Annotated in this window: 101 protein-coding genes and 1 riboswitch (2 of these 102 cut by a window edge); of the genes, 44 read left to right on the top strand and 57 right to left on the bottom strand. The window is 43.3% G+C overall.

Features of this window, described 5'->3' with window-relative positions:
• From BM736_RS06330 to BM736_RS06485, 31 genes are all read right to left on the bottom strand, one after another.
• Positions 1–10, bottom strand: the 5' end (the start) of a protein-coding gene (locus BM736_RS06330) for an OmpA family protein (RefSeq protein ID WP_076410059.1). 1,433 nt of this gene lie to the left of the window's left edge; only the first 10 of its 1,443 coding nucleotides appear in the window; its start codon is at positions 8–10; the stop codon falls past the left edge of the window.
• Positions 11–81: 71 nt separating this feature from the next.
• Positions 82–336, bottom strand: a complete 255-nt coding sequence (locus BM736_RS25370) for a hypothetical protein (protein ID WP_256717743.1) — start codon at positions 334–336, stop codon at positions 82–84.
• A gap of 38 nt (positions 337–374) precedes the next feature.
• Positions 375–1,931, bottom strand: coding sequence for a hypothetical protein (locus BM736_RS06340; RefSeq protein ID WP_076410063.1), 1,557 nt, complete (start codon positions 1,929–1,931; stop codon positions 375–377).
• A 223-nt stretch (positions 1,932–2,154) separates the two neighbouring features.
• A complete protein-coding gene (locus BM736_RS06345; RefSeq protein ID WP_076410065.1) occupies positions 2,155–3,684 on the bottom strand; it encodes a hypothetical protein in 1,530 nt (509 codons plus the stop codon).
• Between the two features lie 61 nt (positions 3,685–3,745).
• Positions 3,746–4,210, bottom strand: coding sequence for a hypothetical protein (locus tag BM736_RS06350; protein WP_076410067.1), 465 nt, complete (start codon positions 4,208–4,210; stop codon positions 3,746–3,748).
• On the bottom strand, positions 4,200–4,907 hold the full coding sequence (locus BM736_RS06355) for a hypothetical protein (RefSeq protein WP_076410069.1): 708 nt from the start codon (positions 4,905–4,907) through the stop codon (positions 4,200–4,202). The genes BM736_RS06350 and BM736_RS06355 overlap by 11 nt, the downstream gene beginning before the upstream one ends.
• Before the next feature lie 66 nt (positions 4,908–4,973).
• Positions 4,974–5,393 carry a hypothetical protein gene (locus BM736_RS06360; RefSeq protein ID WP_076410071.1) on the bottom strand — a complete coding sequence of 140 codons (420 nt, stop codon included), beginning with the start codon at positions 5,391–5,393 and terminating at the stop codon, positions 4,974–4,976.
• 240 nt (positions 5,394–5,633) lie between these two features.
• The gene (locus BM736_RS06365) at positions 5,634–6,314 is read right to left on the bottom strand and encodes a hypothetical protein (RefSeq protein WP_076410073.1); all 681 of its coding nucleotides are present in this window, start codon (positions 6,312–6,314) and stop codon (positions 5,634–5,636) included.
• A gap of 41 nt (positions 6,315–6,355) precedes the next feature.
• The gene (locus BM736_RS06370; RefSeq protein ID WP_076410075.1) at positions 6,356–6,862 is read right to left on the bottom strand and encodes a hypothetical protein; all 507 of its coding nucleotides are present in this window, start codon (positions 6,860–6,862) and stop codon (positions 6,356–6,358) included.
• A gap of 191 nt (positions 6,863–7,053) precedes the next feature.
• Positions 7,054–11,229: an IPT/TIG domain-containing protein gene (locus BM736_RS06375; RefSeq protein ID WP_076410077.1), complete on the bottom strand. Its 4,176-nt coding sequence runs from the start codon at positions 11,227–11,229 to the stop codon at positions 7,054–7,056.
• A gap of 79 nt (positions 11,230–11,308) precedes the next feature.
• A complete protein-coding gene (locus BM736_RS06380) occupies positions 11,309–11,956 on the bottom strand; it encodes a TadE family protein (protein ID WP_143562349.1) in 648 nt (215 codons plus the stop codon).
• A gap of 38 nt (positions 11,957–11,994) precedes the next feature.
• The gene (locus BM736_RS06385) at positions 11,995–12,498 is read right to left on the bottom strand and encodes a tetratricopeptide repeat protein (protein ID WP_076410081.1); all 504 of its coding nucleotides are present in this window, start codon (positions 12,496–12,498) and stop codon (positions 11,995–11,997) included.
• Positions 12,486–12,830, bottom strand: a complete 345-nt coding sequence (locus BM736_RS06390; RefSeq protein ID WP_076410083.1) for a DUF192 domain-containing protein — start codon at positions 12,828–12,830, stop codon at positions 12,486–12,488. Before BM736_RS06390 ends, BM736_RS06385 begins: the two co-directional genes overlap by 13 nt.
• A 1-nt stretch (position 12,831) precedes the next feature.
• On the bottom strand, positions 12,832–13,695 hold the full coding sequence (locus tag BM736_RS06395; RefSeq protein WP_076410085.1) for a type II secretion system F family protein: 864 nt from the start codon (positions 13,693–13,695) through the stop codon (positions 12,832–12,834).
• 9 nt (positions 13,696–13,704) lie between these two features.
• Positions 13,705–14,556 carry a type II secretion system F family protein gene (locus BM736_RS06400; protein WP_076410087.1) on the bottom strand — a complete coding sequence of 284 codons (852 nt, stop codon included), beginning with the start codon at positions 14,554–14,556 and terminating at the stop codon, positions 13,705–13,707.
• Positions 14,549–16,282, bottom strand: coding sequence for an ATPase, T2SS/T4P/T4SS family (locus BM736_RS06405; protein WP_076410089.1), 1,734 nt, complete (start codon positions 16,280–16,282; stop codon positions 14,549–14,551). Before BM736_RS06405 ends, BM736_RS06400 begins: the two co-directional genes overlap by 8 nt.
• A gap of 9 nt (positions 16,283–16,291) precedes the next feature.
• Entirely contained in the window at positions 16,292–17,602 is a 1,311-nt protein-coding gene (locus BM736_RS06410) for a type II and III secretion system protein family protein (protein WP_076410091.1), read from the bottom strand.
• A complete protein-coding gene (gene cpaB / locus BM736_RS06415) occupies positions 17,599–18,495 on the bottom strand; it encodes a Flp pilus assembly protein CpaB (protein ID WP_076410093.1) in 897 nt (298 codons plus the stop codon). Before cpaB ends, BM736_RS06410 begins: the two co-directional genes overlap by 4 nt.
• A 13-nt stretch (positions 18,496–18,508) precedes the next feature.
• Positions 18,509–18,706 carry a hypothetical protein gene (locus tag BM736_RS06420; protein ID WP_143562350.1) on the bottom strand — a complete coding sequence of 66 codons (198 nt, stop codon included), beginning with the start codon at positions 18,704–18,706 and terminating at the stop codon, positions 18,509–18,511.
• 2 nt (positions 18,707–18,708) lie between these two features.
• Complete coding sequence (locus tag BM736_RS06425; RefSeq protein ID WP_076410095.1) at positions 18,709–19,383, bottom strand: hypothetical protein; 675 nt, start codon at positions 19,381–19,383, stop codon at positions 18,709–18,711.
• 3 nt (positions 19,384–19,386) lie between these two features.
• The gene (locus BM736_RS06430; protein ID WP_076410097.1) at positions 19,387–20,256 is read right to left on the bottom strand and encodes a hypothetical protein; all 870 of its coding nucleotides are present in this window, start codon (positions 20,254–20,256) and stop codon (positions 19,387–19,389) included.
• Positions 20,256–21,704, bottom strand: a complete 1,449-nt coding sequence (locus BM736_RS06435) for a Tad domain-containing protein (RefSeq protein WP_256717744.1) — start codon at positions 21,702–21,704, stop codon at positions 20,256–20,258. Before BM736_RS06435 ends, BM736_RS06430 begins: the two co-directional genes overlap by 1 nt.
• Before the next feature lie 105 nt (positions 21,705–21,809).
• Entirely contained in the window at positions 21,810–22,106 is a 297-nt protein-coding gene (locus tag BM736_RS06440; RefSeq protein ID WP_076410576.1) for a Flp family type IVb pilin, read from the bottom strand.
• A 63-nt stretch (positions 22,107–22,169) separates the two neighbouring features.
• Positions 22,170–22,442 (bottom strand): Flp family type IVb pilin, encoded by a 273-nt coding sequence (locus tag BM736_RS06445; protein ID WP_076410099.1) that lies wholly within the window; start codon positions 22,440–22,442, stop codon positions 22,170–22,172.
• Between the two features lie 418 nt (positions 22,443–22,860).
• Positions 22,861–23,121 carry a hypothetical protein gene (locus BM736_RS06450; protein WP_076410101.1) on the bottom strand — a complete coding sequence of 87 codons (261 nt, stop codon included), beginning with the start codon at positions 23,119–23,121 and terminating at the stop codon, positions 22,861–22,863.
• Positions 23,122–23,701: 580 nt separating this feature from the next.
• Positions 23,702–24,334 carry a helix-turn-helix transcriptional regulator gene (locus tag BM736_RS06460; protein ID WP_076410105.1) on the bottom strand — a complete coding sequence of 211 codons (633 nt, stop codon included), beginning with the start codon at positions 24,332–24,334 and terminating at the stop codon, positions 23,702–23,704.
• A gap of 443 nt (positions 24,335–24,777) precedes the next feature.
• Positions 24,778–26,400 (bottom strand): insulinase family protein, encoded by a 1,623-nt coding sequence (locus tag BM736_RS06465; RefSeq protein ID WP_076410107.1) that lies wholly within the window; start codon positions 26,398–26,400, stop codon positions 24,778–24,780.
• Entirely contained in the window at positions 26,397–27,845 is a 1,449-nt protein-coding gene (locus BM736_RS06470) for a pitrilysin family protein (RefSeq protein ID WP_083699912.1), read from the bottom strand. The genes BM736_RS06465 and BM736_RS06470 overlap by 4 nt, the downstream gene beginning before the upstream one ends.
• 99 nt (positions 27,846–27,944) lie before the next feature.
• Entirely contained in the window at positions 27,945–29,507 is a 1,563-nt protein-coding gene (gene norR, locus BM736_RS06475; protein WP_076410112.1) for a nitric oxide reductase transcriptional regulator NorR, read from the bottom strand.
• A gap of 170 nt (positions 29,508–29,677) precedes the next feature.
• Positions 29,678–31,966, bottom strand: coding sequence for a nitric-oxide reductase large subunit (locus BM736_RS06480; RefSeq protein ID WP_076410114.1), 2,289 nt, complete (start codon positions 31,964–31,966; stop codon positions 29,678–29,680).
• A gap of 331 nt (positions 31,967–32,297) precedes the next feature.
• The gene (locus tag BM736_RS06485) at positions 32,298–33,221 is read right to left on the bottom strand and encodes an LpxL/LpxP family Kdo(2)-lipid IV(A) lauroyl/palmitoleoyl acyltransferase (RefSeq protein ID WP_076410116.1); all 924 of its coding nucleotides are present in this window, start codon (positions 33,219–33,221) and stop codon (positions 32,298–32,300) included.
• Between the two features lie 178 nt (positions 33,222–33,399).
• Here BM736_RS06485 and BM736_RS06490 point away from each other — a divergent pair, with 178 nt between their 5' ends.
• Positions 33,400–34,254, top strand: a complete 855-nt coding sequence (locus BM736_RS06490; protein ID WP_076410118.1) for a hypothetical protein — start codon at positions 33,400–33,402, stop codon at positions 34,252–34,254.
• A 131-nt stretch (positions 34,255–34,385) separates the two neighbouring features.
• Entirely contained in the window at positions 34,386–34,871 is a 486-nt protein-coding gene (locus BM736_RS06495) for a TetR family transcriptional regulator (protein ID WP_076410120.1), read from the top strand.
• A 68-nt stretch (positions 34,872–34,939) separates the two neighbouring features.
• Here BM736_RS06495 and BM736_RS06500 read toward each other — a convergent pair whose 3' ends face one another.
• Positions 34,940–35,206 (bottom strand): hypothetical protein, encoded by a 267-nt coding sequence (locus BM736_RS06500; protein WP_076410121.1) that lies wholly within the window; start codon positions 35,204–35,206, stop codon positions 34,940–34,942.
• Between the two features lie 308 nt (positions 35,207–35,514).
• Between BM736_RS06500 and BM736_RS06505 the strand changes: the two genes are divergently transcribed.
• Both BM736_RS06505 and BM736_RS06510 read left to right on the top strand, forming a co-directional pair.
• Complete coding sequence (locus tag BM736_RS06505) at positions 35,515–36,102, top strand: hypothetical protein (protein WP_076410123.1); 588 nt, start codon at positions 35,515–35,517, stop codon at positions 36,100–36,102.
• Between the two features lie 12 nt (positions 36,103–36,114).
• Positions 36,115–37,197 carry a rhomboid family intramembrane serine protease gene (locus BM736_RS06510; RefSeq protein ID WP_076410124.1) on the top strand — a complete coding sequence of 361 codons (1,083 nt, stop codon included), beginning with the start codon at positions 36,115–36,117 and terminating at the stop codon, positions 37,195–37,197.
• 58 nt (positions 37,198–37,255) lie between these two features.
• Here the strand turns inward: BM736_RS06510 and BM736_RS06515 are convergent, their stop codons facing one another.
• On the bottom strand, positions 37,256–38,638 hold the full coding sequence (locus tag BM736_RS06515; protein ID WP_076410126.1) for a MipA/OmpV family protein: 1,383 nt from the start codon (positions 38,636–38,638) through the stop codon (positions 37,256–37,258).
• 360 nt (positions 38,639–38,998) lie between these two features.
• Here BM736_RS06515 and BM736_RS06520 point away from each other — a divergent pair, with 360 nt between their 5' ends.
• The 6 genes from BM736_RS06520 (at position 38,999) to BM736_RS06545 (ending at position 47,288) form a co-directional block, all read left to right on the top strand.
• On the top strand, positions 38,999–40,801 hold the full coding sequence (locus tag BM736_RS06520; RefSeq protein ID WP_076410128.1) for an assimilatory sulfite reductase (NADPH) flavoprotein subunit: 1,803 nt from the start codon (positions 38,999–39,001) through the stop codon (positions 40,799–40,801).
• Positions 40,802–40,916: 115 nt separating this feature from the next.
• The gene (gene cysI / locus BM736_RS06525) at positions 40,917–42,629 is read left to right on the top strand and encodes an assimilatory sulfite reductase (NADPH) hemoprotein subunit (protein ID WP_256717746.1); all 1,713 of its coding nucleotides are present in this window, start codon (positions 40,917–40,919) and stop codon (positions 42,627–42,629) included.
• Positions 42,607–43,374, top strand: coding sequence for a phosphoadenylyl-sulfate reductase (locus tag BM736_RS06530; protein WP_076410132.1), 768 nt, complete (start codon positions 42,607–42,609; stop codon positions 43,372–43,374). Before cysI ends, BM736_RS06530 begins: the two co-directional genes overlap by 23 nt.
• Positions 43,375–44,064: 690 nt before the next feature.
• Positions 44,065–45,807 (top strand): hypothetical protein, encoded by a 1,743-nt coding sequence (locus tag BM736_RS06535; protein WP_076410134.1) that lies wholly within the window; start codon positions 44,065–44,067, stop codon positions 45,805–45,807.
• An 86-nt stretch (positions 45,808–45,893) separates the two neighbouring features.
• Entirely contained in the window at positions 45,894–46,307 is a 414-nt protein-coding gene (locus BM736_RS06540; protein WP_076410135.1) for a DUF3010 family protein, read from the top strand.
• Positions 46,308–46,433: 126 nt separating this feature from the next.
• Positions 46,434–47,288: a PA4780 family RIO1-like protein kinase gene (locus BM736_RS06545; RefSeq protein WP_076410137.1), complete on the top strand. Its 855-nt coding sequence runs from the start codon at positions 46,434–46,436 to the stop codon at positions 47,286–47,288.
• 66 nt (positions 47,289–47,354) lie between these two features.
• Here the strand turns inward: BM736_RS06545 and BM736_RS06550 are convergent, their stop codons facing one another.
• The 4 genes from BM736_RS06550 to BM736_RS06570 form a co-directional block, all read right to left on the bottom strand.
• Positions 47,355–47,885 (bottom strand): redoxin domain-containing protein, encoded by a 531-nt coding sequence (locus tag BM736_RS06550; protein ID WP_076410139.1) that lies wholly within the window; start codon positions 47,883–47,885, stop codon positions 47,355–47,357.
• A 35-nt stretch (positions 47,886–47,920) separates the two neighbouring features.
• Positions 47,921–48,313, bottom strand: coding sequence for a hypothetical protein (locus BM736_RS06555; RefSeq protein WP_076410141.1), 393 nt, complete (start codon positions 48,311–48,313; stop codon positions 47,921–47,923).
• 97 nt (positions 48,314–48,410) lie between these two features.
• Positions 48,411–48,761: a hypothetical protein gene (locus BM736_RS06560; RefSeq protein WP_076410143.1), complete on the bottom strand. Its 351-nt coding sequence runs from the start codon at positions 48,759–48,761 to the stop codon at positions 48,411–48,413.
• Positions 48,762–49,199: 438 nt separating this feature from the next.
• A complete protein-coding gene (locus BM736_RS06570; protein ID WP_076410145.1) occupies positions 49,200–50,726 on the bottom strand; it encodes a S41 family peptidase in 1,527 nt (508 codons plus the stop codon).
• 330 nt (positions 50,727–51,056) lie between these two features.
• Here BM736_RS06570 and cobA point away from each other — a divergent pair, with 330 nt between their 5' ends.
• Positions 51,057–51,872 (top strand): uroporphyrinogen-III C-methyltransferase, encoded by an 816-nt coding sequence (cobA, locus tag BM736_RS06575; protein ID WP_076410147.1) that lies wholly within the window; start codon positions 51,057–51,059, stop codon positions 51,870–51,872.
• A gap of 9 nt (positions 51,873–51,881) precedes the next feature.
• On the opposite strand, the gene BM736_RS06580 is transcribed toward cobA, so the two are convergent.
• Positions 51,882–52,715, bottom strand: a complete 834-nt coding sequence (locus BM736_RS06580; protein WP_076410149.1) for a TIGR03899 family protein — start codon at positions 52,713–52,715, stop codon at positions 51,882–51,884.
• A gap of 66 nt (positions 52,716–52,781) precedes the next feature.
• Positions 52,782–53,966, bottom strand: a complete 1,185-nt coding sequence (locus BM736_RS06585) for an MFS transporter (protein WP_076410151.1) — start codon at positions 53,964–53,966, stop codon at positions 52,782–52,784.
• Between the two features lie 331 nt (positions 53,967–54,297).
• Here BM736_RS06585 and BM736_RS06590 point away from each other — a divergent pair, with 331 nt between their 5' ends.
• The 6 genes from BM736_RS06590 (at position 54,298) to BM736_RS06615 (ending at position 61,269) form a co-directional block, all read left to right on the top strand.
• Entirely contained in the window at positions 54,298–55,683 is a 1,386-nt protein-coding gene (locus tag BM736_RS06590; protein ID WP_076410153.1) for a hypothetical protein, read from the top strand.
• Between the two features lie 77 nt (positions 55,684–55,760).
• Positions 55,761–56,915, top strand: a complete 1,155-nt coding sequence (locus BM736_RS06595) for an imelysin family protein (protein ID WP_076410578.1) — start codon at positions 55,761–55,763, stop codon at positions 56,913–56,915.
• Positions 56,916–57,055: 140 nt separating this feature from the next.
• Positions 57,056–58,672 carry a di-heme oxidoredictase family protein gene (locus BM736_RS06600; protein WP_076410155.1) on the top strand — a complete coding sequence of 539 codons (1,617 nt, stop codon included), beginning with the start codon at positions 57,056–57,058 and terminating at the stop codon, positions 58,670–58,672.
• A gap of 416 nt (positions 58,673–59,088) precedes the next feature.
• Entirely contained in the window at positions 59,089–59,610 is a 522-nt protein-coding gene (hemG, locus tag BM736_RS06605; RefSeq protein WP_076410157.1) for a menaquinone-dependent protoporphyrinogen IX dehydrogenase, read from the top strand.
• Positions 59,611–59,642: 32 nt separating this feature from the next.
• A complete protein-coding gene (locus BM736_RS06610) occupies positions 59,643–60,179 on the top strand; it encodes a cytochrome b/b6 domain-containing protein (RefSeq protein ID WP_076410159.1) in 537 nt (178 codons plus the stop codon).
• A gap of 49 nt (positions 60,180–60,228) precedes the next feature.
• Positions 60,229–61,269, top strand: a complete 1,041-nt coding sequence (locus BM736_RS06615; protein WP_076410161.1) for a glycosyltransferase family 4 protein — start codon at positions 60,229–60,231, stop codon at positions 61,267–61,269.
• Positions 61,270–61,625: 356 nt separating this feature from the next.
• On the opposite strand, the gene BM736_RS06620 is transcribed toward BM736_RS06615, so the two are convergent.
• Both BM736_RS06620 and BM736_RS06625 read right to left on the bottom strand, forming a co-directional pair.
• On the bottom strand, positions 61,626–62,285 hold the full coding sequence (locus BM736_RS06620) for a thiol:disulfide interchange protein DsbA/DsbL (RefSeq protein WP_076410163.1): 660 nt from the start codon (positions 62,283–62,285) through the stop codon (positions 61,626–61,628).
• Between the two features lie 197 nt (positions 62,286–62,482).
• Positions 62,483–63,142: a DNA-J related domain-containing protein gene (locus BM736_RS06625; RefSeq protein WP_083699938.1), complete on the bottom strand. Its 660-nt coding sequence runs from the start codon at positions 63,140–63,142 to the stop codon at positions 62,483–62,485.
• 384 nt (positions 63,143–63,526) lie between these two features.
• Here BM736_RS06625 and BM736_RS06630 point away from each other — a divergent pair, with 384 nt between their 5' ends.
• From BM736_RS06630 to BM736_RS06665, 8 genes are all read left to right on the top strand, one after another.
• Positions 63,527–65,161, top strand: a complete 1,635-nt coding sequence (locus BM736_RS06630; RefSeq protein WP_076410165.1) for a diguanylate cyclase domain-containing protein — start codon at positions 63,527–63,529, stop codon at positions 65,159–65,161.
• A 419-nt stretch (positions 65,162–65,580) separates the two neighbouring features.
• Positions 65,581–67,257, top strand: coding sequence for a diguanylate cyclase domain-containing protein (locus tag BM736_RS06635; RefSeq protein WP_076410167.1), 1,677 nt, complete (start codon positions 65,581–65,583; stop codon positions 67,255–67,257).
• Positions 67,258–67,358: 101 nt separating this feature from the next.
• On the top strand, positions 67,359–68,465 hold the full coding sequence (locus BM736_RS06640) for an endonuclease/exonuclease/phosphatase family protein (protein ID WP_076410169.1): 1,107 nt from the start codon (positions 67,359–67,361) through the stop codon (positions 68,463–68,465).
• A 641-nt stretch (positions 68,466–69,106) separates the two neighbouring features.
• Positions 69,107–70,426 carry a BamA/TamA family outer membrane protein gene (locus BM736_RS06645; protein WP_076410171.1) on the top strand — a complete coding sequence of 440 codons (1,320 nt, stop codon included), beginning with the start codon at positions 69,107–69,109 and terminating at the stop codon, positions 70,424–70,426.
• A 77-nt stretch (positions 70,427–70,503) separates the two neighbouring features.
• A complete protein-coding gene (locus BM736_RS06650) occupies positions 70,504–71,433 on the top strand; it encodes a hypothetical protein (protein WP_076410173.1) in 930 nt (309 codons plus the stop codon).
• 394 nt (positions 71,434–71,827) lie between these two features.
• Positions 71,828–72,040 (top strand): hypothetical protein, encoded by a 213-nt coding sequence (locus BM736_RS06655; RefSeq protein ID WP_076410175.1) that lies wholly within the window; start codon positions 71,828–71,830, stop codon positions 72,038–72,040.
• 666 nt (positions 72,041–72,706) lie between these two features.
• Positions 72,707–73,195, top strand: a complete 489-nt coding sequence (locus BM736_RS06660; RefSeq protein ID WP_076410176.1) for a hypothetical protein — start codon at positions 72,707–72,709, stop codon at positions 73,193–73,195.
• Positions 73,196–73,257: 62 nt separating this feature from the next.
• Entirely contained in the window at positions 73,258–73,665 is a 408-nt protein-coding gene (locus tag BM736_RS06665) for a cold-shock protein (protein ID WP_076410178.1), read from the top strand.
• A 52-nt stretch (positions 73,666–73,717) separates the two neighbouring features.
• Here BM736_RS06665 and BM736_RS06670 read toward each other — a convergent pair whose 3' ends face one another.
• From BM736_RS06670 to BM736_RS06695, 6 genes are all read right to left on the bottom strand, one after another.
• The gene (locus BM736_RS06670) at positions 73,718–74,650 is read right to left on the bottom strand and encodes a DMT family transporter (RefSeq protein ID WP_076410180.1); all 933 of its coding nucleotides are present in this window, start codon (positions 74,648–74,650) and stop codon (positions 73,718–73,720) included.
• A gap of 431 nt (positions 74,651–75,081) precedes the next feature.
• Positions 75,082–75,324 carry a ribosome alternative rescue factor ArfA gene (locus BM736_RS06675; RefSeq protein WP_076410182.1) on the bottom strand — a complete coding sequence of 81 codons (243 nt, stop codon included), beginning with the start codon at positions 75,322–75,324 and terminating at the stop codon, positions 75,082–75,084.
• A 288-nt stretch (positions 75,325–75,612) separates the two neighbouring features.
• Positions 75,613–76,446 carry an SDR family oxidoreductase gene (locus BM736_RS06680; protein ID WP_076410184.1) on the bottom strand — a complete coding sequence of 278 codons (834 nt, stop codon included), beginning with the start codon at positions 76,444–76,446 and terminating at the stop codon, positions 75,613–75,615.
• Positions 76,447–76,515: 69 nt separating this feature from the next.
• Positions 76,516–77,022, bottom strand: coding sequence for a YgjV family protein (locus BM736_RS06685; protein WP_076410186.1), 507 nt, complete (start codon positions 77,020–77,022; stop codon positions 76,516–76,518).
• A 115-nt stretch (positions 77,023–77,137) separates the two neighbouring features.
• Positions 77,138–77,719: a Crp/Fnr family transcriptional regulator gene (locus BM736_RS06690; RefSeq protein WP_076410189.1), complete on the bottom strand. Its 582-nt coding sequence runs from the start codon at positions 77,717–77,719 to the stop codon at positions 77,138–77,140.
• A 152-nt stretch (positions 77,720–77,871) separates the two neighbouring features.
• The gene (locus BM736_RS06695; RefSeq protein ID WP_076410191.1) at positions 77,872–79,131 is read right to left on the bottom strand and encodes an MFS transporter; all 1,260 of its coding nucleotides are present in this window, start codon (positions 79,129–79,131) and stop codon (positions 77,872–77,874) included.
• Positions 79,132–79,237: 106 nt separating this feature from the next.
• Between BM736_RS06695 and BM736_RS06700 the strand changes: the two genes are divergently transcribed.
• From BM736_RS06700 to BM736_RS06710, 3 genes are all read left to right on the top strand, one after another.
• Entirely contained in the window at positions 79,238–80,023 is a 786-nt protein-coding gene (locus BM736_RS06700; protein WP_076410193.1) for a helix-turn-helix domain-containing protein, read from the top strand.
• An 82-nt stretch (positions 80,024–80,105) separates the two neighbouring features.
• Positions 80,106–81,584, top strand: coding sequence for a YdiU family protein (locus tag BM736_RS06705; protein ID WP_076410195.1), 1,479 nt, complete (start codon positions 80,106–80,108; stop codon positions 81,582–81,584).
• 188 nt (positions 81,585–81,772) lie between these two features.
• Positions 81,773–82,135: a PleD family two-component system response regulator gene (locus BM736_RS06710; RefSeq protein ID WP_076410197.1), complete on the top strand. Its 363-nt coding sequence runs from the start codon at positions 81,773–81,775 to the stop codon at positions 82,133–82,135.
• Between the two features lie 142 nt (positions 82,136–82,277).
• Here the strand turns inward: BM736_RS06710 and BM736_RS06715 are convergent, their stop codons facing one another.
• From BM736_RS06715 to BM736_RS06725, 3 genes are all read right to left on the bottom strand, one after another.
• Positions 82,278–83,138: a delta-class carbonic anhydrase gene (locus BM736_RS06715; RefSeq protein ID WP_076410199.1), complete on the bottom strand. Its 861-nt coding sequence runs from the start codon at positions 83,136–83,138 to the stop codon at positions 82,278–82,280.
• A gap of 535 nt (positions 83,139–83,673) precedes the next feature.
• Positions 83,674–85,716: a S9 family peptidase gene (locus BM736_RS06720; RefSeq protein WP_076410201.1), complete on the bottom strand. Its 2,043-nt coding sequence runs from the start codon at positions 85,714–85,716 to the stop codon at positions 83,674–83,676.
• A gap of 153 nt (positions 85,717–85,869) precedes the next feature.
• On the bottom strand, positions 85,870–86,328 hold the full coding sequence (locus BM736_RS06725; RefSeq protein ID WP_256717747.1) for a hypothetical protein: 459 nt from the start codon (positions 86,326–86,328) through the stop codon (positions 85,870–85,872).
• A gap of 342 nt (positions 86,329–86,670) precedes the next feature.
• On the opposite strand from BM736_RS06725, the gene BM736_RS06730 reads away from it, so the two are divergent.
• A complete protein-coding gene (locus BM736_RS06730; protein WP_076410205.1) occupies positions 86,671–86,877 on the top strand; it encodes a hypothetical protein in 207 nt (68 codons plus the stop codon).
• Between the two features lie 301 nt (positions 86,878–87,178).
• On the opposite strand, the gene BM736_RS06735 is transcribed toward BM736_RS06730, so the two are convergent.
• The 3 genes from BM736_RS06735 to BM736_RS06745 form a co-directional block, all read right to left on the bottom strand.
• On the bottom strand, positions 87,179–87,820 hold the full coding sequence (locus BM736_RS06735) for a LiaF domain-containing protein (RefSeq protein ID WP_076410207.1): 642 nt from the start codon (positions 87,818–87,820) through the stop codon (positions 87,179–87,181).
• A 288-nt stretch (positions 87,821–88,108) separates the two neighbouring features.
• A complete protein-coding gene (locus BM736_RS06740) occupies positions 88,109–88,609 on the bottom strand; it encodes a hypothetical protein (protein WP_143562352.1) in 501 nt (166 codons plus the stop codon).
• Between the two features lie 16 nt (positions 88,610–88,625).
• Positions 88,626–89,435: a cytochrome c3 family protein gene (locus BM736_RS06745; protein WP_076410210.1), complete on the bottom strand. Its 810-nt coding sequence runs from the start codon at positions 89,433–89,435 to the stop codon at positions 88,626–88,628.
• A 480-nt stretch (positions 89,436–89,915) separates the two neighbouring features.
• On the opposite strand from BM736_RS06745, the gene BM736_RS06750 reads away from it, so the two are divergent.
• The 4 genes from BM736_RS06750 (at position 89,916) to BM736_RS06765 (ending at position 93,136) form a co-directional block, all read left to right on the top strand.
• Positions 89,916–90,716: a helix-turn-helix domain-containing protein gene (locus BM736_RS06750; RefSeq protein ID WP_076410212.1), complete on the top strand. Its 801-nt coding sequence runs from the start codon at positions 89,916–89,918 to the stop codon at positions 90,714–90,716.
• On the top strand, positions 90,709–91,233 hold the full coding sequence (locus tag BM736_RS06755; RefSeq protein WP_076410214.1) for a hypothetical protein: 525 nt from the start codon (positions 90,709–90,711) through the stop codon (positions 91,231–91,233). Before BM736_RS06750 ends, BM736_RS06755 begins: the two co-directional genes overlap by 8 nt.
• Positions 91,234–91,442: 209 nt before the next feature.
• Positions 91,443–92,177 carry a DUF599 domain-containing protein gene (locus BM736_RS06760; protein WP_076410582.1) on the top strand — a complete coding sequence of 245 codons (735 nt, stop codon included), beginning with the start codon at positions 91,443–91,445 and terminating at the stop codon, positions 92,175–92,177.
• Positions 92,178–92,284: 107 nt separating this feature from the next.
• On the top strand, positions 92,285–93,136 hold the full coding sequence (locus BM736_RS06765; protein ID WP_076410216.1) for a mechanosensitive ion channel family protein: 852 nt from the start codon (positions 92,285–92,287) through the stop codon (positions 93,134–93,136).
• Positions 93,137–93,322: 186 nt separating this feature from the next.
• On the opposite strand, the gene BM736_RS06770 is transcribed toward BM736_RS06765, so the two are convergent.
• Positions 93,323–93,682, bottom strand: coding sequence for a TM2 domain-containing protein (locus BM736_RS06770; RefSeq protein ID WP_076410218.1), 360 nt, complete (start codon positions 93,680–93,682; stop codon positions 93,323–93,325).
• A gap of 315 nt (positions 93,683–93,997) precedes the next feature.
• Between BM736_RS06770 and BM736_RS06775 the strand changes: the two genes are divergently transcribed.
• Positions 93,998–95,344 carry an aspartate aminotransferase family protein gene (locus tag BM736_RS06775; RefSeq protein WP_256717748.1) on the top strand — a complete coding sequence of 449 codons (1,347 nt, stop codon included), beginning with the start codon at positions 93,998–94,000 and terminating at the stop codon, positions 95,342–95,344.
• 62 nt (positions 95,345–95,406) lie between these two features.
• On the opposite strand, the gene BM736_RS06780 is transcribed toward BM736_RS06775, so the two are convergent.
• Positions 95,407–96,024, bottom strand: a complete 618-nt coding sequence (locus BM736_RS06780) for an HD-GYP domain-containing protein (RefSeq protein ID WP_076410222.1) — start codon at positions 96,022–96,024, stop codon at positions 95,407–95,409.
• 315 nt (positions 96,025–96,339) lie between these two features.
• Here BM736_RS06780 and glnD point away from each other — a divergent pair, with 315 nt between their 5' ends.
• The gene (gene glnD / locus BM736_RS06785; protein WP_076410224.1) at positions 96,340–98,943 is read left to right on the top strand and encodes a [protein-PII] uridylyltransferase; all 2,604 of its coding nucleotides are present in this window, start codon (positions 96,340–96,342) and stop codon (positions 98,941–98,943) included.
• An 84-nt stretch (positions 98,944–99,027) separates the two neighbouring features.
• Here glnD and BM736_RS06790 read toward each other — a convergent pair whose 3' ends face one another.
• Together BM736_RS06790 and metH are read right to left on the bottom strand one after the other, a co-directional pair.
• The gene (locus BM736_RS06790) at positions 99,028–99,273 is read right to left on the bottom strand and encodes a YdcH family protein (RefSeq protein ID WP_076410226.1); all 246 of its coding nucleotides are present in this window, start codon (positions 99,271–99,273) and stop codon (positions 99,028–99,030) included.
• 529 nt (positions 99,274–99,802) lie between these two features.
• Complete coding sequence (metH, locus tag BM736_RS06795; RefSeq protein WP_076410228.1) at positions 99,803–103,528, bottom strand: methionine synthase; 3,726 nt, start codon at positions 103,526–103,528, stop codon at positions 99,803–99,805.
• A gap of 627 nt (positions 103,529–104,155) precedes the next feature.
• Between metH and BM736_RS06805 the strand changes: the two genes are divergently transcribed.
• From BM736_RS06805 to cobO, 9 genes are all read left to right on the top strand, one after another.
• Positions 104,156–107,038 carry an ATP-binding protein gene (locus BM736_RS06805; RefSeq protein ID WP_076410232.1) on the top strand — a complete coding sequence of 961 codons (2,883 nt, stop codon included), beginning with the start codon at positions 104,156–104,158 and terminating at the stop codon, positions 107,036–107,038.
• 192 nt (positions 107,039–107,230) lie between these two features.
• Positions 107,231–107,950, top strand: a complete 720-nt coding sequence (locus BM736_RS06810) for a histidine phosphatase family protein (RefSeq protein ID WP_083699918.1) — start codon at positions 107,231–107,233, stop codon at positions 107,948–107,950.
• A gap of 168 nt (positions 107,951–108,118) precedes the next feature.
• Positions 108,119–108,285, top strand: a riboswitch (cobalamin riboswitch).
• 210 nt (positions 108,286–108,495) lie between these two features.
• The gene (locus BM736_RS06815; protein WP_076410234.1) at positions 108,496–109,371 is read left to right on the top strand and encodes an ABC transporter ATP-binding protein; all 876 of its coding nucleotides are present in this window, start codon (positions 108,496–108,498) and stop codon (positions 109,369–109,371) included.
• Positions 109,319–110,476 carry an iron ABC transporter permease gene (locus BM736_RS06820; protein ID WP_256717749.1) on the top strand — a complete coding sequence of 386 codons (1,158 nt, stop codon included), beginning with the start codon at positions 109,319–109,321 and terminating at the stop codon, positions 110,474–110,476. The genes BM736_RS06815 and BM736_RS06820 overlap by 53 nt, the downstream gene beginning before the upstream one ends.
• 143 nt (positions 110,477–110,619) lie before the next feature.
• A complete protein-coding gene (gene cobT / locus BM736_RS06825) occupies positions 110,620–111,648 on the top strand; it encodes a nicotinate-nucleotide--dimethylbenzimidazole phosphoribosyltransferase (protein WP_076410236.1) in 1,029 nt (342 codons plus the stop codon).
• Between the two features lie 83 nt (positions 111,649–111,731).
• The gene (locus BM736_RS06830) at positions 111,732–112,520 is read left to right on the top strand and encodes an adenosylcobinamide-GDP ribazoletransferase (RefSeq protein ID WP_076410238.1); all 789 of its coding nucleotides are present in this window, start codon (positions 111,732–111,734) and stop codon (positions 112,518–112,520) included.
• Positions 112,517–113,071 (top strand): bifunctional adenosylcobinamide kinase/adenosylcobinamide-phosphate guanylyltransferase, encoded by a 555-nt coding sequence (cobU, locus tag BM736_RS06835; protein ID WP_076410240.1) that lies wholly within the window; start codon positions 112,517–112,519, stop codon positions 113,069–113,071. The genes BM736_RS06830 and cobU overlap by 4 nt, the downstream gene beginning before the upstream one ends.
• Before the next feature lie 69 nt (positions 113,072–113,140).
• Positions 113,141–114,760, top strand: a complete 1,620-nt coding sequence (locus tag BM736_RS06840) for a cobyric acid synthase (RefSeq protein ID WP_076410242.1) — start codon at positions 113,141–113,143, stop codon at positions 114,758–114,760.
• 125 nt (positions 114,761–114,885) lie between these two features.
• Positions 114,886–115,343, top strand: the 5' portion of a protein-coding gene (gene cobO, locus BM736_RS06845) for a cob(I)yrinic acid a,c-diamide adenosyltransferase (protein ID WP_076410588.1). Its footprint extends 148 nt past the window's final position; the window shows 458 of its 606 coding nt (coding positions 1–458); it begins with the start codon at positions 114,886–114,888; its stop codon lies beyond the right edge, outside the window.

The following is a 115,343-nucleotide window of genomic DNA, read 5'->3' on the forward strand; positions in this document are numbered from 1 at the left end:
GTAAGGTCATTATTCTACTCCATGAACAAAGGGAGCTAAGCTCCCCGATAAATAAATTGATTGGCCTACATCAGTTAAGCTTTATGGTTGTGATGTGGGCAGTAACGCCGATAGGTGCGCTAAAAAGCGTTGACTAAAATTGTCTGTTTCACCGTCGTAAGTAATAAGCAGGTAATCGTTCATATCGTCGAAACTGCTGCTTTTATGCAGTTCGACTTCAATGAGCTGTGTATCTTCGATAAGGTACTCACCAAAAATAGCGCTGCCTTGTAGGTCAAGGGGTAAGTTTATTTCCACTATGCTTAATACAGGCTGGTCTGTCGGGCTAGTGCTCAATGCCCATTCGAAACTGCTTATCTCACCAGGCGTATACTCTACTGATAGTTGCTGGTTATCTCATCAATAACCACATCTTGTGGATAAAAGTCATCCCAAAATAATCTAGCAATATCAGCAGTGGTTAGCATCTCAGCAGAGTTATGTGTAGGCATATCCCAGGCATTAGCATTACTCTCTGCTCGGCAAATAACATCGTCAGCTTGCTCAATATGGTAACGGTAGATATATTCTGGCCATTGCAGCTCAGACAGTTTCAACTGCTCTGGCTGAGCGTTCAAAATAGCGCCCCAAGTTTCAGTATTCGTGAGGTGCTTCTCTATCTGTATATTGATAGCTACTGAAGTACCCAGGTAGTGAGTATTAACAGTATTGTTTGTATATTGAGCGACCACAGGGGTGTAACCTTGATCGTCACGCTCTGGGTTTATCCACTTTTCAAGTTGCTCATTCCAGCAGGCGGTAGCCACTTCTTGTGCGTTACCCGTATCAATTACACTGCCTGTAAGCTGGTTATTGGAGATAAAGCCCGATAGTGTTCGCTCTGAATCTCCGAACTCTAAGCTATAGAAGTTTAAGTAATGTGCTGGAGCCAAAGAGAACTTATGTGGATGAGTATCATCGCTTAGCAAACTGGTTTGTAGCACCTGCCAGTCACCATCAGCCATGATTTTGTCATCGAAAGGCGTGACAATATATCCTTGAGCAATCAGTGTATCGTTAACCAGAAAGCGAACGTCGATAGGATCATTAGCTAAGTAGTCGCTGATAGTTACATCACGGTGAAGTGCTAAATATGCTATTGAGGCTTTACTTGCAGCCATCACTTCATCAATGGCAAGCGTCGCCATTAATCTATCACCAATAAGCGCTGCGATATGCTGATGGCTAAAGTAAGTGTCTAGGAACTCAGCAGAAGCGGAACGGTCTGCAGTGACTTGATAAGCTTCGCCTGTGAGCGGCGCGTACAGAGCGTCGAGGATAATGGATAGCTGTAGCCTTAACGCTTGTATCTCATCTGCAGATAACTCTTGAGTTAGCATCTGCTCATAGCGTTGAAACTCAAGGTGCGTCAGCGCATTAATGGCACCCCCATGTTCGCTCATAGCGATAAGTTGTGCATCACCATTACTGATTACTGCTGTAACCTTTGATGAGCTTGCTGCGGTGCTTGAAGTGCTTGAAGTGCTAACAGTATGCTTCAGCTTTTCTGCTTTAAAGGCGCTAGAGAGTAATTGGGGCTGGGCTGGATTGCTATTACTAGTATCAGTCCAGTTTGCCAGTAAATAAAAATGAGGAGTTTCAGTCGTGCTTACCCAATCTATTTGATAAAAACCATCATTGTCAGTGCTAGAAGTAGGCTCCTCAGCACCACATAGTTGGTTCATATCTAAATCTACACACACATCGGCGCCCGCTACGGCACCTTGGTAGGCAACGATCCCCTGAACTTGATGGTTGTACTCAGTCGTATCAGGTGTTTCTGTGACTGGTGGTGGCACATCTGGGAGTGTTGTGTCATCAGAGTCAGAGCCGCCACAAGCGACCAAAAAGCTTGATGATAATAGTAAAAGTCCAAGTTTTTTTACCAACATATTTGCATCCTTACAAATACTGAAACTAAGTTAATTTAACCGCGACATTATCCTGATTTTTCTTTGGCTTACTATTACCCTTTAGGATGTATTTTTACTTTGGCTTAATACCCTTTGTATTACCCAAGTTGTATTTGTGACAGGGGCTAGCATTGCTATTAGCTAATAATGTATTCGAGCACGACTCTCAAACAGGTGCCAAAGAGCGCGCTTTACAAGGTTATTAATAAACTTGCTCCTTGGTGCAATCTGTCATCACCATCACAGATTTTGTGCCGTTATCGACTTGGCGCATTGTTGCCATTAACGTATTTGGATCTAGATTTTTATACATCACCGCTATATTGCTTGCATTAGTTAACGGTTGAATAGATTGACAATTTTTTAGCTGATTGATACTGATTGAATCAGCGTTAGATTGAGCCAACTTTGCCCAATCCTTGCTGCTGACGTGGGTGAAATTAAGCGAACCTCGATACTGGTTCAACCCATCAAGTTGTTCTACCACTAACTGGCTGAGGTAAAGGGTACCTAAAGAGGGCAGAGATGCTAAAGGTACAAGTGACTCAATAGATCCCCCTTTTACACTTAATAAATTAAGTTGCTGTAACTGGCTAAGATCATCGAGTTTAATATTAGTAGTTTGATCAAATGTACAATTAAGCTGAGTGAGCTGGTGGCTGTAAGTAATTTGATTCAACTGTACGGCTTGGTTTACACAGTTTTTTACTTGCTGATCGATAAATTGAATATCATCAATAAGAGATGTTGCAGCACGTTCTATGGTGATATCTAGGGTAACAATCTCAGTATCTGTCTCAATGGTTCCATTAATCTTAGCCTGGTAGCGTTGGTCGATATTAATCAGTGCACTGGCTGGAAGTTCGAGTGATAAGTCATTGTTAACCGATAAGCCATTAGACAAATTCAGATTTTTAAGTTGCGCAATATTTTCAATGTACAGATAAGTGAGCTCATTAAAGTGGGGCACAGCACCAGCCTTAAACTGGTAGGTTTGCACAATATTATCGCGAAACTTTTCTGTCATTTTTGCAAGATTGTCATCATCAATGAGTGAATTGGTTTCAGCGTGGTTTTGTGAGTCAATAGCTTGCACATAGCCTTGTTTCGCAGCTTCTTGTTCGAGGGCTCTGGTTAGTGCTTCGAACTCTTGGCTGAGAGGGCCAATAGCTTCAGTAAGATAGCAAAGCTTGAACATCTCAAATTGATTAACCACCATAGAGACACGGGCTTGATTAATATTAATCTCCATTAAGGCCGTGAATGCTTCGCTGTCGCTTTGAGTTGCTGCAAGCTGTTGAATATTGCCGACATATACCTCAAGTTCTGCAATTGTGTGTTCAAACTGGCCCACTTGCTCAGGCTGGTAACAAGTCGACTGTTGGCTTATTGAGTGAACAAAGGTTCGATAGTGGCTAAGGTACTGATTAGCAACTGCCAGCATACTTGAGGCGTTATACTCAATATCCCCAATTAAGTTACTTTGTAATACGCTTTTTGCACTTTCAGTCTGCTGTAGAGTCGCACTTAAGGTTTGCATTTGAATCGCATATTGAGCATTTAACTGGTGTGATTTATCTAACAGGCTTTTTGTATTGCTTTGAAATACTTCAATTGCCTGGTGAGTATCTTGTAATGAATTATTGGTTTTTTGCTGGGCTTGATTAGCAGCCGTAAAGCCAGTAAAAAAAAGTGTAATAATGAATACAAATATTGGTTTTGAATGAGTCACTGTGTATTCCTTGTGCTCGTAAAAGTTGTTATCAGTTTTAGCATTAATGACGGCGTTATAGTCAATCACACTGCAATGGAATCGTGCAAAACTGTGATAATTGCTGACCCAGTTTTTTCATTTTAGATAAATTTCCATATTCAAATTTCAGTGGTTCAACTTGTGAGTCCATCACAATGAGTAGGTCATAACCATTAATTTGTCCTAGTCGTCGCTGTATTTGAAACGCTGAGATATGCTTGATAGGGATGACTTGCTGACTAAGAGGGTAGAGCGAGCTAATTTTATGGGTGATTATCTGACGCTCCAGATCAAACTCGACTCGGCGACGCGCAAATAAAAAGTGCCAACTTAGTAGGGCGGGAAATGACCAGATAAACACTTCGCTGTAGGGCCAGCGCTCAAAACCCGTGGTAACGAACAGTGTCAGTAATGCGACCAAGCTTGCACAAAAGTACCGGCCGATTGTCTGCGTTTGAGTTTTAGCCATTATAGCTTGGGTGGGGGAAAGCTGTTTAAAGTACATGGAGTAGGCCTCCAATAAACTTTATGGCAACGCCAAATGCCATAAAAAATGGCAAGGGATAAAAAAATCGTAACGCCACTTTGGGGGACCAAAGCGGTGGGATAATTATCGGAGGAAATACCTCATCTGTAGCGTGACTATTTTTATCTTGATTGGCGTTTGCAGGTGACTGCGAGGTTAAGTCATGAATACTAGGAAAGTCACTTATCTGCTCTTTGGCTGGGATCTTAAATGTGTGAGCAATAAACATCACTACTTGCTTTGTGTCGGTTAAGTTGCCGATTGAGTAAACCAAAGTATCGATTTTGAGCTCATATTGGCTCCTGTCATGGCTATCATGACGTAAGAGTAACTCGGTGGATTGCAGTGGAGCTTGGCTGGCTTTTTTAAAGTGAAAGCCCATAAACTGCAATTGCTTAAAGCGTTGATCACTTGGGTTATCGAGTACTAAATAGTGCTTCAGCGAGCATAGTATCAATACCACGAGTATGAGAAACCCAACGACAAATAGGTAAAAGACTTGCTCAGTGCCATCGAGGGAGACTGCCATCAAAAATGATGCACAAAGTGGCAAAATCCCTAGGAGTGCAAGTCCTCGAAACAGGTAGTGGCTTTTGCTTGCAAGAAGCAATTGTTGTGGCAATCCTGTCGGTTTAATAAACCTGTAAGCTTTTTCCGGTAATTGCGAATACTGCATGTATGACTTCCCTGTTGGCGTTATCCAAATAAAGCTGGTTAAAAAAAGGTCATTAAGCATGAAGTGCTAAGGCAGTGAAGAGAGGAACCAACCTTTTGGGGTCTTGATAAATTTGCAGCTCATCGTTGAGCGGTAGTTTTCACCGAGAATGAATAAGCTGACTTTAGCCTGCTCTTGGGCTTGGTATTTTTCCTGTTTTGTTTTTGAAGGTGCTTGATAAGTCACTTTCTTTGGTTCAATACTGATGATTTTTTCTTTTACGAACCAGCGTTCATGTACCCTTTCTAACACTTTCATGGAACGTTTTATTTCATGCTCTGAAGGGGAGACCGGCATTTGAGCAATAAAGGTTTGCAGATCTTTGCTCTCAATAAACTCGAATGTGTCTAAACAGCGTTGAGTTAACACCTCTTCTTGCGTTTTTGAGGCATCAGCCATGCTAACGTTTAGCCAAAGTAGGGGAGTAAGAGCGAGGTAACGTAACATTATGATTCCTTTCAAAATGAAGAGTAGTAATACGATCTAGGGCATATCATTGATATGTTAAGCTGTACCATACTCGTTATTGTGATGATTTTTGGTGCTAGTCTCATTCTAATCTCCGTTTAAAGCGCTTACGCGAGACAAAGTCTATTTGAATTGTTGTCATATAATCATCGCTATCGTTTTAGCTTAATTACTCATAAGGCTGTGAAATTTTCTTGGGGACTTCCTCTTCAGTTATCACTATAAAAAATACTGCTTAAACAATAAGCCATTGACAGTGATATTAACTAATACTGGGAATGTAACCGCTATAATGCTGGGAAGATTACGCCATGGCCACTGACTGTGTTGCGTGGTCAATGGATAGTCAAAAAATCGCAACATATAAACAATACGCTTAAGCGGGAAGTACATCGCATTAAGAGAGATAACTTCGCCAGTTTTTAACTCTAGGTTGCAAGCAATAATATTATTACGTACATGTAAACGATGCATTTTGGATTTATATTGAACGGTAATGCATTCGATTTTATCGCGGTATAGCTCAAGCTGCCCTGCAGGCTTGTTGATGATCGCATTCGCTGGAATTGATAAGCGTTGCTGACTGACGTAACAACGTAATGTGCCTTTAATTGAGTAACGTAATCTAACTAAAATATACCTAATAATTAAATAAACTGGTAATAGCCCAATATTAATAAGTACCATCGTTCTAGCAAGCTCGGTATTGGCAAAGCTCAAAGGAGCCACTGCCAGTCCTACCATTACAGCAAAAAGTAGCAATGATACGCCTATTGATAAAGGGTAAAACAGATTGGCTACATATAAGCTAACGTCACTTTGGGCATTTAAATTACGCATCCCTTTTATGTGCAGGTCATAAAACCAAGACTTACTGTCTAATTCTATTGTTTCAGCCATATCGTTATGAGTATTTCCCTATATTCATACTTTTACCGTATTTAGAGCAAAGAAATAACTTGCCACTTGTCTTGAAAGTAGGCAAGTTTGCAGAGGCCTCCGGCGACATGGGCTCTGTTATCTTTTGTCTGAAAGGTATCAAATTTATAATTAATCCATAGCTCTAAATCATATCCATATTTTTCAGCCGAACTACTTACGATATAATTGCTACTATTTTTAGCATTTTCAAAGGCCCACTCTCTACCTTTGTCTATTCTGAAGTTGTTAATTCCTAAGTATTTTTTCTTAAAGAACTTATGGTGCTCTTCTGCTAAATACGCTTTGACTTGTTCATCATTTACAGGGGTTTCTACAAAAATTTCTCTAAAGAGTGCCACATCTTGATTGATTACTACATTTGCAGACTTTTCACATAGCGAATACGGCTGTGAAAGATCGAGCTTTACAGCTGCCTTACTCCATCTAGCTCTTTCTTCTTCACTAATCCCCCCCCAAGCTGAGCAGGCTATAAACAAGAGCGGAGTTAACACTAAATACTTAAACATGAATAAGTCCTTTTAAATTTTGCATAGTTTATCTTAACCATATTGTGGTGCGGCTTTGTAAGTCAATCATCTTTTACCATGTGACTCGTTTTATTTCAGAGTATAAACGGTAAACAATTAAGAAATAAAAACAGGATTGATATGTCATTCCTGTTTTTATAAATTTTTATTTCTAAGTTATAAAAACAACCTTAATTGCTACTTGTTGGACACTCTGTCTGCTGTGCAGTTGATTCCGGTTGCAATACTAAAGTCGCAGATCGTTTCGGGCTGTTATTAATGCTCCCTGCGCCACTTTTAACCGTTAATTGGTATACCTTGTGTGTATTAGGGCATAGATCTCTGCCTGACAATTCATCACCATTAACATTTACTACATCACCAGAGAACTCAATATAGTAAGTAGCAATGCCGTCATCAGCACGGATACCTGTTAAATGCACAGAGTGTTCGCCATCATCTAGTGAAACAGCTAAAGGACCAACCTTACGCTCTGGCTGATTGTTGTCATAAAGCACACGGTTATTGACACTGAGTTTAAATACATCGTCGTTGAAATTTCCGTTGTCACCGAAGGTAATTAGTACTTGCCCTGGCCCTGTAAATGGATATTCATTGCTTAAGTCATTAGCGACTTCTACAGTTACGTAACCCGAAGCAACACCGCTAGGTAATATGACCGTTAAAGAATCAGTTGTAGCTGACTTCACTGGAGCCATTAACCGCTGACCATTTGCGCCACTAAAAGTAACACTATTGCCTGAAATATTACGGCTAAATCCAATCCCTGTTATCACAACTTCTTCACCCGCAGTAGCTTTACTTGGTGTGATATTGGAAATAGCTAAATCGCCACCAATAAGAATATCGTAAGGTAATGTTGATATTTTTTCTAGATGCTGAACATCCACTTTCAATGGACCAATGGCAGATTCAATTTGATTGATATCATTCAAATCGAATACCAACTCAGTCCCTTGTTTATTGACGGTTTTAATTACAGCATCTAGCTCCTTCTGCGCATCCCCAAGGTCATATACCTTTACCTCTGGAAGGGTAGGCGAACCTATCAATTGAGGCACTGCGGCCATGCCGCTACCAACAATTGTAAAGGTTTTAATTTCACCCGTTTTCTCGATGTTTCTGGGAGTAATATCAGAAGCTTTAAGGCCCCAAGTGACAATGAAGTCGAGCTTAGTAGGGACAACGATTAAATCTTTTATCGTACTTGCCATGTCTATCATTGATGAAGCAAGCACACTAGCATCATAAGCTGCTGCAACTTGCCCCCAACCAGGAATGAACTTTTCAGCGACTTTTTGGGCGATTTTTAAAGCAAACTGCTCAGGTGCTATACCTAATGTGCTCAAGATGGCTTTAGTCACTGGACCATAAGATTTAAGCTCTAATGGCTCATCAAGCACTTTTTTAATTTCACTTTCATACAAACCCTCACCAATTGCGCTAGCAAGGTTAGTCCAGTCGGCGTCGGTGATAGTGTCTTTGGATAAGATTTTTTCAACTTCTTGCCCAATACTCGGGACCCCGGTATAAACCGCTTTAACAATTTTGAGTACTTTGGCTTTTGAGCGGTGCTCAGGGGCATCCATATCAATACCAGCGGCATCTAATAGAATGGAATAAAAGCGAATGACAATGTTATCGATAATAGTTCTGACAGCGAGGTGTTGGCGAGCTTTATTAGCGTTTTTATTATAATTTTCGGTGCCATGTAAAGTGTACGGGCTAGGCCCAAAAATACCATCTACACCTGGTGTTACGATCTGATATAGACAATCTTTATACACACATTTGTCAATTAGTGAGTCACTAGACCACACATCTAATCCTAGAAATGTTCCTGTAATGGGCGCTAACATGCCGTTATCCCACGGTTGTGTAACGTGGTCTTGAATCGATGAGTTTAATGACCCCAAATCAGTCTTCATTAATCCCGTTTTTGGGTCTAAGCCATAAACACGCGCACTTAAATATAATTGACTACGGTTTTTTAACTCAACACAACCATCTAAATTAAGTACTTGGTACCATTTAGGATCAACACCTTCACCACAGTTATTTGCCAACTCTCCAGAATTTTCAATAAAGGTGGTTGCATCCATAGTCATATCAAACGTATTCCAAGAACCAACCGTTTCAGGGTATGACACAATCGTCGGCTCTAATTTTGATAGTTCGGGGTTACTGGTAAAAGTTGCTATGTAATTGGATGCAGTTAGTTCACTATTTGTAGCGTTTTTTTTTGAGTTTTGATTTGGTGCACTACTTAGCTCTTGAAGCATTCTCGTTTCATAGTCTTTAAGAAAACTTACCGTCTCGTCACTACGGTGTTTAAAACTAAAAAAATCACTATCATTGGTTAGGTGTTGCTGCGCTTTGGTAACGTACTCTTCATAGATAGATGTAGTTTTAATAAATTGTGCAATCTGTTTGGTATTTAGTCCTCTAGGTTCAAGGTAATAGTTTAACTGCAACACCATATTAGCTAGTGCCGTTGAACGATAAGAGAACTCAAGCTGAGTGTCGCCCACATAATGAATTGCGCTTAAATAGCTCACCAATTCATTATCGACATTCTCTGTATAACTAAAAATAACTTCAGCATTTTGCCCCATTTTCTGCATTGCGTAATTACTAGATGAAATAGGTGTGCTTAGTTCAGGATAAATCCCTCCTACTGCAGCAATCGTTTTAGCATTGGGCACAGCAACATTAACTTGCACATTTTGTTCAATAATAAAGGTTATGTAGTTACTTTTTCCGATACTATTGTTAACGGAGTAGCTCCCGCCAGTAATACCATCTGGTACTGTCAAGCTGATTTCAGTGTTACTTAAATATTGAGTTTCTGCAGGGGTTGAATTGAAAAAAATTGACGTGTCATCGTCAAAATTGTCACCTTGTAATGTAATAACATCGCCACCGGAAAGCTCTCTGACGTTGCTTTCTTTAAGCAAAGGTAAACCTGCTTTGCCCACCTCAATAGGAAAGGGCTCTGATTTGATATCACCGAACGCTAATGCTACTTCACCTTGGCCTTTTACATCCGGCATGTTAAACGTGAGGTAACTAAGCTCACCTTCGCGTCGGGTTGTGATAGGAAACAAGTTAAACACTTCACCTAACACTGTAACCACAAGCACTGGGGACTGTGCCGTCGTTGGGTATCCATCAACTTCTATCTCGAATCGGTCACTCGAGCGAATGAAATATTTAACCTTACTGTCTTCATATAAGGTGGCTAATGACTCAATAAATAGGTCGCCAGGTTGCTTCCAGAGTTGTACTTTAGCCGGCGAAAGACGCTGCAAGTCGTTCACGTCAAAAATATTATCGTTGTCGTCATCAATGTCTAAATGGTCAATGATATTATCATCGTCAAAGTCTAATGGTGCAGTATTTGGTCCACTTTCTAATTGGTCATCGATACTATTACCATCTGCATCTCGATCTAAAAAGTTTGGCACTCCATCTTGGTCAATATCAGTATCGCCTTCAATTAAGTCTGAGAAGGTGTCTCCATCTGCATCATCATCTGTCCAGTTAGGTACGCTATCACCATCAATATCTAACCCAAACAAATACTCTAAACCATCAAGCACCTTGTCTTGGTCCATGTCATTTGCAATTAAGTCTGACGCAAAGGCTCGTTCTTTCATGTCATCGAAAGAATCAACGTCTTCGTCATTAAAGAAGGTCATTTCGTAAGTTAGATCTGGCCCCCCTGCATAGTTTTCATCTATCACACTTAGCTGGTAAGTCCCCGCATCATAAATAGGGAAGTTCACCACATAGACATTTGGCTTATTGAACTTGTATAAGAAAATGGAATTTATAACGAGGCCTTCGGCATTCGAAACATAAACTTGCGGCTGAAAGCGTGGAGATGATGTTTTGAAAATAGCGGTCAATGAGCGACGTTCTTCAACAACAAATTTAAAAAGATCACCTTTATCTAATTCAGAGTCGATAACTCCTTGTACTATAACTCCGTGATCAATTTCTATTGGCGTAGCAACTGAAGGGTTATCGTTTGGCTCCATTTCAATGTAGGTTTTGTACTTATTTTTACTCGCATCAAACGGATAATCATCCTGTTCATCTAGTACGCCATCTCCGTCTTCATCTTTATTCTCCCAAGTGCCAACGAGATCTGCAGGATCTGTAGGTTCTGGATCAGGAGTCGGCTCCGGATCTGGTGTTGTAGGATCGGTAGGAACGGGCTCTTGAGAGTCTGGGCCTTCTCCCTCTTGGAGATCCTCATTACAACCTGCCAGCCCTAGACTTGCGGCCAGTAAGGCAACCAACCACAGTTTGGCTGTTGGTTTAAATGTGCTGTGTTTCATCTTTATATCCCTATAAATTTCAAATTTTTCCAATTTCATAAAAGTGCTTAGCTTCTAATCTTATAATTGCGTCTTGTAACTACATCCGAAAAGGGGTCTGCATACGCATGAGTCCTTGGGAGGTGAGTGCTAAATATACATCGCCGGTAGCAGCGCTAAGGGCATTACAGGCAATCTGGTCCATACTTGGAGCGAATAATACAGAGGTGACTATCTCTTCGATGACAAAGTTGGCGAAGGGGACGATGAGCCTTTGGCACCACCGCACTTCAATTTGTAATAAGTTGGCATCTTGAACGTTTAACTGACGATTATTACCAACGCTTTTCAGAGCTGGGTTGCGGTACATTAAGTTGTTATTGGGGATCTCATAGATATAGCCATTGGGGTATTTACTGCGCACTTTAAATTGACTAAATGCCTGATTGTCAGGATTTAGTATACGAATTTCGCTTTGTATGCCGGTAGCGATTCTAGATCTGACAACGGCTTCTACCGTGTCACTGATATCTGTTCCATGAGCAAACAATGGCATCATGCCTTGCGCTAATCCCTTACGGATCTCTGTGATACTGCCATGGTGTAAGGTGCCTGCTCTAACGGCTTGTACTGTGGCTGCATCTAATGTGCTCTTACTTGAGTAAATAAACCCCCACTGGGCAATCATCATCATGACAACGAGAATGATCGGCATTACAAAAGGCAGCGCGAGATTAAACTCCATCATGCTCTGACCTTTTTGCCGGTGATTGTGTTGCCTCGTTTTCATCTGGCTGCTTGCTCACTTGGCAAGTTTTTCATGGTTGGCTTATGTGTTTCACTCTGTATGGTGTTGAGTGCATGCAAAAGTGCCTGAATTTGTCGTCCGACAGGGGTGTTTTGATCGCCTTGTCTGGCTGCTGAGCTTAGTACTTGTGTTGATTGCTTTATTCTAACCAGGCTCATGTTATACCAAGCTTTTTGATTGGCTGGCTCTAGCTCTAGACAGCGCATATAGGCAGCGATAGCAGCATCATGACGACCTGTACGGGTATAGATGTTACCCAACCTAAACCAAGCTGGCGCATAGTTAGGGACGCTGGTTAGTACCTGCAGATATAAGCTTTCTGCTTGGTCTAGTCTTGCCATTTTGTAGGCTTGCTCAGCTTCTGACTGAAGGGTCATGATCTCTTGATTGCCCTCAGGTTTATCCTCTTTATGAGAAGAGGCACATCCGCTTAGAATCAGTAGGCCTGCCATGAGTAAGCTTGCTCGTATTAATCGTGCCATGACAATATATCTCCTTGATTTATATTTTTATTATCTATGTTCCCTGCAGCCAGCTCTAATACTTGGGTCGCTCCTCTACAGGCACTGCTGCGCCAGGGCTGTAGGTTCCTTTTTATTTTTAATACCTTATTTTTATTATTGAGGTAGACAATATCGAGTGGGTATCTCATGCCTATGGTATGTACTGAGCTACAAGGTGATATCAACATGCCTTGGTTATCGGTTAGCGGTTTGCGTCCCAGTAAGCCTCTCAGGCGTAACCAGGGGGTGTTTGCAAGGAAAACTTGCTCTATTTGACAGCCATTTGGGTTGTTTAATCGGGTATTTTTCATGTTATAACTCATACATAAATTTCATGGCGATAGGGAAGGCTAAAATCATAAAGGTCACAGGGAAAATGAATATAATCAGTGGAAATACGAGCTTTACTGGCGCTTCTAGGGCCTTTTTCTCAGCACGCTGAAAGCGCTCTACTCGGCGCTGATCTGATTGCACTCTGAGTGTTTGGCCTAAACTGGCACCGGTTTTTTCAGCTTGTGCCAGTGCACTCACTAAACTGTTAACTTCAGTCACTTGCACACGCTCAGCCATATTCCTGAATGATTGGGCACGTGACATTCCGGCTCGCATGTCACGTATTACCTTTTCAAATTCAATCTTTAGCGGCCCTGCAGGGCCGCGCTCGACAGCTTGCCCAATAGCCCCTGTCATATTGAGTCCAGCTTCTATCGACATGGTGAGATAATCTAAATAGACAGGTAGGGATTTTATGATTTGGCCTTGACGTTTTTTTCGTAGGTCATTCAATGTCATTACTGGCAGGAAATAACCTAGTAGCGCTGCTAAAAACAGGTATTTTAGGTTGATATCGTCGAGTAATAGGCAGCATATAAAGGCCAGTGCTATTGCAAATAGTGTGCTGATTATCCTGATGGCAAAGTACTGCTCTGCAGTCATCATGTATGACACACCTGAGATCTGTAATTTCTTAGAGACCCTTTCTAGGTAATCAACGCTGAGATTTTCACTGATATAGAAGGCGAAAAGACGCACTAGGGGCCACAATATTTTCAGGCCTGGTGATAGCGGATCCATAAATTCACGATTAGTCTGAGGGACTTTGCGGTAGATGCGGATACAGCTCACGGCCAAAAATATGATGGCGATGGTAAAAAAGCTCACTATGATATTAACCATGTTTATCACCTATACATCAATTGCGACAATTTTTCGGATGGAAACATAGCCACTGGTGAGCATAATGATGATTAATGCGATCAGTGCCCAGCCTAAGGGCTCGGTGAATATTCTCCCCATAGATCTTGGCTCCATATGATAGAGAACCACGCCAATAAAGATGGGTAAAAGCGTCATTACTACGCCTTGCATTTTTCCTTGAGAAGTCAGAGCATCAATTTTGCCTTCCATCTCAATCTTTCGTCTTAGGGTTGTCGATAGCCTCAGTAAAACTTCAGCTAAATTACCGCCTACTTCTCTAGATATCTGCATGCCAGCAGTCACGAGTTGAAACTCATCTTCCGGGATGCGTTTGAGCATATTGTCCAGCGCAGTATTGAATTCGACCCCTAAACGCTGTTCACGTTGAAACAGTTGAAACTCTTGTTTCATTGGGGCTTCCATCTCCTCTGCCATAAACTCAATAGCGCTGCTGACATTAGCACCAGACTGCATTGATGAGGCGATCATGTTGAGGGCATCGGGCAGTTGATGAACAAATTTACGGCGTCGACGGGTGTGCAAAAATTTATAAGCAAATCTTGGTACTATCGCCAAGATAATGCTGATAATGAACCCTACAACCCATGAGCCAAGAAATATTCGCACAATGAAAGGTACTGACAGTAAGGTGATCATGTTGAGCCAAAAAAGCTGTCGCGGCTCAATAAACAGAAACATGTCAAACAAGTTCGTTCTTGCTGATGAGGTGAAAGTTTCCTGGTACTTGACGGCTAAGGTCGCAGATAGGTGTTTGAGCGCCCAGACCAGAATCGCGACCGCAAAAAAAGCAAAAATTGCGGCAAAAATTGCACTAGACATCGTTTACCTCCTTATCGAAGATATCGAGTTTCACCTTGACGCCTTGCTTACGAAGTTGCTCGTAAAATTCAGGCATAGTGCCTGTTGCTGTGTAGTAACCCTGAACCTTGCCCTCTTTGTTAAAGCCAGTTTGTTCGAATTTGAATATTTCAGACAGTTGGACAATGCTGCCTTCTAGTCCCGTGACTTCGCAGATGCTGGTGACACGCCTTGAACCATCTGAAAAGCGTGATTGTTGCACTATGATATTAACGGCTGAAGTGATCTGTTCGCGAATGGCAAGTACTGGCAAGTCCATTCCTGCCATCATGACCATGACCTCCAAACGTGAGATACAGTCTCGTGGCGAATTAGAGTGTGCAGTGGTTAATGAGCCATCGTGGCCTGTGTTCATTGCCTGAAGCATATCGAGTGCTTCACCACCTCGGCATTCACCTATCACCACACGGTCTGGGCGCATTCGTAAACAGTTTTTTACCAAGTCTCTGATCTCGATAGCGCCTTTGCCTTCTTGATTTGGCGGGCGCGCCTCTAGTGAGACAAGATTTGGCTGATATAGCTGCAGCTCGGCCGCATCCTCAACAGTGACGATTCGTTCATTATCAGGAATAAAGTTTGATAGCACATTGAGCAGAGTGGTTTTACCTGAGCCTGTACCACCAGAAATCACTATGTTCCGTTTTTGATTTACAGCGGTCTCAAGAAACTCGGCCATGGCTTGGTTCATTGAGCCAAAATTGACTAAATCATTACAACTTAGTCTCTGCTGCATAAATTTACGAATAGTGATGCAGGGGCCTTTTAAGGCTAGAGGCGGGATCACTGCATTAACTCGTGAGCCATCTTTCAAGCGTGCGTCGACCATAGGGGAGCTTTCATCGATGCGTCTGCCAATAGGGGTCACTATGCGTTCAATCGCGCCTAAAACGGCCTGATCATCTGAAAAGGCGATATCAGATAGGTAGAGGTTACCGGCTTTTTCATAGAAGATTTGATCATGGCTGTTGACCATGATCTCTGTGACTTCTGAATCGGCGATGAGTCCTTCAAGCGGGCCAAGGCCAATCGTTTCGTCGAGGACCTCTTTGATTAACGAGTCTATTTCAATCTCTTGAGGGAGTTTGAAATTTGAGATGATCTGATTGATAAGGGATTCACTTTGGCTCCTTAACTCAATGTCACTCATCTCATTGACATTCACCCGCCGCAAGTCCATCTGCTTTAGCAGCTCAGAATGTACTTTTCGGCGCCAGTCATTGCGTATTTTAATGCTCTCTAGTTGAGAAGCGCTCTGAAGCGGTAATGTGCTTTCTGTTTTTTTACTTTTCTCTTTATGCGGCTCAGCACTCTCTTGAGGAGAGTCGGTTATCGATTCAGTCTTAAGTGAGTCTGTATTTGGTTCTTGGGCCACTGGCTGAGCAGAAAACTCAGGATCGGTACTGTGTACCCGTATCTGATAATCACCGACTTGAATCTTATCCGTGAGGGTGAGAGGCCCAAACTGGGCTGTTTTCTCATTATTCACTTTTAGACCTGTTCGGCTCTTATTATCTTGGATGAAGATACCTTGATCATTTTGCGTCAAAACTGCGTGGTGCTTAGATACCTTAAAGCCCCTTAAAACAATCAGTTCATCAGGATCTTTGCCTATTTTACAATGAGGGTGAATACACTGGAATTCGCCGACCTTAGTACCTTTTGTGGTGCTTACAACTACGTTAAACATCTCACTCTCCTAATCTAAGATATAAAATGCTTCGAGTTCATTGGCTTCAATTGCCATCTCTTGACCGCGAGCGAGTTGCTTGTCGTGGCTCTCTTCTCCAGGGTAAACAACCGTAGGTGTGACAAAGATGACCAGTTCAGTTTTGTTATCTTTAAAATCTCTAGATTTGAATAATTCACCTAGAATAGGAATATCACCTAAGAGTGGGAATTTATTGACAATTTTTGACATTTCGCTGTTCACTAAGCCTGAGATCACTATGGTTTCGTTGTTCTTCACATTAATCACTGATTCAGTTCGACGAGTGAGCATTCCTGGAATACCGTCAATGGCGACAGAAGGGTCTATAGAGCTGACTTCGGCCATAACGCGACTGACAATATTTAGCTGATCATCAACGACAGGTTCGATATCGAGCTTTATGCCATATTCTTTAAACTCGACATCCACCGCACCGAGCCCACTAATACTACGGATCGGAAACTCACCACCTGCCAGAAAGCTGGCTGATTCGCCACTACGAGTGGTCAGGTTTGGCTCTGCCAGCATTCGTGCATCACCCTTTTCGGACAGGAGCTGAATTTGAGAGCCAATTCCGGTCACGATTCCAAAATAACTCCAGCCACGGGTATCGAGTACGCCAATACTGTCGGTTATCGCTCCACCAATGGCGTCAGCATATTGCCCTGGTGAAGCTACGCTGAAAATGGGGTTTGAACTAAAGGCTTTTGCTGCACCATAGGCGGGGCCTGACATAGCTGTGTCCCACTTGATGCCTACGTTGTTGAGTGTTGATTTATTAAATTCAACAATTTTGACCTGCATCTTGACCATGGGAGATAAAGCTTTTGCGAATCGTAAATATTTTACGAGGGAGACAACATTAGGTGCTTCATCAATAATTTTTTCTAGCTGTTGTTTTAAGACTAGATCGGCTTCACCTTGTACGACGATGAGACCATCACTTTCCGTTACTTTTAATGAAGGGAAAGCTGCCAACATCTGTTTTACTTTGTCAGTGGTCCGCAAGCTGTTGTCGTTAGTGACTGTGATGCTGAGCTTGATTAATTTACCGTCTTTTTGCCATAGTTGCAGATCTGTGTTTCCTGAAGATTCTCCGATAAGTAGCACGCCTTTATTGTCGACCACTTTTGCACTGAGAACTTTGCCATTACCAACAACAATACGTTCAACATTAGCGGTTTTGTAGAGCTCTACAGCTCCGACGTACAGCTTCAATGGTTTATTGTTATGGGCGAAACTGAGGAAGGGAATGAATAGGCATACCCAAATAATGTTTATTATGATTTTAATTTTCATAGCGCAGTTTTATTCTTTAGTTGACTCAGCTGTTCTAGCATTTGAGTAGGTAATGGGTAGGCTTGAATGGAGGTTTTTATGCCACTACCACCTGTAATTATTTCTACTTCTCTGGTTAAGGCATCTTCAGATAGGTTAAAGATTTGTCCTTCGTGTAGAGAGGTAAACGCTAGGGGGAGGCTTTCGTTTTGATTACGTAGCAAGGTGACAAACTTACCTTTCTTTTTAGCTAGAGTGACTCTGGCTGCATCATCAACATTGAGAGCAAGCGTCACCGTATTGTAGGCATTTGGATTGTCATAAAGTGTGTCTACTAACTCTGGATTGACATCTATACTGTGTTTTCCTGTTGCCAGTACCGTAATATCTTCAAGTAGTAATTGCAGTTTATTGCGATCATTGTTGTCTACACCCTCTTTGAAGGATAGGAGCAGATCGATATGATCTGACGGAACCAACATACCCGCGGTTGAGTTAATTTCGTCGATGTTTATTGTGACTGCTCGTTGACCCTCTTTAAGCATATCTGAAAATTGCTCAATTCTATGGCCAGGTAGATAGCTAGCCATTAACGGACGGCCAGGAGAGATAGGTGCAAGCAACATCTGCCCCATGATTTGGTCAAAATCTCTTGGGTGTATAGCATCAAGTGGCAAGGTGTCAGCTTGAATCTGCCTAACAGACATATTTTGCTGTGAGACGATGTCACCTTTTCTTAGCTCTTGCGTTGCCACCACGACATCTGCCATCACGATATTGTCTTTCGACAACTCAGACCTCAGCTCTTGCTCTTTAGTGATGAAGTAATTTTTAGTTGCCCAAGCTGCGATACTCCCTAGGACAATGGCTATGAGGAGTAGTACCCAGTTGAAGTCTATAGATTTGATTTGCATTGTTAGACCTAATTTAGTTGGGCAGAGTTGGTAATGACTTGCTGTATGCAAATGCGGTATACCAGTCACTTAATGAGTCAAGGCAGAGCTCCATGACGTTATTATCGTTCTCTATGGGGGTTAACAGTGCGGCAATCAGCGCGGAGCATACGACGAGATACTCGACACTTGCTTGGCCTTCTATGCTGGTTTTTTTGATGGAGATATACATCTTTAAAGTCCTTCCATGACTTGATTGGCTACGATATAAGTTTTTGATTGTTTTTTATTAAAACTAAGATCAATGATGTTTGTTCCTTGGCTCATCTGCAGTGCTGCTTTACCTGCCTGGGTGTCTAAAATGGCAGAATTTTCTAGCCAACCCCTTCGTTGGTAGTAGCGGCGGTAGTAGTGGTAACTGGCTGATAGGCTTTGAGGGCTACTCAATACTAAGGTGCGACCTTGCTTGAAAAGGTCTTGAGATTGAATATCAGAAATTACCCTTGCGCCATTAGGCTTTGGAAACTGAACTTGATTCGCTTCAATGAGCTCTGATTCATCAATATTTTTTGTTATACCGACATAAGTCACGACACCATCATAGCTTTTACTGATGCGAGCAGTGAGAAGGTAGGGGCCCTGTAAGCTGTTGATCACGTAATCGCCATTAAACATTTTTGCATCGAAGCGTTCACTATCTGCTTGCCACTGCTTTTTAAAGAAGTTGGCCGTCATCATCTGGCTTTGTTTGTCGTTCATCACCCAGGTTTTCATAGGGTAGCCGTGGTATCTCATACTATCCGCTACGACTTCTACCTTCGCAGTGTCAGGAAATTCAATTTCAGGCCAATCTGAAGCGTATATAGTGGCTGAAAATAGTAGGCTTGATAGCAGTAAGTGAAGTTTCATTCATTAACCTCCGCAATTGGTTGTGCCGTACGTACAGAGTCGGTTGGTAGGGAGGATGTCCGGGTCTACATGTCCCAGTTTTAGCCTACTTGGGCGCAGCTCTTTACCAAAAGGGATGATGCCTAATAAGCTCTGTGCGGTACGAATAACGCTGACATCCATGTAGTTGGTAAGTACTAACCTTTTCACTCTGTTTTTAACATGGTAAGGACCTGCAGCATTCCAACCTGAAGCGAGTAAAGCGCTATTGCTGTTTACATTGAGGTCTAGATTATCGAAAGGTGCTAGGTATAAATTTTGGATATCAGTACTGACACTCGTACGGTAAAACTGATCGCGCTCTAATGAAAACCCAGTAAAAGAAAGCAGCCCTACAGCACTGCCTACAGCACTCCCTACTGCACCAGGTAGACGTCTCCCCGTATGGGAGCGAGTGAATCTGTCAAGCTCATTAGTATTTGCAGGTGTTTGTTGATTCGACTTAAGCAGCGTATCGGCGAGTTGATTTTGTTGAGTTTGATGCCTTAGCATTGGGTGAACACTTCTGTTCCAATCCCATTGGTCACTGGGGCGGCTGCTCAGTGGGTTGCCATCATTTTGATAAAACCGCCACGGGATCTGTTTAGCTGTATCTTGTTCACTTTTTTGAGCCAGATATAACCCGCTTCTTCTGGGCAGCCTGCTTGGTCGTCGCTCTTTCCAGACTGTTCTTTCCCAAGCCGAATAATGGGAGGCTTGTTGAGCTTTATGTTGTACACCGCCAATTTTAGCCATGAATGGCAAGATGATAAGCAGTGGAACCACGACAAACGTGAGGCCTACTACGCTTTCTATTAATGCTTGACCGCGTTGTTTATTAACTTGATGTTGCATTACAGCATCCTAGTTAATGCCAAAACGACATTGCGTTCAGTATTTGTGGTGTCTGATAAGCGTGTTTGCCAGAAGGGGTTGTAGAGGTTGCCATACTCATGACGACCATCACTTCTTCGCCATGCGGATGACGATACCATGAGATCATAAGGTCTTGAGTAATAGACTTTAGCTGCAGAAATCGCTGTCATTCTATCGCCCAGCATCTGCTCACTTTGTGCTGGGTTAGTGTTATTGTCACCGACCTCTACGATGCTGCTGGTGCGAATATTGTTTTGAGACTTGGAAACGACAACGGCAATATTATCTGTTTGGTTTTTCGATTCGGCGCCATTGGCTAAGCCGTAAAAGGGTTGTACCCCGTTATAGCCACCTCGTGTTTCTTGATCATCGCCTGCATACCGAGAGGCCCACCCATTTCTATTTCTGCTGCTTCCCCAAGAGCTATTGTTACCGACTCTTTCTATATCGGCTCTGTTATCTGACCGTGTGGCTCCCCAGCCAAGTGGAATTTCACTGTAGCCTCTCCAACGACACCCAGACCAACTGCAGCGAAATTTTGATAAATGAAAGCTGATGGTATCCATAGATGTCCAAGTTTCAGCTTCATTATTGCCATTAGATATAAGCTCACTTCCACCTGCCTTATATGTTTTCCATCGAAGCGGAAAGGCAGTAAAGGACCAAGGAAAACTCAGTTTATAGCTACGGGATTTGCTGAAAGAGTCTCTAGAGTCTAACGAGACGGTAATGAAGTCTTGAAACTGGCTGGTGTTACTCTGTGAGCGGCTTCGTTGATTTTGGTTTTGATTCTGATTACTTCTGCTATGTCTTTTTTGAAAATTGACCCATACATTTCTGACATCGTTAAGCATTTGTGGGTTTTGCATGAGATCCAATTTAGCTTTGGGGTCATTGGCTTTAACTATGTCATCAGCGGTGATAACAGTAGAGGTAAGGCCTGCATAATGTACAATTTGTTGAGAAATAGCCAAGGTTTGTAGGATGACATCTTCAGCATAAACTAAGGCTTCGAGTACTGGCTGTGCGACACTATTTATCGCACCTACCGCTGATTCGATTCCTGAAAGGACTTGGCCTAAGTATGGAACCCAACATAGCGTATCGCAGGCATTTTTTGCGAATTTATCAGTCATGTTAAACCACGATGATAAGCCCACCATTTGAGCTACCGCGACCTGGTTGGCGACTGAAGCACGATTAGTATATGCCTTAAAATTGAAATCACGGGCTGCAATGGTGGCAATACTGTAAGCCGTGTTATCGGCAGTATTTTGTAATCTGCTGCTATTTAAGTTTAGCTGTGAGGCATTAAAGCTAAAAATTACAACCATCAATGCAAACGACATTAATATTAGGGACAAAACCATAGCTTGGCCTTGATGTCGTTTCAGCATACGTCCATGCTTCATTACTGTATCGTCCATGTGCTAAAACTGCACTTCAATGTGGGCAACAAGTGAGTGACACTTGCTTAAACCTGTAAACTAAATTAACTAAAGGGTGTAAAAAACTATAAGGGTTAAGCTAGGCTAATCTACTCCGCCACCGCCACCGCCGTTACTGTCACTGGCACTGTTTGCCCCTTCATTGTAATTTCCGAGGTTGTAATCGTTATTGGCAACTGTGGCTGCTTGAGTCGCAGAGCCTTGTGCTGCAGCTATCTGAGCGTTTGAATCAACACCTGATATTTCAGAAGCTAAACCAGCGACTTGATTACGGATAGTTTGTCCGAAGAAGCTATAGACACCGATTGCTGAGACGGCAATCAGTGCCACAATAATAATGTATTCGGTCATACCTTGACCTTTTGTGCTGCGTATATTCATCATTCAAATCCACTTTTGATAAAAAGCAAGAACCGAAGTTCTTGCTTAAATACGGGCTCTAAACTAGTTACCAGTTGCAGCTGTGTTTGCGCCTTCGTCGTAATTACCTAAGTTATAATCTTCGTTAGCCACCGCTGTTGCAGTTGTAGCTGATGCTTGTGCCGCTCCAATCTGGGCATCAGCACTAGTACCTGACATCTCTGCAGATAAACCTGCTACTTGGTTACGAATTGTTTGGCCAAAAAAGCTATATACACCGATAGCCGATACAGCAATTAATGCGACGATAATAATATATTCGGTCATACCTTGACCGCGTTGTTTTTTGTTTAACATCATTCTCTCCTTGAAATATAAAATGTGACCGTCGACATTTTATACAAGTATGAAAATCGCTCAATTATCCTTGCGGATAATATTTAGTTACATATATATCCGTAAGGATAGTATGCGCATTTTAGGTGAGGTTTAACTTAGGTGTAAAATAATTACTTATTATTTAATCTGTGCTTGTAAATTTATATTCCATTGTACTCAGAAGCGACTATGCCCAGTCTCATAAAGTGAAAATGTAGCTAGTGTTACTGGAGAATAATTGCTAAGAAATGGTCGCTGGTATAGCCATTGTTCAATGTCACTAATCCAGTGCGTTTCGACAAAATATATGTTGGATGACATTCCATGTCATTAACTCACTTAAGGTATTTGTAAGGGGGCTACATCAAATTATCTATTCTGGCCATTCTAATAGCTGTTAAAAATCAGCAAAGTTTTCAGGGTCTTGGGCAATACACCAATCCCAAGCTGCTTGTGTTATAGGGGAGTCATCACTGGATCTATCACCATCAGCTAAATTCGCCATCTCAAAGGCCATATCCATGATTTTCTGATTAATCACATCCGAAAAATCATCATTATCTACTGGATAGAGATCAAGGATCATTTCACGAACAAAATCAGGTGCTTCTTCGTTTAATTGAACACCTAATGCCGAACGGTCAGTTGCTGGTGCCATACTCGAGCATTCATCCCACTGTTTTTTTGTTGTACAGCAATTCATCGACGTGGCCTTGATCTATACTTTCACTCAGGGCCTCTCTATATATATTGCTGTCAAAGTCCCATGGCATTAGTTTTTCTGTAGCGATACTTGTACCACAATAAAGTAGAGCTATTATGGCTAAAGCTGATTGTAGATTTGAAAAATGTTTGGTTGTCATATTAAACTCTTAATGTAAAGGAGAGTGCGGGCATAGGCATAACCCGAACTTTAATAAAGTAAGATTGGTATTGTGATAACGGTTACTTATTAATTGATGCTGCAGTGGCGTTTTATCTATTTTACTCACTTTGCTCTACTTCCTTATACACCGCTTGGTGACGTGAAAGAACATTAAGCAGAATAAATACATCAATGGCTGAAATTACAATAAATACGACGATAAAAATACATTCTGTCATGCCTTAATCGTGCTTATAACGTCCTTTTCCTTTTTGGGAAAACACGTTCGGCTACAGTTATATAATTGTCACAATGCCTCAACTACCCTTAGGGATAGTATTGATGTTGGGAACCTACCCGCAAGAATAGGTTGTTAATGTGTCGTGAACCCTTGTCCGTAAATCAGTAAAAGCTGACCCCGGTTTTTTATCTGAGATTTTTTATATATGTTCTGCAAATGCATTTTAATGGTATTTATTGATACATTTAATTGATTTGCTACTTGCTCATTACTCATGCCTCGACATACAAGGGATATAACCTCCTTTTCTTTTTTCGTAGTCGATGAAATAAGGCTAAGTTTCTCTTTTTTATGTGGGGTACGATTAGTTTTTAATATAAATTTTGAAAATGCGGCATTACTAAAGCACAAGTTCCCATCAATCACATTGGTCATCTTTTTGATTAAAATATATGAGCTTTCACTAGCAGGTAGTGCGGCGTTAAAGCCATGCTCTATAAGTAATAGTTCATCATCGACGGTGAGTGTTGGGCAAATTGCAATGTGTGTTCCTGAGCTGAATAGTTCATAGTCAACTTGTTGTAAGTGTTTTGGAATACAGTCGATGAAATGGATTAAAATCTTAGTACTTGAGCTTGTGTTAAGCCAAGCCTGGGTTAGATTATTTTCCACATTTACACTGAGGTTTAGTAAGCCGGCAGCACTTTTTGCAAAGATATGGTTACTAGGGGTTTCATTGATAGTGAATATTTCGCCATCATACATTTCATTTCCTTATGACATCTGTTTGATGTAATACTTTATTACTAGGATAAATTTACTACTTATTTTGTTATTATTATAATTGTGTAAGTCATTTTGCGGCATTATATATTCAATTCATTTGGTATTGTAGTATTTAAGTTTATTGTCTTTATCATTTACAAATGCAAGGCAATATCGCGTAAATAAAATGTTACATTTGTTTGTTGCTGATTAACCCAGAAAGTGAGCTTTTATTTATAGCTACGTGTTTCAGAACCGTAGGAGGGGGGCTTTCATATTTACAATGATATTTGGGTTAATGCTTGTCTTGTTGGCTGTTTTTCTCTGTGGGATACTTCAGGCATAAACAACTATCCCTAGCACTTTTTAGTCTGACATTGGCCTTAGTTATTAAGCATATTTCAGATGATCCTTACTGGCTTATTAATGCTTATTAATGCCTGTTATGGCTTAATGCTTTCTATACGCCAGTCAGGAAGCTTGTCGTTAAGGTCTTGGCGTATTTTATCGGCATCTCCTCTTAGTAGAATATAGGGTGGCTTGTTAAAACTATTCAGTGCCATCAATTTCACATCGCTGACAGTGAGTGCTTGTGCTCGAGCTTGGCTGTCTATCCTGTCTTGAGCCTTGCGACTTAATGTAAGTTGCTTAACATAATCTTGTTTCATTGAATGCTGACTCTGCATCGTTAGCGTGTACTTACTTTTCTCATAGGTTTTGAGTGCATCGAGCTCTGGAGCGTTGATACTTTGTTCGCTGGCAAGTTGCAGGTGGGCTAAGATCCCTGTGACAAAAGCGCCCGTGTGCTGTAGCTGGGTGCTGCCATAAAACTTTAAGGTGCGAGATAGCGGGTTATCGTAGCAGCGTCCGTAGATACCGTAAGTAAGGCCACGCTGTTCTCTTAAATCATAGTAGAGTCGACCTGAAAAGCTGCGTCCTAGCCAACTGGCGAGTAGCTGACAACTGAGAGGATCACTACTTGATAATGGGCTTTCGCCGCTTAGGGTATTAGAGGCTGACAGTGGCAGCCTATAACCGACTCTCACCTGAGTTTGAACGGCGCCAGGTGCATCAATCAGATAGATGGTCTTGCTGGTATTTGAAAATGCCGCTACATCACGACTAGGCTGTATGAATAAGGTGTTTTCGTCTTTTACAGTTTCTTGAACTGTTTCTTTAGCATTAACTTTTCCTGGGTTTCTAGCTGAGTATTTAGCTGAGTTTTTGGCTAGCAGTTCGGCTAAACCTGTGGCTTGAGTTATCAATGCTTCTTTTGATTTAGCATTATCGAAAGAGAGCGTTTCTGGCTGTTTATTGTCAGTGGTGGACATAAATAGATGCCATTTAGCCTTGAGTTTGATCTCATTTTGTAATTGCACTAAATCACTTTTAGTTAGCTCATCTTGCAGGGTTTTATCATCTAAAGCTTGGTTATAGGGATGCTGTTCCCCTAAGATTAATTTCGCCCATACCTTATTAATTTCACCGCCACTATAAGCGTTAATATGTTTATCAAGCTTGAGCTTTCTGCGCACATTATCTAGGTCAATATTGGCGAACGCATCACTATTCCAGCTGCTAGCAAGTATGCTCAATGCATCGGTAAGCTCTTCTGTCGGGCAGGCCATTTTTAAGTTTATGCTGTGCATACTCGGCTGGATCCGCAAGCTTTCGATACAGGAGATTGTGTGCTGGGATGCTAGCCAAATGGCATATTCATTGAGTGCAGTAGAGAGAATATCTATGTTGTAAAAAGGCTTGTTAGGGTTAATGAGTACTAGCTCAATATAGTTAAGTTTAGAGGCACTTTCTGGAAAGAGGTGCAGGGTAAACTTGGGAGAGACTTGGTGTAATTGGGGTGCCCAAATGCTAGTGCTCTTATCGAGCAATGCCGAAGGGGATTTGACTTGTGGCGCGCCAGATAACTGATTAAATTCAGGCGTTATGGGCGATACGGAGTCGGTGAACACTAACTTTGTTTGTTGGCAGCCCAGTATCGTTAGCATGAAAGCGATTAAAGGGATCAACCGAACCTGAATGGGCATAGCAAGTCTGATATTGCTCATAACACCTTGTCCTCTAAGCTATCGATTAGCCCCTTTGGTAGCCATTCCAGTATGGTTTTCCCCCATCTGATATACCAAGGCGGTAGAAGGTCTACTCTGACATACCCCTGGTTAAAATATTGGGTTGCAACCCGGCGAATATCTTGGGTTGTGACCTGTTCAATACGTATCCATTGTCCGGTTAAAGGTGCATCTCTATCTTGAGGTAAGGTGGCTGATAAGCTTCTTGCTAATAGTGAAGGGCTATCTATTTGGCGCAGCTTAACGTTGAGCCACTGGGCTTTGAGCCGTGTTAGGGTTTTATGGCTTATTCCATGCTGGGCTACCTCGTCAAGCATGCTTTCAACCCCCTGAGATAACTTGTCTAATGAGATATTCGCTCTGGGGACCATCACCAAGTTTGCTACGCCCATATGCTCCATTGAGAGTGGAATAGAGTAGGTCAGTAGTTGCTCAGGATCGCTTAAGCCGCTCTGTTTGATAAGACTGTTTCTGTTTTGAAATAGGTATGCCTCGAGTAAGGTGATGGCCGCTGCATCTTTATGGGATTGACCTACAGTGTGCCAAGCCAGTAGCAGCGCAGGCCAGGGGCCGCGGCTATCGACAATCTCTCCTCTAACAGGCTTATTGTCAAAGCTGATGGCGTGGTGCGTCACTTTTGCCTGACTTGGTCGCTGCCACTCTTTAAACTGAGTCTCTACCCAACGCTCAGTATCGGCTGGGAGTGCACCGACAATACTCAATTGCATGGCATCGGGACGATAATGCTGGTGATGAAAAGCCGTTAGGCTCTCAGGTGTGGCGTTGTTAATATCTTTTTTAGAGCCGATAACTGCGTGCTGATATGGAGTCCCTTGGGCTTGTTGTAGTAGAAACTCCATCGCTTGGCGGACATAGGGCTGATTATCTATGCTAGTGGCCATCTCCTCTAACACTGTTGCCTGCTGGTTTTGCACGGTTGCAGTGGTCAAAGCTGGGCGGATAAAGCGGTCGGCTTCGAGCCAGAGTGCCAGCTCTAGAGCATCGGATGGGATCGTTAAATAGTAGTTGGTGTAATCAAAGAAGGTTGACGCATTAAATTGGCCGCTCAATGAGCTCATCGTTTGTGCGTAACTGTCACCGGGGGCATTTTGGCTGCCTTTAAAAAGCATATGCTCAAAGAGGTGGGCATAGCCCGTTTCACCTAGCTTTTCGTCGCGAGAGCCGACACTGAACTGGCTTGCTACTGAAACTGCTTCTCCGCCATCTAATGCAAGAAGCCTGAGTTGTAAGCCGTTATCAAGTGTATGATAACTAATCTTTTGTTCGAGTTCATAAAGGGGCGATGATAGCAGCTCTAGGTCAACCTCTGTTGCTTGAGATAGCTTTGCCGTTGAGGCAAGCAAGCTTATAACAAGCAGTAAACCGACGCTTACGTCACCTCTTAAAGCGAAATCCATTTTCATTAGCTGGCTTTTATAAACTGTTAGTGATTATTTTATAACAGCTTTTTACTGCATAAATCTAGAGCATGAGGTCTGTTTTACAGCGATTTGTGTGACAATTTATTTTAACCTCAGTCGCTTAGCGAGCCGATGAAGATTGCCTGAGTCGAGTTGTAGCTGACGAGCCGTAGCCGCCCATTGGCCATTGTTTTGTGTCAGTGCCTGGCGAATATATTGAGATTGAAACTCATCGGTTGCATCTTTAAGGCTGTTGTTACCTATCTCAAATTGACTTTGACTGAGGTTGCTTTGGTGGCTTGCTTGCACTGTTGTGGCTAAGCCTTCGCTTGAGGTTATTGGCTCAAGGTGCTGAGGGGCGATCTGGCAGATATCATCTCTAGTTTGTGCTTTGGCAAGAACAGCTGCGCGGTGCAGGGCATGCTCTAACTCTCGGACATTACCTGGCCATGAATATTGTTTGAGCTGACTTAGGCTTGCAGGGCTTAAGCTTAGGTTTTTTATGCCAAGTTTCTGTCTGCACTTCTCGACAAAATAGCCGCTAAGTAAGGTGATATCATCACCCCGCTCGCTTAACGGCGGCACCATAAGTGGAAACACGCTGAGTCTATGATACAGATCGGCGCGAAAACGGCCTGCGAGTACTTCCTGTTTTAGATCTTTGTTGGTTGCTGCAATGATGCGAACATCGACCTTACGGCTGCGATCGTCGCCGATCTTTTGTAGATCGCCATATTGCAGCACTCGCAGTAACTTGGACTGTAGTGTAAGGGGAAGCTCACCTATCTCATCAAGAAATAATGTGCCTTTATCGGCAAGTTCGAACTTGCCACTGCGGTTACTGATGGCACCGGTAAAGGCGCCCTTCACATGACCAAATAGTTCACTTTCGGCGATAGACTCAGGCAGTGCTGCGCAGTTTAAGTAAACCAAGGCCGTTTCGCTGCGGTTTGAGCCTGCATGAACGGCTTGAGCAACTAGCTCTTTACCTGTGCCAGTCTCACCTAAAATCAATACGTTTAGATCGGTTGCCGCGACAACCTTTATCTCATTGTTTAGTGACTGCATGATCTCAGATTGACCAATGATCTCAATATCTTTATCAGTTGCTATGCCAAATTGCATCGCTGGATCTGAGTCTTGAGATTGCATAGCCGCTTTTTCTAATCTATCGACCATCAAGGCGTTGTTGAGGGATACAGCCGCAATTGCACTTAAGCTTCTGAGTTCACTGTTAGTGAATTTATCGAACTGTTGAGGGTCGAAGGCGTCAATGGTGATCGCGCCAATCAGATGTTCGTTGGCAAATAACGGCAGGCCAATACAGGCATGGACTTTGAGCTCATCACCTTGATGGGGAATAAGACCATCGTAGGGATCGGCAAGGCTACTGTCGGCGGGAAATCTGACGATATCACCTGCACGGGCGATGGCTTCAAGCCTTGGATGCTCATCGACCAGAAAGCGTCGACCTAACACGTCGGCATTGAGCCCATCTATGGCCAATGGCGTAAATTGCTGACCTTGAAATGCGAGCAAAGCTGCGGCATCACAGTGTAGGTTTTGCCTAATGGTGTCGAGTAATCGAGAGAATCTATCGCGGTTCGACAGCCCAGAGGTGATATCGAGTGCGATAAGGGTGAGTTCTGTCTGACTCAAGGCCATGTTTGCTCCTAATGCAAATGGGTTGCATTCCTTGGGGATGTCTATCTGATATGAGCTGTAGCGTTATCTGGATACTATGTCATTTTGACATCGATGTTGATAAGTTTATTACTACAGCGGCATAATTGTAAAAAAAGGGGCCAAAAGGCCCCTAGGTTTACCACTATTAATTAAGCGTTAGCGGAGAGCTCATCTGTAGCCACTTCAGTTGCCCCTTTGCTGATAGCCTTCTTGATAATATCGAAGAAGAATAATCCCATGAATAGGCCGCCAATACCGAAGATGATATCGCCCGGGACACGCATCCAAACGAGTGTCTCAATGAGTGGGCTATGGATAACTTCCGGTGAACGGGCAAACCAGTAGCCATTTTCGATAACAGCGAAGAACTGAGTGATACCCACTGGCAGTAGCGACATCACAATCATCGCCATCAAGCCGATGTTGAGGGTCCAAAATGCGCCTTTTAGGTATTTCTCATTCCACTGCATTTGACCTGTCAGGCCGCGGGTACAGAACAGCATTAAACCGATACCTAGCATGCCATATACTCCCATAAATGCACCGTGAGCATGGGTTGCTGTGGTATTTAGGCCCTGTACAAAGTAGAGCGAGATAGGTGGGTTAATCAAGAAGCCGAGTATGCCTGCACCGAATAGGTTCCAAAATGCGGTAGCAACGAAGAACATGATGGCCCACTTGTAACGGATCATCCAAGGTGCAGCTTGACGTAGCCTGTAACTCTCAACGGCTTCATAGCCTATGATAGCTAGCGGTACCACCTCTAGTGCCGAGAATATCGCGCCCCAAGCAATGACCGACGTTGGCGCACCTGTGAAGTACAGGTGATGCAAGGTACCAATGAGGCCACCCGTTAAGAAGATAAGCGTCGTGAAGAGTACAGCAGCATTGGCGCTTCGAGTACGGATTAGACCTAACCTTACTAGCATAAGGGCAATAACGGAGGTGGCGAACGTCTCAAAGAAACCTTCAACCCAAAGGTGCACTACCCACCAACGCCAGTATTCAGCAATGGCAAGGTTAGTGTGCTTACCCATAAAGAGGCCTGCACCGTAGAATAAACCAATAGCGACACAAGATGCGTACAGTACCCAAACAACAGGTGCCATATCACCTTGCTTATTCAGTGCTGGTTTTATGGCTGCGGTGACAAGGGCTAACCAGATTAACAGTCCGCCCAGTAGCAATATCTGCCAGACACGGCCAAGGTCGATATATTCGTAGCCTTGGTGACCGAAGAGGAAGTTCATATCCAGATCGAAGTACTGTTGTACGCCAATCCATTCACCGGCCATGGAACCCAGTACGACAACCACGAGTGCAGCCCAAAGTACGTTGACACCGAGACGCTGATATTTAGGTTCATGCCCTGAAAGTGCAGTGGCAATATATAAACCTGTGCCTAACCAAGTGGTGGCGATCCAAAATACTGCGAGTTGGGTGTGCCAGGTTCGGGTGACGGAGTAGGGAAGGATCTCTGCCAGTGGGAAGCCGTAAAATTCCTGTCCCTCTACCGCATAATGCGCGGTTAATCCGCCCAATAGGATCTGCAGCAGGAAGAGTCCGATAGCGGTAACGAAATACTTGCCAACGGCTTTTTGTGCTGGCGTTGGTTTCTTTAAAAATAGTGGATCTTGCTTAGCAGGTTCTGGCAGTGGCTCATGTTTGCCCGCTGCGTGGTACCAGACTAATCCTCCGATACCTGCGATTAAGCTTACAACACTTAAGATTGACCATACGATATTGCTCGAAGTAGGTGTGTTACCCAGTTGAGGGTCGAAAGGCCAGTTGTTGGTATAGGTATAGTTTTTATCAGGGCGCTCAGTGATGGCTGCCCATGCTCCCCAGAATAGGAAGGCATTCAATTTTTCACGGCGCTCAAGGCTTGGGATTGTCCCTTCCTTCATTGCATACTGCTCTCTGAGTACAGAGAGTTTAGGATCATCACCAAACAGTGATAAATAGTGTTGGCTAATGACATTGATCGCTGCAATGCGAGTGTTAGATAGCGTGACTTGTGTGGTTTCATCAGCATTTGTCACGACCGTGTTGTGACGCATATCTTCACGAAGAAGCTGCTCTAAACCAGCCTGCTGATCGCTTGCAAGTGCGCTAAACGGTTTTTGATAGCGTTGCTCGGCTGTGATATTTAACCACGCCTGCGCTTCACGATGTAGCCAGTCGGCAGTCCAGTCTGGCGCGACATATGAGCCGTGTCCCCAGATAGAGCCAAGTTGATGCCCCCCCATTGAGCGCCAGACAAGTTGCCCTTGCTCGACATCATCTTTACTAAATAGTGTCTGTCCACTTTTGTCAGTAAATGCCATTGGAATAGGCGGTTTTTCACGATAAATATCACTCCCTAAACTCAGTAGTACAGTGAAGGAAGCAATAAGCACTGCGATGAGTGCAATTGCGGTTAATTTTAGTTTGCTCATAGATCCTCTTAGCGCGGTAATTCAGGCGCTACAAGCTTTGCACTAACCGTTCCAACTATTTAATTGGTTGTTTTAATTGATTAATGATGATTGATTGTCTTTTTCGGTTGTCATTATGACAATTTTGGCAGATGTCATAATGACACTTGGTGTCAATATGACATCTGTGGTGTAGTGTAAAAAAGACTTTAGTGGAAAATGCTTGTTAACGCTTGGCGATGACTGCTAGGAGGGGGTTGAAAGTAGGAGGGGGTTGAAAGCGGGGGGGGGTGGAGTAAAACGCCCCCGAGTGTAATTATTACCTTATTGAAAAACAGGCTGAAAATGAGCGTTAATAAACGGATGGATCATCTTTGTTAGGTCTGGTCTTAAAGCGGCGATGCAGCCACATATATTGAGAGCGCTCTTGGTTGATAATCTCTTCAATGATCTTATTACCACGTTTCGCATCGCTAACCTCATCTTCACCCGGGAAGTTCTCTAGGGGAGGCTTTATCTCTATGGTGTAGCCTTTATCATCTTTATTACGGATGACACTGAAGGGAAGTACTTTGGCTTTGCCTAAGCGAGCGAGTGTTGTAGCACCTGTGATTGTTGCCGCGTCAGGCATGGCAAAAAATGGGATGAAGGTTGCACTTGAGCGACCAAAGTCCTGATCTGCGGTATACCAGATCACATCAGGGCTACGAAGACAGCGCACCATTTGGCGAAGATCGCGTTTGGGCACTAAGGCTTTATTTGAACGTAGCCGCCCATTTACCTGTAGATATTCCATTACGGCGTTGTCGTGAGGACGGTATACGCCGACACCGGGTTGAAATTGGCCAAAAATTCTCGCACCCATTTCGAGTGGCAGGCAGTGAACGGCAAACAGGATGACACCATGTCCATCAGCGAGTGTCTTTTCGACATGCTCTTGACCTTTGATGGTCATATGCTGTTGCACTTTTTCATCGGACCACCACCAGGCATTGATAGTGTCGAAGATAGCCTTGCCAGTCTCTTCAAAGTTACTTAATAGCAGTGCTTGTTGTTCTGCTTCGCTCATATTTGGGAAACATAGCTCTAAATTTCGCTTAGCAGTATCTACACGCTTACCTATAACAAGCTTTGCTAGCCGCCCGATGAGTGCTCCCAACTTCATCTGAGCAGATAAGGGAAGAAGTTGGGTCAGGCGCATCAGGCCGACACCTAGCCAAATAAGCCAGTATTTAGGGTGATAAAGGTGTGTTGAAAATTGGGCTTTTTCTACCACAAGGAGACTCTGATATGCTGAAGTTAACTGATTATTCTAACGCAAGTTTGCTTGCTTATGGTGGAAAATATCGAATATATTCTCAGTAAAGTTATGTACAATCACACTACTGTTGCTGAGCATGTTAATGATCATTTATGGGGACACTGTCAGGTATGAATATTATTAGGGACACTAAGTGTCCTGGTTAGCACTCAGCTTGAGTCTTTCTATGGCTTGGAGCGATATAGGCAGCAAGCAAGCGCTTGTTTGCGAAGCCGCTCAACTTGAGTATTGTTTAGCATCATTGCCTATTACAGTCAGAAAGCAACTTCCCTCGCATCTTTCTAGTTATCATCAAGCTATAGGTCATAGGGGGGCGATGGTGATCCCTGTATCTGATCCTAATATATCGGGATTGATACTGCTTTCCCCTGAGAGAATACCTAAAATTAGCTTAGTGACCCTTGCTGGTAAGGTTGAGAGCTTAACGCTGACCCAAACTGATAAGATGACGCTTTGGCATGAATTGGGTCATCTACATGTAAAAGCGTTAGAGGAGCTAGGCCTTTTAAAGGAGACCTCTGCATATCAACATGAGTGGATTGCCGATTGTTATTTAACTTGGCGTGCAGCGAAAGAGGAGTTGTCAGTAGACCTAGCGTGGCAGCAGTATCATAGACGTAATATGTCTGTGATGAAGGATGTTTCATTTATGTCTCACTGGACTGTGCCTGTCCTGTCTCAATTATTAAGCCGCTACAAGGTAAAAGACTTAGCTCAGTTCGACACATTCGAAGCGTTAATGAGTGATTTTCTGCCCGATCTAGTGGAAAAAGACCAAGATACTCTCGATGAGTTCTCAAGCTTAATTCATCGTACATTTAGCACTCGAACGTCACAATCTTTGCCAAATTACATGTATTGGCGAAAACCTGCACTGGGTCATTATGTAGAACCTACCTTAGTTAAACTGCTCGGTAAGAAAGAGGCCAGCCTCTGGCTTCAGCAGCAAAGTATGTTGGCGAATTCAGTAACCGAAACCTCTTTTTAAGCTGAACCTTAGCTGAACAGGAGCTAGATACCTGAGTAACGGGCCCTGTTACTAAAGTAATCACTGACTTGGTTTGGTAGCATCTAATATCGACTGGTGTAAGTACAAAACTAAAAGGTGGGGTAGCTGCAATGGCCAAGCGTTCAAAAGCTCAGACAGAGCAAACAATAAAGCAGATATTGGATGAAGCGTTAAAGCAGATCCTCTCAATAGGTTACGAGTCTATGTCCTATACTACCCTGTCGGAAGCAACCGGAGTTAGCCGTACAGGGATCAGCCATCACTTTCCTCGAAAGGCTGAGTTTCTGGTGCGATTAGATGATGACATCGCCAGCATATTTATGAATGAACTTGATTTCTCCTCAGTCACAAACCTTGAGGCTTCATGGTCTCGCGCGATTAAGCAAGAGCGATTCTGTGCCGCACTTAGGCTGTTCTTTAGCCTTTGTGGCTACTCTAGCAAAGAGATCACTATGTTTAAGGCGATTGATAAAGCGAGGGAAACAGCGGCATCTGAATTAGGCTTTGAGGGAGAGCGGTTGTTTAATGCGCTAGTAGGTCGAAGCGCTGTGTCACTGCTTTCACAAGGTGATGCCATAGAGGCGCAAGCGGCATAAACAGTATAGATAGCTGGATCGCAGACTAAAAAGGAGCCAACAGGCTCCTTTTTATTATGAGGTTAAAACTATCTGTTTTCCCGGAGAACGAGGGAGGGATTAAAATCGATATCTCCTTCGCCATCTATGGTAACAAGTTGATCGTCCTGCCTAACCACTGCTGTTTTTTCATTTTTAGATTGTCTAACAAACAACAGCTGGTAACCAAGCTTAGCAAGCGTGTAAAAAGCAAATCTTTGCGCCGTAGAAAGCTTATGCCAATGTTGGTCGATGTTTGGTTGAGTGATTCTTCTGTCATCGAACCCTGAAAATGTATTAATGGCAGCTGCTTGCATGTTAACCACTCCTTGTTATCCACTCTTGAAAATTCTTAAATCAGCCAATATATAACCAGATGCTGATATTTTATGCAAGTTGATCGTTACTTTACCTCTCCATTTTAGGCGAACAGATTGTTCACGTAATTGGAGGCTAAAAATAGGCTGCCTGTGATAGCTTGTTTTTAAAAATGCTTGGTTAACTCTAGCAGATAAAACTGTACTCGGTTATTCTGCCGCATGAATTATTTATGCTACTGCTCATAGTTGTAATGAGTTCAATGGCATAGATGGAGTTAGCAAGACTAAAAGGATTATTGAAGGATATGGAGATCACCGGGAAACCCCAGCAAGCAACAGACACGATTAAACGCTTTCCACAGATAGATAATCGAGAGTTGGTGAAAACCAGTTTTTGGATCAGCCAAGTCTTTATGATTATCGCAACGGTTGTGGGGGTTTATTTAGCTGCGCAGGAAGGACTGTCACAAGCACTCGCCTTTGATAATTTAACCAACAAACAAAATAACTATTATTTGCGTCATGCACTTTACGATGAAGTCAGTGATAACGTCAAAACGATTAATGAATATGCCGATCTTATTGCTGCAAAATCCCCATATGATCTGAAGGCAATACATCCCCAGATGGCCACTTTTATTTGGGACAATATGCGATTTTCTCCCTATACCTTGGAAACACCGACTCAGATTTTATCTGAGACTAGACGTTTCTATATGGAGTCAGATGCGATTGTCACTAAGATAGAAAGTCGTTTTTACGGCGCTAAATATGGTGCTGAGCAGCTTAAAAAACTGACTCAGAAAGTGACTGAGCAAACATTACCTGTATTGAAAACCAATTATACAGCCTTGGCAATTGAGCTGAAAAATGCCGATATCATAGTCGAATAAAAGGATTTAGCGATGACATTACAATGCCCTGGTTGTAGCAGCACTCAGATGAAAGTGTATGACTTTCATGGAGAGGAGGTCGATAGCTGCCAAAAGTGTGGTGGAATTTGGTTTGAAAATGGCGAGTTGAATCGTGCGTTGTCAGCGGCTGATAATGGCGACGATAATGTGCGTGTCGAAGAAACCCTAGGCCAGCACATCGGAAGTGCTAAACGAGAGTGTGTTCATTGTGATTGTACTTTGGAGCACTACCATCTAATGGATGGGTATCAGATTGAAGTCGATGTTTGTCATACCTGTAGCGGCGTTTGGATTGATGAACATGAGCGAACTAAGGTGGTTCAGTCTCCGCAAGTTAAAGCCTTACTGGCTAAATTAGATGCTAAAATTTCTGCAAAAACCTGGTTATTTCAGTTTCTTTCTCAAATGCCTGTTGAGTTTAATATTAAGCCAAAGCGCCAGCCTGTGATCACATATCTACTATTAGCGTTGAATATCTGTATCTTTGCGGCATATGGCTTCGACCTAAATATGGCTGACAGAGCGTTTGACAGCTTCGCTATGAGAGCGAGTGATATTGTCAGCGGCACTCATACATGGACTTTGTTGAGTCATATGTTCATGCATGGGGATCTTATGCATCTTGCTGGTAATATGTATTTTCTCTATGTGGTGGGTGACAACCTTGAAGACTCCTTAGGTCGATTACGATTCTTAGGTCTATATCTAGTATGTGGCTTTGCTGCAGCGGCAGCTCAGATTGCTGCAGATCCTACGTCTGGTATCTATATGGTAGGGGCTAGCGGTGCGATTGCTGGGCTGTTTGGTATGTATCTGCTTTGGTTTCGACATGCGAGTTTGACCTTTATGTTTGTCGTCTATCAGAAGAAACTGAGTCCTATGGCGTTTTTCGCTATCTGGTTAGCCTTCAATATTCTTGGTTTAATGATGGCGGGAGAAGGCGTTGCCTACTGGGCGCATATTGGCGGGTTTGTCGCTGGGCTTATTATAGGGGTCATGTTGAAAAGTAAAGTGATGGCGAGTAACCCTATTCTGGCGATGATGAATGAACCAGAAGTGAAGGTGGCTCGTTAAACCTGGCTAAATAAGGCTATAAAAAAAGGCTGCTGATGCAGCCTTTTAGTTGGTCGGGTTAGAAATGCCACTGTAGGTAGAGAGTCTGATAATTACTTCCGCCACCAATTCGGCCAAAGGCTGAACTCTTCTCATAGATCCCCGATCTATGGTGAATGCTATAACCCATCCACATCTTGTCCATACTGCTGCTATTAAATAGATCACCCATATTTACATCTAGAGAAAAATCTAAATAATTTAAAAGTTTAGAAGGCTTGTAGCCCTTTTCATCCAGTTCGCTTCCCTCGATATGAGTAACATTCGATACATAAGATAAACCTTCGGCTATCCCTAATCGCCACCTTGGGCCAAATTCAAAGGTATAGAAGGCTTTTATCGCTATGACGCCTTCAGCTAAGTTACTCTGCACGTCTGACTCATGGTGCCACACTGCCCCTGGGGTAAAATAAAGCTCTATGGGGAAGTTAAATAGGCTTTCTGTAAGTCGCGTTCCGTAAAAAATAGAGGTCAACTGATTGTTGTAGGGATCGGTGCGAGTTTCCCAAGACAATATCTCATTCAGGTTTGAGGGCGTTGCCCAGCCGTGTGCGATACGAAGAAATTCGTCATCACTGTTAGATGATTTAACAGGCTTTGCTTTAGTCGCTTTGCTTTTTCCACTTTGGTTGCTGAAGTCAGGAAAAAAACCAAAACCTATAAAGGACTCATACTGATATTGAGTGTCCATGCTCGGAAGGCTGGCGGTATCATCATCAATACGACCTACGCCAAACTTACCTAGTAGATATAAGTTACTGTGTACATGATAACGGGCATTGATCCCTGCGTTGAACTCTATACCACCGCTGGTCTCATACTGCTCTAAGCCATAATAGTAATGGTTGAAATCAGCACTTTTCCAATTGAACTCTGCATAAGGGTTGAGGTACCAGTCGCCATATTCCCAGTGGTATTGTGTTCTTGCGTAACCATAACTGCGCTTGTTGGAGTCGGACATGAAGGCGACATCGGATTCCCATGCGTCATGAAGAAAGCGGTATTGCAGGCCAAAGTCGAAGGCTTGCGATTGTGACTCATTTTGCAGCTCGGTGGGGATATCGACAAACCTAAAGCGCGTATAGAGGTTGACTTGATGCTCATCATTTTTCCAAATATGAGCTCCAGCTTCCATGCCATCAATAAAGAAGTAATCATTTCGATACTTAATTATCGGGAGGACGTCATAAACTTCATCCTCTTCTGTCGCATAGGGGATATCACCCCTTCTTACGCCAATGCCTAAACCCCAATCCTCAGATTGATATCGAGTGGCATATATTTTCTGAGGAGTAACATCTGCTTCTGCACTATCTGAATCAGTGTGCTCAGAGGCAAATATGGGGCCAGCTAACAGCGCTAGGGCTATTGCCGGAATAATATGGCTAACATGATTTTTCATAGGGTATTTTTTAGGATGCTAATGAGGCTAGTATAAAATGAAAATAGAAAGTTAAAAGATTTATTATCTCTTAACTTGCCTGTATGGCGGCTGAATGTGTCTGCTGTTTTCATTATGTTTTATCAAGATGCTTATATTTGTAGCTTCTATAAGTTTTCATTTTTCATTGAGCAGATAATTTAGCTGCTTATGGTGAATAATTAGATGGAATATGCTGTTTACTGGTCTCCACTCTCTGCCTTGATTGAAAATTACACTTTCTTTATTCCAAAAAAGAATTAAAAATCAGATTTTATTCTTTTTTGCTTTTCTTAATAGCGGCTAAGCTAACTGACATTACACTGATATAGGGCCGTACCCATGTTGTTAAAAGAGCTTTCATCACTCGCTTCGCCATTGTCTGAAGGGCAGGTGGATAAGTTAAAGCAGCTCACCGCTGAGCTGAGCGCCGTGCAACTTGCATGGGTAAGCGGATATCTTTCTGCTACTGCCGAGCAAGGAACCAATCTTGTTGGTGGTGATGCCACTGTACAGAGTGCTCCTGCACAAACCATCACTATTCTTTATGGTAGCCAGACTGGAAATGGCCGTGGAGTTGCAAGTGATTTAGCCGCTAAAGCTCAGGCTCAAGGTTACGCTGTTAACCTTACCTCTATGGGAGACTATAAGGTTCGTCAATTGAAGCAAGAGACTATCTTACTTGCTGTAGTTAGTACCCATGGCGAAGGTGAAGCCCCTGACGATGCCATTGAGTTGCATAAATTTTTGGCCTCAAAACGTGCCCCTAAACTCGATAACTTGAATTATTCGGTATTAGCGCTTGGTGATACCAGTTATGAATTCTTCTGTCAGACAGGTAAAGACTTTGATGAGCGACTTGCAGCACTAGGTGCTAAGTCTATGCAGCCTATTGCGCTATGTGATGTCGATTATGAATCTGCAGCTGAGCAGTGGCAGGAGAGCGTTCTTGAAGCCGTTAAGCCGCTTATTGAAACCTCTGGAGCCAGTGTTGTTTCACTCTCTGGTGCTGGATTACCGGGGGCTGATGCAAATGCATTTACTAAACAGAAGCCTTATACCGCCGAGTTACTTGTCAGTCAGAAACTAACGGGCCGAGATTCAGACCGTGATGTTCGCCACGTAGAGATAGATCTTGGTGAGTCAGGTATGACTTATCAAGCCGGTGATGCGCTAGGTGTGTGGTTCACTAATGCAGACTCACTTGTGGAAGAGTTATTGACCAAACTGTCACTTAACGGTGATGAAGCTGTGACTGTTGGTAAAGATGCACTCTCTTTGAAGCAGGCTTTGATTGAGAAGAAAGAGCTTACTCAACTTTATCCAGGCTTAGTGAAAGATTGGGCCACGTTAAGTGGTAACAGTGAGTTGTTAACGATTGCCGAAGATAAAGAGTTGACTCGTCAATTTGTTTTAAATAATCAGTTGGCAGATCTAGTTTCAAACTACAGCGCTGAAGTCACGGCGCTACAGCTGCTATCTATGTTGCGCCCGATCACTCCTCGCCTATATTCAATTGCTTCAAGCCAGTCTGAAGTTGAATCTGAAGTGCATTTAACTGTGGCTTTGGTTGAAGATGACCGAGACGGTACAGCTCGATTTGGTGGTGCTTCACAGTTCTTAGCTCAAGCGGATGAAGGTGCTGAAGTCAAAGTTTATGTTGAACCAAATAACCACTTTAGATTACCTCAGAATCCTGAAACGCCAGTGATTATGGTTGGTCCTGGTACTGGTATCGCACCATTTAGAGCCTTTATGCAGGAGCGTGCGGCGCAAGGTATTGAAGGCAATAGCTGGTTAATCTTCGGAAACCCTCATTTTGAGCAGGATTTCCTCTACCAAACTGAGTGGCAGCAATATCTGAAAGATGGCTCGCTGTCTCGTATCGACTTAGCCTTCTCAAGAGATCAAGAGCATAAGGTTTATGTGCAACACAGGATTGCAGAGCAAGGTGAGGCGCTATGGAATTGGCTTGAATCTGGTGCACATTTCTATATCTGTGGTGATGCTGAGCGTATGGCGAAAGATGTGCATCAAGCCTTACTGGATGTCGCGGTTAAGTTTGGCGGCAAGTCAGTAGAAGAGGCTGAAGCTTATTTTGAAAACCTTCGTAGCGAGAAGCGCTACCAGAAAGATGTTTATTGATATTCAGAAACCTTGTCGGGTCTCAATCCCGTTAAAAAGATCTTCTGTTTAAACCCAATATAAGATGCGATGCCAATATGAGCGTCGCACAAAAGAGATGAGTGAGGCGGTGGCCATGAGTGAAGAAAAATTATCAGTTAATGAATATCTGAAAACAGACAGTAACTTTCTAAGAGGAACAATTGAAGAGGGTTTAGATACCGCTGTTACTGGTTCATTTAGTGAAGGCGATCAGCAGTTAATTAAGTTTCACGGCTTTTATCAGCAAGATGATCGTGACTTGAGAAATGAGCGAAAAGAGCAGAAGTTAGAGCCACTTTATAGCTTTATGTTACGTGCGCGTGTTGCTGGTGGTGTATGTACGCCTGAGCAGTGGTTAGGTGTTGACGAGATCTCATCAACCCTGACGAGCTCAAACAGTATTCGTTTAACCACACGTCAAACATTTCAGTATCACGGTATCTCTAAGCGTAACTTAAGGACGCTTATTCAGAGCCTAGATCAAAAGGCGCTAGATTCAATTGCCGCTTGTGGTGACGTTAACCGAAATGTGATGTGTAACCCTAACCCGGTTGAGTCTAAATTACATGAGCAGGCATATTACTGGGCTAAACAACTCTCAGATCAATACTTGCCACGCACTAAAGCGTATGCCGAGATCTGGTTAGGTGATGACAAGGTCGTTACCAGCGAAGGTGATGAAGTTGAGCCTGTATACGGTAAAACTTATCTACCACGTAAATTTAAGATGGCGGTAGCGGTTCCACCTGATAATGATGTGGATGTTTATACCAATGATCTAGGTTTTGTTGCAGTAGCTGAAGCGGGAGAACTTGTAGGCTTTAACTTAGTCGCTGGTGGCGGTATGGGCTCGACCCATGGTGAAGTAGAAACATTCCCTCGCCTTGCCGATGATTTTGGTTTTATCAAGGCTGAAGACACGCTTAAGTTTGCCGAAGCCGTACTTAAAGTACAGCGTGATTGGGGTAACCGTTCAAACCGTAAACTGTCACGTCTTAAGTACACCATAGTTAAGCATGGTTATGAGGCATTTAAAGCGGAAGTTGAAAAGCGTGCCGGTGTTAAATTTGAGCCTAAGCGTGATGTAGTGATTGGCGATCGCGGCGATCGTTATGGCTGGATTAAAGGGGTTGATAATCAGTGGCACCTAACACTGTTTATTGAAGGCGGTCGAATTAAAGACCTGCCTGGACAGCCGCTACAAACAGGATTAAGGGAGATTGCCAAGATACATAAAGGTGATTTCCGCATGACTTCTAACCAGAACTTCATTATTGCCAGTGTTGCTGAAGAAGATAAGCAAACCATTGAAGATCTAGCCAGAAGCCACGGCTTAATGGGGAAAGTGATCACTGAAACTCGAGGTCGCTCTATCGCCTGTGTAGCTCTGCCTACTTGTGCATTGGCTATGGCCGAGGCTGAGCGATATTTCCCAGATTTCCTCACTAAGGTGGAGTCTTTGCAGGAGAAGCATGGCTTCTTAGATCAAGGCATAGTTATCCGTATGACAGGTTGTCCTAACGGTTGCGCTAGACCTTTTGCGGCAGAGATTGGCTTAGTTGGTAAGGCGCCTGGTCGTTATAACCTCTATTTAGGCGCGAGCTTTGAAGGTACACGCTTGAATAAGCTCTACCGCGAGAATATTCAAGAAGCTGAGATTCTCTCTGAGCTAGATAGCTTGTTTGCTCGATATGTCAGTGAGCGAGAAGAGGGTGAAACCTTCGGTAATTTCACAGTGCGTATTGGCGCTGTGACTGCGGTCAACGATGCCGCTAAGGATTTCCATGAACAGAACACAAATGCCTGAATCAGTCGTTACTTCTGATGAGCTGCTGGCGCTATTGAGCGCCCCAGCTGTTGAGCAGAAGGGTGAGCTTGAGCGAATTAATAACTTTTTAGTCGACTTAACGCCAACACAGCGAGTCGCTTGGGCGCTTGAGTACCTTCCGGGGACGCATGCGCTGTCATCAAGCTTTGGTATTCAGGGTGCAGTCATGCTGCACTTGGTTAGCTCTCAGAAAAAGGATATACCGGTAATTTTAACTGATACTGGTTATCTGTTTCCTGAAACTTATCGATTTGTTGATGAGTTGGTAGAGCGTTTATCGTTAAACCTGAAGACATTCGCATCGCCCATGACGCCAGCTTGGCAAGAAGCTCGCTTCGGCTTGTTATGGGAAAAAGGCTTAGACGGTTTAGATCAATACAACCGGATGAACAAGGTAGAGCCCATGCAACGGGCGCTCGATGAGCTCGATATAGGGACTTGGTTTGCAGGTCTTCGTCGTAGCCAGTCGAGTACACGTGAGGCGTTACCAATACTTGCGATACATGGTAGCCGTTATAAAATTTTGCCTATCCTAGATTGGAATAATAAGGATGTGCATGAATACTTAACGGAGCACCAGTTACCTTATCACCCATTGTGGGAGAAAGGTTATGTATCTGTGGGTGATACTCACTCGAGTAAGCCATTGGAGCTAGGTATGAGCGAGGAGGATACACGCTTTAACGGCTTAAAGCGTGAGTGCGGTTTACACTTCGAAATCTAGCTTACTGAATAAATGGCTAAAACTAGGCTAAATCGTGAGCTGGTTTGCATCTATCTCTTAAATTTCCCCTATTTTAGGCTGTCATAGTGTAATCGTGGGGGATTGCTGTTGTGGATAACAAGGTCTCGATCGTCGAGGCCTATCCTACTAATTTTTAGTTGGATTTACTTGTGGCATTAAACTTTGGTTGTAAATTTGACTTTTTTTGTACATTTTTACTCACAAACTTATGCACATTATTTTTATATGGTCTATAGTCTGAGGTTCCCGTAGATGGTTTTAGTATATCGTTCTGTTTAAGGGGAGCTTGTAAGCGTCTATGGATGATTTGCAGCTCAACGTTATGACTTTTAGCCCTTCCTTGAGATTATTATCACCCTTGTGATAAAACTCACTAAAAGTCGGCAGGCGATGTATAGAACCTTGCTCCCCCTTAAGTGAGGTGAGCTGCAGGTTTTGGTTGGCTTGTTAGCGCCTGCTTAATCAAAAGCCGTTACACCTGAATAGCCCGTTGCGGCTATTCAGGTGAAGCCCAGAAGAATCTTTACCTCTCTCTTTATTACTTTCTCTAGTATGACTCTGTTACTCTTAATGCTCATTCAGTGAATTTTAGCAACGGCTGCATGCCTTACTATCTGTTACTATTAGTCTCTTTCTAGGGAATTAACGAAATAAAATGGAGTTTTACTCATGAAGAAAATATTAATCGCTGCAGCAGTTGTTGCCGCTGGAGCTGGCGGGTATTGGGCGAGTCAGCAGCCAAGTTCCGATACTGGGCAGTCGAATGAAGTGCTTGCCTCTGTGCCTGCTGATACACCGATATTTTCAGGTCAGCTAAAGCCGTTCCCTATTAAGTCTTACATCAACTCACTCTCCCAGAGCTATAAAAGCTATCCAGATGAGCTTTTTGGTGAGTTTGAACAATCCAATGATGCGAGAGCAAAGTTCTTTGCGAGTTTAAGCCAGATCTATATAGACAGCTTAGACAGTGGCCAGAAGTTCGTTACAACCTATGGATTAGCAGATGATATTCGCAGCTATTTTTATACATTAGGCTTGTTACCTGTAATTAAAGTTGAGGTGGCTAAGCCTGAGGCCATTTGGGGGCTACTCGATAAAGCAGAAACTGACAGTGGCTTTAGTCATCAACTTAAGCGCATACAGGGAATAGAGTACCGAGCTTATACGTTAACTGATGCAGGAGAAGCTGACACCATCGAGTTACTGTTTTCACAACAAGATGGCTTGCTGACAGTCACTTTTGATGCTCCGCAACTGGTTGAGGGCACGCTCGAAACCGCTTTAGGATTAAAGCCTGCGAGCCCATCATTGGCCGATACCCATGTATTGAATGATATTATTAAAATCCATGGCTTTAGTGATGAAGCCGTTGGCTTTTTGAATCATCAGGTACTGGTAGAAGCTATGACGACAACTGATGGTAATCAGTTGGCAAGACAGGTGACAGCGCTTGCAGCTCAAGAGGGCGAAGACCCGTTACTGGAGTTTAGGACTGAACAGTGCCATAACGAGTTCTCTGCCGTTGCTGCAAATTGGCCCCGTACGGTTTTTGGCTTGAATAAAGTTTCAATCGGCGATGAGCAAAGTAGCTTAGCGCTTTCTACTGTGATTGAAAGTAAGAACCAGGTTTTGCTCAATGCGCTTATGAAGATGAGAGGCTTTATTCCTGATTATGTTAAAAATAGTCAGGATAACGTTTTCTCCATGGCGTTAGGTATTGAGTTAAATCAACTTGTTCCTTCACTTACCGCCGTTTGGGATGAGATGTTGCAACCACAATATCAATGTGAAGTATTGCAAGAGTTCCAACGTGAAATGTCGACTCAAAGTCCGGCAATGTTAGGGATGTTTACCGGTATGGCGAATGGGGTCAGAGGTGTAGGTGCCGCGCTCATTGATTATAAATTTGCCGAGTCAGCAGATCCTCAAGGAGAACCCGCTCTTGAGAGTGTTGATGCGCTAATCAGCCTATCTGCAGACAACCCAAGCATGTTATTTAATATGGTCAAACCTTTTGCGCCTGAGCTTGCCAATATACAGCTCTCGCAAGATGGCTCTGTAACCGACCTCTCCTTTATGTTACCCCTACCTCCAGAGTACGGTATATCACCGAAGCTAGCGGTAAAGGGTCAACATCTAGTGCTATTTACCGGAGATAAAGCTGAGGCCGCTGCTAATGCTTTGGCCGATGAGCAGTTAGTCAATAACGGCTTGTATAGCGTGTATCTCGATTACAGCAAAGTGTTTGCTCCTATCTTAAGCCTTGCAGAGATGACTGGAGAGCCGCTTCCAGAAGAGTTTTCCATGATGAAAGATTATAATATGCAGGTTCAAATGGGCTTAGATATCAATGATAAAGGTATCGTTTTTGACTCGTATATGAATAATCAAGCTACACCAAATGGTGAATAAGTTGAGTTAATGCCTATAAGAGCCAGCATTGCTGGCTCTTTTTATGTATGTTGAATATAAATTCGAGTTAAGCGTGGAGGTTGTTGGTGGTTATTGCTGGATTTTTTTTAAAGGCGAATGAAGTCAGAGTTGTGAGTTTAGATGGAAGTCGGGAAAGTCATCAGCTTGTGGTATCTAAATTGAACAAGCTGACGATAAATAAAAATCCTACCCAAGAAGAGGTGTGTGTATTCATTGAGCAGATTCAACAATATTGCACTTCACATAATATTGAAAAGCTAGTGCTTAACCGTCGAGCGAGTAAAGGTCAGGGGGCTGGTGGAGCTGGAACCTTTTTGATGGAGGGGGTTATCTTAGCTTGCGCGAAAGTGAGTGTGGAGCTGATTCATCCTGCAACGCTCAGAGCCACAGATAAGCGTTATAGTGATTTTAAAGCTTTAAAACCTAAAACAGTCGATCTTGGTAAAGCATATGATCTTGCGTTTGAACTATTGAGTTAGATGCTTAAAATGATGGACATATTTCCAATATTCTTGAAGGCGTAGTAGTAGGTTGACCTTGGATGCTTGAAACCAATTTTGCCTATTTCTGTTTCCTCAATCCCTTAAGTAAGGTATAAGGGCGCTATGAAAATCCCAAAACGAATCCAGCCTCTCGTTGATGAAGGCTTAGTAGATGAAGTCATTCGTCCCTTGATGAGTGGCAAAGAGGCCGAAGTATATGTTGTCCGTTGTGGCAGTGATATTCGTTGCGCCAAAATTTATAAAGAAGCTGAAAAACGTAGTTTTAAGCAAGCTGTACAGTACCGAGAAGGCAGAAAGAGTCGTAATAGTCGACGCGCCAGAGCGATGGAGAAAGGCTCTAAATTTGGTCGCAACGAACAGGAACAAGCTTGGCAAAATGCTGAAGTCGATGCCCTGTTTCGTCTCGCCTATGCTGGTGTGCGTGTACCTCAACCCTATGGCTGCTTTGATGGTGTACTCTTGATGGAGCTCATCACTGATGATCATGGGTTCGTTGCCCCAAGATTAAATGATGTGACTTTGACTGAAGAGCAAGCTTTAGTAGACCATCAGTCAGTGATTAAAGATGTGCAGCGAATGCTTTGTGCAGGGCTCGTGCATGGTGACCTATCCGAGTTTAATGTGCTGTTAGACAGCAAGGGGCCGGTAATTATTGATTTGCCACAAGCGGTAGATGCAGCAGCAAATAATAACGCCAAGCGTATGCTAGAGCGTGATGTTAATAATATGACCAGTTACTATGGTCAATATGCGCCTGAATTACTTAACAGTAAATATGCAAAAGAGATGTGGGCGCTATTTGAGTCAGGTAAGTTAAGCCCTGACTCTGAGCTAACAGGGCAATTCAAAGAGAGCCAAAAGGCTGCCGATGTTGACTCTGTCCTCGCTGAAATTGAAGCGGCTTTTGATGAAGAGCAGGAAAGAAAAGAACGCATACGCGAAGCTGCGGAAGGTTAAAAAGAAGGTTCTAGTTCCTGGGAGCTAGAACCTACAATTTAGCATTTAATGCCTTGCAACTAGCACCTATAGCTTAGTGACTTTTTCAATCCCTAGCAGCTTCAAGTTTTCGGCGATATCTTCTGCGGCAGTTTCTGCATTGATGTCCTCATCTATCTTTATAATTGTGCCATCTTTGCCAATATAGAAAGTCACTCTGCTGGCGACACGGACGAAGTTAAGTACATCGTAAGCTTTGGCCGTTTCTTTACTTGGGTCACTCAGCATGGGAAAGTCGGCTTTCTGCTTTTTAGCAAAGTCTTGATTATCTTCCAGATCATCGACACTCGCCATCATATATACAGCTTGGTATTCCCGGATTAAATGCCCTTTTTGAACGAGTGAGCGACATTCAAGTGTGCAACCATGGGTGTTTGCCATAGGATACCAAGCGAGGACTAAGGTCTGCTTTCCTAAGTAATCACTGAGCTGGTAGAAGTTACCGTCAGTAGATTGAAGCCTAAAGTCTGGTGCTTTATCTCCAACTTTCAGATCAGTTGCTAAGCAGGAAGAGCTAACAAGTAAAGCAAGTGCAAGGGTTATGAGTTGTTTTAGCATTTTGAATACCTAGTAATGTAAATTGTTAGGGCCAGTTAAGTCATCGATTTGCCATAGTTAAATGACGCTGTAAGTTTGACTCTCTCACTTCCTGCAACGAGCACTGACAGCTGCTCACCAGCGGTTAAATTCAGGACTTGTTGCATCGGCTGAGCTATCTCTGAGTTTGTGTGGGAAATTGAAACGTTATAGGTGAATTTTACGACCTCAGAGGAGATGAGTTCTGCAATAAAGCATACAGAAACACGATCGTTATTTAGTAAACACTCAAATCCTGCTCTACCACAGCGGGTATCATCAATCATAGTCGCATTATCAAGTTCAATGCAGGTTCGAACTGTTAATTCAGGTTTAGTTGCGAGTTCAACTCTGGCGGCTTTCTCTCTGTATTGAGCATTTAGGTAAAATCCACCTATGGGGCTACTCATCAATTTCTTCCTTGAGAACAGACTGCTTCCCTTGAGAAAACTTCTTTCTTGGAGGGATAGTTATGTTCAATAGTCATAAATAAACGTAGTTATTACCTTACTGGGTATTTTTTCTATTTTCTACTTCGATGAGTAAGTTAGCATAATTGACCCAGTCTATGATGAGTGCCCTGATTAGCATTTGGGTGCCAGCATCTGTTTGTGGAAGCTCAGATTTGGACTTGAGTGCTTCAACGACGCTTCTTACTTCAATTGCCGCTAAGATGACTTTAAAGTTATCTTTTGGGCTAGGTGTATTATCTTGTTGTGGATTGAGCGGGTTACTCATCTGATTTTGCACGTTTAGTGCAAGTTTTGGGTTTATTGACCGTAATATAGCCACAGTCATTCTTAGCGCCCCACGATTGAAGGTATCTGCTGTTATGGTTATTTTCTCTTTAGCTACCATGCACTTTCCTTTCATACTTACGGTAAGCAAATACCAATAAGCCGAGTTTATACTTTCCCCTAACTTGACCTATTACCTTGATGCCACATTGGGGGATTTTTCAAAAGTGACCTTAGCTTTAGAGTTTAACACCTCTACTTGTGATGCAATACCAATCAGTATAAAGAGGTGACCGCTCAGCGAGAGTATAGCGCTTTAGAGGCAAGGTCATTAATTGCTCCTGCATTAATGACATTCAGAACATCCATGTTCTTTGCAACGAGTGAAGCGCATAGTTATTCTACGCTCTAGCTCGTTAACGCAGCATATGAAGCGCTAAAGCTCGCCTTTCAGGAGTATTTTTGGCTGCCTACTTCTTCGTTGAATAACTTCACAAGGGAATAACCATTCCATCAGCTATTCGCCTTAAATTAGTTGCCAAAAAACACTCTGAGTAGCTCACTTTCTTATACTGATTGGTATTACTAGCTCCCTTGCGTTCACCTTTTTATTCCTAGCTGTTTCAGCGTACAAGTTGGGTTGTCTAAACTCAGTGGTTATTAAGCTTATTAACCCCTGTAATTCCAGCTCTTCATTGATAGGCAGTGGTATATCGGGAGTAATTCCTACGCTAGAAAGCAGCTGCCCCTGCATGTCATAGGTGAGGCTTGCGGTTAATTGCACGCTAATACCACTATTGGGCAAAGTAAAACCATAATGCCTGCCGATGTCTCCAGTTGTTTTCTCGCCAATTAAAGTGACTCTAGATAGGGATTTTGCATAGTAAGCAAGCCATTCACACTCTCTGCGGCACTGTGGGCCAATGATGACTCCGAGCAGGTTGTTATTCTCTGTCTCTGCTTGTTTCGATCCCTGAGCGATAGGTGTTCTTCTTCCATACCAGAGGCCAAACGGTTTTTCTTTGGCGTCCGGAATCGACTGACTTGTTTGTGCAAACTCGACTTGTTCGAAAAAGTTAAACTCGCTATAGGGGATAAAGCCAAGAGGCCGTAAAAAGTCTGACTTAAAATGAGGCGAACGCCGGTATTGCCCTAGAGCGATTAAATGACTAGCTGCATGGTTATTTGGTTCTGGATCTGCGTAGTTACGTGCAATAAATTGGAATAGCTGATCACTGCGCTCTGCTGCGTGGCTGATATCTATGATGGTTACAGCTTGCTTGATGCCAGTCTCTAACTCAGCTTTAAGTGCTTTATTATTGTCATAGTGAGATAAATTGGTTATTTCAATATATTGAGATGATTGACCAGTATTTACTGCATGTTTACTTATCTCTTTATCAAAAACAGAGGTTTGATAAGCTGCGCGGCTTTCAATTAAAGGTAATGGTAACTGCACACTCGAGTCCATATTATCACTGAGAGAAAGGATCACCTCATTTTGGTTAGCCATACCCATGCTGCGTCTTAGTAAGGCGATTTGAGAAAGCCAGTGAACCCGCTCGCTTATGCTGTGTTTCAGTGGTGCAGAGATAAATGATTGACTAAGCAGCTCCCATCGAGTTAAAGGAATCCCATCAATATGTGTGATAAAAGGGTGTTCTGGGTCAATTGGAACTCCTTCTTTATCTAAGGCAAGCCAAGTATCGGACAGAGGTCTTAGCGTGAAAGGCAGCACAGGGAGAGGTTTCGTCGGCGAGGTTATCGAAAGTCCTGGGTCATCAAGTGTGACTAGAAGCTGAATTATTTCAGCGTAAAAATCCTGTGTATCTATGGGGCCATCTACACGGTAGAGAAATGGCTCGAGCTTATTTTCGATAATGTTAACTCTATGCTCGTCTAGTGCTGCAAAGGCTGAATGTAACTTAACCTCTTTGAGCAGAACATAAAGGTCTTGGTTCATCTCTCTGGCGGACAATTGGGTTTTATATTCGTGCGAAAACAGGGTCAAGCGTGCTAATTGTAGAATACATATTAGCAGGCAAACCCCGAATAAATTAACGATCTGCGGAAACCCAAATCTCATATCACTCCTTGATATGCTGATGACTCCAACCTTGGCATTAGTGACCGTTACATAGGATGAATACTTTTGCCAGTAAAAGTTTGAGTCTAAGTATCACAATTGTAGGAAGTATTCGAATTATAGTTTACTTTGGTTGAACTAGCCTGAGCGCCATACTCTTTAAGGTTTTAATGCTTTACCTAAAAAAAAGATCATGACTAATTGACCTAGAGTGAAAATCAAACATAGCTCTTAATAACTAAATTGAATAACTACTAATAAATAACTATTTATTAAGTTATAAGTAGGCGGTTATATTTACACTATTAAAATCGTGTGTGGGGCATAGAGATGGATATAGTCACTTTACCAGGCCAAAGAGTCGGTGGAAAAGTTTGGTTAGTTGGTGCGGGGCCAGGAGATGTTGAGCTATTAACACTTAAGGCTTACCGGATCTTACAAACTGCCGATGTGGTTCTATATGATGCATTAGTCAGTGACGATATTATGGCTCTGGTTCCACAAGATGCTGAAAAGATAGCTGTGGGTAAACGGGCTGGAAAGCATAGTGCTGCACAAGGTGAAATTAATCAGCTGTTAGTCACCAAAGCCTATACCAAGCAAAATGTTGTCCGTTTAAAAGGCGGCGATCCGTTTATTTTTGGACGTGGTGGTGAGGAGCTACAGACGTTAGTTGAGGCTGGATTAGCGTTCGAGGTTGTTCCTGGGATCACAGCTGCAAGTGGTACTTCAGCCTATGCAGGCATACCTCTAACCCATAGAGATTATGCTCAGGGTGTGACATTTATAACTGGCCACTGTCAGCTAGATAGTCGTCCTATGGATTGGGATGGTTATGCAAACCCTAACAATACGCTGGTTATCTATATGGGGATTTTAAATTCAGCGCTGATCAAAGAAGGTCTCATTAAGGCTGGTCGCAATAAAAATACGCCAGTGGCGATAGTATCTAAGGCTACAACACAAGATCAAAGGCGCTTTATTGGTACCTTAGGAGAGCTAGACAAATTAGCGAAAAATCCTGAACTTAAGATGCCAGCCTTGATGATAATTGGTGAGGTTGTGGAATTAGCTGACAGTTTGAACTGGTTCAATCCACAAGAAAGCCAAGATTTACAAGCAAAGCACGCTCTGTCTAATTTATAGTGATTGGTATCACTCTACCTTGAAGTCTTTGGCGAATACTTGTCTCATGGCTGTGCTGTATTCATTATCCGCTTTTGGGTGGATGAGCTGAGTGAGCTCATCGCCAATTGGCGTGAGACGATAGTAGTTAAACAGTAGGTGGCCGCTCTTCGGGGTAAGTTTCATTTGTGTATTCATCAAGGTGAAGTTGATTGGCGTTTTGCTATTTAGCAGGCCTGTCTCGAATTCACCTCTATGTAAAATTCCCGCATCAACTAAAGTCAGAATGTTTGAATAGGGCATGCCGAAATTAGATAAACCGATATTGATAGGCGACGACTTTCTAAATATTTGCCCAATCCCGCCAGTGTAGCGATAGCCTATGATGAGCTTTAAGCGGGTTTCATTGTTAACCTTTACAGCCATCCCGAGTGCCTTCTCAAGTATCTGCGCCTCCTTATGAGTAAGCTGCTTGAGTGTGGTTAACGTTCTCAAACTAAAGTTACCTGGGCTGGTGATCTCATTGGCTAAGATCCTTCCCCACAACTCCTGCATCTTTCGGTTATGGATCTGCTCGGCGATTAAGAAAAACTGATGAGCCCAATCAGGATCAAGGTCGACGCCAGTAACATCAGATGGTGTATGGCTTAAAGCAATCGCATAAATGGTTTCAAGGTTTGTTTGATACTGACTGTGCAGTTTTCGATGCCGATGTTCAGCCCTTTCAGCTACAGAGGCGTTGGTGGGGCGATATCCCTCTTCACTGCTTAACCCTAATTGACGACCGAGCAGCAGTGCTTTTTTACGAGCGGAAACATCAGATTGTGCTGATTTTGCTTCACTGATCTTTGCTATTTCGGCCATATGATTCTCATGGTTGGTGTTTAGGTTAATCGCTAATAGTAACTTATACCAAGCTCTATTACTCTGCTACAACTTCACTTTTTGTTGTGATGGCCAGCCCCAGTTGACTTCATTTCCAGGTTGAGGAGAACTCGGTATATTCCGTGCTAAGAGCAGTGAGCAAGCGGCAAAGCCGGCTCCAATATAGAAAACAGCTTGAGGGGAGTACAGCCAAAGCAGCCCTAATAGCGCAGGGATCACAACTGCCGCAATATGGTTGATGGTAAAGCTGACCGACATGGTTGCGGCAATATCTTTTCCATCTGCTATTTTTTGGAAGTAGGTCTTAATGGCTATGGCCATCGCAAATAACAGGTGGTCGATAACATAGAGAGCGGCAGCCAATTGAGGTTGTTGTACCCAAGCATAGCTGACGAATATAACGATAAGACCTAGGTACTCAATGGTAAGCGCTCTACGCTCGCCTATGCGACCAATAAAACGGCCAATAGCGGGCGCGAAGAGTAAGTTAATGACATAATTGATAAGGAACAGAGCGGTAATTTCACTCACGCTATAGCCAAATTTTTCGACCATCATAAAACCAGCGAATACCATAAAAATCTGTCGTCTTGCGCCTGAAAAGAAGGTGAGCAAGTAAAAAAGCCAATAGCGTTTTCTTAAGATAACTTTTTTATGCTGCGCCTGTGCAACTTCAAACTTAGGGAAGTATAGGCTAATGATGAGTACCAGTATCAAGCCTAAGCAACCTATTAAGGCATACATCCAAATGTAATCGAGTTTTAACCAGCTCATTACTACCCAGATACTGGCATAACCCGACAAGGCCGCAGCAGAACGCCAAGCGAGGGCTTTTCCAAGAAAGGCTGCCGTTTCCTGCTTCTCTACCCATTGTAGGGTGAGGGACTGATTAATGGTTTCAAAATAGTGAAACCCTATCGACATGAGTACGGTAGTGAGGTAAAGCCCCAAAACCTGCGGAAAGAACCCCGTTATAGCCACCCCAACACATAAGACTGCGAGTGAGAGCAAGGCAAAGGATTGCTCTCGAATAAGCAGTAAAACAAAAATAGCGGTGAAAGCCAGAAACCCAGGTACCTCTCTTAGGCTCTGCAAGATACCAATTTCTACACCTGTAAACTGGGCTCTTTCAATAACAAAGTTATTTAGAAGCACCTGCCATACCGAAAAAACTAGCGACATAATAAATGTCATTAATAGGAGTAAGGTTTGTGGGTTTTTATACTTCATCGACTTTCCATAGTGCTGAGGTAAACAATTGGCTGTGGTGGGTAGAGGTTAATCTTGAGTCTACATGAGTTTTTTCGAGATTTGTTAATGTTTATTTTTTACTCCCTGCCGCGATTTTTCTAGCTCAAGGTTAATTTAACAACCGCTAATACCTTTAGGTGTTCTTTATACTTCCCCTTTACAACTTACTCCTCATATTAGTGAATACAAATGTAAGTTTTATGTAAATGATCTTGCAAATTAAAGTGTAAACTTTAATGCAAATCATTTTCATTTGTAGTAATTTGTTCGGAAATTTAGGGGGATGCTGTTAATCAGTGTGGAGAAATTGATGAAAACAAAGTTAAGTTTACTGGCGATATGTATCGCAGGTATAAGTTGTACGAGTGCTTTTGCGGCAAGTGATCCAGCTCAATTAGAACAAGCGATTGCCAAGCAGGAAGCTGAGCTTAATAAGCTTAAAAAAGATTTAGCGGTGCTAGCGGCTCAACAGCAAGAGCAAAAAATTGCTCAAGAAAATCAAGTTGAGGCAGTTGAGACTGCAAAACAGGAAAGCAAACAGAGTAAATTTAGCAAGTTTTCGTTTAAGTCATACGGCAGTATGATTTACACCAGTGATGAGTATTTTGAAAATGTTCAAGATACGACGCCTGAACGCCGCAATCGTTTTGATCTGGAACGTATTGTCACTGAATTCGGTTATCAGTTTACCGATGAGTGGGATATGGAGATTGAGATTGAGTACGAACACGGCGGAACTGGTTCCGCGCTAGAATATGATGGGTTCGATGAGTTCGGTGAATTCGAATCAGAAGTTGAAGCGGGTGGTGAAGTCATTGTCGAGAAGGCTCAAGTTCGCTATCGCCCAAGCGAGGAATTTGGTGTCAAGTTTGGTGGTATTCACCTTCCTGTCGGCCTCTCTAGTATCCTTCATAAACCTAATCAATACCTTACCGTTCAGCGTCACCGTAGTGAGGCCGCTATGATGCCAGCTGTTTGGAATGAACTGGGTGTTGGTCTTTTTGGTGAAGTGGCTAACTTCCATTACCAAGCACAAGTTATCAGTGGCTTAAACTCTGAGTATTTCCGTACTTATGATTGGGTGGCTTCTGGTCATCAAAAGCGTTTCGAGCATGTGAATGCAGACGATCTCGCTTACGCATTGCGCCTAGATTACGGTAGTTTCAAAAAGGGAACTGCTATTGGTATGTCTTACTACTATGGCAATACCACAGGTAACCGTAACAAGAGTAATAAAGTTGAAGGTGACGGTACGGTAAGCATTGCTACTGTTGCAGCAGCCTTTGTAGAGGGACCGTGGACACTACGCGGTCAATACATGTATGGCACGCTCAGTGATGCAGATGCTATTACCCAAGCAAATAAAACCACCCCAGGCCTAAAACCAGGTAACTTCGCCCAGCTTGGCTCTAAGTCAGAAGCCTTTTTTGTTGAGGCGGGTGTCGACTTAGGTCATTTCACACCTGTCCCAGTTACAGTTTTTGCCAATATTGATTACTCAAACCCACTGGCTGAAGTGGAAACGGGTACGGCTACAAAGCGCTACGAAAATACTTGGACAAGCGTTGGTATTAACTATTTTCCAATCCCTGAAATCGTCATAAAAGCAGAAGCCGGTCTTCATCAAGTTGCTGTTGCATCTATCCCAGATACCAACTTCTTCGCTTTAGGTGTGGGTTATCAATTCTCGCTATAACAAACTATTTAATGCTATTTCATCGCTCATTTGAGCGTGGAATGGCAAGTTATTATGAAGTAAAAATGGAGCTTTACATGAAAGAATTTAAGTACTCAGCCGTTGCCGTTGCGCTAATTGCAACCCTTGCCGCTTGTGGTGGTTCAGGTGACGATTCATCAACGCCAGATCCTGTACCTGAGACTGGTTTTGAGTTTGCAGCAACTGAGATGATCACTAACTTAACGGATGATGTGATAGTAAGTGGTTATGCTGCTTTAGCCATGAAGGGCGATGAGATGCTGCTTGCAGCTCAAACCCTTGTTAATGATCCGACTCAAGCCAACTTGCTTGCTGCTCAAGTTGCTTGGAAAGCTGCGCGTTTGCCTTGGGAGCAAGGTGAATCACATATTTTTGGACCTGTTGATTCATTAGGCATCGATCCACATCTAGATAGCTGGCCGCTCAATACTACTGATTTAACGACAGTACTGGGCAGTGGTTCAAGCTTTGATGCTGAAACTATCAAAGGTTGGAACGATGATGTTCAAGGTTTCCATACTATGGAATACCTACTGTTTGGTGACGGTGTTGCAGACAATGAGAAAGCGATTGCCGATTTAACTGCCGCAGAAGCTGATTACCTTATGGGTCTAGCTGAAGTATTCCGTGATTACACTAAAGTGTTGGATGATGCATGGCAGGTTAGTCATGACGGTCAAGCGGAAAGTAAAGCCTATGGCGATTTCGTTAAGAACCCTGGTACGAGTGAAAACACATTCTATTCTTCTCAAGTTGGTGTTATTGAAGAGCTAATCAACGGCATGATTGCCATTGTAGATGAAGTAGGGAACGGCAAAATCGCTGATCCATTCGGTACATCTATCGAAACGGCTGATACATCAAAAGTAGAGTCTCAGTACTCTTGGAATTCGCTTACTGACTTTAGCGATAACATCGTTGGTGTACGTAACGTGTACCAAGGTGAGTTTACAGGCGCTGCCGACAAGCAAGGCATTGTTGATTTTGTTAAAGCGGCAGACTCTGCACTTGCTTCTCGCATAGGGAGTGAAATTGATGATGCAATCATTAAGATCCAAGCGATTTCAGGTTCAAACGATATGCCTTTCCGTCAAGCGATTTTAGATGCTGATGGGCGCGAGCGAGTGCAAACGGCAGTCGATGCGTTATCTAAGCTGCAAACGAGTCTAGAGACAGACGTGCTTCCTCTACTGAATGACTGGAAAGTGTAACTTCTCGCTTCAGTGAATAAGTTGAATTGGGAGGCAGCGGAACGGCCTCCCTTTTTGTAGCCAACATAATATCTCAAGTCGTGAAAGCTCAGGATAGAGCCGCTACTGCTTGAATTAAGATAACAGTGTGAGATGACGATATGAAGACGCACAGATACACAGGCCTGGCATTTGCTATTTGCATAGGGTTAAGTGCATGTGGTGGTTCAGGTGATGACACCAGTGAGCCAGATCCTGATAAAAAAGTTTATCCAGCCTACACAGATATGACTGCCAGTGGCGGTGATACAACAACATACGATGCTTCTGAATCTGGCCACGGCTTTTCAACGCCGGCCCCTAATCTTTCAGACGCTGAACTAGAGCATCACCTAGAGGGTGATCTTAGTTTTGAAACTGCCTTTACTACCGCACCGAATCAAGAACACCCAGATCTCGATGGTTTAGGCCCTGTCTTTAACAACACAGATTGTAATTCCTGTCACCAACGTGACGGACGTAATTCAACGCCTATTGTCCCTGTAGGGCAAGATCGCATTAAGTTGAGTTCTGAGTCTGGGATATTCTTACGTATCAGCAAGGCACCTGCAGAGCCATGTACTCAAGGCACTGCAGCCAATGATTACTGTGCACCAATCCCTGTACCTAACTTTGGTGGTCAGCTTTTTCATCGAGGTGTATTAAAAGCACGTCCTGATTGGGAAGAAAACCTGTTCGGCGGCCAGGCTGATGTCTACCTTTCCTATGAAACTAAAGAGGTGACATACCCTGATGGCAGTAGCATTACGCTAAAGAAGCCTCTGTTTGATGTTGAAAATCCTTATGATGCCCCTGGCGAAACTAAGGACAGCGCTAACGTGACTTCAGATCTTCTGCAAGATGATGTATTGATGGGCTGGCGTAATGGTATGCCTGTCTTTGGACTTGGCTTACTAGAGGCCATTCCTGAAGCAGATATTTTGGCATTAGTGGATGAAGATGATGCCAATGGCGATAAGATCTCTGGTCGGGTGAATTTAGTCTTTGATGCTGTAAAAGCGCAAGCTGGTGATGAAAATCCAGTATCTGTTGGGCGTTTTGGTTGGAAAGCTAATACACCAAGTGTTCGCGTTCAGTCTCTTGGCGCACTGCGTGGCGATATAGGTATTACCAACCCGCTTTTTCCTGACGAAAGTGTGGCAGGGACAGCTTTACATGATAGCTATCTGACTCGTACAGGCTTTACCGATACCGGTGAAGATATCAATGGTGAGCCTGAAGCAGATGCAGCCTTTAGTGATTCAGTGGTCTTTTATGCGGAAAGCTTAGCAGTTCCAGCAAGACGAAATGTTAATGACCCCAATGTACGTGAAGGTGCAAGATTGTTTGATGAGATCAACTGTAAAGGTTGTCATAAAGCCAGTTTTGTCACTAAGTCGAGCGGTGATATCGGTGGTATACCTATGAGCGATAGTCACAAGAGTCAGACTATCTATCCATTTACTGACATGTTGCTACATGACATGGGGGAGGAGCTAGCTGATGGTCGCCCTGATTTCTTAGCTGATGGTAATGAGTGGCGTACACGTTCTCTTTGGGGAATAGGGTTGACGCAAACGGTTAACCCTCAAGCTGGATTCCTTCATGATGGCCGCGCAGCGACAATGGAAGAAGCTATTTTGTGGCATGGCGGTGAAGGTGAAAATAGTCGTGATGCATTTATGGAGCTCACTAAGGCAGAGCGCGATCAAGTGGTTGCTTTCCTAATGTCTCTATAACGGAGTCATGGCGACCCGGTACCAGCATCATTGATTCGCCCCAATTGATAGATGTAAGCCCTAAAGCGGAGTAAGCTAATTACTCCGCTTTTTTGTACAAGGATGTACTTATCCCCGTTTGCCATGGATGGCAATAGAGGGGAGTTGTACAAGGATGTACTTATCCCCGTTTGCCATGGATGGCAATAGAGGGGAGTTGTACAAGGATGTACTTATCCCCGGCTGCCACGGATGGTAATTGAGGGGAGTTGTACAAGGATGTACCTAGAACTGGTTAGTATTATTAGATATTTGTGAAGTCGATTGAGATATCTTGCCCTTTGCTCAAATAGCTCGTGATCTGTTTCATGTAAATATAATCACTTATCTATTACTATGTTTATAACGATTATCAGTAAGATGAGCTAGAGGTTCTGGTGAGTAAAATATTAATTATCTATTCTAGTGTTCATGGCCAGACACGTAAGATAGCTGATCACATTAAGTGTTCTTTAAGCGCAAACGGCAATGACGTTGAATGTTGTAGTCTTGATGAGGCGCCAAAACTCGATGGATTCGAGAAGGTTATCTTAGGGGCGAGTATTCGCCACGGAAAACATAATCCTGCAGTCTATGATTTTATTACCGCTAACCTTGAATTGTTAGAGACCAAACAAACAGCATTTTTCTCGGTCAGCTTAGTGGCTCGTAAAGAGGCTAAGAATACTGCTGAAACGAATCCATATATGCAGGCATTTTTAGAGAAAACAGTTTGGCGCCCTCAGGTTTTGACCGTGTTTGGTGGTAACTTGGATTATCAAGGTTATAGCATGATGGATAGAAATATTATCCGATTCATTATGTGGATAACCAAAGGGCCAACGGCTGCAGATACAAAAGTTGAGTACACTGATTGGAAAAAAGTTGAGCTGTTTGCCGAGCAACTTCAGGCACTTTAAAGCACAAGTTTACTTGGTTATAGAGAGGTTTTATGGCCCGTTCCTCATCATTGATTGCTAAAGCCTTTGAGAAGCTGGCTACATATCAGCATCTGCTTATTATTCTATTGTCACTTTTTTTAATATCGACAAGTCCCTGGATCATGATGGGGAGAACATTACGCAGTAGTGCTTCAATATGGGATTACCTTCATGTGTATTTAGGCCTGTTAACGGGCTTATTGTCTATTACGATGTTTTTAGCAAATATACTAAAGGGAAAATGGCGTCAGTATTTCCCTTGGCTAGCAGGGGACTTTTCGCAACTAAAACGAGACCTTGTTGGCCTAGTAAAAGGCAAAGTTCCCTTAGCGGGGGGCAGGGGGCTTTTTAGCTTTGTCGAGGGGCTAGGGATGCTGCTAATGCTGGGAGTTGCGCTTACCGGAGTCATGTGGTTTTTTCTGCAGGGCAGTAGTGACGCACTAACCTGGCGTAGTTACCACATCTGGTTTGCCAAGGGGTTTATTGGTTTTATTGTGGTTCATGTTATTTTTGCTTGCCTGCATCTCTTAGATTTCATTAGAAATTAAACCAAAATTTGTTAAGCTTCTTATATTCATTTCTGTGCATGAGAAGCTTTTGAGACTAAAAGTTATTCACTTGGTAGACGATAATAAACTTGGCGGTGTCAGCTTGGCGCTGCAAGGTCTACTTGGCTCAGAGCTTCAGCAAGATTTCGATTTTGAGATCTGCCAAATTAACCTATCAAACTTCAAACAAAGGCGCTATAGCGCCGATATTATCTGTTTGCATGCTGCTACTTCTTGGCGAAAGCTACCCGCCTTAGTACTGCTTAGGCTGGCTAACTTAGGTACGCCGATTCTGTACCAAGAGCACCACTACTGTCAGGGCTTTGTGACTCATCAAGTCAAAACTCACAGGCGCTTTTACTTGATGCTAAAGCTAAGCTATTGCTTAATGAATCGAGTATTGGCTGTCTCTCAAGCACAACGTCAGTGGATGTTAAATAAGCGGCTCGCAAAGGCTGATAAAGTTTATTATGTCGGTCAGGCCAAGCCTCTTGAACTGTTTAGCGCTTTACCTACACCCACTTTAACTGAGCCGGTTGTTATTGGTGCTTATGGACGGTTTCACCAGCAAAAGGGGTTTGATCTCTTGTTAGAGGCGGTGGGGCAGATATCATGTGAAAATATTGAGTTGCGACTTGCTGGGGCTGGAGAGCTAGGCAAAGAGTTAATCGAGACTGCTAACGCACAGCCAAATAGGGACAAGATAGCGTTTGTCGGTGAGATTAACGACATCGCTGGTTTTTTAAAGCAGTGTCATATTGTGGTTATTCCTTCTCGCTGGGAGCCCTTTGGTTTGACTTGCCAGGAATCATTAGCTGCAGGAAAAGTGGTTATTGCGAGTAACGTTGATGGCTTAACTGAGCAGATAGATGAGATAGCAACAGAGCGAAGCGGTGGCGCTGTTTTACTTGATGAGTTGAGTGTGACCTGTCTAGTAAAAGCACTCAGATTGCAACTAGAGCTTGCACAAGTACACAAGTCATCATCCCAGGGCTATGGGCTTAAGCGCTGTGAAAGAGCAAAGGTGGAACTTGCTTGGCCAAGAATGTTGCAGAACTGGCGCAAGTTGCTGTACTCAGTCGTCGATTAATACTCCCTCAGAACAAAGAATAAATGCAAAAATACAGACATAAAAAAGGCTCCCAAAAGGAGCCTTAACTTATACCAATCGGTATAAGAAAGTGATCTACTCAGAGTGTTTTTTTGGCAACTAATTCAAGGCGAATGGGTGATGGAATGGTTATTCCTTTGTGAAGCTATTCAACGAAGAAGTAGGCAGGCAAAAACACTCCTGAAAGGCGAGTTTTAGCGCTTCATATGCTGTGTTAACGAGCTAGAACGTAGAATAACTATGCTCTTCACTCGTTGTCTTGCTTCTAAAGCGCTAAATTCTCGCTGAGATGATCACACCTTTATACCGATTGGTATTACTGTGTTAAGCAAAGCTTACTTGCGCTCAACAGCTAAGTAGTTAATTAGGTCAATCAGTTCTCCAAGAGTACGAATTGAGCTCATATTGACTGCGTATTTGTCATTAACAACAAAGGCTGGAACACTTTGTACTTGGAACTGTCTTTGCTGTACACGCCAAAGATCGATTTTGTCGTTAACTGCTTTACTGTCTGCTATCGCATCGTACTTGCTGATGTCGAAACCATTGTCAGCGAAAACTTTTTTAATGTCATCGCGATTGTTTATTTCAGGCTCTTCATGTGCGCCATGGTCATGATCATGGTTGTGTCCATGAGCACCTTCATCACCTTGAATTGCGGCAAACATGGCGTGAGTCATCTTATCGCCTGCATCTAGCTCTTGCATTACGGCTAGTGAGCGCATGACTTCAGTACCGATGTCGCTGTTCATAAAGTCTACATGCTTACTATCAAAGGTGACCTGCTTGTTTAGGTTCGCTTTGATATCACCAAGGTACTGCTTTTCCATGTTGTAGCAGTTATGACAATAAAAAGAGAAAAACTCGGTGAGTTTTGGCTGAGCACTCGCCTTTTCTGCGATCTGAGTGAAGTGTTTACCCTCAACAAACTGTGCAGCAAAGCTACTTAGTGGGGCAACAGCTAAGGTTAATGCTAGTGCGATATGTTTAATCAATTCTATGTCCTCAACAGTGACAGGCTAAAATGGTTCATAAAAGAGGTGATAATAAGTTAGAAAAGCGATATCTACCACTCAATACGCCATACGGTGCCTAATAAATTCAGCATAAAAGCTAATGCTTAATTATGACTTAATTGACCACAAGCTTCAGTGTTTCTTATGTGATCTATGTATGAATTTAGAGGGATATTTCAGCGCTTCTCGCGCAAAGTTTGCCAAGCCTCACAAACTTTACGAAATTGAGCTGCATCGCCGTTTGGTCTGTCTGGGTGCCATTGTAGTGCTAGTTTTCGCCATTGTCTGCGGATCTGCTTGTCGCTAGCATTACTATCGAGTTCAAATACGGATAACGCTTGATGGCTGTGCATCAGGTTTGGACTTGTGCCGATATAATCCTCATATCGACTCCAGAAAGACTCAAGCATCTCTTGAATGATGTTGGGACAGGTGTCGTAGTTTAGCCAATTAAGGTAATACTCTCTTAGCGCATCATCTTCTCGTAAACTGCTGTCTAGATTTGTTGGAATAATCTTAAAGATTTGAATTTCCATCGCTTTAACTTGTAGCCATAACTCAGGCAGCAGTATCTCTTGCAACTCAAATAGCGCGTTCATCAGGAGAAAGTTGGTTTTAAATAAGGCTTTTTGTTGATCCGTATCGAGATCATGCATCAAACCCCTAGACTGAAGTTCTGCGGCTAGATGGTGCACTTTCCAGCTTTGGTTTGATGTTTGCAGTAGGCTGAGAAGAGGCCAGATGAGCGGGTTATCTCCTTTTATATCGGTAAGATGTGCATCATCAGTTGAGCTTGAAGTAGCTGAGATCGCGGGTGTATTTTTGGAAAATAGCATAAGTAAATTCATCCTGAATTGGCGATCCTGCAGCATAAATATGCCAGGCTAGTTCACTAAGACTATGTCATAACTAAAATAGATTACAAGCCTACTGCTTTTGAGCTTTAATCAACTCCAAAGGGGAATTATCCATTTGATTTTTTCAGAGTTAAAGCTAGTCTAAGGTAAGGTGTTTTCAATGTTACCTATTGCTTAGTATCTTATTTTATTTATGTTTTCATTTGTCTAATGCTTTGTTGAGCTGCTCGTCAAAGAGGTTGCTACCCGTTTAAAAACTACAATGATGATTATGAACACGATTAATAAATGGATTATTGACTCAGTGCTTCCTACCTCCCCCAGCCTATTCTCTATATCTACATTGAGAAGAGAAAATTGATCATGCGACCATTTAATATTTTCTCTAACTATATTCTTTTATGTTCTATCCTGCTGGGGACCGCAATTTCTGCTGGAGTCGGCTATACCTTCTACCAAAATGAGGTGTTAGCGATAGAGGCTGACTTTAAAAGGGATGTTGATGATAAAACGACTGCATTGGAGCGTGAGTTACTTATCAATTTAGAGGTGCTTTATGCTGTTAAAGGGCTTTTTGATAGCTCTGATAGCGTCTCTGCGGATGAGTTTGCTAATTTAGGCAGTAGCTTTCTTGTTCGGCACCCCAATATTCAAGCATTAGAGTGGATACCTAGGGTCAGTAGAGAAGAAAGAGCAGGCATGGAGGAGGCGCACCGACAGAATCATCCCGACTTTGAATTTACCGAGCGGGAGTTCCAGGGGAGCATGATTCGAGCTGCTGAACGTAGCGAGTACTTTCCTGTTTATTATGTAGAACCTATAGAGGGGAATGAAGTTGCTTTTGGTTTTGATCTCGCTTCGAACTCAAGAAGAGACAAAATACTTAAAAAATCTAGAGATTTAGACCTCGCTCTTGCGACTGCGAGTATCACATTAGTGCAAGAGGTTTCTAATCAAAAGGGGTTCCTTATGTTTATGCCTCTTTTTAATGGTGAGCCGAATACGTTAATTAAGCGCAGGGAGAAGTTGAGAGGCTTTGTGCTTGGGGTATATCGGATTAGTGATATGTTTGAAACAGCGATTAAGTATACCGGTGCTCAAGGTATTAATTTAAAGCTGGTGGACAATACGGGGGTGTCCGCTGAACGGCTTTATAGTAATTACTCAGAAGATCAGCTTCAGGATAAAACACAACAGCGACTCACCTATAGCAAACCCTTAGTTAGATTTGGTGGTCGTCAGTGGACATTAGTTGCTAGTCCGACCCTTGGCTATATTGCAGAGAGGAGAAGCTTACTTCCCTTTATTATTACGGCTTTCGGGGTGTTATTTGTACTATTAGGTGGCGCTTATACTTTTGCCGTTATTAGGCGGACATCCTTGATTAAAGTCGAGGTTGAAGAGCGGACTCAAGACCTTATTGAAGCTAAGCTTGAGCTCGAGGTGTTATCTCATACGGACAGCTTGACTAAAGTTGCTAATAGACGAAAATTCGATGAGCAGTTTGAAAAAGAGTGGTATCGAGCCATTCGCAGTAAAGGCTCTCTGTCACTGATTATGATAGATATCGATAACTTTAAATTATTTAATGATCATTATGGTCATCTTGCCGGTGATCAGTGTTTAAAGGATGTATCTAAGGCGCTCAAGCACACACTTAGCCGCAATACTGATTTGGTTGCCCGCTACGGGGGAGAGGAGTTTGTCATACTGCTTCCTAACACTAATGAGCCACACCTGTTGGCTGATAAGTGCCGTAATAATATCGAAAAGTTGCATATTCCTCATGCTCCTTCCGATGTATCTGAGTATGTGACCATTAGCTTAGGAATTGTCACTAAGGTTCCGACACAAAACTGCGATCCTGACTCATTTACAGATAAAGCGGATCAGCTGCTTTATAAAGCCAAAGAGTTAGGCAAGAATAGAGTGTGTATTGATGATGCTTTGCTTGTTAAGAAAGGGGACGTTATCGATTTTAAAGCACCTGTTAACTGATGCAAATGCACTTCATTTTGTCACCTCATAAGAGTGTTGCTTTTGCTTCCTCTAGTTTGCCTATTTAGCTATTTTTATTCACTAATTAATCTCGTAACTTTTTCCTTAGTTATCTCCTTTAGCTCATCTTTACTTTTGTAACGAGTTGCTGACTTTATGTTGGGTTTGTGGTTAACTTTTACCTTGTTTGTTAGTCATGTCTATATGCGAACAGGTAATGATAAGGTTACTGTAAAATACACTTTTAAATTGCAGGGCTTACTTTATCCATATTGTGTTTTCACTCGCTGGCTCCGCTAGTGCATGAGCCCTCGATTGTTGGATTGCATTTTTGCCTAGGGTGATGACACTTTAGTTACCGCTTAATTTGATATGTCTTGATATAGCTAACTTGTGTTCTTTTTGTCTGAGTCTTGATTATGAATATTTTTTCAAAATACATTATCTTTTTTGCCATTTTAGTTGGCTTTACGCTTTCTATTTATGTGGGTAAGAGCTTTTATGACAAAGAGACAAAGGCGATTGAGCAAGATTTTAGAAAAGATGTGGACGATAAGGTTGCAGCAGTTGAAAGAGAGATCTTACTTAACATTGAGGTTTTGCACGCACTTAAAGGGTTATACAACAGCTCGGATGATGTGACTTCACAAGAGTTTCATCGTATTGCTCAGAGCTTTCTTGTCAGGCATCAAGACATCCAAGCACTTGAGTGGGCGCCTAAAGTTGAGTCTAATGACAGAGCTAGCTTTGAGCAAGTTAGGCGTTTAGAGTTCGCTGAGTTCGAGGTCACTGAACAGAGCGAAAGTGGCATGTTGTCAGCTAAACACAGAGAGAGCTATTTTCCAGTCTCCTACATTGAGCCTTATGTCGGCAATGAGATGGCGCTAGGCTATGATCAGGCATCCAGTTTACAGCAACGCGCTACCATGGAGCGTGCTAGAGACTTTGATAAACCAATAGCAACCTCTGGTGTATCTTTACTGCAATATAGCTCGGAGCAAAAAGGCTTTCTTATCTTCCTACCTATCTATGATGGGGAGCCAACAACTTTGCTTAAGCGACGAGAGAGAATTCGTGGTTATGTCATTGGTGTGTATCGAATTGGTGATATGTTCGATAGTGCTATTAAGCGTACCTCTGCACATGGGATCTATTATTCATTAGAAGATATCTCTCTTTATAAAGCGTATAGCCAAGGTGCTGAGTTAAACCTTACTCCAGAGGCAAAGAACGTAAATACACTTTATTCAAACTTCCCTAGTGAACAGATGCTAAGTCCATCGCAATTAGCCTTCTCTTATACTAAACATCTTAGATCTTTTAGTGGTAGGCATTGGTCTCTCGTTGCTACGCCCAGTTTAGGCTATATCGCAGAGCGTAGAGGCCAGCTTCCCTACACAATCGTCATATTCGGTGGCCTCTTTGTCCTGTTAGGCGCACTTTATGTCTATGCTATTTTACGACGTGCTGAATTTGTTGAGCGAGAGGTAAAGCAAAGAACCGCAGATCTTAATGAGGCAAAGCGTCAATTAGAGCTGATATCGCAAACTGATAGTCTGACTAAAATCCCAAATCGACGTTGTTTCGATGATACCGTCCAAGAGCAGTGGCAAATAGCAATCAGGGATAAAACTCGCATAGGACTAATGATGATCGACATCGATCATTTTAAACTCTATAACGATACCTATGGGCACCTAGCGGGCGATCAATGTTTACGAGAGGTGGCGCAAGCGCTAAGTCAGACGCTTAACAGAGATTCAGATCTTGTGGCTAGGTATGGGGGAGAGGAGTTTGTCATTATTCTTCCCCACACTAGGGATTGCAATTCACCCGCTAAACGTTGTCAGTATAATATTGAACGCCTCGAGCTCCCACATGAGACCTCAATGACCAGTGGTTTTGTTACAGTAAGTATTGGTGTGGTCAGCACAATTCCAGATAAAGACTCAGATCTACTCGATTTTATCGCTCAGGCAGATACGGCTTTATACAAAGCTAAAAATGCTGGGAGAAATAGAGTGGCTGTGTATGATGATAAAGAGAGAGACAATTCAAGCCCGACGTCACAAGAAACATCAGCGGTAGTTTTATAATGGTTAGGGACCGTTGTTACGCTTATATACATCATCAGCTACCCTTTGAATTCGATTCGGTATAACCTGATAATTAATACTCGCGATTATTAGGTTCTCTATTGTCATCCATCTCTACAGGTAGACATGACCATTTAAGGTTGGCTACTTTCAACCTATTTAACTTCATCGAGCCACCAAACGCTTACTATGAGTTTGAAAATATTTATACTAAGGAGCAGTGGCTGAAAAAATTGGATTGGATCTCGAAATACCTATATGAGCATCAACCAGATGTGATTGGTTTTCAAGAGGTCTTTAGTACCGATGCATTGAAGCAGCTCTGCCAACAGTGTGGTTTAGTGCACTTTGCTGTATTAGATACGCCCGATGTTGCTGATGACTTTATCTATAGTAAACCTGTCGTCGCACTCGCTTCCCGCTTCCCTATTCTAGATGCATGCTCTGTTGCTGCGGATCGTAAAATGATCGCAATGATGGGACTGGATGAAGATTTTGACTTTAGTAGAAAACCATTACGGGCCACCATTGAAGTCCCTAAGATAGGTGCCACAGATTGTTATGTTGTTCACTTTAAATCTAAACGGCCACTCTTTGAGCCTAATGAACTTAGCAAGCAAGAGGCTGATCAACTCTCTGTAAGTCCACAAAAGGTGAGGCCGCACAGTTATAATGCAAGTATTGGGCATCAACTTGCTGTGGAGGCGCTTGGTCAATGGGGCTCAAGTATTCAGCGAGGAAGTGAAGCCGCTTTACTTCGCTACGCTATGGTTGAGAGACGGATCCTGAGTCAAAATCCCATGATCTTAATGGGTGACTTTAATGATAGTTTAAGTGATGGCGTATTAGCCGCTCTAACTGCAGTGGACACAAGGGTAAAACCTGATTACGGTCTAACTGCTGGGAGCAAGGGGGCCAATGAGCTATTTGGTCAATATCGATTGCAAGATGCTTATGAGCTGTATCAGTCTTCTCAATATGCTTTGTCTGCACAAGCTAGAGTGGCAACTCATTATTATTTCGCTAAGGGCTCAGTACTCGATTATATCTTGCTTTCAAATGAGTTTGACCCGAAAAGTAACCAAAATTTAGCGGAAGTCGGCAGATATGAGGTCTACGACCGTCACCTCATAAACCCAAGCTTTGAGCATGATAGCCAAAGTACAGATCATGCTCCGGTGATGATCACGCTCTCGATGAGAGAGTAATATTTGTGCTAGGTCTATTCGATTCAATCTGGCGCTTTACAAAGACAGAGCAGATCCCCGCAGGTTTTCCTCCACGAAAACGACACACGCCCCCCGCTTCTGTTCGTTTAAAGAAGCGGCATTGCTTACATTTATACCATGTCGCATAAAGATGTGCTCACTCAGCGAGAGCTTAACGCTTCTGAGGCAAGGAAACGAGTGAAGGGCATAGTGATTCTACGTTCAAGCTCGATGACGCGGCATTCAGAAGTGCTAAGACTCGTCTTTTAGGAGCTTTTTAGGCTGCCTATTTCTTCGTTGAATAACTTCGTAAGGGAGCCACCATTACTTCAGTTATCCGCCTCGAACTAGTTTGCCTAAAATAGCTCTGAGTTGATCACTTTCTTATGCGAAATGGTATTAAATCGCTTTGGCATAACTATTGAGATTTGGCATAGCTTTGAAAATAGAGTGAGTAGGTTGAAACTATATCATCGATAGCGATGATAGTAGATGCCATCGGCTTGATGAAAGCTGCAAGTTAATCCTCCGGCTGTTCCCTTGAACGGATTACTACTGCACTGATGTTGGCAATTTGCTACTGTAAGGTTGCCAGTTGTGCCGCTCTTCTCCTTGTTTAAAGTTATTGGAAACAGACTTCTATGAATATGAAGCTAATATGCGTATCTATTGTTTGCCTCTCCTCCATGGTTAGCTTTTCAGTGGTAAGCGCTCCTGCTGCGAATGTGAAAACCTCGGTCAATCGCGTAGAGTCTCCGGATAGAGTGAAGGAGAGCTTAATTTTGCCCTACCTATTTAGCTCTGAGTCTATGGGGCTCAATTTAGGTGTAGGAGGCATGTTAAATGGCTATTACCAAGATCAGATGACTATAGGCGGAACGGTATTTGGTGGTGAGGTTAGTAAGGCGGGCGGTGGCGGTGTATGGAACTTTAAGCTGCCTAAAACTGAGCGTTTCTTTTTAAGTGTATATGGCATGATGGGCTACTACCCCAAGCAGCGAGCTTATGCGGGAGGAACGTTGGACTTCATACCAATATCAATGCCTCTTCCAGGTAGTAATGATTCGGCACAAACTCAATATTTAGAGGCTGATGGTTCGTCCAATTGGTTTGATATTAAGCTTGAGTATGCTCTGCCATTTGGTGCGACAGCTAATAAAGGTATGGTCGAGTATCAACTGAAAAATGGTTTGTTGATATCCGAGCCTAGTGGAGGAGACTCATGGAACCCGCTCACACATGGGGCGACAGTCGTTGTTTTACGCCAGTTTAATCGCTATCAAAGTTTTGAGTTTGAAGAGGAAGAGTTAGATGGCACTATTCATGCGATAGAGCTAGGCATTTTGCATGATAATACTGACTTTTCTATCAACCCCTCTACGGGGAGTAGCCAATACCTCTCCATATCCCATGATGCGGCTTGGCTTGACTCAGATAATGAGTGGACCTTTATTAATCTTGATATGAGTAAGTACTTCTCTTTCGGCTCTTCTGAGTATGCCCATCAAAGGATTTTAGCGTTGAACTTTTGGACTGGTTACTCGCCATCTTGGGAGCTCGAGTATGATGGTATAGGCGGCAAGAAAGTGATCGGTAATGCGCCTTATAATGAGGCCGCAACTTTAGGTGGCTTCTATCGTATGCGTGGTTATGATCAGAACCGCTTTCACGATAAAGCGTCGATTTACGGTTCCGCTGAATATCGATATACCTTGAAGTATAATCCGATTGAGGATGTTAACTGGCTTAAGTTCCTTAAAATAGACTGGTTTCAGCTTGTCGGCTTCGTTGAGGCTGGCCGTGTAGGCGCTGAATATACGGCAAGTGAATTGCTAACAGACCTTAAATACGATGCTGGGTTTTCAATCCGAGCGATGGCAGCGGGTCTTGTGGTAAGAACGGATATTGCTGTCTCTGATGAAGGGACAAATACATGGGTGATGGTTGACCATCCTTTCTAATTTAAGGTTTTGTACTTAAGTCTGGTATCAGCGTATCTTATTAGAACTGAATATGACTTTTTAAGGCGACTTTATCAATGTTAGATGCAATTTGTACGTTCGATAAAGATAATCCTATCACCTTTACCGTATTCAAATTTCAATCGTTATCAGCTGATGAAATTGAACAGTTTAGGCAATCTCTTATCTGTCCTAGTTGTAATGGTAAAGCGTATTTTCGCAAAGCATCTAAAGATGGCAAAGTGGCTTGTTTTGGTTCACGATACCACCAAGCTGATTGTGTAGAGTTTAAACCTTCTAAAGCCAAAGCCCATGAGGAACAAGCTATCGCAGAGCTCAACCAGGTATTGGTTGATAGCGATGCGTTAATGATAGATTTTTCTAAAGCCGCCTCAGTCAAGAGGGCTTCATTAAAAAGTGAACAAGCCGGTTTAACCCAATTAGAGCGCGTTGGGGATAATAAGGTGCAAAAGAGCAGCAAAACCTCAGATACTAGCGAGCCTCTTATCGGTATTGAGAGTACTCTTGCTGAATCTATCCCTCTAGATAGCCCTAGTGGACAAGGTGAGCCTATGAGTAAGATGGCCTCCCAAGGGCTTGAGGCAATACTTTATAGCTTACTTCGAGGCAGTGAATTAGCTGAGTCTGATCTCTGGATCTATACCGATAGTAAGTATCGTTGGCGAGCTAAAAACTTATTCGTAAATTTCGCTAATGCAACGCCAACAGAGAATGGCGCGCCGCGTATGTATTGGGGAACCCTGTCACATAGCGATAAGCTGATGGAGTGGTTAAATCCATCTGATTGCAAAGATCTAGGTATTCCAATCGCCGATTATAAAAAGTCACTGTTTAGTCAGTTCGATATTCAAGAGCGGCGAGATCTTGAGGGCGCGGGCATAATACTTTTTGGTAAATGCATCTGGAACAAAGAGAAGACGCGTAAGATTATCCAGCTCTGGGGCAAAGATATTAATCGGATACTCATTTCAAAATTAGAAAATTAATATTGTATTGGCCAGTCGTGTCGACGCTCACCCACTTTTCGATGGTCAGTTCGAGATTGTTAACTGAGCCGTATAATCAACTATATCGATTAATAGCATTTCTTTGCTGCATTGCAAAATAGGAGAGTGTATTGCATTTCGCAATGATTAAGGTAAAAGGTATTTTTGACACCTATATTGTGAACACGATTAATGCAAAGAAACATCCATCCGCTGCTTAGAATAAATTCAAACAGTTAATTATAGTTTTACCTTCACCTACCTCCTTTCTACCGCGATTGTCCATATTGATAATATTAGCCAATAGAAATGTTGGCACAGCATATGCTTTATTAAAGTCTACCCAGTAACACCCGATATAAAGGGTGTAGATAGTTAATATGAGGAATCTATTATGTCTATTACCAATCAAGTAAATCATATTAAGCCAAAGTTAAACTTTACTGTTAACCAGCATCTCTATGAGACCTCTAATCCCTACCGTTGTAGAGTCGATTACGTGATCAAGCTACTCGCTGGTGACGAGCTGTGCCAGACCAATGAAGAGACTTACTGCAAAGAGGACGTTATTAATTTAGAGAAGGATTTTATTCTTGGCTATAACTAAGAAGTACGTGCAGTTTGTTCAATCTACGTTTAATGCTAGTTTGTCATGGTGCAAGGTGAAGAGTTGCTGATATTTATACCAGTTCCATTAAATATGTGTTCAATTCAGAGCTTTCTCAGGGATTTCGATCCAAGACGCATCGTTGAAGAAATGGTTATTCCCTTTTGAGGCGATGCAACGTAGGAGCGGAAGCCCTGAGAAGCTCACGCAGTGCGGGTTTAAAATCACTTTATGCTGCGCATGTGGTTTTCGAAATAGAATAACTATTAGCTTCAATCCACTTACTAGCCTACAGCGATTTTAACTCCCGCTGAATGGTCAATTCTTTAATAGAATTGGTATTACTTAAATCGTAGGGCTTTAGGCATAATTTAATCCTGATTAATCGATAAGTACGGGCGCTCTAACCTCGCATTGTTTATTATTTTAGTTTGCATCATTAAAAGAGTTTCTGCTTACCTCTTCCTCTCTTAGAGGATATATCCATCCCGTGTAACCTAGCAAATAAGTATATTATTTCGTCTAAATAGCGAGTAGTAATATATGTCGCTAACCTCATAATTATTAACAACGTATTGTTTAACAATATGTTATAGAAGTTTATCTGGCGTTAATATAACTTGGGTTGCTAGTTAGGTTGAAAAGTGGCCATAGCCAAAGGATTGTATGTCTTCTGCAAACACAAAGTTCGTTATAGGTTTTGTGCTCTTATGCCTAGTGGGAGCTGGTGCTGCTGTGGGTTTTTACCTCAATAATGAAAAGCAAGACCCTCATAAAACCTTGCTGCCGCTAGTGTTAGGCAGTTGGGTTAAAATTCCTGGTATCTGTGAAGGCAATGTCAGCTATCAGCACCAGCTTGATATTCTGTCAAAAGAGCTTATCAAAATAAAAGGGGAGGAGATGAGTATTGCTGATTTCTCCATTTCAGAAACCGCTTCATTTAAGGTGACATGTGAGGCTGTTGGATCTGGGGAGTTCTTTGCTCAAACTTCTTTTATAGCTGATCGTTTTTCTCGCTTTTATGTAGGAAAAATAGGTCAATTCACAGTGATGAAAAATGTTGCGCCGACTGGTGAGCTTTGGTTTAAACTCGATAGTCAGTTCCAGAAAAAATTGCAGGCAATGAGTGACATTAAAAATAGCCGCAGGATATAGCAGGATATAATAGTTAATTATCCACATACTATTTAAATAAATGGAAGGTAAGCGCTATCGAAATGCAAAGTCCTTGCCTAACGGGGAAGTTAGTTCGCTGGAATGACGATAAAGGCATCGGGGTCATTCAACCTGATGATAGTCATCATGATGTTGCGACTTTATATGGTCCGGCAAGTGAACAAATGATTGCGATTAACCTATCTGCATTACAGCATATGCATAGACGACCGCGCCTTGGCGATCAGATCTCTTTTAATATAGAGACAAAACTAGACAGCAAACTTATTGCTTTTAATGCGAGTATTGATGGCGTTACAGCTTGCTCTGCTAGAAAAGGAGTAGAAAAGGCTGTTGCAGTCAATGGGGTGGCTAGACAGAGCATTTCAGCGACTAGCGTGCTTTCTCGATTAGCCTTGATTGCTGCACTTATAACGGCGGGCAGTTATACCTACCAGTATCTATTTTGACTAGTAGGTATTTTGCTCACAGGGCGCCGTAACCAGTTTATCAGGGCTTACTTTATCTGGGCTTGATAGGGCGTTGCTTAGCAAAGCTATATATCTTATCGCCAAATTGATAAAGACCTAGGCCTAAAATGACAAATGCAGCACCAATAATCAAAGCGGTTGTAACCTGCTCATTATTAAGTTGTGTGCCTAACATCATGGCAAAAACAGGGGTGATTAAGGTCACTAGTGCAACAGTGCTAGCCTTGAGATTTTGTAAAATATAGAAGTAAGCAATAAACCCAATCAGTGAGCCAAATACTCCTAAGTATAAAATTGACCAGAGAGACCTTTCCTGCCAAGTGTCTATGGGCAAGCTGCCATCGAATAATAGCCAAGCAAGCATAAATTGCGGCGTTGAAAATAGTAGGGCGCCTACAGTGCTAGCTATCGGGTGGATATTGATCTTAACCGTTTTAATCAATACACCACTGAGACTAAATAGAAACACAGCCGTTAAGATCAGTAACAAGCCAACCCAGCTTGCTGAGCTTAGTGATAGTTTCGATGAGCACACGATACCTAAACCAATAAAAGCTAAGGCTAAAGCTAACAGCTTCATTGGGCCAAATTTATCTTCCCCCAGTAGCTTTTGCGCCAGTAAACCTGAGATAAGGGGGGACAAACCGAAGATCAGTGACATGGTGCCTGATGCGAGGTAGCGAGCCGCAAAGTAGCTAAGTAACATTCCTCCGACTATGCCTATGGAAGACACACTATAGAGCTTAATTGCAGCTTTGCTCCAAGGTAGGCGAATACGGGCCGTTAGTAGGATTAAACAACCTAAGCTCAAGGCAATCAGCATTCTTAACAACACCGCCATGGTCGGGTGAACAGACTCACTGCTCCAGACGATCCCAAGAGGGGTTGTAGACCAAATTAATACTACAGATAAAAAGGCAAAAGGAACCAATTTGGGTAGTGTTGCCGAGACTTGCATTGCCATAGTGCACCTCTATTTTGACTTAAAGCGATCTTCTTGAGTGAATCATGAAAGCCGATAAGAGAGAGGAGCACAGAGAGGAAGTATCTGCCGCAATTCTGTCTTTGCGGCTGGGTAATGGGTTCTAGTTTAGGGCTATAATTCCATCTCATCCGCGGCCTGATTAGGCCAGGTACAAGTTTTCACTCGAGTATTGATATCCAATGCGAGTAGTCGCAGCAGAGTCGATACCTGTTTGTTGTGAAGGCTTGTTTGAGATTGAATCAGCAGCATGAGTTAAACCGAATTCCTAAGGGTGAATAATTTATGAGCATTCATAGTGTAACGCGAGGAGTGAAGTGTCAATTACAAATCTAATTTATTTTTTACTAATGCAGTGGTTGAGATTAAGGCACTAATTAGGTTGTAGCAGGGGAGATTGGCGAGGTGTTAGCTTAGCTGATTAAAAACATACTTTTATTGATGAAGAAAGCGCGCGCTAAAAAGTCAAAAGGGGCATCGCCCTTCAGCTTATGCCCCTTATGTTTACGGTTATATGAACCTTTGCCTTTTTTCGGCTTTTCAACTCGCATTTTGAAAAGTTCGCTAGTGACTAAGGCCTTTAAAGCGTTGTCTTTTATTGTGCCTCGCTTATTATCATGCTCGATAATGGCAGCTTTTTTACTGTGTTTAGCCATTGCTAATTACCCCTTTGTTGAGCGGCGAACTATAAGCGACCCTCAAGAGGGAAGCAAACAATTATTTATGGTTTATCAGGCCTAAGTAATGTTCAATTTTTCTGCTTTCAGGATCAATCAGTATGGCAGATCCCGTTTCATTGCAGCCAATAAGGTAAGATTGGCAGCCTCTCTCTGTTCGTATTTGATTAAAAAAAATCGATATATTCTCTGGCACTTTATTAACAACTTACAGAGTTAAATATAGTCGATGCTTTCTGATTTTGGATTTAACCGTTCAGTACAAGGCTAAGCTTTTCTTTGCCGGTATTTATCCTTGTTCTTTCTGCCTATTTGGTAAAGTAGGCCGCGAGTTACACGTCGAAAACGAGGAAATAAATAACCTAAGGTGGTGAGCTTGCCACTAAACCATGGCATAGATATTTCGGTGTTTTCCCCGCTTGCCAAGGCGACAATTGAGTCAGCCACTTGCTCTGGTGAGCTCATTGGTTGAGAGTAGACGATATCTTCTACCTCATCGATTTCATCCATGATAAAGCTAGTGTCGATTGGGCCAGGGGATACCACTGCTACATTGATATGTTTTTCTCTTAGCTCATCACTTAGCGCATAGGTAAAAGCTCTTAACCCTGACTTAGTGCCACTGTATGTTGCCGCACCTTGAAGCGGTGCTCGTCCCGCTAATGAACCAACCATGACAATGGCATTAGGCGTACCATTGGCTTTTGGCTGCATATGAGGCAGAACTAATGCAGCTAGATAAAGTGGGGCCTTTAAGTTGATATCAACCATAGCGGCTATCTGTTCTGGAGTTTGCTCACTAAAGTTGCCCCTATGATGTAGGCCGGCATTATTAACCAGCACATTGATACAGCCAAAAGCTTCTATGGTCGCATCAACGACAGCTTTACAGGCCTGAAGATCTCCAATATCTGCAGCTAAGGTTAAGGTTTTAACATTAGCGTATTGTGCCAGTTCTTCTTCTAGTTTTTTTAAGCCTGCAATTCCCCTTGCCACCAAAACAAGGTTCACACCATCAGGAAACGCTTTAGCAAAACCATGAACACATGCTGCGCCAACCCCTTTTGAGGCACCTGTGATTACTACTGTTATCGAGCCCATCTCTATCCCTTACTCGTTTTGTATTTTTTGTGTGGATCACTATAACCTGAATTAAGGCGTTTATTAGGATTACTGTCTAATAGGCAGTGCTAAGCCATAATGACGATAATAACCAACTAGATTACTCGCGATAAACAGTACCTCCATCAAGACGCCCATTGGAGAGCCAGCAAGTGCGTTATTGAGCAGCCAAACACAAGTGCCGATAATCATCAGTAGTCGTAGGTTTTGGTCGCTTTGGCAAAAAGCTGCGCGGGTCTGAATCGTGCTGCCAACTAGGCTAATGACACTTAGCCATCCAGTGTAAGTAAATAGGCTTGTTATAGCGCTGACTGATATAAATACCCACATGATACGTTTCGAGTGGCTAAAAATAGTGACTAAGTAGCGTAATGCTGCCAGAAGCATTAAGCAGGCCGCTGTTAACTGCTCTAGAAGGTAGAAGTGACTGCTAATAAGCACTGCGGATATACAGAGGCAAGCGACAATCTGTTGCTTATGTTTAAATTGAAAAGAGATAAGGTCAAACACGATAGCGGCCGCAACCAGCCATTGTGAAAGTACAAATGCAGACATAAATTTCCCACCTGAAATTCAAGTTCGTAGGCCTACGAACCATAGTGGCGCTAGAGTAGGGAAAAGATCACAGCAAGGAATTATCTTAAGTTAATTTGGGCTGTTTTTTGATAACTCATATAGCTAATCGCGACTTGAGTCGTGACAAGCTAACCGGGCTGATGCCGATATAACTGGCCAGTTGAATATTGTTAAGTTTATCGACCCACATAGGTCGATGGTTGAGCAGGTGCAAATAACGCTGCTCTGGCGTGTTAAGCAGAAAGAACTCCTCTTTTTCCTCCTTATAGATCAATTGCTGACTGAGTAGGGAGATTTTTACAGGCTGCCAATCAGCTTGAGAAAGTAAAAAAAGTGGCAAGGGGATAACGACCGAGTCTTCAATTGATTCTATCTGGTAGTGTGCAGGAGCTTGAGTTAGCCAAGAGCAAAATAGCAGGCAAAGCTCATGTTCAAAATAGAACTCTTTAGAAAACACGTTGCCGCTATGAGTGTAATGACACGCCTTTAATATGCCGGAGACAATAAAAAAAACCTGACTCTGTTTATCTCCTTGGCGAAGTAACAGATCTCCAGAATTAAGCTGTATGGGCGTTAGGTGTGTTTGAGCCGCGTTAACTTGAGCTTCACTAAGGCCTTGTTGAATTAAAAAGTATCGGAGGCTGTCATATGCAGCAGAGAAGTGATTTTGTTGCATGCTCTTTAGCTAGTCTCATCGTGCTTACTCAAAGTAGCAGAGTAATTAACTCCAAGACTAAGGTACAGGCTTATTTTCTTATAGCCCTTAAGGCGATGTTTATCGGCTTAAGGGCTATATCAATAGATATCACTAAATCATAGCAACCGCTATTAGCTCAGCGTTTCACTCTCTAATCTCACTTGCTCAGCTTCTCGTGCTATGGGCGGTGAAATCACTTCACTCTTTGATGCAAACAGAGCAAAAATACCCCACAGGACATTAATGCATGCACACAAAAGCAAGGGCTGAGTCCAGCTTCCGCTAGACTCATGTAATGCGCCAATGAGTACTGGGCCTGAGGCTGCCAACAAGTAGCCTAAACATTGAGCCATACCCGATAAAGCGCCTGCTTGATGGGGATCTCGCGTACGTATGCTGATCAAAGTCAATGCTAAGATAAAGCCCCCACCAGCGCCGAAACCGAACATCATAGACCATAATACAGCCATAGACGGCAGGCAAATAAACCCAAGAATGCTACCTAATACTAATAAAGTTAATCCGAAACTGAGCGGTCGTTTATCCTTAACTTTGGCCATAATAGGGATCATAAAAATGGCAGGGACAGCTGTAAATAGCTGTAATAAACCATGAATAACTCCTGCTCTTTCATGGCTGTATCCTACGTCCACAAGAATGGTCGGCAACCAGCTGATAAAGGTATACATTAGAAAGGAGTTAAGTGCTAAAAATAGGGTGAGCTGCCACGCTGCAGCTGAGTGCCAGATATAGCTATGGCTGTCTAACGCTAAGGTATCTTGAGTCGGCGTTGTGTGATTTCGTATTTGAGGGAGCCAGATTAGAATCGCAATTATAGGGAAAATAATGATCCCCCCTAGCGCAAAGGCCCAGCTAGGAATGATGGTTATAGATAGCGAATTAGCTAGATGCATCATAGGGATAGCTAAGCTCGCGCTTAGCGCTGAACCAATGCCCATCATAAGCACATAAATTGAGGTGATAGTGGCCACCTTAGTTGGAAAGTCACGCTTCATTAAGCTAGGCAGAAGCACGTTGGCTATTGCTATGCCCACGCCGATAACTAAGGTGCCAGCAAATAAGCCTGTTAATGAGCCACTGGAGCGAGCTATAACACCTAACAGGATACAGATGAGTGAAACCATTAAGGCTTGCTCTAGCCCTAGCTGACGTCCGAGCTTAGAGGCGATAGGTGAAAAAAATGCAAAAACCAATAATGGCAAGGTTGTTAGCATACCCGCTTGGGTTGCAGATAGGTTGAGTTGTTCTCTCATCTGCTCAAGAAGCGGGCCGACTCCAGTTATTGGGCTACGTAAACTGATAGCAATCAGTAATACACCTAAAAGGAGGAAGGCCGTATTGGTTACTCGGGAAGTTTGAGCTTGGGTCACTTGGTACTCCGTTAAAGCATGTTAAGCGAGTGGCATAGGATAAACTTCATTTTTCTTGCAGTATTGAGCTATAGTGACTTTTTATATCTAAAAACGGCCAAGGTAGTTGTCATATAGTCTGCAGTTTCCCAATTTTGATTCTGATGCCTTCCCACAGAAAGTCGTGGCTCTGAGAGTGAGTGGTGGAGAGCGTGAAGCAGAGACACCATTTCATCAGCACCATAAGTGCCAGTTAGTCATGGCGCTTAGTGGATACTTAAAGTGTAAAGTCGCCGATGCCATTTTGATTGTTCCGCCAAGCTGTGCGGCTTGGATCCCAAGTCAGGTACCTCACAGTAACTTGATATCCAGTGATGCCAGTGTTTGTATGTTATTTATTGACCCAGATATCATAGATCTACCAAAGAAAAGCTGCACTCTCGCTATCTCTCCCTTGATCCGAGAGCTCACACTGCACTTAACCTTGCAAGATCAGAGTTATGCTGATGGTAGTGCTACAGCAAAGCTAGTGGATGTATTAGTTGAACAATTAAAGTGCATGCCAACAGAAGACTTTGATTTTCCCACACCTATTGAACCTAGGCTTAATGCTATTGCAGCGAGATTACTGGCAAACCCTAGCGACAGACGTACTGTGGCGCAGTGGGCGAGTGAATTTGCTATGGGGGAGAGAACATTAGCCAGACTGGTTAAGCAAGAGGTGGGTCTTACCTTTGGGCGTTGGCGAGGGCAGTTGCATCTTGTTATTGCTTTACAAAAGTTAGCAACGGGAGAAACTGTTCAGCGTATTGCGGAAGAGTTGGGATACGAATCTGTTAGCGCCTTTATTACATTTTTTAAAAAGACCTTAGGTAAGTCGCCTAAACAATACATGAAAGAGCGTGATAGTTAAGTCACAGCTGAGGTACAGTTAGGAACTGGCATTAGCTATTCTTTGTTTTAAGCATTTTAATAAAAGTAGGTGTAGGCATTTTATGAGTACCACAATTGATCTGGGTTTGAAATTTGATAACAGCTATGCAAACGAACTCGAAGGCTTTTATGTGTCTTGCTCTGGCGCTGAAGCCCCAACTCCTGCGCTCATTAAAATCAACTTACCTTTGGCTGAAAGCCTTGGTGTTACTAATGATGATAAACATGAGTTAGCACAGGTGTTCTCTGGGAGTCAGGCCCCTGTTGGGTCATCGCCGTTGGCTCAAGTTTATGCTGGTCATCAGTTTGGCGGATTTAGTCCGCAGTTAGGAGACGGTCGTGCGCTATTGCTTGGTGAAGTTGTTGATCAAGATAACAAACGGTGGGATGTGCAGCTAAAAGGCTCTGGTAAGACGCCTTTCTCACGCAGTGGAGACGGGAAGGCTGTGTTAGGTGCTGTATTGCGAGAATATATCTTAAGTGAAGCAATGCACAGGTTAGGTATACCGACCACACGAGCGCTAGCGGTTGTCACCACAGGTGAACCTGTTTATCGCACTCAATATCTGCCCGGTGCTGTACTTACCCGTGTAGCTTCTAGTCACATACGTGTGGGGACTTTCCAATACTTTTCCTCTCTTGATGAACTGGATAAGGTAAAACAACTGGCTGATTATGCCATTGCGCGTCATTACCCAGAGCTTAAGGCGAGTAAGCAGCCCTATTTAGATTTTCTCTGTGCTGTGCGTGATAAGCAAGCACACTTGGTGGCCAAGTGGATGCTAGTCGGTTTTATCCATGGCGTAATGAACACTGACAATATGACTATCAGCGGAGAGACGATAGATTATGGCCCTTGCGCCTTTATGGATAGCTACGATGCAAATGCTGTATTTAGTTCCATAGATAGAGATGGGCGCTATGCCTATAGTAATCAGCCTGTGTTAGCCCAATGGAATCTAGCTCGCCTTGCCGAAACTTTGCTACCTCTTATTAGTTCGGATGGAAAAGAGGCGGTAGAAAAAGCGACAGAAGCGGTGAAGGGATTTTGGGATAGTTATCATAAGAGTTGGCTGACTGGGATGAAAGCTAAACTTGGACTTGCTAGTGAGGTGGAGGGAGACTTGGCTTTTTGTGAGCAGTTGCTTGAGTCTATGGAGAAACAAGATGTGGATTTCACCCAGCTATTTCGCCAGTTAGCGGTAGATTTAGAATCGAACACAAATACTTGCAAAGCTTACTTTAACGATCCAAGTCTATTTTTAGCCTGGCGCGAATTATGGTTAGTTAGGTTGTCTAAAGATGAGTTAACACCGATTGAAAGCGTCAGCTTGATGAATAAAGTTAATCCAGTTTATATTCCACGAAATCATCTTGTGGAGCGAGCTATCGAAGCTGCTGAACAAGATGCCGATTATGGGCCATTTGAGCAATTGGTTGCAGTTTTAGCTGAGCCATATACACCCCAAAAAGGTGAAGATGATTACGCTAAACCTGCCCCTGAAAGCTTCGGAAAATATACTACCTTTTGTGGTACTTAATTCCATCAGCTAAGAGATAGCCTTTAAAAGAAAGCATTTCTCTATTAGGCCACTTTACTAAGTGGTCTGATTGAACTTGCTAAGCAATAACTTGTCATAAAGTGTCTAAATTTGTCTCATCTGATATGTATCTTTTATTCAAAATTTGGATACAATAAAGAGACTAGCTATTGCTTTGAGAGGGCTAAATGGAACGAGCTACAATCCTAATTATTGATGATGATCCAGTATGTACTGGCGTTTTACTGGCTATTTTAGGTGATGATTATCAAGTGACTACCGCTAACTCTGGTAGTGGCGGTATCGATATTTTAAAGACGATATCTCCAGATCTTGTGTTATTAGATATCACTATGCCTGAGGTCAATGGGTATCAAGTGCTTAAGTTTCTAAAAGAGGATTCTAGCCGAACTCAAATTCCTGTGGTTGTTATCAGTACCTTAGTTGAAAGCTCAGATCGAGAGTTTGCGCTAAAGCTAGGAGCAGATGATTACATCAATAAGCCTGTGATGCCTGAAGCGATTCAGCAGGTCGTTGATAAATACCTATAGAACTTCTGAAATAGATGACTTCTAAAAGGTAAAGAAGGGCTTGATATTGGAGGTAAACGCAGGTTTATCAGTTATCTAGCAAGCTCTCTAGCAAATTAGCGTATTCAATTGAGCTAATTCACTAGAGCAGCCGCATAGTGGGTTAATTACCAGATAATAAGTCTGGATTGATCACTAGGTTTCTCACCCCATGGGCATGATCTTCATCAAACGCATTGCCTTCTAACCACTTACCTACACTATTGATATCTACCTTCATCACTTGAGGGCGCACGCCCCAGCTTACTTGTAGTGGTGAGCCTGCTTCATTATATCCAGGGCCTGTCGTTGAACCAGCATACTGAACTGGGGTGCCTGTAGTCGTTGGAATATTTACTGCTTGATGTAACCCATTTTTCATACCGAGTTGAGTCAGATCCATAAAGCTCTTGGCATTGCTATCATTCACAAGTACATAAACTTGAGTTTCGACTCTTAGCTGAGGGTTGCTATTGGACTCACTGAGACATGCACCTAAGGTAGGGCCTGGTACTACTTGTGCGCTGGAATGAACATAGTGAACCTCTATTGTATCTCCTGGATATAAGCTGCCATGTTTGCTTGCACCTACTTCAGTAGCTAGTGGCGCTAATTCACTTTCACTGAGTTTACCTGAGTATTTATAACCGCTCTGATATCCGTGGCCATCCCCGTTTCCAGCATATGTCGTAAACTCTCCACCTTTGTGTTCTGCATTTTTATGAAAATGGATATTACAAAGGTTCATCTGTGAGTAGGCTGGAGCTGGAGAAAAGATACGTGGATTACTGCCTTGGATAGAATCAATATCACGAGGCGATTGAGGACCAAAGCCTTTACCTTGAGTGTTTTCCGCCAATGCTGCTCTTTGCTTTTCAATAACTTGATCCGGAACATTCTGACTCGCGTCTTGAGATGAACCTGCGTTAGCTAAAAGCGGAAAAAGCACTAGGCTTGAGAGGAATACTCTTGTTTTGTTACTCATTTTATCTGTCCTTTATTAGTAATTATAACGGCTCTACAGCCGTTAGATTGAATCAGAGTGGAGCGAGTTTTCACCGGATAACCTATTGATTATTAGTGCCGATGGCAACCTAGACTAGATTAAACAAAGTACATGTTAACTAGGTAAAGTCAGTATGCTGCTTCCAATATTGCCTCAAAACCTAGGTATGGGTACCTATGGCAACAGTTTAGGTACAAAGTGAGGGCTTTTCCTCTTTGTATGACTGATTAGTGCTGATTGTTATAGTTATTATCCAACTGTAGGAAGGCTACAACTTTGATTAACCTAATAGTGCAAGGGTGAGGAGCCTGTATAACATGCCTGTTTGCTACATCCTGAGCTACCAATAGCGAATGAGACTAAGTCTGCAGAACGCTATGAGAGGTTAAAGCTAAAGAGGGTTGTTAGAGGTGGGAGCCTTATGTGTGCTTGTTATAAATAAAAAGGCTACCTCTTGGTAGCCTTTACTTTCAGCCAAAAATAACTAGCTATACATAGTTAGCCAAAAATAACCTTAACGTCCGCCAGGCTCTGCGAAACGAGTCATCCACTCTTCTACTTGGTTATACCAGTAGATAGAGTTATTGGGCTTCATGATCCAGTGGTTCTCATCTGGGTAGTAGATCATCTTAGACTCAACGCCGCGACTTTGCAGGGTACGAAACAGCTCAAACCCTTGTCCTACAGGTACGCGGTAATCAAGTTGACCGTGGATCACTAAAGTTGGGGTCTTGAAGTTACCAGCGCCGTAGTGTGGAGAGATTGATTTATAGATCTCAGGTTTATCCCAGTAGTTACCAAAACGGGTACTGTGAACTGAAAAATCGGCCGCCATCTGCGAATACATGTTGTAGACCGCTGCATGGATCAATAGGGCATTAAATGGGTTCTCTTGGCCAAGAATGATAGAGCTTAGGTAGCCACCATAACTTGCGCCGCCAGCGACCATTCGATCGCTATCGATCCAAGACTTCTCTTCGAACCAATCCGTTGCCTTCATCACATCTTCCAGTGACTTGTTCTTCCAGTCAGGGTTAATACTATCGGTAAATGCTTGACCGAAACTGTTAGAGCCATGGAAGTTAGGCCAAGCGGTCACATATCCCCATGAAGCAAAGGTTTGTGCATTCCAGCGGTAGTGAAAACCGTCAGAAATAGCCCCATGTGGCCCGCCGTGGATTAACATCATCAAGGGATACTTTTTGCTAGAATCAAATCCTGGAGGATAATGTACCCACATCTGGATATCTTGATCGTCGTAGCCCTTGTAGGTCACCGACTCGTAAGTGCCCAAATCAACATCTTTTAAGATATCGTCATTGAAGCTATCTAAACGATTGGTTTTACCATTACGTGGGTTGATGCTGACAATACGAGCTGGGTAGAGGAAGCTATCATTCGCAGCGACTAAGGTGCCATCTTTAGCAATAGAAGGTTTGCCGAAGTTAGTGGCCTTAGTGATAGGTTTTACTTTGCCGTTTTTTGCACTGATATGATAAATGCGGCGTGTTGCGGCATCATCGATTGCTGCATAAAAGCCTTTGTTATCAGGCGTCCAGATAAAGCGTGAAACAGAGCGGTCCCAGTCAGTGGTGATCGTCCGTTCACTGCGCTTTTTCAGGTCTAGTAAGACTAGATTGGCAGTATCGGCATAAAAACCATGAATTAGCTGGCGGGTAAAAGCCAGTGTCTTTCCGTCTGGGCTAAAGCTAGGGTTCGTATCGGGCGCTTCATTTTTTGGGGTGATGTTTTCAGCTTTATCACTACCAATTTTACCTAAGAAAATATCAACTTTTGGGTCAACTTGCCTAGTTTTGAGCTCGGCCTCCCAGCCATTAGCGTTGAAGGCAATCCAATGTTCACTTGGATCGATATCGTAGCTAGCAGCACTTTGCGATGAGCGAGGCAGCTCAATCTGCATCGGCTGAGTGATCGCTTCTATATCACCGCCTTGAGCCGAGATACGAAATACATGGGCTTGCCTCTCTTCATCAAGCCAGTGATCAAAGCTTGAATAAGGCAATGCATTCCACTGGTGTGCCGACATCTTGCTCTCTTCATCGGCCTTAAGCTGCTTAGCCATTTCGTCCCAGTTTTTACCTGGGAAGATGTTGCTGATAAAGTAGATATGCTTACCGACCCATTTGATGCCATAAACACCACCAGGCACATTAGTCAGCTTTTGTGCTTCACCTGGTTTATTCATCGGTAGAAGGTAAACCTGACCTGCTTCATCTTTATCGCGTTTACTGATAAAGGCTAAAGTTTTGCCATCGGGTGAGAATGTTGCTTCACTGGCACGCATCCCTTCAGCGGTAAGTGGTCGTTGGCTGTTACCCTCTTTGTCAAATAGCCAAAGTTGGGTCGAGCCTTTGTCTTCAGGCACATCATACTTAGTCACAGGGGCGACAATATGGCCCCCCTGGTGAGAGATGATTGGGCTGCCTATCCGGTTGAGTTGCCACAGCACATCAACCGAAAGTGGTTTAGTTTGCTCTGCAAACGCTGTTGCCATAGGCATCAGCAGGCACAGTAACACAATCCCTACTTTCTTCACGAGTGGATCTCCTTAGGTATAGTTTCAATTTGTTTGGAAGTTATTGCTTTAACTTATTTTTGTTTTAACCGGCACATTGCCGGAGCAACATTATAGCGATGAAAATGCCAAATGGGGGAGGAATATTGCTACAGTGTTATACAAGGTACTAGACTACCAAACCCTTTTATTACCGCTCTTTAACGGAATGTCTCCACTAATAACCTCAAGCATCTCACCGGTAAGAGTGACGAGTTTAGCTTCTATGTGCATTGTCATCGGAAAATGCTCATCTGGCGGCTTAATAATCACCTCTGCATAGGTGGGGTAGCGATTTGAGAGCATGTAATATTTTCCCTCCCACTCGCAGTCAAAGAAAAAATTAGGCTCTGTTAGGTTAATGTTCTCTAGCCGACCTTTAGTACTTCTAAGGTACTTGTCGGTGGTGATTATGTTGCAGCTGTTATTGTCAGAAGTGCTGAGTGTTTTGCTCTGGTGGCTAAAGGTAAAGGCGAGAGCGGACTTACCCGCAAGCTTGCTTTGATCCCCTCCAAGATAGGTGTCTAGTTCTATGGTGGTCGCAAAGCTCATTGATGGAATGAGTAAGAGAATTGCAAAGCGTAATGCGTTCAATATAACCTCCCATAAAGCGTTTAGCTATCGAATGATATTACTATCAACCGGTTGAAGTTAATCGCGTTATTGATAAACCGCCCTTAATAGAATAGTGAGGATTAACTATTACAGTCAAGTATTTAGACGTCGGTTGTTGTTATTAGAATCAACGTAGAATGCGTCTTTCTATCAGTGCAGGTTTACTTTGAACAAGGGCTATTTTTACGTCTACTTATGCTTGCAGCTTTTGTCTGTTACGACTTCAGTCTGAGCAACTATAATTTGGCTAATAGATGCTTATTTATTGGCAAATATTGCAGTGATAATATTATAAAGTGTTGAGAGATAAAGGTACTGGTTATGACTGAACTCAAGATAAAGAATATTGGCAAGGGGCTAGGGCTTGAGCTGCCGCAAGATGTGGTTGAAGGTTTACATCTTGGTGTCGGTGATAGTATCTGCATAGAGAAGTTATCCCAAGGTAGCTATCGTCTGGTATCGAAAAGAGATGAATCCGCTGAGCAAATGGCATTAATTGAAGGCTACATGCATGAAGAGGACGCTTAAAGGGTCTTTACCTGTGAGCTAACCATTTAATACCAATCAGGATAAGAAAGTGATCTACTCAGAGCGCTTTTTTGCAACTAATTCAAGGCGAATAGATGACGGAATGGTTATTCCCTTGTGAGGCTATTCAACGAAGAAGTAGGCAGCCAAAAACACTCCTGAAAGGCGAGTTTTAGCACTTCAAATGCAGTTTTAACGAGCTAGAACGTAGAATAACTATGCGCTTCACTCGTTGCCTTGCCTCTGAAGCGCTAATACCTCGCTGAGCGATCACATCTTTATGCTGGTTGGTATAATGTCCTCAACTAAATGTGTCTTTAAGCTGATTAGCAAAGGCAATGAACTTCTCTTTGATGGTGCGCTTTACAGATACAGACAGATCACCAAGTATCACTTTACCTTCAATGGTGATCACCGGTGCTTGTCGATTTGCCATTGAGGGCGCTCTATTTTCAATGCTACTAACGGCGCAGTATGTCTTGCAGACCACATTGATATTTTCAGGGATATAGATGGTACAGCTGCCAAGCACACAGTTGAGATTGATGGTTACATTTTGGTATTGAAAGATGGCGTCGGTAAAGTCGAGTGTCGTCTCGCCAAGTACATTGCTTAGTTTTATCTTGCTAGGAACTTCCCACTGACCGCTACGTTCATTACTGCTTAGAATACAGTTAATATTGAGCGTATCCTCGGACTGCTTTGATGAGTAGTTTGGGGTAAATTGTTTATCTTTTTGCTTACTATAATCGGCATCGGCTGATAGAGGTAGATCGGCCACCAGTGACATTAGCTCTTCGTGAGAGCTAGAATCCATAGCATCATCGAGGCGACGCTCAAATGCTTCAACGGATATCATGCCGTGACTGTAATTAACGATAAGTTTATCGATGACCTCTTCACGAACCTGTTCAATGGGCCTATCTTCTAATGTGACTGACATTCGCCGCTCCTTTGGCTTACTCTGTTATTAGCATACTCTTTTAGGTGAACAATAAGTAAGCATTTTTTATGCCGCTTGGCTAATTATGTTTTGAATCAGTTTATTAGATGATCACCGTTAAGCTAATAAGTGAGGGATAGCGTCATTTTAGTTAAAATTAGCACCAAAATATGGTTGTTTTAACAGCTAATGATTTTTTAGAGGAGGGGGAAACGCAGTGGCAAGCCACTGCGTGGTTATATCATTGAGCCAGCCATAATTTTCAGTGCTGACTGCTGGAGAGGCTGACTAGTCTAAGAAAGCTAGTTCAAGATGAGCCTTATCACCCATCACTTCGACGGCAACACGGTAATTAGTTACAGCGGCTTTCCACTCAACCTCGTCAAGATCTAGGTTGTAGACTCCCGACTCGGCTTCATGGGTATTAAGCGTGCATTGTTCATCTGTAATACAGTTTGAATGGTTAGCTTGATGCCAAGCAAGTTTATACTTGGTTGAAGCTTGCCCCTCTTCAGGGTAACCCATAATGACCAAGTTGAAGGCGCTTGCTGAAGTAACCTGCTTGTCATCATCTCCTGTTAATGTGAGGGTGACACTGCCTTTTTCACCATCGACGCTTTGTAATACGGCGCTAAGAGACTGGGTGTCGTTTATGTCGATAGTGGTAACTGGTGGCTCGACAGGTGGCTCGACTGGAGGCTCTGTGGTGTTATCATCATCCGAGCTGCCGCAACCTAACATCAAAACTGAACTTAGCCCTATGGCTAGACATATTTTAGTGTGTTTCATCTTAGTTCCCCTGCTATTAGTGGCCGCCATGGCAGGTATCACATGACATATTGGTTTTCACACTTGGCGCAAATGTAGATTCAGCTGTGTGACAAGACTGACAGCTTGCAACCACGTCTGAGACTGGGTGATCATTAACTGTTTCACCGTCAAAGGCCTTGTTAAGCATCACAATAAGTTCATAAACGACAGATGCTGAAAGCTGTTTGCAGCGCATCCCTTTCTCGCTAAATGATTTGCCGTTTTCACTGGCCCAAAGACTGATTGAAGAGTGGCACAGTATGCTGTTTGCAGCGGTTGGTTTGCCGACTTGATCCAGCGTCTCTGCCATATCGGCGCCAATACCTGAGATAAATTCAGGGGTTTGTAGTGGTAGCATCTCTGTTTCATAGAAGCGCATGGTTTGGCTAAGGAAAGCGTTAGCTGGTTCGCCGTTAATAGATAACAGATTAGCAAGCATACCTGCAGCATTGATGTTGCCACATACGGTTCCCTCTCCTAACATGCCAGCATAGCCGTAATGAGCCATGGCTGTTGGTACTTGGGCAAATTTGTCAGCATCGGGTGAGTTGGACTCAGCAAGACTTTTTATGATCCCATCAAAGACTTGATACATACAGCCATTTGAAGTTTCATATGCTCGCTTTGCTACAGCCATAGGATCAAGCTTTGTATATGCCAGCCTAGTACCTACCTCAAGTTTCCAATCTCCACTGCTACTGGTTACCGCTGCAATAACTGGATTAGCAACCAATGCACTACCTGCTGCCACAGACGAAATACCAATAATACGGTTAATCGCTTGTCTTCTATTTAGTGTTTTCATCTTATTACGTTCCCATTTTTTTATGTGTCACTCATTATGAAAGTGAGTGTATTTGCACTGAACCACGGCCTAAAAGTCTTAACCTATTTCCAGGCTGTTTTGGCTTGAGTTAAGAATGACAGGCTAAAAAAATGTGAATGAGAGCTTGGTCAAAGTAATTTTTACTGCAACTTTTCAGATGATGATTAAGGGGAATGGTTTATGTAACTAACCATAAGTGGCTTGTTTTGTGGTGGGTAATGCTGGTAAGTGATGGCTGTAAGAGATGTAATGCTGATTACAGCTTTTTATGATTGATATTATGGCGGGCATTTTGCGCGCTTGATCTCACAATAGGTTTATTTCTCTAAAAATGTGTCTAAACCAATTCGTTTTTGTACACAAAGTATAATTTTTTTACGCTTAAGTTAGATCTGTCTCATGTTTGTTTCAAATAACCCAAGTGCTTGAGTAAACTGTGATTGGTTGAATGTTTGTGACATGTTAATTGCAGTAAAATGCCGTATCGATTTTATGGTGGGCGCTATTGATATGCGATTAAAAATCTTTGAATTTGATATTGCCAATAGTCAGTTGTTCAATAGTGAAACTCAAAGCGTATTTCATTTAACACGGACTGAATGCTTGGTACTCGAGCAGTTGGCTGTGCATTCAAATCAAGTGATGAGCAAAGGCCAACTGGCCTGTGCTGGCTCACAGACTGCTGTGATGAGTGAGTCTGCAGTGGCTAAAGCGGTATTTACTCTGAGAAAATATTTTGGTGAAAGTCATGCCGATCTTATCGAAACCTTACCACGTAAAGGTTATCGCCTTAACATTGTAGTACCGAATGCTAACTGGGTTGAGCAAATTAAGCAGCGTAAGAAGCAACTTATGTTTGTGGCTATCTTATTACTAACCTTAGCCACTCTTATGGTGGCTGCGATGCATAAATATATCTTGTTTAAAGGGGCGGAGACACCGATTAAGATCAGTCGTGATGTCATGCTCAAGAGTGATCAACAGATTGTAATTACTTGGCTCGAATCGCCGAGAATGCAGCTGAGACAAGAGATCCCAATCGAAGAAAAGCTGATCTTCGCATTGAATCGTTGTCAGAGTGTCGCCTGGCAGCATGTATATTTGGCGTTTTCTAATGATATGCAGGTGCTGAACGTGTCTCTGTCTGGTAAAAGTTCAGCGGGGGGAACGCTAATGAGAAATATTAAAACCAGTGACTTTAGTTTAAGCCCTAAGTTTATCTCAGATAACTGGCTTCACGAGGTATCGCTCTGTGATTAAACCTTTTAACGTCATGATAATCAGCTTGTTATGTCTCTTGCTTACTGCTGTGATTGTTTATCAACATATAAAAGCGACAGAAGTAGATATAGTGTTGTCTTGTCGCAATGAGCTGGTGGCTTCTAACCCCAAAACAAACGCTATTGAGCATCACCTACTCATTGCTGATTTTGCTCTGCAAAAACGCTCGGCTAGCATTAGTTATCGCTATTTCACCCATGAGGGGATCCCGATTGCGACCCTGCACCTCAAAGGCGATGTGCTCAGTGCCAATAAGAGTAAAGATATCTACATTCTTAACTTAGTTAACAGTGAGTTAGTTCGCCATAACAGTGACCTTGCACTGCCACAACACGCCAGTCATCTAGAAGCTTTTGCGAGTCGTAATATCAGTAAGCAGGGCGTGCATAACCTAACGATTCAATTGGCCAGTCGAAATGATAAGGAGCACACAGCACTGCTGTATTTTCTACCTAGCACCAATATCTGTGCCTGTAGCTTAGTGACTATGGGCTAGCTTTCAGTTAATTATCGGTTCGTTTCACGGGTATTAACTCTTGTTAGCACTCTTGTAGAACTCTAGTAAGAATAAGCACTTGATGCAAATCAACAAAGTCCCTGATAGCTGTTTAAATCGACATCAAAAGGTTTAGATTGAGAAGGCATGCCTGCGTGTCTTTTTCTTGAACAAGACGATGATAGGTAAAAGCTTGAGGAGAAGTGATGTTGACAGGTTCAGTGTTAGATTTAATTGCATTTATCTGCTTTGTGGTGAGTTGGATTGGCTACACCTATTTTGCCAAGTGGAAAGCCAAGAATACCAACTGTATCGCTCGCTGTTTGCACCAACACCGCATTCATTGGATGAACGAGTTGATGCGTCATGAGATGCGAGTCGGTGAAGCGGCATTATTGGCAAACCTTGAGCGTAATATCACCTTCTTTGCCTCGACCTCAATGCTCATACTGGCTGGTGTACTAACACTCTTTGCTCAGGTGGGGCGACTAGAGTCTGTGATAGCCTCTATTCCTTACACTTCAGTGCCTACCGATGCGATGATCCAGTTAAAGTTGAGCCTGCTGACCTTTATCTTCGTAATGGCTTTCTTTCAGTTTACCTGGTCGATGCGCCAATATGGTTTCTTGAATGTAATGCTAGGAGCAACTCCGCTGCGAGAATACGAGAGTAGCGATCATATGAAAAACTACGCGACTCAAATGGCAATAGTTCAAGATCAAGCTGCCCATGCTTATAACTATGGCTTGCGCGGTTACTACTTCTCTATGGCGGTGCTCAGTTGGTTCTTCCATCCATTGCTCTTTATTATCACTAGCTTGTTGGTTGTTTATACCTTGTATCGACGAGAGTTCAAGTCGAAGGCCGTTTTGGCGATCACCCAAGGAATGATCATGTTGCAAAGGGAGGAGCAGGAGCAAAAAGAGATGGGAAACCGACATTAATCTCTGTAATAATGCAGGTAATACTTATCAGCATTATTACCTGTTAACAGCCCCCTTAAACGGAGCTCTGTAGGCTTGGTAATTACTCTGTATACAAAGAGGGTTCCGTGGACAAGCTCACCATTGCAGTTGATTTTTTATTAGCTAACAAGCTGTTATTCACTATTCTAATCATTGTTTTGATCTCCTTGATTAAGCGCTTAGTTGTCTCTTTGATCCGTGGTGATGTCCCGTTTTTAACTGAGACACAACGCAAGTGGATGTCACGAACTAAGAATGGCACCTTTCTCTTAATTATCATCTTGCTGTTTGTGTTATGGCAAACGGAGATCAGTAAATTCGCACTTTCAGTCACCGCGATTGCCATTGCAATAGTGGTGGCCTCAAAAGAGATCATTTTGTGCTTCACTGGCTCCATTCAGCGCGCTAGCTCCCGCTCATTTGTTGTTGGCGACTGGATAGAAGTAGGTAAGTTGTGCGGTGAAGTTATCGAGCATAATTTGATGGCGACCGTGATCCAAGAGATTGATCTGCACCATGGTCAATATCACTTCACGGGTAAAACGGCCACCTTGCCTAATAGCATGTTTTTTAGCTACGCCGTCAAAAACCTCAACTTTATGAAACGTTATGTTTACCATGACTTTCATATTACCGTGGCTGAATTTTATAACCTGTATCCACTCTTTCCTGCGCTGCAAAATAAAATAGAGGCCCATTGTGAGGACTTTAATGAAGTCGCTAAGCGCTACAACAGTGTTATTGAAAAGCATGCTGGTGTCGATCTGCCCGGTTCTGAGCCCCATATTCATATCAGCAGCGGCCCTAATGGTGAGCAGCTAGTCCACATAATGATTTTTTGCCCGACTGAACGTGCAGTTCATTTAGAGCAGCTTATTCGTGAAGACTTTATGATTGCTTACCACGAGACGTTTACTAAAGAGTCTGAAAGTCATTAAACCGTATTTGTTAGAATAATCGGTGTTCCTAAGTTTTTAAAAATTGAAACTCTATAGCTGAAGATTGAAGTTACACTTGTGTTGGAAAGCTATGTAGGAGAGGAATGCTTGCTGAGTAATTACATAGGCCCTTGCATGTGGGCCTATGCGCTTTAGCTTAGATAATCTGGTTTCTGCGGTCCGCAGTTAGATGTATTGGTGTGTCACCTTGCGGCGATAGCGCTGAGCAAAACTAAATGGGCTCATTTTCATGGTGCGAAATGCATCGAACCAGCCGACAAACATGGGCACTAATGTCCAGCTAAATACTAAATACAAGCTTCCCTTTAAGTACTGACCTAAATAGAACTTGTGCAGACCGAAAAAGCCAAATAACACACTGAACCAGAAGGCTAATTTTTGATTTTTGATACGAATATTAGGATCGATTCCTGCTAGGGCTTCTAATCCTTGAGCCGCATGACATTGAGGGCAGATGAGTAAATTATGGTTAATTTTCTCATTGCACTCTACACATAGAGATAACGGGTAATCACTGCTTTTCATTACACACTCCAGTTGTCATACGTTCTACCTAGCATGAGTCATGCATACGCGTCGCATTAGCTAAATATTCGCCAAAATTTGAGAGGCTTATTATGTGTACAAGTGTGCGCTGAGATCTAGGTGCCTAGTTCACAGATTCGAAATAAAAAAAGTAAAGAGTGGGTATATTGGCGGTTAGGGTAGGAAGTATATTGATTCACTCCCGTTAGATTTTTCATGAGTGAAGTCGATTAAATCTTGATGCACGCTTTGAGATATTTAGGACTAATATAGTCATTACTTAAGTTGCCCTGTATCATACGCGCCAGACATTTTATGATGAAGACCGACAAGATGAATAATATCAGTAAACCCGCCACCAATGCGCTGTTAAAGCAGGCCCATAACAACATGCCTTTAGGTGTAGCTGATAGCTACCGTTACTGGGGTGAAGATAATACTGTGTTTGTAAAAAGCAGCCTTGGTTGCACGATTACTGATGCAGACGATCAGCAGTTTATCGATTTTCGTTTAGCTTACGGGCCGATCATTTTGGGTTACCGAGATGCTAGAGTTGACCAAGAGGTCGTCAAAGCAATTACTGAGCGCGGCACCATCTCCGGTTTTTCAACGGATCTAGATTCTCAAGTTGTTGAGTTGATAAAGCAGATGTGCCCGAATATCGACAAGATGCGATTTGCCAATTCAGGCACAGAGGCTGTTATCGGTGCGGTACGTACAGCTCGTGGTTTTACTGGTCGTAATAAAATAGTCGTTGTAGAAGGCGGCTTTCATGGTCTATACGACGAGATGATGTGGAAATCTGATGTTGATAATTGGGACAACACCACAGAGGAAGCACCTAAAATCGCTTCTTTTGGTGGCGGTATTCCTGAGGCGAGTCGCGAACATTTAGAAACGGTACCGCTTAACGATTTCGCTGCTATTGATGAAGTATTTGGCCGTGTTGGCGATGATATCGCTGCTATTGTCATTGAACCTATATTAGGCAACTGTGGCAGTATCGCATCAAGCCAAGAGTATATGCAGAAGCTTCGTGACATCTGTGATGCCAATGGCACCTTACTGATCATGGATGAGGTGAAAACTGGATTTCGTGTCGCTAAAGGTGGCGCGCAAGAGCTCTATGGTATCCATGCAGATTTAACGACATACGCAAAAGCTATGGGTAATGGCTATCCTGTTGCAGCCTTCGGTGGTCGCAAGGATGTGATGGACGTGATTAGCTTTAGCAAAAAAGGTGTGACTCATGGCGGTACTTACACCGCGAATATGATTGCCCTAAGTGCAGCAAAAGCAACACTGACGATTTTGAATGAAACTGATGCCTATGACAGCATCAATAAGGCCGGTGCTGATATCCAGCAAGTGTTATCACGGGTATTTAGCAAGCATGGTATTGAACATAAGTTTGCAGGACCTGATTCAATGTTTGGCATTCATTTTGGCAGCCAAGTACCCCAAAATTATCGAGACTGGAAACAAACAGACAGCGATCTATATACCGAGTTTGCTCATAACTTGATAAAGAGCGGCGTTATGTTGGAACCAGACTCGCGCGAGCCATGGTTTATCTGTGAGTCTCATAAAGATATCGACCTTGCTCAGTTAGAACAGCTTGCTGACATCGCCATGGCTGATGCCATTGCGGCGCGCAAGTAAGCTTAGTTTGAGCTCACATGGTTATTGAAAAATGCTGTGTGAGCTAATATCTTGTGAGGGGGTTATAGCTGTGTGCTCTTTGTGGCTTTATGTTCTGCAGCAAACAGATCGCCTTGGTTAAGATCGTACAGTGCAATACATGCATCAACCACTATCGGCTCATATAAGATCCCACGGTTTTTACTTATCTCTTCGATGGCTTTCTCTTGGCCTAATGCCTGACGATAGGCACGCGAGTGGCTAATAGACTCAACAACATCTGCCACAGCAATCACTTTAGCTTCAAAATGGATCTGTTCGCCTTTTAACCCATCTGGATAACCTGAACCATCAAGGCGTTCGTGATGCTGCCTAATGATGCTCGCAACCGGCCACTGAAAACTGACTTCCTGCAAAATTTCTTCACCAACCACAGGGTGAACTTTTATTAGGTCAAACTCCTCTTTTCTTAATTTCCCTGTTTTTGAAAGGATAGAGCTAGGAACGCCCAGCTTACCAATATCATGCAGTAAAGCTGAGATCCTAATACATTCGATTTGCGTGCTAGGGAGCTCAAGTTGTTGGGCTATTCGACGAGCAAGTTCTGAGACCTTCTTCTGATGGCTTGCCGTGTAGTGATCTCGCGCTGCAGCGGCTGCAGAAATGGCAGCGACCAGCTGATGTAGTCCATGAGTGTCCAATTAGCTAAATCCTTTTGACTAATAAATGTATATCTATTAAATATAGCAGTAATTTAGCACGTTACTCCTGCGGATACATTAGGTATTACTCACCTATAAGGTTCAATTACCTAAAAGAAGCTGCTGAATATCAGATGGTTAAGCAAGTCATCTTTTAGCCAGTAATATGGTTGATATACTGTTGTTAATTTGTAATTTTTAGTCAGATCATCTACTCTGTTGCTTCATTTTAAGGCCATTGCATAACGGTTTAATTAGTATAAATAAAGTCAAAAAAGCTTAATTATACTCAGTGCAAACAGCTACAGGAGAAGCATGTCAGACTCTGATATATCACCTCAATTCAATGCAAAAATGAGCATCACCGATTATAAAAAAATAATCCAAGATGCTGATAACTACTTTAATGATAACTTTACCCACGTTGCGATCGACGAGATAGTAAAGTTACGTGCAGACTTCTTTGACGCTTTACTCCTCCACCTCTGGCAATGCGCCGAACTTGCGACTGAAAACGTTTCCCTTAATGCTGTAGGTGGGTATGGTCGACAAACTTTACACCTACACTCAGATATTGATATTTGCGTGTTATCAGCTCAAGCCTTGAGTTCCCACCAAGAAGCTCAGATTGGCCAGTTTTTTACTCAGCTATGGGATTTAGGTTTAGAGCTTGGCCATAGTGTGCTGGCTTTGAATCAAATTGATAAAGCCTGTGAAGATATATCTACTGCCACCTCACTGTTTGAAATTCGCCACTTAACTGGCCCTGAGTCTCATGCTAAACAGGTGGCAGAAAGGCTGTATGGTGATGACCTATGGAGCAGCGAGGCTTTCTATAAGGCCAAGTTCAGCGAGCAAGATGAACGTCATAAAAAGGCGCAAGGCAGTGCGTTTAGCCTAGAACCTAACCTTAAAAATAGTCCCGGCGGTATGCGCGATATTCAGACCTTGATCTGGGTAACGCGTAAATATTTTGCCGCAGAAGATATGGCGGCATTAAGACGGTTCGGCTTTTTCACCACCGATGAGTATGCAGAATTATTAGAGTCACAGCATTTTATTTGGCGTACACGTTGGGCATTGCACGCCGCAGCTCAGCGTTCTGAAAACCGGCTACTTATCGCTTTGCAAAGTGATGTAGCCAGATTGATGGGCTTTGGTGATAACAGTCACCTTGCTATCGAAAAGATGATGCGTCAGCTATATCGAGCCATGAGGCGGATAAGCGAACTTAATCAAATGTTACTGCAGTACTTTAAAGATGAGATCTTAGTACAAGCTGACAAAAAGTCTGTGGTGTTAAATCAGCACTTCGAAATTAATGGCCGTATGCTCAATGCTCGCCATGATGATGTATTTGTTGATCGTAAACAGCTTATTGCACTGTTTATCCATATTGCTGAAAACGCTAATGACATAGACGGTATTTCACCACTGACCATTCGCTTAATACGTCAAGTGAGACGGCGACTATTGGGGGATCTGCAAGATTTTCATAGTTGTCGAAAAGAGTTTATTGCGCTGTTTCGTCACCCCCAAGGCATGGGCTTAGCGTTATCATTAATGCATAGACACGGGATTTTAGCGTCATATCTGCCGCAATGGCGAGAGATAGTCGGGCAGATGCAGTTTGACCTGTACCATGTTTATCCTGTTGATGAGCACACTCATAAGCTGCTTAAGAACCTCTATTCACTTAACGGTAAGCCAGAAACCCCCTCCTTTGCTCAGCCTAGCGCAGTGTTTAAAGCGATAGAGAATAAAGAGGTATTGTTATTGGCGGCTCTGTTTCATGATTTAGGCAAAGGACGTGGTGGCGATCACAGTGAGTTAGGTGCTGTCGATGCACTACAGTTTGCAAAATTTCATGAGCTTAAACCCTCACAAGCGAAAGTGATCGCTTGGTTGGTGCAAAATCATCTGTTGTTATCTTTATCTTGCCAACGATTAGATATTTATGACCCTTCTGAGGTGAAGAACCTAGCAAAGTCGATAGGCACTAAGGCGAGACTCGATGCCCTCTACTGTTTAACGATTGCCGACATCAAGGCGACGAATGATGATCTGTGGACGAACTGGAAGGCCACTTTACTCAGAGATCTCTATATGTCGATAAGCTATGCACTGCGCAATGGCTTAGAAAATGTTTTAGAGCAGCGAACAGTGGTTAGAGAGCACAAAATCGAAGCACTAGAGTTGATGGGGATGACTGAAACCCCTGATGTGATTAAACAACTCTGGAAACGCTTGCCACTGTCCTTTTTCAGTAATGCACAACCTGCTGAAATAGCCAGATATTCGCAAGCTATGGCGAAGTATCCTGCAGAACGTGCGCTTATCTTGCTAGATGACAGTATTACCAAGGGAAGTAGTGATCTGTTTGTTTATATGAAAGATAAGCCCGGTCTATTTGTGACGCTATTTAATACCTTAGCCTCACTGCAGATCTCAGTGCAGCAAGCGAATATCTCACGGACTAAAGATGGTTACGTGGTCGAATCATTAAAGATACTCGATTATGACCATCACCCAATAAGAACTGCAGGGCGACGTGAGCGGATCAAACAGCGATTGAAGCAGGTATTATTTGAAAATAGAAAGGTGCCTAAACAGCGTCTTAACAGTAATATCGACTCATTTATCAGTGAGCCTAAAGTTGAATTTTTGCACTCACGTAAGAAGGATAGAACTTTAATCAGTGTAACTGCACTGGATAACCCACAGTTTATGAGCCATTTCTGTAACGGCTTTAGGCAGTTTGAACTGAATATTCACTCGGCAAAAATAACGACAGTGGGTGAGCAGGTTGATAATGTGTTTCTTGTCTCTGACAAAGAGGGCCAGTCTTTAGATGATGACAATAAGCAAGCATTGAAGTCCTTCTTCGTCGATTTCATCAAAGAGCAGGCACCGACATAGCTATCTTATCGTTTTAATTATCTCGTTAAGAGGAGCACGTAAGGACAAAGCGCCTTACGTGCATCATATCTATGCTGAACTATATTAATCGTGATGAGCTTTAAGCTTTTGGAATAACACATCTTTTAAGTTAGCGCGATCTACCTTGAGCTGATGCATATGTTCATCATCTGTGGGACTACCGGCAACTTCAAGTTGACGAATATCATAATCTAAAAGGTGATACTTTTTGGATAACTCTTTGAACTCTTCATCTTTATGATTCAAATGAACAATGTCTTGCTTATATTCTGGGAAGTCAAAAATAAGCGCGTGATTCTCATTTAACATAGGGTACCCCTGAATGGTGAGCTGAAAATTTATCTAGAACTCAATCTAGCGTTTATCGATAAACCGATCTTCAATTTAATCCTGAATCTAATCTCGAAAACCTATCTCGAAAACCTATCTCGAAACCAAAGTCACTATAGCATTATGAAGTGTAATAAAAGATAGCTAGGCAACAGTTTTAGAAAAGACTAATCAAGTGCTCAATCAATCACCATCAAGCTTCATTGATATAGTGTGGAAGATAGCTTCCCAACTCGTGCTGGTAGCTGGAGGCGATTTTGCGGTAATGTGAAGTGGAATACGAAGCCCATAGTTAATGCATGTAACTTCGTCTGAGGCGTGCGGTACGGCTGGGCTGCACCGAGAGGGGGAAGCTGTTGTCTCCCTCTTGGGCTGTGCTGTGGGGAACCCTGCGATCTTAATCCAAACGAAGTTTGGAAAGCTGAAAGGCTAGATCCCGGCTAAAAAGAACACCGGGATGACAACTAAAAGAGTAAACAAGTTTGCTCTCCCGCTCAGGGCTGACTCTTTACTCTGGATCGTAATCCAACACTGGTGCTAACCACCTCTCTGTATCCTCGATACTCATCCCTTTACGCGTGGCATAATCCTCAACCTGATCGCGGCCGATATTGGTCACACCAAAGTAGCGTGACTTAGGGTGGGCGAAGTACCAGCCAGATACGGCTGCCGTTGGGAACATGGCGTAGCTTTCGGTGATGTTAAGATCGATAGTCTCGTCGGGCTTAAGTAGATCCCAAAGCAGGCCTTTTTCCGTATGATCAGGGCAAGCTGGGTAGCCTGGCGCTGGACGTATACCTTTATACTTCTCACGGATCAGCGCTTCGTTATCTAATACTTCGTCGCTCGCATAGCCCCAGAACTCTTTACGGACACGTTCATGCATACGCTCGGCAAAAGCTTCAGCTAGGCGGTCTGCCAGACATTTGAGCATGATAGCGCTGTAGTCATCAAGATCGGCTTCAAAGCGTGCAACGTGCTCGTCGATACCGTGGCCTGCTGTAACAGCAAAGCCACCCATGTAATCGGCTACGCCACTGTCTTTGGGCGCAACAAAATCTGCTAAGCAGAAGTTATCATTTCCAACACGCTCAATCTGCATGCGCAGGTGATGGGTGGTCATCTCAAGTGTGCTACGGCTTTCATCTGTATAGAGCTCAATATCGTCATGGTTAACGGTATTAGCTGGGAATAAGCCAATCACACCTTTGGCGGTGAGCCATTTCTCATCGATGATCTTTTTCAGCATGGCTTTACCGTCGCTAAATAGCTTACGTGCCTCTTCGCCTACGACCTTATCCTCTAGAATCTTTGGAAAGTGTCCATGTAGCTCCCAGCTGCGGAAAAACGGTGTCCAATCGATACGATCGACTAAGTCTTCTAATGGGTAATCATCGAACACTTGTCGTCCTAGTTGATTAGGCACAAATGGTGTGTAATTTTCCCAGTCATGCTTGCAGCGGTTTTCACGTGCAGCCGCAATGGTGGTGATCTCTTTACGTTTCGCTTGAGATAGGCGTTTTTCACGCATCACCTCATACTCATTGTATGCTTCATCAATAGTGGCTTGTCTGGTGTCATTGTTTATTAACTTGGACACCATAGGCACTGCGCGTGAGGCATCGGCGATATAAATCGCGCCTTCGGGTGAGTGTGGAGCGATCTTCACTGCGGTATGAATTTTCGAACAGGTTGCACCACCGATAATAGACGGGATGGTTAAACCTGCTTTATGGAATGATTTGACGTTATGTACCATCTCATCGAGACTTGGTGTGATAAGCCCTGACATGCCTATGATATCGACATTTTCCGCTTTAGCGACCTCGATGATTTTTTCCACGGGTACCATGACACCTAAATCAATCACTTCATAGCCGTTACAGGCGAGCACCACGCCGACAATATTTTTGCCGATATCATGTACATCGCCCTTCACTGTCACCATGAGGATTTTACCGTTTGATTGGCCAGCGACCTTTTCAAGCTCGATATAGGGGTTGAGGTAAGCAACGGCTTTTTTCATTACTCGGGCTGACTTTACTACTTGCGGTAGGAACATCTTGCCTTCGCCAAAGAGATCACCGACCACGTTCATACCATCCATTAGCGGGCCTTCAATCACCTCTAATGGTTTGTTGGCTGCCAGCCTAGCTTCTTCGGTATCTTCATCGATAAATTGGGTAATACCTTTAACTAAGGCGTGAGCTAAGCGTTTGTTCACTTCCCATGTACGCCACTCAAGATCTTCCTTCTTAACGGTTTGGCTACCATCGCCACGAAACTTCTCGGCGATATCTAATAGCTGCTCGGTATTCGATGAATCAGGCACAGGGCACGGGAGGTTGAGTACGACCGCCTCAACCTGCACTTTAAGTTCTGGGTCAATATCATCATAGATTGCGAGCTGACTAGGATTGACGATCCCCATCGTCATGCCATTTTTGATGGCATGATAGAGAAACACTGCATGAATCGCTTCACGTACGGGGTTATTTCCCCTAAACGAGAAAGAGACGTTAGAAACACCGCCTGAAATCATGGCATGGGGCAGGGTGCGCTTTATCTCGCCAGTCGCTTCAATAAAGTCGACGGCATAGTTGTCATGTTCATCGATACCTGTACCGACGGCAAAAATGTTGGGATCGAAGATGATATCTTCAGGCGGAAAGCCGACTTTATCAACGAGCACGCGATAGGCTCGAGTACAGATCTCAACTTTGCGTGCTTTAGTGTCAGCTTGGCCGACTTCATCGAATGCCATGATGATAGCAGCAGCGCCATAACGTTTAACGAGAGTGGCTTGCTGGATAAATTTCTCTTCTCCCTCTTTGAGTGAGATAGAGTTAACGATACCTTTACCCTGAACGCATTTAAGTCCAGCCTCCATCACCTCCCACTTTGAGGAGTCAATCATGATGGGGACTTTTGAGATTTCAGGCTCTGAGGCAACTAAGTTGAGAAATTTTTGCATGATCTCAACACCATCAAGCATGCCTTCATCCATGTTGATATCGATGATCTGGGCGCCATTTTCTACTTGATCACGGGCCACATCGAGCGCTGTTTCGAACTCACCTGTTTTTATCAGGCGTAAAAAGCGCGCTGAACCTGTCACGTTGGTGCGTTCACCTACGTTAACGAATAGTGAGCGTTTATCTATGGTGAGGGGCTCAAGCCCTGATAGTCGACAAGCGACTTCTATTTCAGGGATCTCCCTAGCAGGGTGTTTCAGTACAGCTTCTCGAATAACTTTAATATGAGCCGGTGTCGTACCACAACAACCACCAATAATATTGAGTAATCCTTCACTTGCCCAGCTAGATATTATCTCAGCCATCTGCTCTGGGGTTTCATCGTAACCACCAAACTCGTTAGGCAGACCTGCATTAGGGTGCGCCGAGACGTAACACTCCGAAATGCGAGAAAGCTCCTCGACATAAGGAGATAACTCTTTAGGGCCTAATGCACAGTTAAGGCCAATAGATAGCGGCTTGATATGGCGTAATGAATTGTAGAAGGCTTCTGTGGTTTGCCCGGTAAGTGTTCGGCCAGAGGCATCGGTAATCGTCCCAGATATCATCACTGGCAGACGTGCACCAATGGTGTCGAATACTGTTTCTATTGCAAAGAGTGCCGCCTTTGCATTAAGGGTATCGAAGATGGTCTCAACCATAATGATGTCACTGCCGCCCTTAATCAGCGCGCTAATAGACTCAACATAAGCTTCAACGAGTTGATCAAAGGTGACATTTCGAAAGCTTGGATCATTAACATCAGGACTAATTGAGCAGGTACGGTTTGTTGGACCTATGACGCCAGCAACATAGCAGTGACGACCGGTTGCTGCTGCGACTTCATCGGCGGCTTGGCGAGCAATTTGAGCACCGACTAGGTTTATCTCTTCTGAAAGAGACTCCATATCGTAATCAGCCATTGCGATAGGGGTCGCGTTGAAGGTGTTGGTTTCGATGATATCCGCCCCTGCTTCCAGATAGGCTTTATGAATAGCCTTAATCTTATCGCCTTGGGTTAATACCAATAGGTCATTGTTGCCTTGCACATCACAGTGCCAATCTTTGAAGCGTTCACCTCTAAAGTCAGCTTCGGAAAATTTGTAGTCCTGGATCATGGTGCCCATAGCGCCATCGAGGAGCAGAATATTTGATTTTAGTTGCTCACTGATCTGCTCGTTAATTTGTCTAACACTGCTGTTTTGGACCTGGGTTTCCATAATTCTCACCTACTAAACTGACTGCATATAACTCATCTTTTCAAATGAGATCGAGTTTGGTCTTTATAATTGTTGTTCTATAACTCTGGTTGTGAATCTTTGCTATTAAAACTGCTTTTCACATCTAAATCTCAATGTCTGGTTTTAGATGTTTATACGTATAGACGTCTATAATAGACCAGCCTAGTTTGATAGTCGAGATGTGTTTATCTATAAAATATATCAAATAAATCTGCCTGAACTATGCTTTATAAAGGTATTTAGCTGGAGAGATGACGTGTGGCGGAAGAACAATAACCAACCCGCTTTTAGGGTGCTAATTATTGTAGTTGCTTTCTTTTTAGTCTCCTGGCCAGTCGCTAGCGCTATCTCTTTAACGCTTGCTGAGGTGATTTTTAGCATCACAGCGCTTTGGCTGCTCCTGATTGCATTCCTTATCTTTTTAGCTAGGTAATGTTATATGTCTTTTGCTATTAGCTTTTATCCCAAAACTGGCTTTTGCTACTCGATACAACCCTTAGCTGCATCCCCCTTGTTAATGCAGCACTTATCTTTTGCTGCTCTATTAAATGCTCGAAATAACAACCAATTTGTCGCTTCTATATCTGGCCTTGTGAGTGCTCTGCCATGATGAGTATTACTGGTCTACTTGTCATTATTTTAACCTATGTGGCGCTGCTCTATGTCATCGCTAACTGGGCAGAATCTGGCAGTGAACGGGCGCAAAGGGTGACCTCTAGCGTTGCTGTTTATGCGCTGTCTATCGCTATATACTGCACCAGTTGGACCTTCTATGGCAGTGTGGGTATCGCCACTCGCTCTCCCTTGATCATGTTTACCATCTATTTGGGGCCGACATTATTGATGTTGGTGATATGGCCCATCATGCAGCGGGTATTGCTGATTAAGCAGATCTACCGGGTGACAAGCATTGCCGACTTTCTGTCTGCCCGTTATAACCGCAGTGTAGCGTTAGCTGGCTTGGCTGCTTTTGTGGCTATGGTAGGTATAGTTCCCTATCTGGCATTGCAGCTTAAGGCGATTAATACCTCCATTGGGCTTATTCTTAACACTCAAAATAGCCCTGACTCTATCGCCTGGCTAGTCTGGTTTGGCGTGGCCTTATTCACTATTATTTTTGGTCTTCGTCACTTAGATCCCACCGAGAGACACCCAGGGATGATGCTGGCACTTGCTGTAGAGGGAGTGGTTAAGTTAGTGGCGATGTTGATGGTGGGGGTGTTTGTTTGTTTTATCATGTTCGACTCGCCCTTAGATATCTACCACCAACTGCAAGATAAGCTGCCAGAGGCCTCGGCCAAAATGTCGACCAAGCCTGAGTTTGTCACTTGGTTTAGCTATCTTATTCTAGCTGGGTCTGCTTTTATGCTGCTGCCGCGGCAGTTTCATGTGATGGTGGTTGAGAACCCGCAAGTTAACCATGTTAAAAAGGTGCAGTGGATGCTGCCTTTATATCTACTGCTGATGACCATGTTTGTCACTCCTATTGCCGCCGCAGGATTACTGCTGCTAGGCCCTGAAACTGCAGACAGCTATATGTTGGGTCTGCCTATGCTAGCTCAGAATGATATCTTAACGGTTATTGTCTTTATCGGTGGGTTTTCTGCTGCTATGGCCATGCTGATGGTATCAGGAATGACGCTCTCGACTATGTTTAGTAACCATTTGGTACTGCCATTCATTCAATACTTTAGCCCTGATAGCGGCTTGAAGAAGTACTTGCTTCAGTCTCGCTGGCTGGCTGTGTTTATTGTTTTGGGCGCGGGACAAGCCTTTTACCTCTATTTAGGTGAGTCCTACATGTTAGTTAATATGGGGATGATCTCATTTGCCGCCGTATTGCAGTTTCTGCCTTTAGTCATAGCAGGCCTTTACTGGCCGCAAGTGACGACTAAGGGAGCGATTACGGCTCTATGCATCGGGTTTCTGATATGGGGTTATTGCTTATTGTTGCCTGCCATTATGAAAAGTGGATGGATAGATGCGGGCATTCTAGTTGCGGGGCCTTTCGGGATAGATTGGCTTCACCCTGAGAGGCTATTTGGTACTCAGTTACACAAAATTAGTCATGGGGCGTTCTGGTCACTATCTGGCAATATAATTTCATTAGTGCTGATAAGTTTATACACCAGAATGTCGGGCGAGGAGAAACGTTATAGTGCCGAATTTATTGACGTGATGACCGAGCGAGTTTCTGAGGATGAAACCAGTCTAGACACCCTACCTAGAGATATTGAATTACAAGGTAAGCTAACTATTTTAAAGGGTATTTTCTGCCAGTACCTTAATGAACACTTTGCTGATGAAAAGCTCAATGCGTGTTTAATTGAAACAGAGCTTGTGGGTATTGAACTGATCAATGTGCAAGAGCTAGCCAACCTTGAGCGAACTACTGAGCGAATATTAAGTGGTATCACTGGTGCTGCAGTGGCCCATATGGTGGTGACTAAATCTAATCTATACTCCGAGCAGGAGATTAAAACCTTAGAGCGCTATTACGGCCAGCTTTTAGCGCAACTTAAAATAAGCCCTGCTCAGTTGAGGCAGCAGTTAAATTACTCTCAGGAGAAGGAGCAGCTAGCGCAGCGTTATTCTGAGCAGATGGAGGGAATTGTTGAAGATAGAACCAGGGAGCTACAAGAGACGCTCGATCAACTAAAAAATGCTCAATCCCAGCTGGTTGAGACCGAAAAACAAGCATCATTGGGTAAGATGGTGGCGGGGATTGCTCATGAGATCAATACCCCTATCGGCGTGTGTGTGACCGCTGCATCGCATCTTCATGATGAGGTGATCTCCCTGAAAAAGATGTTTGCTAGCGGTGAGCTCAGTGAAGATGAGTTTGAAGGCTTTATGACAACCTGTACAGAAGCCATGGATATTATCCTTAAAAATAATGCTAGAGCATCTAAGCTCATTCAAAGCTTTAAGCGTGTGGCCGTCGATCAATCCAGTGAGGCAATTCGAGAGTTTAAACTGTTGGATTATTTAAATGAGATACTGATGTCGCTGCGTCCTGAGTTGAAAAAAACACCTCATGAAGTAGAGGTTAAGTGCCCAAAAACTATCACCTGTAATACCTATCCAGGCGTGCTTTCTCAAATTATGACTAATTTAATTATGAACAGTATATTACATGCCTTTAGGCCAGAGCAGAGTGGTAAAGTCATCATTGAGTTATCTACACATGAAGGCTGTGTGCTAGTGGATTACCGAGACGATGGGGTTGGTTTAGATGAGGATGGACTCAAAAATCTGTTCGACCCATTTTATACGACCAAGCGAAATGAAGGCGGGAGTGGCTTAGGTGCCCACTTGGTTTATAACTTAGTGACTCAGAAGCTTAAAGGAGATGTCGAGGTTGAAACATCACCAGGTAACGGCCTCTGTTACCATATTCGATTCCCTCAAAACTTTGAGAATAAAACCGCTGTCGATCTTATTGGATCCGATGAAGGGGGAGAGAGAAGAAAAGCTGACCGTGATTAAGCCTTTTCAGCTTATTTTCTTTAATATAGCCTTTAGCTTTACAGCAAACTCGCATAATAAACCCACGTCAGACGCAGTATTTAATAACGGTAAGTAGTATTTTAAAATGGGAAGTAGTATTAAAAGCACTGAGTTGATGACGTATGTTTTGCTACTCAACTTTACTTATAAAAGACTAGGATTACTCTCTTTATGGCAAGTGATAAAACAAATGAGGCAGGTTTTTCTGATAGCAGCTTAGACAGCGAAGCATCCGAAAAACAGACAGGTACAGGTGTCGATGTTGAAGGTGTTGATAAAGAGAGTACGACCGTTTTCTATCTGCTTCGTCATGGAGAATGTGAAGGGGGAAAGATACTCAGGGGCCATACTGATGTCGCCGGCAGCCAAACTGGACGTGCTCAAATGCAGTCATCAGTTGATCATCTGATAACCAGTCATAATCTCGAGTTTGAACAAATTTTTTCATCACCTCTGCGAAGGTGCAGTGAATTTGCGCTAAGCCTATATCTACAACTGGGTGCTCCCCTCAAACTTGAAGAGGGGTTTAAAGAGATAAACTTTGGAGATTGGGATGGCGAGACACTAGCTAGCCTCTATGAAACTCAGGCTTCACAAATTGAACAATATTGGAAGAATCCATGGGCCATTACGCCGCCAAACGGTGAGACCATGCATGAATTCGAATCTAGGGTCGATGCAAGTTGGCAATCGATATTATCTGAACATCAAGGTAAAACTGTCTTAGTTGTAACCCACGGTGGTGTCATGAGGCACTTGATGGCCAGAGCATTAGGGGTGAGTGGCGTTGCAGGCTTTTATACTCAGCTCGCATTAGACTATGCCTCGGTGGTAAAAATTACTGTCTACACCTCTCCAGAGGGAAGTTACTACCCTCAACTTCATTGGTAAGCGTACGGCTTTGGTCTAATGACTATTTTTTCGGTTTTCCTTAACTGATAAAAATTGCATAATAGCCGCTAGTTAGAGCCTGTTGTATGTTTCTTATTGAAACTCATTAGATACAGGTTCGCAAAAATAGGTGATGAGAGCTAAAAGCGAACATAAACTGGCAGCAATGAGCTGATGTGCTCCGCTAGTATTTTTTAGCCAACTTAATCTTAATAGGGAACTAGGATGAATATTCAGTGTTAATCACTGAGCTCATATTAAACCTAGACTGTGCCCGCAACTGTGAGTGTTTTTAAACACAAGTCAGGATACCTGCCTTTTTTTGTCGCGATAAAACTCGAGCGGGTAACTCGAGGGAGTTGTTAATGTCACTTATTTTAGGCATGGCTTACGGGCTACTGTCACTATCTTCTTGCCTTCTGCTAACGCATATAGGCCCTTCTTTATGAATGTGCTCTACCCTCAGTCTGTGGAGGGCTCTCTGTGTCCTGCTCTGACGACTATTGAGTTCAAGCATTACTCCTGCAACGCCATGGGAAGCTTCTGTGACGAATAACACCCACAATAAAGCCAATAGCGTTAACCAAGGGGTTGCACTAGAGGTTCAAGCGTTAAGCTGGCAGGCAGGTAAGCGTGATATTTTGTCGACTATCTCTTTTGGTGTAAAAAAAGGCGAGATGCTTGGAGTGATTGGTCCTAATGGTGCAGGAAAGTCGACACTGCTACGCTGTTTGTATCGCTATATCCGACCAGATTCTGGCGAGATAACCCTCTTTGGCCAGCGCATTGAAACACTTTCCTCCAAAGCTTTTGCTAGAGAAGTCGCTGTAGTGCTGCAAGATACCCCACAACACTTTGAGTTAACCACAGCTCAGTTGGTTGCGATCGGCTTGACGCCTCACAAAGGCCCTTTTGAGCTTACAACGTCTGCCGATAGAGCATTAATTGCCGATGCACTAGAAAAGGTCGGCTTGACCCATAAGGCCAGCCAAAGTTATGAGCACCTATCTGGCGGAGAGAAACAGAGAGCACTCATTGCAAGGGCGATAGTGCAACAACCTAAGCTACTTATTTTAGATGAGCCTACTAATCATCTAGATATTCGCTATCAGATCCAGATTATGGAGCTGCTACATTCTATTGGGATCACGGTTATCACTTCGATTCACGATCTTAATCTTGCCAGTGCCATGTGTGACAAGTTGCTGTTGCTTGAAAAGGGGGAAGCAGTTTCTTTTGGCTCACCTAAAGCCGTATTAACTGAGGAGATTATTGGTAATGTGTTTGGGGTTTGTTCCCACGTGAGCCCACACCCTCAACATGGCAATCCACAGATCAGTTATTTTTATGGTTATGGCTCGCAAGCTCATGACTCCGATTTATCAGGTTCAGATAGCACAGATGGTGATGCCAATGAGTAAGCAAGTGACTCATTCAATGGGCAAGGTAGGGGCTAAGGCTGTGAGTCGACTAGATAGTAAAGCTGTAGGCCAACTTGTGGATACCTGCGGGGTTAAGCATGAGTTTTTAAGGCATAGATGGGTCATTGTTGGTCTTATTATTTTGTCTGTGTTGAGCCTACTGACTGCGGCGAGTTTCGGTGCTGCCAGTATTTCTCTTGCTGATACCCTTGACGTGGTATTGGCCCAGATATTTGGTGTTGGGGATGTTTCTGCTATCACCCAGCGCATTGTTATGGAGTTGAGGTTCCCTCGAGTATTGCTGGCCTTTATTGCGGGGGCTGGGTTATCGATTGCAGGTAGTGTACTGCAGACTGTCACGCGTAACCCATTAGCCGATCCCTACCTGTTTGGCATCTCCTCTGGTGCCTCGTTTGGGGCTGTTGTGGTGTTGACACTTTTCAGCGGCGCAGGGTTGTTTAACTGGGTGACCTTGCCATTGGGGGCATTTTTAGGGGCTGGATTGTCGGTTGCTATGGTGCTAGCCCTTTGTGGTCGGCGCATGAGTAGCCAGATAGAGCGAATGCTACTTTCTGGTGTCGCCATATCATTTATGTTTGGTGCGCTAACCAGTTTATTGCTCTATTTTTCAAGTCCGCAAGCTGCGGCCTCTGTACTCTTTTGGAGCCTGGGCAGTTTCTCTAAAGCAAGCTGGCAAGGGATTATCTCTCCTGCGGTCGTTGTTACTGTGTGTACTGTCATCATATTGCTATTTAAACGCCAGATAATGGCGATGAGAGCAGGTGATGAAACTGCCCATACGCTCGGGATTAATGTCGGTCGTTTACGTGTGCAGATGTTATTGCTCTGCTCGGTGATAACCGCAATATTAGTGGCAAATTGTGGTGGGATAGGTTTTGTGGGCTTGATGGTACCGCACACGGTGAGAATGCTATTTCCTGGTCAGTTCCCCTTATTGACGACAGCATTAGTTGGTGGAGTATTTATGGTGTGGGTTGATGTACTTGCAAGGACGATGATTAGTCATCAGGAGCTACCTGTAGGCATCATTACCGCTGTGATAGGCAGTGTTTTCTTCCTGTTCATCTTAGGAAGTAGAAAGTAAAACGGTTGATAGAAGCTCGGCTTTAGTCGCGAAGATAAGTGACGAGCTACGAGCTTTAACTCGAGATTTTCTTAGCTCTGTCTTGAGCTAGAAACTCGAAGCTTTGGTAGCTTTAATATATAAAAATAACAGGGTGTGGAAGTATGTTTGAGATTAGTCCGGTGAGCTGCGAGTTTGATGACGCTATTCAGCACAAGATAGACAATAAAACTAAGCCACTAGGTGCGCTTGGTGAACTAGAAGTATTGGCGAAGCAGCTGGCTCGAGTACTGGGTAAAGACAAGCCAGAAATCGTCAATCCTAAGCTATTAGTGTTTGCCGCTGATCATGGTATTGCTGCGTCTGGGGTATCGATAGCACCAAGTGATGTGACCACACAGATGGTGATGAACTTTATCAAAGGTGGCGCGGCGATTAATGTTTTTTGCAGACAAGTCGGGCTTGAGCTTGAGGTTATTGACTGTGGTATTTTGCAGCCTTTAGAGGGTGTTAAAGGTGTGGTTGACCAAAGGCTAGGTGCTGGGACAGGCGCGATTCATAAGCAGCCTGCCATGACATTAGGAGCGGTTAAACAAGGTTTTGAGATGGCACGCGAGCGCATTGCTTACCACCATCAACAGGGAACAAACTTGATAGCTTTAGGTGAGATGGGAATAGGCAATACTTCATCAGCAGCGGCAATTATGGCTACTGTGATGAAGATGAAAGCGGCCGATTGCGTTGGCCGTGGTACAGGTATTGATGCGGCAACCTTGAAAAGAAAACAGATGCTCGTTGAGCAGGCTTTGCATTTACATGAGTCAGAGTTGACCGACCCGATGAATATCTTGGCCTGTTTAGGTGGCTTTGAAATCGTGCAGATGACCGGGGCTATGCTCGCTGCAGCGGAAAGAAAGATGCTGGTAGTCGTAGATGGTTTTATCGCTACAGCCGCCGCTATGGTTGCGGTACAAATCAATGAAAATGTGCGTGATTATATGATCTTTGGTCATCAGTCTGATGAGCGTGGCCACTGCCTGATGATGTCACACCTTCAAGCGAGACCTTTGCTTAAGTTAGGCATGAGGTTAGGTGAAGGTACAGGTGCTGCCTTAGCCCTACCTATGATCCAAGCCGCAGCTGGATTTTACAATGAGATGGCAAGTTTCAGTGATGCAGGGATTGAGATCTAGTTTAAATCAGTTTGCTAGGGGCTAGGAGTCTGAGTCTTGAGCTCGCAGCTCGAGACTGTTTTCACTTCTTTTAAGGTTCATTTATGGTTTTTTTACGCAGAGAGCTGACACTTTTCTTTATCGCTATGGGGTTTTTCACCCGTATTCCTATGCCTCAATGGGTGAAAGTAGATAGTGAAAGCCTTAATCAGGCCAATCGATATTTTGGCTTAGTGGGCATATTGGTTGGAGGGATATCTGCGGCGGTATACAGTTTAGCGATTAACTTTATGCCGGTTTCAGTCAGTATTATCTTAGCCATGATGGTGAGTGTTATAGCAACGGGGGCTTTTCATGAAGATGGCCTTGCTGACACTGCCGATGGCTTTGGCGGTGGTTGGACGATTGCCGATAAGCTGAAGATCATGAAGGACTCCCGCATAGGTACCTATGGTGCGGTCACCCTATTATTAGCCTTACTCTTAAAGTTTCAGCTACTCATGGAGTTAGCGCTTTTTGACCCTCAGATGTTAGTGCCTGCACTTATCGTTGCTCACTGCCTGAGTCGAGTGGTCGCAGCGAGTATTATTTTTACCGATACTTATGTAAGCGATGCATATATTAACGAAGAGAAGGGCAGTAAGAGCAAGCCGTTAGCGCAAAACCAAACGTTAAATGAGTTGCTGATCTTACTGGTTACTGGCCTCTTGGTCTTGTGGATGAGCGGGATAGGTTCGACCATACTTATAATCCTTGGACTGGGGTTAACCCGTTGGTTTTTAGTTAGGTTATTTAGGCGACAAGTCGGTGGTTATACCGGTGACACTTTAGGGGCCGCTCAACAAGTCTCTGAATTAGTTTGTTATTTAATATTGCTAGGAGTGCTCACATGATACATCTGATTCTGGGCGGTGCCCGTAGCGGCAAGACTCGACATGGAATGACAGAGGCAAAAAATGGTCATGATAGAGGGCTAGAATGTGTCTATATCGCAACGGCCCAAGCGCTAGATGATGAAATGGGTGAAAGAATAGCACGGCATCGTAATGACAGGGATTTAGATAGTATTGACTGGCTAACCGTTGAAACGCCTTTGCGTTTGGTGGAGCAACTACGCGAGTATGCACGTGAAGACAGAGCCATTGTCGTTGACTGCTTGACCTTGTGGCTGACTAATCATCTTGTGTTGGAAAATTCCCCCACGGTGTTTTCAGGTCCTGAGCATCAATGGGCTAAAGAGAAACAAGATTTACTCAATGCTTTACCTTCATTAGCCGGTGAAATTTATTTAGTCAGTAATGAGGTAGGGGGGGGAATAGTCCCATTAGGAGAACTAAACCGCCGCTTTGTCGATGAAGCGGGTTGGCTACATCAAGATATTGCCGCGATAGCCGACACTGTCACCTTAGTTACCGCTGGCATTCCGGTGAAGATAAAAGGCTAAAGAGTACGAGAAGGCTGGAAGCTTTCAGGCTTTCCTTACAGCTAAAACATTTTAAAACAATAAGAAACAATGAAACTCGATAATTTAAATATCAACACGAGTCACGCCCAAGTACTTATGGTACAGGGAACCACGTCTGATGCTGGCAAAAGCACACTTGTTGCTGGCTTATGCCGTCTGTTTGCTCGTCAAAGCAGATGTGTCGCACCCTTTAAACCACAAAATATGGCACTCAACAGTGCTGTGACAGCCGATGGCGGCGAAATTGGTAGAGCACAGGCCCTGCAGGCCATCGCTTGTGGCTTACCTATGCATACTGATTTTAACCCTATTTTGCTAAAACCAAGTTCAGATACTGGGGCGCAAGTTATTGTGCAGGGAAAGGCATTAGATCAGATGGAGGCGAAAGCTTTTTTTGGTGAGCATGGAAAAAACGGTGAGCGAGTTCATGCTATGTCGGCGGTGCTGGACTCCTTTTCACGCTTAACTAATGCCTATGACTTAGTGCTGGTGGAGGGCGCGGGCAGCCCTGCGGAGATCAATCTACGTCAAGGCGATATTGCCAATATGGGCTTTGCTGAAGCGGTCGATTGCCCAGTGATTATTATCGCTGATATTGATAAAGGCGGGGTGTTTGCACACTTAGTGGGTACCTTAGCGCTCTTGTCAGAGTCTGAGCAAGCGCGGGTAAAGGGTTTTGTTATCAATCGCTTTCGCGGTGATATCTCTCTGCTTCAATCAGGTTTAGATTGGCTTGAAACTTACACTAAAAAGCCTGTTTTAGGCGTACTTCCCTATCTGCATGATCTGCATCTTGACGCTGAAGATGCGCTGATCGAATCCCCGAAAAAGAGCAATCAGACCAAGCTGAAAGTGCTCGTTATTGTTACGCCAAGAATAAGTAACCATACCGATTTTGACCCGTTGCGGCTTAATCCACATATTGAATTTAACTATGTATCTATTCAAACCCAAGCTGAACGTCAGGCTGAGGTGGGCGTGTTGCCAGAGGCTGATCTGATCATCATACCGGGTAGCAAAAATGTCAGAGATGATTTGGCATTTATCAAAGCTCAGGGCTGGGATATAGCGATTAATAAACACCTTAGATATGGCGGTAAAGTGCTGGGGATCTGCGGGGGATATCAGATGCTTGGTATTGCCATTGATGATCCAAATGGCGTCGAAGGCAGTACTGGCGAGAGCGAAGGCTTAGGTTTGCTGCCTTTGGTGACTGAGCTGAAAACTGAAAAAACGCTTAAGCAGGTGAGCGGAACGCTGAGTCTACTTGGTGAGGTGGCCAAGGTCAGTGGTTACGAAATTCACTGTGGTCAGTCGCTAATACTTAAAAAACCTCATCTTCTAAACACAATGCCAGCCCAAGAGCACTCGGTTCAACCCATGCAGTTACAGTCTCTAGAAGCTGATACGCAGAGAGCTGACGGGCAATCCAAGTGTTTTTCTGACGGTCTAGTTTCTGAAGATGGTCAAGTATTTGGGACCTACCTACATGGATTATTTGATTCACCACAAGCCTGTGCTCTGATCCTTAAGTGGGCTGGATATTCACAGGTTGAACCGGTCGATATTGCGCAGATCCGTGAGCAACAACTGGACCGTTTTGCCGATCTGCTTAAGCAGCATCTCGATCTGGAAAAGATAGATAAAATATTAACAGGGGCGAGCTAGGCGTACGTGCCTTGCAGCTAAACTTGCGTTAAGTGAAGTAAATAAAGCTGGCCCTACATACAAGAAATGGAATTGAAATGACTGATAATAATGAGAACTCTAGCTCAATTGATGGCGAGAAACAGATGAGCCTTGAGGAGCGTAAAGCTGAGCGTCATAAAGCGAGGCAGCAGCGAGTAAAGGAAACAGTCGATGCCAAGATAGCCGCAGCTCAAGAGGAGAAGGGGATCTTGTTGGTGCTAACAGGCAATGGCAAGGGCAAGTCTACCTCTGGGTTTGGGACGATTGCGCGCTCCGTGGGCCATGGTAAGAAAGCGGCTGTGGTTCAATTTATCAAGGGCAACTGGGATTGCGGCGAACGTACGCTATTGGAAGGTGCTGGTGTCGACTTTCATGTCATGGGCACAGGCTTTACCTGGGAAACTCAAGATAGAGAGAAAGACACACAAGCTGCAGAAAGTGCTTGGGAAGCTGCAGAAGCCTTACTTAAAGATGAAAGCATAGATTGCCTTATGCTTGATGAGCTGACTTATATGGTGAGCTATCACTACCTAGATGTTGAGCGTGTTATTACCGCGCTGAA

It is taken from the genome of Shewanella sp. UCD-KL12, from assembly GCF_001957125.1.
Lineage (GTDB): Bacteria > Pseudomonadota > Gammaproteobacteria > Enterobacterales > Shewanellaceae > Shewanella.

Bases quoted from the DNA above. Each gene is read 5' to 3' on its own strand.
- BM736_RS06820 (WP_256717749.1), top strand. From the start codon at position 109,319: ATGACTCCGATTTATCAGGTTCAGATAGCACAGATGGTGATGCCAATG.
- BM736_RS06560 (WP_076410143.1), bottom strand. From the start codon at position 48,761: ATGGTAGCTAAAGAGAAAATAACCATAACAGCAGATACCTTCAATCGT.
- BM736_RS06545 (WP_076410137.1), top strand. From the start codon at position 46,434: ATGAAAATCCCAAAACGAATCCAGCCTCTCGTTGATGAAGGCTTAGTA.
- BM736_RS06830 (WP_076410238.1), top strand. From the start codon at position 111,732: ATGGTTTTTTTACGCAGAGAGCTGACACTTTTCTTTATCGCTATGGGG.
- BM736_RS06390 (WP_076410083.1), bottom strand. From the start codon at position 12,830: ATGAAAAATACCCGATTAAACAACCCAAATGGCTGTCAAATAGAGCAA.
- cpaB (WP_076410093.1), bottom strand. From the start codon at position 18,495: ATGCAAATCAAATCTATAGACTTCAACTGGGTACTACTCCTCATAGCC.
- BM736_RS06775 (WP_256717748.1), top strand. From the start codon at position 93,998: ATGATGAAGACCGACAAGATGAATAATATCAGTAAACCCGCCACCAAT.
- BM736_RS06790 (WP_076410226.1), bottom strand. From the start codon at position 99,273: ATGTTAAATGAGAATCACGCGCTTATTTTTGACTTCCCAGAATATAAG.
- BM736_RS06770 (WP_076410218.1), bottom strand. From the start codon at position 93,682: ATGAAAAGCAGTGATTACCCGTTATCTCTATGTGTAGAGTGCAATGAG.
- BM736_RS06730 (WP_076410205.1), top strand. From the start codon at position 86,671: ATGACTGAACTCAAGATAAAGAATATTGGCAAGGGGCTAGGGCTTGAG.
- BM736_RS06630 (WP_076410165.1), top strand. From the start codon at position 63,527: ATGCGACCATTTAATATTTTCTCTAACTATATTCTTTTATGTTCTATC.
- cysI (WP_256717746.1), top strand. From the start codon at position 40,917: ATGAGTGAAGAAAAATTATCAGTTAATGAATATCTGAAAACAGACAGT.
- BM736_RS06635 (WP_076410167.1), top strand. From the start codon at position 65,581: ATGAATATTTTTTCAAAATACATTATCTTTTTTGCCATTTTAGTTGGC.
- BM736_RS06505 (WP_076410123.1), top strand. From the start codon at position 35,515: ATGGAGATCACCGGGAAACCCCAGCAAGCAACAGACACGATTAAACGC.
- BM736_RS06440 (WP_076410576.1), bottom strand. From the start codon at position 22,106: ATGAATATACGCAGCACAAAAGGTCAAGGTATGACCGAATACATTATT.
- cobA (WP_076410147.1), top strand. From the start codon at position 51,057: ATGGATATAGTCACTTTACCAGGCCAAAGAGTCGGTGGAAAAGTTTGG.
- BM736_RS06410 (WP_076410091.1), bottom strand. From the start codon at position 17,602: ATGAAAATTAAAATCATAATAAACATTATTTGGGTATGCCTATTCATT.
- BM736_RS06530 (WP_076410132.1), top strand. From the start codon at position 42,607: ATGAACAGAACACAAATGCCTGAATCAGTCGTTACTTCTGATGAGCTG.
- norR (WP_076410112.1), bottom strand. From the start codon at position 29,507: ATGGCCTTGAGTCAGACAGAACTCACCCTTATCGCACTCGATATCACC.
- BM736_RS06740 (WP_143562352.1), bottom strand. From the start codon at position 88,609: ATGAAACACACTAAAATATGTCTAGCCATAGGGCTAAGTTCAGTTTTG.
- BM736_RS06425 (WP_076410095.1), bottom strand. From the start codon at position 19,383: ATGAAACTTCACTTACTGCTATCAAGCCTACTATTTTCAGCCACTATA.
- BM736_RS06655 (WP_076410175.1), top strand. From the start codon at position 71,828: ATGTCTATTACCAATCAAGTAAATCATATTAAGCCAAAGTTAAACTTT.
- BM736_RS06745 (WP_076410210.1), bottom strand. From the start codon at position 89,435: ATGAAAACACTAAATAGAAGACAAGCGATTAACCGTATTATTGGTATT.
- BM736_RS06395 (WP_076410085.1), bottom strand. From the start codon at position 13,695: ATGGTTAATATCATAGTGAGCTTTTTTACCATCGCCATCATATTTTTG.
- BM736_RS06570 (WP_076410145.1), bottom strand. From the start codon at position 50,726: ATGAGATTTGGGTTTCCGCAGATCGTTAATTTATTCGGGGTTTGCCTG.
- BM736_RS06445 (WP_076410099.1), bottom strand. From the start codon at position 22,442: ATGTTAAACAAAAAACAACGCGGTCAAGGTATGACCGAATATATTATT.
- BM736_RS06595 (WP_076410578.1), top strand. From the start codon at position 55,761: ATGAAAGAATTTAAGTACTCAGCCGTTGCCGTTGCGCTAATTGCAACC.
- BM736_RS06470 (WP_083699912.1), bottom strand. From the start codon at position 27,845: ATGAAAATGGATTTCGCTTTAAGAGGTGACGTAAGCGTCGGTTTACTG.
- glnD (WP_076410224.1), top strand. From the start codon at position 96,340: ATGTCAGACTCTGATATATCACCTCAATTCAATGCAAAAATGAGCATC.
- BM736_RS06435 (WP_256717744.1), bottom strand. From the start codon at position 21,704: ATGGACGATACAGTAATGAAGCATGGACGTATGCTGAAACGACATCAA.
- BM736_RS06510 (WP_076410124.1), top strand. From the start codon at position 36,115: ATGACATTACAATGCCCTGGTTGTAGCAGCACTCAGATGAAAGTGTAT.
- BM736_RS06840 (WP_076410242.1), top strand. From the start codon at position 113,141: ATGAAACTCGATAATTTAAATATCAACACGAGTCACGCCCAAGTACTT.
- BM736_RS06555 (WP_076410141.1), bottom strand. From the start codon at position 48,313: ATGAGTAGCCCCATAGGTGGATTTTACCTAAATGCTCAATACAGAGAG.
- BM736_RS06520 (WP_076410128.1), top strand. From the start codon at position 38,999: ATGTTGTTAAAAGAGCTTTCATCACTCGCTTCGCCATTGTCTGAAGGG.
- BM736_RS06670 (WP_076410180.1), bottom strand. From the start codon at position 74,650: ATGGCAATGCAAGTCTCGGCAACACTACCCAAATTGGTTCCTTTTGCC.
- BM736_RS06360 (WP_076410071.1), bottom strand. From the start codon at position 5,393: ATGTTACGTTACCTCGCTCTTACTCCCCTACTTTGGCTAAACGTTAGC.
- BM736_RS06430 (WP_076410097.1), bottom strand. From the start codon at position 20,256: ATGCAACATCAAGTTAATAAACAACGCGGTCAAGCATTAATAGAAAGC.
- BM736_RS06340 (WP_076410063.1), bottom strand. From the start codon at position 1,931: ATGTTGGTAAAAAAACTTGGACTTTTACTATTATCATCAAGCTTTTTG.
- BM736_RS06810 (WP_083699918.1), top strand. From the start codon at position 107,231: ATGGCAAGTGATAAAACAAATGAGGCAGGTTTTTCTGATAGCAGCTTA.
- BM736_RS06660 (WP_076410176.1), top strand. From the start codon at position 72,707: ATGTCTTCTGCAAACACAAAGTTCGTTATAGGTTTTGTGCTCTTATGC.
- BM736_RS06600 (WP_076410155.1), top strand. From the start codon at position 57,056: ATGAAGACGCACAGATACACAGGCCTGGCATTTGCTATTTGCATAGGG.
- BM736_RS06495 (WP_076410120.1), top strand. From the start codon at position 34,386: ATGGCCAAGCGTTCAAAAGCTCAGACAGAGCAAACAATAAAGCAGATA.
- BM736_RS06580 (WP_076410149.1), bottom strand. From the start codon at position 52,715: ATGGCCGAAATAGCAAAGATCAGTGAAGCAAAATCAGCACAATCTGAT.
- BM736_RS06705 (WP_076410195.1), top strand. From the start codon at position 80,106: ATGAGTACCACAATTGATCTGGGTTTGAAATTTGATAACAGCTATGCA.
- BM736_RS06715 (WP_076410199.1), bottom strand. From the start codon at position 83,138: ATGAGTAACAAAACAAGAGTATTCCTCTCAAGCCTAGTGCTTTTTCCG.
- BM736_RS06625 (WP_083699938.1), bottom strand. From the start codon at position 63,142: ATGCTATTTTCCAAAAATACACCCGCGATCTCAGCTACTTCAAGCTCA.
- BM736_RS06365 (WP_076410073.1), bottom strand. From the start codon at position 6,314: ATGGCTGAAACAATAGAATTAGACAGTAAGTCTTGGTTTTATGACCTG.
- BM736_RS06680 (WP_076410184.1), bottom strand. From the start codon at position 76,446: ATGGGCTCGATAACAGTAGTAATCACAGGTGCCTCAAAAGGGGTTGGC.
- BM736_RS06805 (WP_076410232.1), top strand. From the start codon at position 104,156: ATGATGAGTATTACTGGTCTACTTGTCATTATTTTAACCTATGTGGCG.
- BM736_RS06735 (WP_076410207.1), bottom strand. From the start codon at position 87,820: ATGTCAGTCACATTAGAAGATAGGCCCATTGAACAGGTTCGTGAAGAG.
- BM736_RS06645 (WP_076410171.1), top strand. From the start codon at position 69,107: ATGAATATGAAGCTAATATGCGTATCTATTGTTTGCCTCTCCTCCATG.
- BM736_RS06405 (WP_076410089.1), bottom strand. From the start codon at position 16,282: ATGTTTAACGTAGTTGTAAGCACCACAAAAGGTACTAAGGTCGGCGAA.
- BM736_RS06480 (WP_076410114.1), bottom strand. From the start codon at position 31,966: ATGAGCAAACTAAAATTAACCGCAATTGCACTCATCGCAGTGCTTATT.
- BM736_RS06590 (WP_076410153.1), top strand. From the start codon at position 54,298: ATGAAAACAAAGTTAAGTTTACTGGCGATATGTATCGCAGGTATAAGT.
- BM736_RS06370 (WP_076410075.1), bottom strand. From the start codon at position 6,862: ATGTTTAAGTATTTAGTGTTAACTCCGCTCTTGTTTATAGCCTGCTCA.
- BM736_RS06355 (WP_076410069.1), bottom strand. From the start codon at position 4,907: ATGCAGTATTCGCAATTACCGGAAAAAGCTTACAGGTTTATTAAACCG.
- metH (WP_076410228.1), bottom strand. From the start codon at position 103,528: ATGGAAACCCAGGTCCAAAACAGCAGTGTTAGACAAATTAACGAGCAG.
- cobT (WP_076410236.1), top strand. From the start codon at position 110,620: ATGTTTGAGATTAGTCCGGTGAGCTGCGAGTTTGATGACGCTATTCAG.
- BM736_RS06515 (WP_076410126.1), bottom strand. From the start codon at position 38,638: ATGAAAAATCATGTTAGCCATATTATTCCGGCAATAGCCCTAGCGCTG.
- BM736_RS06585 (WP_076410151.1), bottom strand. From the start codon at position 53,966: ATGAAGTATAAAAACCCACAAACCTTACTCCTATTAATGACATTTATT.
- BM736_RS06375 (WP_076410077.1), bottom strand. From the start codon at position 11,229: ATGAAACACAGCACATTTAAACCAACAGCCAAACTGTGGTTGGTTGCC.
- BM736_RS06710 (WP_076410197.1), top strand. From the start codon at position 81,773: ATGGAACGAGCTACAATCCTAATTATTGATGATGATCCAGTATGTACT.
- BM736_RS06535 (WP_076410134.1), top strand. From the start codon at position 44,065: ATGAAGAAAATATTAATCGCTGCAGCAGTTGTTGCCGCTGGAGCTGGC.
- cobU (WP_076410240.1), top strand. From the start codon at position 112,517: ATGATACATCTGATTCTGGGCGGTGCCCGTAGCGGCAAGACTCGACAT.
- BM736_RS06465 (WP_076410107.1), bottom strand. From the start codon at position 26,400: ATGAGCAATATCAGACTTGCTATGCCCATTCAGGTTCGGTTGATCCCT.
- BM736_RS06450 (WP_076410101.1), bottom strand. From the start codon at position 23,121: ATGGCACCAGCAACTGACCGTTCGGCATTAGGTGTTCAATTAAACGAA.
- BM736_RS06385 (WP_076410081.1), bottom strand. From the start codon at position 12,498: ATGGCACGATTAATACGAGCAAGCTTACTCATGGCAGGCCTACTGATT.
- BM736_RS06665 (WP_076410178.1), top strand. From the start codon at position 73,258: ATGCAAAGTCCTTGCCTAACGGGGAAGTTAGTTCGCTGGAATGACGAT.
- BM736_RS06550 (WP_076410139.1), bottom strand. From the start codon at position 47,885: ATGCTAAAACAACTCATAACCCTTGCACTTGCTTTACTTGTTAGCTCT.
- BM736_RS06460 (WP_076410105.1), bottom strand. From the start codon at position 24,334: ATGTATGATGGCGAAATATTCACTATCAATGAAACCCCTAGTAACCAT.
- BM736_RS06675 (WP_076410182.1), bottom strand. From the start codon at position 75,324: ATGGCTAAACACAGTAAAAAAGCTGCCATTATCGAGCATGATAATAAG.
- BM736_RS06650 (WP_076410173.1), top strand. From the start codon at position 70,504: ATGTTAGATGCAATTTGTACGTTCGATAAAGATAATCCTATCACCTTT.
- BM736_RS06610 (WP_076410159.1), top strand. From the start codon at position 59,643: ATGGCCCGTTCCTCATCATTGATTGCTAAAGCCTTTGAGAAGCTGGCT.
- BM736_RS06350 (WP_076410067.1), bottom strand. From the start codon at position 4,210: ATGTACTTTAAACAGCTTTCCCCCACCCAAGCTATAATGGCTAAAACT.
- BM736_RS06380 (WP_143562349.1), bottom strand. From the start codon at position 11,956: ATGATGGAGTTTAATCTCGCGCTGCCTTTTGTAATGCCGATCATTCTC.
- BM736_RS06500 (WP_076410121.1), bottom strand. From the start codon at position 35,206: ATGCAAGCAGCTGCCATTAATACATTTTCAGGGTTCGATGACAGAAGA.
- BM736_RS06400 (WP_076410087.1), bottom strand. From the start codon at position 14,556: ATGTCTAGTGCAATTTTTGCCGCAATTTTTGCTTTTTTTGCGGTCGCG.
- BM736_RS06750 (WP_076410212.1), top strand. From the start codon at position 89,916: ATGTTAATTGCAGTAAAATGCCGTATCGATTTTATGGTGGGCGCTATT.
- BM736_RS06690 (WP_076410189.1), bottom strand. From the start codon at position 77,719: ATGCAACAAAATCACTTCTCTGCTGCATATGACAGCCTCCGATACTTT.
- BM736_RS06685 (WP_076410186.1), bottom strand. From the start codon at position 77,022: ATGTCTGCATTTGTACTTTCACAATGGCTGGTTGCGGCCGCTATCGTG.
- BM736_RS06420 (WP_143562350.1), bottom strand. From the start codon at position 18,706: ATGTATATCTCCATCAAAAAAACCAGCATAGAAGGCCAAGCAAGTGTC.